The organism is Neobacillus soli NBRC 102451 (genome assembly GCF_001591665.1).
Lineage (GTDB): Bacteria > Bacillota > Bacilli > Bacillales > Cytobacillaceae > Neobacillus > Neobacillus soli.
The window spans coordinates 57,672-172,155 of record NZ_BCVI01000018.1; the positions used below are offsets into that span (position 1 = coordinate 57,672).

126 protein-coding genes, 2 pseudogenes and 4 riboswitches (1 of these 132 running past the window's edge) are annotated in these 114,484 nt (G+C 41.2%); of the genes and pseudogenes, 28 read left to right on the plus strand and 100 right to left on the minus strand.

What is annotated here, in order from left to right:
- The first annotated feature begins 156 nt into the window (after window positions 1-156).
- Window positions 157-432 carry a DUF2642 domain-containing protein gene (locus BSO02S_RS06880; protein ID WP_169802727.1) on the plus strand — a complete coding sequence of 92 codons (276 nt, stop codon included), beginning with the start codon at window positions 157-159 and terminating at the stop codon, window positions 430-432.
- 131 nt (window positions 433-563) lie between these two features.
- Entirely contained in the window at window positions 564-1,664 is a 1,101-nt protein-coding gene (locus BSO02S_RS06885; protein ID WP_342351999.1) for an AbrB family transcriptional regulator, read from the plus strand.
- A 79-nt stretch (window positions 1,665-1,743) separates the two neighbouring features.
- On the opposite strand, the gene cysI is transcribed toward BSO02S_RS06885, so the two are convergent.
- The 17 genes from cysI to BSO02S_RS06965 form a co-directional block, all read right to left on the minus strand.
- Window positions 1,744-3,459 carry an assimilatory sulfite reductase (NADPH) hemoprotein subunit gene (gene cysI, locus BSO02S_RS06890; protein WP_066064432.1) on the minus strand — a complete coding sequence of 572 codons (1,716 nt, stop codon included), beginning with the start codon at window positions 3,457-3,459 and terminating at the stop codon, window positions 1,744-1,746.
- A gap of 30 nt (window positions 3,460-3,489) precedes the next feature.
- A complete protein-coding gene (locus BSO02S_RS06895; RefSeq protein ID WP_066064435.1) occupies window positions 3,490-5,319 on the minus strand; it encodes an assimilatory sulfite reductase (NADPH) flavoprotein subunit in 1,830 nt (609 codons plus the stop codon).
- A 331-nt stretch (window positions 5,320-5,650) separates the two neighbouring features.
- A complete protein-coding gene (locus tag BSO02S_RS06900) occupies window positions 5,651-6,394 on the minus strand; it encodes a sirohydrochlorin chelatase (RefSeq protein WP_066064438.1) in 744 nt (247 codons plus the stop codon).
- A gap of 26 nt (window positions 6,395-6,420) precedes the next feature.
- Entirely contained in the window at window positions 6,421-7,197 is a 777-nt protein-coding gene (gene cobA, locus BSO02S_RS06905; RefSeq protein WP_066064441.1) for a uroporphyrinogen-III C-methyltransferase, read from the minus strand.
- A 21-nt stretch (window positions 7,198-7,218) separates the two neighbouring features.
- A complete protein-coding gene (cysC, locus tag BSO02S_RS06910) occupies window positions 7,219-7,818 on the minus strand; it encodes an adenylyl-sulfate kinase (protein WP_066064442.1) in 600 nt (199 codons plus the stop codon).
- 15 nt (window positions 7,819-7,833) lie between these two features.
- Window positions 7,834-8,982 carry a sulfate adenylyltransferase gene (gene sat, locus BSO02S_RS06915; protein WP_066064445.1) on the minus strand — a complete coding sequence of 383 codons (1,149 nt, stop codon included), beginning with the start codon at window positions 8,980-8,982 and terminating at the stop codon, window positions 7,834-7,836.
- Window positions 8,983-9,018: 36 nt separating this feature from the next.
- Window positions 9,019-9,303 (minus strand): ribosomal eL19 family protein, encoded by a 285-nt coding sequence (locus tag BSO02S_RS06920; protein ID WP_066064448.1) that lies wholly within the window; start codon window positions 9,301-9,303, stop codon window positions 9,019-9,021.
- Between the two features lie 44 nt (window positions 9,304-9,347).
- Complete coding sequence (cysP, locus tag BSO02S_RS06925; protein ID WP_066064451.1) at window positions 9,348-10,415, minus strand: sulfate permease; 1,068 nt, start codon at window positions 10,413-10,415, stop codon at window positions 9,348-9,350.
- Between the two features lie 15 nt (window positions 10,416-10,430).
- On the minus strand, window positions 10,431-11,147 hold the full coding sequence (locus tag BSO02S_RS06930) for a phosphoadenylyl-sulfate reductase (protein WP_066064822.1): 717 nt from the start codon (window positions 11,145-11,147) through the stop codon (window positions 10,431-10,433).
- Between the two features lie 83 nt (window positions 11,148-11,230).
- Entirely contained in the window at window positions 11,231-11,359 is a 129-nt protein-coding gene (locus BSO02S_RS26230) for a YezD family protein (RefSeq protein ID WP_425320405.1), read from the minus strand.
- 94 nt (window positions 11,360-11,453) lie between these two features.
- A riboswitch (SAM riboswitch) is annotated at window positions 11,454-11,555 on the minus strand.
- Window positions 11,556-11,884: 329 nt separating this feature from the next.
- Window positions 11,885-12,466, minus strand: a complete 582-nt coding sequence (clpP, locus tag BSO02S_RS06935) for an ATP-dependent Clp endopeptidase proteolytic subunit ClpP (protein WP_066064454.1) — start codon at window positions 12,464-12,466, stop codon at window positions 11,885-11,887.
- A gap of 29 nt (window positions 12,467-12,495) precedes the next feature.
- Window positions 12,496-13,188 carry a sigma-70 family RNA polymerase sigma factor gene (locus BSO02S_RS06940; RefSeq protein WP_066064457.1) on the minus strand — a complete coding sequence of 231 codons (693 nt, stop codon included), beginning with the start codon at window positions 13,186-13,188 and terminating at the stop codon, window positions 12,496-12,498.
- 114 nt (window positions 13,189-13,302) lie between these two features.
- Window positions 13,303-14,022, minus strand: coding sequence for a response regulator (locus tag BSO02S_RS06945; RefSeq protein WP_066064460.1), 720 nt, complete (start codon window positions 14,020-14,022; stop codon window positions 13,303-13,305).
- A 2-nt stretch (window positions 14,023-14,024) separates the two neighbouring features.
- Entirely contained in the window at window positions 14,025-15,611 is a 1,587-nt protein-coding gene (locus BSO02S_RS06950) for an ATP-binding protein (RefSeq protein WP_066064463.1), read from the minus strand.
- A 72-nt stretch (window positions 15,612-15,683) separates the two neighbouring features.
- On the minus strand, window positions 15,684-17,210 hold the full coding sequence (locus BSO02S_RS06955) for a tripartite tricarboxylate transporter permease (RefSeq protein ID WP_066064467.1): 1,527 nt from the start codon (window positions 17,208-17,210) through the stop codon (window positions 15,684-15,686).
- A 27-nt stretch (window positions 17,211-17,237) separates the two neighbouring features.
- Entirely contained in the window at window positions 17,238-17,687 is a 450-nt protein-coding gene (locus tag BSO02S_RS06960; protein WP_066064470.1) for a tripartite tricarboxylate transporter TctB family protein, read from the minus strand.
- Window positions 17,688-17,747: 60 nt separating this feature from the next.
- The gene (locus BSO02S_RS06965) at window positions 17,748-18,776 is read right to left on the minus strand and encodes a Bug family tripartite tricarboxylate transporter substrate binding protein (RefSeq protein WP_066064473.1); all 1,029 of its coding nucleotides are present in this window, start codon (window positions 18,774-18,776) and stop codon (window positions 17,748-17,750) included.
- A gap of 357 nt (window positions 18,777-19,133) precedes the next feature.
- Here BSO02S_RS06965 and BSO02S_RS06970 point away from each other — a divergent pair, with 357 nt between their 5' ends.
- A complete protein-coding gene (locus tag BSO02S_RS06970; RefSeq protein ID WP_066064476.1) occupies window positions 19,134-19,331 on the plus strand; it encodes a hypothetical protein in 198 nt (65 codons plus the stop codon).
- A 92-nt stretch (window positions 19,332-19,423) separates the two neighbouring features.
- Here BSO02S_RS06970 and BSO02S_RS06975 read toward each other — a convergent pair whose 3' ends face one another.
- From BSO02S_RS06975 to BSO02S_RS07000, 5 genes are all read right to left on the minus strand, one after another.
- Window positions 19,424-19,792 (minus strand): hypothetical protein, encoded by a 369-nt coding sequence (locus tag BSO02S_RS06975; RefSeq protein ID WP_066064478.1) that lies wholly within the window; start codon window positions 19,790-19,792, stop codon window positions 19,424-19,426.
- A 245-nt stretch (window positions 19,793-20,037) separates the two neighbouring features.
- A complete protein-coding gene (locus tag BSO02S_RS06980) occupies window positions 20,038-21,396 on the minus strand; it encodes an MATE family efflux transporter (RefSeq protein WP_066064481.1) in 1,359 nt (452 codons plus the stop codon).
- Between the two features lie 157 nt (window positions 21,397-21,553).
- Entirely contained in the window at window positions 21,554-22,435 is an 882-nt protein-coding gene (locus tag BSO02S_RS06985; protein ID WP_066064482.1) for a pentapeptide repeat-containing protein, read from the minus strand.
- 477 nt (window positions 22,436-22,912) lie between these two features.
- Entirely contained in the window at window positions 22,913-23,746 is an 834-nt protein-coding gene (locus BSO02S_RS06995; RefSeq protein WP_066064489.1) for a hypothetical protein, read from the minus strand.
- A gap of 263 nt (window positions 23,747-24,009) precedes the next feature.
- Entirely contained in the window at window positions 24,010-24,210 is a 201-nt protein-coding gene (locus BSO02S_RS07000; protein ID WP_026567057.1) for a cold-shock protein, read from the minus strand.
- Window positions 24,211-24,586: 376 nt separating this feature from the next.
- Between BSO02S_RS07000 and BSO02S_RS07005 the strand changes: the two genes are divergently transcribed.
- On the plus strand, window positions 24,587-25,810 hold the full coding sequence (locus BSO02S_RS07005; protein WP_066064492.1) for an MFS transporter: 1,224 nt from the start codon (window positions 24,587-24,589) through the stop codon (window positions 25,808-25,810).
- Between the two features lie 90 nt (window positions 25,811-25,900).
- Entirely contained in the window at window positions 25,901-26,626 is a 726-nt protein-coding gene (locus tag BSO02S_RS07010) for a protein-glutamine gamma-glutamyltransferase (RefSeq protein WP_066064825.1), read from the plus strand.
- Window positions 26,627-26,747: 121 nt separating this feature from the next.
- Here the strand turns inward: BSO02S_RS07010 and BSO02S_RS07015 are convergent, their stop codons facing one another.
- The 4 genes from BSO02S_RS07015 to BSO02S_RS07030 are packed head-to-tail and all read right to left on the minus strand — an operon-like array spanning window position 26,748 to window position 29,766.
- Complete coding sequence (locus tag BSO02S_RS07015; RefSeq protein WP_066064495.1) at window positions 26,748-27,347, minus strand: NADPH-dependent FMN reductase; 600 nt, start codon at window positions 27,345-27,347, stop codon at window positions 26,748-26,750.
- A 22-nt stretch (window positions 27,348-27,369) separates the two neighbouring features.
- Entirely contained in the window at window positions 27,370-28,443 is a 1,074-nt protein-coding gene (locus tag BSO02S_RS07020) for an LLM class flavin-dependent oxidoreductase (RefSeq protein WP_066064498.1), read from the minus strand.
- 47 nt (window positions 28,444-28,490) lie between these two features.
- Entirely contained in the window at window positions 28,491-29,339 is an 849-nt protein-coding gene (locus BSO02S_RS07025; RefSeq protein ID WP_066064501.1) for a VOC family protein, read from the minus strand.
- 19 nt (window positions 29,340-29,358) lie between these two features.
- Window positions 29,359-29,766 (minus strand): DoxX family protein, encoded by a 408-nt coding sequence (locus BSO02S_RS07030; RefSeq protein WP_066064504.1) that lies wholly within the window; start codon window positions 29,764-29,766, stop codon window positions 29,359-29,361.
- Between the two features lie 193 nt (window positions 29,767-29,959).
- On the opposite strand from BSO02S_RS07030, the gene BSO02S_RS07035 reads away from it, so the two are divergent.
- Window positions 29,960-30,268, plus strand: a complete 309-nt coding sequence (locus BSO02S_RS07035) for a winged helix-turn-helix transcriptional regulator (protein WP_066064828.1) — start codon at window positions 29,960-29,962, stop codon at window positions 30,266-30,268.
- A gap of 115 nt (window positions 30,269-30,383) precedes the next feature.
- Here the strand turns inward: BSO02S_RS07035 and BSO02S_RS07040 are convergent, their stop codons facing one another.
- The 9 genes from BSO02S_RS07040 to BSO02S_RS07080 all read right to left on the minus strand — a co-directional run bounded on the left by BSO02S_RS07040 (window position 30,384) and on the right by BSO02S_RS07080 (window position 37,081).
- Window positions 30,384-31,379: an ABC transporter substrate-binding protein gene (locus tag BSO02S_RS07040; RefSeq protein WP_066064507.1), complete on the minus strand. Its 996-nt coding sequence runs from the start codon at window positions 31,377-31,379 to the stop codon at window positions 30,384-30,386.
- Window positions 31,380-31,397: 18 nt separating this feature from the next.
- Window positions 31,398-32,168, minus strand: a complete 771-nt coding sequence (locus BSO02S_RS07045; RefSeq protein WP_066064831.1) for an ABC transporter permease — start codon at window positions 32,166-32,168, stop codon at window positions 31,398-31,400.
- On the minus strand, window positions 32,158-32,946 hold the full coding sequence (locus tag BSO02S_RS07050) for an ABC transporter ATP-binding protein (protein ID WP_235846883.1): 789 nt from the start codon (window positions 32,944-32,946) through the stop codon (window positions 32,158-32,160). Before BSO02S_RS07050 ends, BSO02S_RS07045 begins: the two co-directional genes overlap by 11 nt.
- Window positions 32,900-33,571: a thiaminase II gene (gene tenA / locus BSO02S_RS07055; RefSeq protein ID WP_066064510.1), complete on the minus strand. Its 672-nt coding sequence runs from the start codon at window positions 33,569-33,571 to the stop codon at window positions 32,900-32,902. Before tenA ends, BSO02S_RS07050 begins: the two co-directional genes overlap by 47 nt.
- A gap of 130 nt (window positions 33,572-33,701) precedes the next feature.
- Window positions 33,702-34,217, minus strand: a complete 516-nt coding sequence (gene thiW, locus BSO02S_RS07060; RefSeq protein WP_066064513.1) for an energy coupling factor transporter S component ThiW — start codon at window positions 34,215-34,217, stop codon at window positions 33,702-33,704.
- Window positions 34,218-34,222: 5 nt separating this feature from the next.
- Window positions 34,223-34,861 carry a thiamine phosphate synthase gene (gene thiE, locus BSO02S_RS07065; protein WP_066064516.1) on the minus strand — a complete coding sequence of 213 codons (639 nt, stop codon included), beginning with the start codon at window positions 34,859-34,861 and terminating at the stop codon, window positions 34,223-34,225.
- Complete coding sequence (gene thiD, locus BSO02S_RS07070; protein WP_084374929.1) at window positions 34,858-35,664, minus strand: bifunctional hydroxymethylpyrimidine kinase/phosphomethylpyrimidine kinase; 807 nt, start codon at window positions 35,662-35,664, stop codon at window positions 34,858-34,860. Before thiD ends, thiE begins: the two co-directional genes overlap by 4 nt.
- Window positions 35,633-36,478 carry a hydroxyethylthiazole kinase gene (thiM, locus tag BSO02S_RS07075; protein WP_066064519.1) on the minus strand — a complete coding sequence of 282 codons (846 nt, stop codon included), beginning with the start codon at window positions 36,476-36,478 and terminating at the stop codon, window positions 35,633-35,635. Before thiM ends, thiD begins: the two co-directional genes overlap by 32 nt.
- Window positions 36,479-36,562: 84 nt before the next feature.
- Window positions 36,563-36,672, minus strand: a riboswitch (TPP riboswitch).
- 163 nt (window positions 36,673-36,835) lie between these two features.
- Complete coding sequence (locus BSO02S_RS07080) at window positions 36,836-37,081, minus strand: glutaredoxin family protein (RefSeq protein ID WP_066064522.1); 246 nt, start codon at window positions 37,079-37,081, stop codon at window positions 36,836-36,838.
- Window positions 37,082-37,501: 420 nt separating this feature from the next.
- Here BSO02S_RS07080 and BSO02S_RS07085 point away from each other — a divergent pair, with 420 nt between their 5' ends.
- Complete coding sequence (locus BSO02S_RS07085) at window positions 37,502-37,969, plus strand: hypothetical protein (protein ID WP_066064524.1); 468 nt, start codon at window positions 37,502-37,504, stop codon at window positions 37,967-37,969.
- 123 nt (window positions 37,970-38,092) lie between these two features.
- On the opposite strand, the gene galU is transcribed toward BSO02S_RS07085, so the two are convergent.
- From galU to BSO02S_RS07125, 8 genes are all read right to left on the minus strand, one after another.
- Complete coding sequence (gene galU, locus BSO02S_RS07090; RefSeq protein ID WP_066064528.1) at window positions 38,093-38,977, minus strand: UTP--glucose-1-phosphate uridylyltransferase GalU; 885 nt, start codon at window positions 38,975-38,977, stop codon at window positions 38,093-38,095.
- Between the two features lie 54 nt (window positions 38,978-39,031).
- Window positions 39,032-39,808 carry a HipA family kinase gene (locus BSO02S_RS07095; protein ID WP_066064531.1) on the minus strand — a complete coding sequence of 259 codons (777 nt, stop codon included), beginning with the start codon at window positions 39,806-39,808 and terminating at the stop codon, window positions 39,032-39,034.
- Window positions 39,805-40,920, minus strand: coding sequence for a glycosyltransferase family 4 protein (locus tag BSO02S_RS07100; RefSeq protein WP_066064534.1), 1,116 nt, complete (start codon window positions 40,918-40,920; stop codon window positions 39,805-39,807). Before BSO02S_RS07100 ends, BSO02S_RS07095 begins: the two co-directional genes overlap by 4 nt.
- 100 nt (window positions 40,921-41,020) lie before the next feature.
- Window positions 41,021-42,022: a hypothetical protein gene (locus BSO02S_RS07105; RefSeq protein WP_066064537.1), complete on the minus strand. Its 1,002-nt coding sequence runs from the start codon at window positions 42,020-42,022 to the stop codon at window positions 41,021-41,023.
- A 444-nt stretch (window positions 42,023-42,466) separates the two neighbouring features.
- The gene (locus BSO02S_RS07110) at window positions 42,467-43,462 is read right to left on the minus strand and encodes an agmatinase family protein (protein ID WP_235846878.1); all 996 of its coding nucleotides are present in this window, start codon (window positions 43,460-43,462) and stop codon (window positions 42,467-42,469) included.
- On the minus strand, window positions 43,440-44,732 hold the full coding sequence (gene hutI / locus BSO02S_RS07115; protein ID WP_066064543.1) for an imidazolonepropionase: 1,293 nt from the start codon (window positions 44,730-44,732) through the stop codon (window positions 43,440-43,442). Before hutI ends, BSO02S_RS07110 begins: the two co-directional genes overlap by 23 nt.
- 21 nt (window positions 44,733-44,753) lie before the next feature.
- A complete protein-coding gene (gene hutU / locus BSO02S_RS07120) occupies window positions 44,754-46,427 on the minus strand; it encodes a urocanate hydratase (protein WP_066064546.1) in 1,674 nt (557 codons plus the stop codon).
- A 187-nt stretch (window positions 46,428-46,614) separates the two neighbouring features.
- Window positions 46,615-48,129, minus strand: a complete 1,515-nt coding sequence (locus tag BSO02S_RS07125; RefSeq protein ID WP_066064548.1) for a helix-turn-helix domain-containing protein — start codon at window positions 48,127-48,129, stop codon at window positions 46,615-46,617.
- A gap of 241 nt (window positions 48,130-48,370) precedes the next feature.
- On the opposite strand from BSO02S_RS07125, the gene BSO02S_RS07130 reads away from it, so the two are divergent.
- Window positions 48,371-49,417 (plus strand): putative glycoside hydrolase, encoded by a 1,047-nt coding sequence (locus BSO02S_RS07130; protein WP_235846884.1) that lies wholly within the window; start codon window positions 48,371-48,373, stop codon window positions 49,415-49,417.
- 69 nt (window positions 49,418-49,486) lie between these two features.
- On the opposite strand, the gene BSO02S_RS07135 is transcribed toward BSO02S_RS07130, so the two are convergent.
- Window positions 49,487-49,882 carry a hypothetical protein gene (locus BSO02S_RS07135; RefSeq protein ID WP_066064555.1) on the minus strand — a complete coding sequence of 132 codons (396 nt, stop codon included), beginning with the start codon at window positions 49,880-49,882 and terminating at the stop codon, window positions 49,487-49,489.
- Between the two features lie 187 nt (window positions 49,883-50,069).
- On the minus strand, window positions 50,070-50,651 hold the full coding sequence (locus BSO02S_RS07140) for a TerD family protein (RefSeq protein WP_066064558.1): 582 nt from the start codon (window positions 50,649-50,651) through the stop codon (window positions 50,070-50,072).
- A gap of 337 nt (window positions 50,652-50,988) precedes the next feature.
- Between BSO02S_RS07140 and BSO02S_RS07145 the strand changes: the two genes are divergently transcribed.
- Complete coding sequence (locus BSO02S_RS07145; RefSeq protein WP_066064561.1) at window positions 50,989-51,363, plus strand: nucleotide excision repair endonuclease; 375 nt, start codon at window positions 50,989-50,991, stop codon at window positions 51,361-51,363.
- Window positions 51,364-51,419: 56 nt separating this feature from the next.
- Here BSO02S_RS07145 and BSO02S_RS07150 read toward each other — a convergent pair whose 3' ends face one another.
- The 3 genes from BSO02S_RS07150 to BSO02S_RS07155 form a co-directional block, all read right to left on the minus strand.
- Complete coding sequence (locus BSO02S_RS07150; protein ID WP_066064564.1) at window positions 51,420-52,448, minus strand: ATP-grasp domain-containing protein; 1,029 nt, start codon at window positions 52,446-52,448, stop codon at window positions 51,420-51,422.
- Window positions 52,449-52,699: 251 nt separating this feature from the next.
- A complete protein-coding gene (locus tag BSO02S_RS26235; protein ID WP_174524229.1) occupies window positions 52,700-52,861 on the minus strand; it encodes a hypothetical protein in 162 nt (53 codons plus the stop codon).
- Between the two features lie 110 nt (window positions 52,862-52,971).
- The gene (locus BSO02S_RS07155; protein ID WP_169802728.1) at window positions 52,972-53,892 is read right to left on the minus strand and encodes an alpha/beta hydrolase; all 921 of its coding nucleotides are present in this window, start codon (window positions 53,890-53,892) and stop codon (window positions 52,972-52,974) included.
- A gap of 183 nt (window positions 53,893-54,075) precedes the next feature.
- Between BSO02S_RS07155 and BSO02S_RS07160 the strand changes: the two genes are divergently transcribed.
- Complete coding sequence (locus BSO02S_RS07160; protein WP_084374930.1) at window positions 54,076-55,383, plus strand: alkaline phosphatase family protein; 1,308 nt, start codon at window positions 54,076-54,078, stop codon at window positions 55,381-55,383.
- A gap of 13 nt (window positions 55,384-55,396) precedes the next feature.
- Entirely contained in the window at window positions 55,397-56,668 is a 1,272-nt protein-coding gene (locus BSO02S_RS07165; protein WP_066064570.1) for an MFS transporter, read from the plus strand.
- 61 nt (window positions 56,669-56,729) lie between these two features.
- Here the strand turns inward: BSO02S_RS07165 and BSO02S_RS07170 are convergent, their stop codons facing one another.
- From BSO02S_RS07170 to BSO02S_RS07185, 4 genes are all read right to left on the minus strand, one after another.
- Window positions 56,730-57,080, minus strand: a complete 351-nt coding sequence (locus BSO02S_RS07170) for a metal-sensitive transcriptional regulator (protein ID WP_066064573.1) — start codon at window positions 57,078-57,080, stop codon at window positions 56,730-56,732.
- Window positions 57,081-57,156: 76 nt separating this feature from the next.
- Entirely contained in the window at window positions 57,157-57,624 is a 468-nt protein-coding gene (locus BSO02S_RS07175) for a CBS domain-containing protein (protein ID WP_066064577.1), read from the minus strand.
- 112 nt (window positions 57,625-57,736) lie between these two features.
- Entirely contained in the window at window positions 57,737-58,474 is a 738-nt protein-coding gene (locus tag BSO02S_RS07180) for a GTP pyrophosphokinase (RefSeq protein WP_096190956.1), read from the minus strand.
- Window positions 58,475-58,495: 21 nt separating this feature from the next.
- Entirely contained in the window at window positions 58,496-59,158 is a 663-nt protein-coding gene (locus tag BSO02S_RS07185) for a TetR/AcrR family transcriptional regulator (RefSeq protein WP_066064581.1), read from the minus strand.
- A gap of 305 nt (window positions 59,159-59,463) precedes the next feature.
- Here BSO02S_RS07185 and BSO02S_RS07190 point away from each other — a divergent pair, with 305 nt between their 5' ends.
- The 3 genes from BSO02S_RS07190 (at window position 59,464) to BSO02S_RS28250 (ending at window position 60,423) form a co-directional block, all read left to right on the plus strand.
- On the plus strand, window positions 59,464-59,616 hold the full coding sequence (locus BSO02S_RS07190) for a hypothetical protein (RefSeq protein ID WP_235846879.1): 153 nt from the start codon (window positions 59,464-59,466) through the stop codon (window positions 59,614-59,616).
- Between the two features lie 221 nt (window positions 59,617-59,837).
- On the plus strand, window positions 59,838-60,281 hold the full coding sequence (locus BSO02S_RS07195; RefSeq protein ID WP_157081402.1) for a hypothetical protein: 444 nt from the start codon (window positions 59,838-59,840) through the stop codon (window positions 60,279-60,281).
- Between the two features lie 13 nt (window positions 60,282-60,294).
- Entirely contained in the window at window positions 60,295-60,423 is a 129-nt protein-coding gene (locus BSO02S_RS28250; protein WP_268875986.1) for a hypothetical protein, read from the plus strand.
- Between the two features lie 13 nt (window positions 60,424-60,436).
- Here BSO02S_RS28250 and BSO02S_RS07200 read toward each other — a convergent pair whose 3' ends face one another.
- The gene (locus BSO02S_RS07200) at window positions 60,437-61,030 is read right to left on the minus strand and encodes a DNA-3-methyladenine glycosylase I (RefSeq protein WP_066064590.1); all 594 of its coding nucleotides are present in this window, start codon (window positions 61,028-61,030) and stop codon (window positions 60,437-60,439) included.
- 165 nt (window positions 61,031-61,195) lie between these two features.
- Between BSO02S_RS07200 and BSO02S_RS07205 the strand changes: the two genes are divergently transcribed.
- Both BSO02S_RS07205 and BSO02S_RS07210 read left to right on the plus strand, forming a co-directional pair.
- The gene (locus tag BSO02S_RS07205; RefSeq protein ID WP_066064593.1) at window positions 61,196-61,786 is read left to right on the plus strand and encodes a hypothetical protein; all 591 of its coding nucleotides are present in this window, start codon (window positions 61,196-61,198) and stop codon (window positions 61,784-61,786) included.
- A 35-nt stretch (window positions 61,787-61,821) separates the two neighbouring features.
- A pseudogene (locus tag BSO02S_RS07210) lies at window positions 61,822-62,304 on the plus strand (IS3 family transposase); the annotation flags it as partial.
- A 93-nt stretch (window positions 62,305-62,397) separates the two neighbouring features.
- Here BSO02S_RS07210 and BSO02S_RS07215 read toward each other — a convergent pair.
- From BSO02S_RS07215 to BSO02S_RS07245, 7 genes and pseudogenes are all read right to left on the minus strand, one after another.
- Window positions 62,398-63,333: a manganese-dependent inorganic pyrophosphatase gene (locus tag BSO02S_RS07215; protein WP_066064596.1), complete on the minus strand. Its 936-nt coding sequence runs from the start codon at window positions 63,331-63,333 to the stop codon at window positions 62,398-62,400.
- A gap of 254 nt (window positions 63,334-63,587) precedes the next feature.
- A complete protein-coding gene (locus BSO02S_RS07220) occupies window positions 63,588-64,361 on the minus strand; it encodes an SDR family oxidoreductase (protein WP_066064599.1) in 774 nt (257 codons plus the stop codon).
- A gap of 282 nt (window positions 64,362-64,643) precedes the next feature.
- Window positions 64,644-64,871, minus strand: a complete 228-nt coding sequence (locus tag BSO02S_RS07225; protein ID WP_066064603.1) for a hypothetical protein — start codon at window positions 64,869-64,871, stop codon at window positions 64,644-64,646.
- Window positions 64,872-65,170: 299 nt separating this feature from the next.
- Complete coding sequence (locus BSO02S_RS07230) at window positions 65,171-65,572, minus strand: MaoC/PaaZ C-terminal domain-containing protein (protein ID WP_066064606.1); 402 nt, start codon at window positions 65,570-65,572, stop codon at window positions 65,171-65,173.
- Window positions 65,569-66,018, minus strand: a complete 450-nt coding sequence (locus tag BSO02S_RS07235) for a MaoC family dehydratase N-terminal domain-containing protein (RefSeq protein WP_066064845.1) — start codon at window positions 66,016-66,018, stop codon at window positions 65,569-65,571. The genes BSO02S_RS07230 and BSO02S_RS07235 overlap by 4 nt, the downstream gene beginning before the upstream one ends.
- A gap of 22 nt (window positions 66,019-66,040) precedes the next feature.
- Window positions 66,041-66,805 (minus strand): 3-oxoacyl-ACP reductase FabG, encoded by a 765-nt coding sequence (gene fabG, locus BSO02S_RS07240; RefSeq protein WP_066064846.1) that lies wholly within the window; start codon window positions 66,803-66,805, stop codon window positions 66,041-66,043.
- A gap of 41 nt (window positions 66,806-66,846) precedes the next feature.
- Window positions 66,847-67,469: pseudogene (locus BSO02S_RS07245) on the minus strand (acyl-CoA dehydrogenase family protein); the annotation flags it as partial.
- A gap of 282 nt (window positions 67,470-67,751) precedes the next feature.
- Here BSO02S_RS07245 and BSO02S_RS26240 point away from each other — a divergent pair.
- The 3 genes from BSO02S_RS26240 to BSO02S_RS07265 all read left to right on the plus strand — a co-directional run bounded on the left by BSO02S_RS26240 (window position 67,752) and on the right by BSO02S_RS07265 (window position 70,454).
- Window positions 67,752-67,904: a YpzG family protein gene (locus tag BSO02S_RS26240; protein WP_084374932.1), complete on the plus strand. Its 153-nt coding sequence runs from the start codon at window positions 67,752-67,754 to the stop codon at window positions 67,902-67,904.
- A gap of 197 nt (window positions 67,905-68,101) precedes the next feature.
- On the plus strand, window positions 68,102-68,605 hold the full coding sequence (locus BSO02S_RS07260; RefSeq protein WP_066064849.1) for a GNAT family N-acetyltransferase: 504 nt from the start codon (window positions 68,102-68,104) through the stop codon (window positions 68,603-68,605).
- 178 nt (window positions 68,606-68,783) lie between these two features.
- Window positions 68,784-70,454, plus strand: a complete 1,671-nt coding sequence (locus tag BSO02S_RS07265; protein ID WP_066064618.1) for a PAS domain S-box protein — start codon at window positions 68,784-68,786, stop codon at window positions 70,452-70,454.
- 23 nt (window positions 70,455-70,477) lie between these two features.
- Here the strand turns inward: BSO02S_RS07265 and BSO02S_RS07270 are convergent, their stop codons facing one another.
- The 3 genes from BSO02S_RS07270 to BSO02S_RS07280 are packed head-to-tail and all read right to left on the minus strand — an operon-like array spanning window position 70,478 to window position 74,420.
- Complete coding sequence (locus BSO02S_RS07270) at window positions 70,478-71,584, minus strand: GerAB/ArcD/ProY family transporter (RefSeq protein WP_066064621.1); 1,107 nt, start codon at window positions 71,582-71,584, stop codon at window positions 70,478-70,480.
- Window positions 71,585-71,607: 23 nt separating this feature from the next.
- Entirely contained in the window at window positions 71,608-72,813 is a 1,206-nt protein-coding gene (locus BSO02S_RS07275) for a Ger(x)C family spore germination protein (protein WP_066064623.1), read from the minus strand.
- Window positions 72,813-74,420: a spore germination protein gene (locus BSO02S_RS07280; protein ID WP_096190881.1), complete on the minus strand. Its 1,608-nt coding sequence runs from the start codon at window positions 74,418-74,420 to the stop codon at window positions 72,813-72,815. The genes BSO02S_RS07275 and BSO02S_RS07280 overlap by 1 nt, the downstream gene beginning before the upstream one ends.
- A gap of 155 nt (window positions 74,421-74,575) precedes the next feature.
- Between BSO02S_RS07280 and BSO02S_RS07285 the strand changes: the two genes are divergently transcribed.
- The gene (locus BSO02S_RS07285; protein WP_066064626.1) at window positions 74,576-74,809 is read left to right on the plus strand and encodes a YczF family membrane protein; all 234 of its coding nucleotides are present in this window, start codon (window positions 74,576-74,578) and stop codon (window positions 74,807-74,809) included.
- 41 nt (window positions 74,810-74,850) lie between these two features.
- Here the strand turns inward: BSO02S_RS07285 and BSO02S_RS07290 are convergent, their stop codons facing one another.
- The gene (locus tag BSO02S_RS07290) at window positions 74,851-75,063 is read right to left on the minus strand and encodes a hypothetical protein (RefSeq protein WP_066064631.1); all 213 of its coding nucleotides are present in this window, start codon (window positions 75,061-75,063) and stop codon (window positions 74,851-74,853) included.
- A 193-nt stretch (window positions 75,064-75,256) separates the two neighbouring features.
- Here BSO02S_RS07290 and BSO02S_RS07295 point away from each other — a divergent pair, with 193 nt between their 5' ends.
- Entirely contained in the window at window positions 75,257-76,201 is a 945-nt protein-coding gene (locus BSO02S_RS07295; RefSeq protein ID WP_066064634.1) for an aldo/keto reductase family protein, read from the plus strand.
- Window positions 76,202-76,249: 48 nt separating this feature from the next.
- Here the strand turns inward: BSO02S_RS07295 and BSO02S_RS07300 are convergent, their stop codons facing one another.
- The 5 genes from BSO02S_RS07300 to BSO02S_RS07320 form a co-directional block, all read right to left on the minus strand.
- Window positions 76,250-77,458 (minus strand): MDR family MFS transporter, encoded by a 1,209-nt coding sequence (locus tag BSO02S_RS07300; protein WP_066064637.1) that lies wholly within the window; start codon window positions 77,456-77,458, stop codon window positions 76,250-76,252.
- 548 nt (window positions 77,459-78,006) lie between these two features.
- A complete protein-coding gene (locus BSO02S_RS07305; protein ID WP_066064639.1) occupies window positions 78,007-78,681 on the minus strand; it encodes a nuclease-related domain-containing protein in 675 nt (224 codons plus the stop codon).
- A 155-nt stretch (window positions 78,682-78,836) separates the two neighbouring features.
- Complete coding sequence (locus BSO02S_RS07310) at window positions 78,837-79,103, minus strand: phage holin (protein WP_066064642.1); 267 nt, start codon at window positions 79,101-79,103, stop codon at window positions 78,837-78,839.
- 95 nt (window positions 79,104-79,198) lie between these two features.
- The gene (locus BSO02S_RS07315) at window positions 79,199-80,548 is read right to left on the minus strand and encodes an ABC transporter permease (protein WP_066064647.1); all 1,350 of its coding nucleotides are present in this window, start codon (window positions 80,546-80,548) and stop codon (window positions 79,199-79,201) included.
- The gene (locus BSO02S_RS07320) at window positions 80,545-81,234 is read right to left on the minus strand and encodes an ABC transporter ATP-binding protein (RefSeq protein WP_066064648.1); all 690 of its coding nucleotides are present in this window, start codon (window positions 81,232-81,234) and stop codon (window positions 80,545-80,547) included. Before BSO02S_RS07320 ends, BSO02S_RS07315 begins: the two co-directional genes overlap by 4 nt.
- A 226-nt stretch (window positions 81,235-81,460) precedes the next feature.
- Here BSO02S_RS07320 and BSO02S_RS07325 point away from each other — a divergent pair, with 226 nt between their 5' ends.
- A complete protein-coding gene (locus BSO02S_RS07325) occupies window positions 81,461-83,563 on the plus strand; it encodes a transglycosylase domain-containing protein (protein WP_066064651.1) in 2,103 nt (700 codons plus the stop codon).
- Window positions 83,564-83,602: 39 nt separating this feature from the next.
- Here the strand turns inward: BSO02S_RS07325 and BSO02S_RS07330 are convergent, their stop codons facing one another.
- The 20 genes from BSO02S_RS07330 to katA all read right to left on the minus strand — a co-directional run bounded on the left by BSO02S_RS07330 (window position 83,603) and on the right by katA (window position 101,418).
- A complete protein-coding gene (locus BSO02S_RS07330; protein ID WP_066064653.1) occupies window positions 83,603-84,319 on the minus strand; it encodes an AIR synthase related protein in 717 nt (238 codons plus the stop codon).
- Window positions 84,316-84,810, minus strand: a complete 495-nt coding sequence (locus tag BSO02S_RS07335; protein WP_066064656.1) for an ECF transporter S component — start codon at window positions 84,808-84,810, stop codon at window positions 84,316-84,318. The genes BSO02S_RS07330 and BSO02S_RS07335 overlap by 4 nt, the downstream gene beginning before the upstream one ends.
- A 1-nt stretch (window position 84,811) precedes the next feature.
- Window positions 84,812-85,396 carry a cob(I)yrinic acid a,c-diamide adenosyltransferase gene (locus BSO02S_RS07340; protein ID WP_066064657.1) on the minus strand — a complete coding sequence of 195 codons (585 nt, stop codon included), beginning with the start codon at window positions 85,394-85,396 and terminating at the stop codon, window positions 84,812-84,814.
- Between the two features lie 15 nt (window positions 85,397-85,411).
- Window positions 85,412-85,846, minus strand: coding sequence for a bifunctional adenosylcobinamide kinase/adenosylcobinamide-phosphate guanylyltransferase (locus BSO02S_RS07345; protein WP_066064660.1), 435 nt, complete (start codon window positions 85,844-85,846; stop codon window positions 85,412-85,414).
- Window positions 85,798-86,397 (minus strand): histidine phosphatase family protein, encoded by a 600-nt coding sequence (locus BSO02S_RS07350; RefSeq protein ID WP_235846880.1) that lies wholly within the window; start codon window positions 86,395-86,397, stop codon window positions 85,798-85,800. Before BSO02S_RS07350 ends, BSO02S_RS07345 begins: the two co-directional genes overlap by 49 nt.
- Window positions 86,367-87,149 carry an adenosylcobinamide-GDP ribazoletransferase gene (cobS, locus tag BSO02S_RS07355; protein WP_174524230.1) on the minus strand — a complete coding sequence of 261 codons (783 nt, stop codon included), beginning with the start codon at window positions 87,147-87,149 and terminating at the stop codon, window positions 86,367-86,369. The genes BSO02S_RS07350 and cobS overlap by 31 nt, the downstream gene beginning before the upstream one ends.
- Window positions 87,146-87,991, minus strand: a complete 846-nt coding sequence (locus tag BSO02S_RS07360) for a cobyric acid synthase (protein ID WP_084374934.1) — start codon at window positions 87,989-87,991, stop codon at window positions 87,146-87,148. Before BSO02S_RS07360 ends, cobS begins: the two co-directional genes overlap by 4 nt.
- On the minus strand, window positions 87,988-88,563 hold the full coding sequence (locus tag BSO02S_RS07365) for a bifunctional adenosylcobinamide kinase/adenosylcobinamide-phosphate guanylyltransferase (RefSeq protein ID WP_066064667.1): 576 nt from the start codon (window positions 88,561-88,563) through the stop codon (window positions 87,988-87,990). The genes BSO02S_RS07360 and BSO02S_RS07365 overlap by 4 nt, the downstream gene beginning before the upstream one ends.
- Window positions 88,542-89,621, minus strand: coding sequence for a threonine-phosphate decarboxylase CobD (gene cobD, locus BSO02S_RS07370; protein WP_066064671.1), 1,080 nt, complete (start codon window positions 89,619-89,621; stop codon window positions 88,542-88,544). The genes BSO02S_RS07365 and cobD overlap by 22 nt, the downstream gene beginning before the upstream one ends.
- The gene (gene cbiB / locus BSO02S_RS07375) at window positions 89,578-90,561 is read right to left on the minus strand and encodes an adenosylcobinamide-phosphate synthase CbiB (RefSeq protein ID WP_066064674.1); all 984 of its coding nucleotides are present in this window, start codon (window positions 90,559-90,561) and stop codon (window positions 89,578-89,580) included. The genes cobD and cbiB overlap by 44 nt, the downstream gene beginning before the upstream one ends.
- Window positions 90,558-92,024 carry a heme ABC transporter ATP-binding protein gene (locus tag BSO02S_RS07380; protein WP_066064677.1) on the minus strand — a complete coding sequence of 489 codons (1,467 nt, stop codon included), beginning with the start codon at window positions 92,022-92,024 and terminating at the stop codon, window positions 90,558-90,560. Before BSO02S_RS07380 ends, cbiB begins: the two co-directional genes overlap by 4 nt.
- A 3-nt stretch (window positions 92,025-92,027) precedes the next feature.
- Window positions 92,028-93,089 (minus strand): FecCD family ABC transporter permease, encoded by a 1,062-nt coding sequence (locus BSO02S_RS07385; RefSeq protein WP_066064681.1) that lies wholly within the window; start codon window positions 93,087-93,089, stop codon window positions 92,028-92,030.
- Window positions 93,055-94,017: an ABC transporter substrate-binding protein gene (locus tag BSO02S_RS07390; protein WP_066064684.1), complete on the minus strand. Its 963-nt coding sequence runs from the start codon at window positions 94,015-94,017 to the stop codon at window positions 93,055-93,057. The genes BSO02S_RS07385 and BSO02S_RS07390 overlap by 35 nt, the downstream gene beginning before the upstream one ends.
- 194 nt (window positions 94,018-94,211) lie before the next feature.
- A riboswitch (cobalamin riboswitch) is annotated at window positions 94,212-94,404 on the minus strand.
- A 104-nt stretch (window positions 94,405-94,508) separates the two neighbouring features.
- Window positions 94,509-94,979 carry a 6,7-dimethyl-8-ribityllumazine synthase gene (gene ribH, locus BSO02S_RS07395; protein WP_066064687.1) on the minus strand — a complete coding sequence of 157 codons (471 nt, stop codon included), beginning with the start codon at window positions 94,977-94,979 and terminating at the stop codon, window positions 94,509-94,511.
- A gap of 28 nt (window positions 94,980-95,007) precedes the next feature.
- The gene (locus BSO02S_RS07400) at window positions 95,008-96,201 is read right to left on the minus strand and encodes a bifunctional 3,4-dihydroxy-2-butanone-4-phosphate synthase/GTP cyclohydrolase II (protein ID WP_066064690.1); all 1,194 of its coding nucleotides are present in this window, start codon (window positions 96,199-96,201) and stop codon (window positions 95,008-95,010) included.
- 45 nt (window positions 96,202-96,246) lie between these two features.
- Window positions 96,247-96,906: a riboflavin synthase gene (gene ribE / locus BSO02S_RS07405; protein ID WP_066064693.1), complete on the minus strand. Its 660-nt coding sequence runs from the start codon at window positions 96,904-96,906 to the stop codon at window positions 96,247-96,249.
- 15 nt (window positions 96,907-96,921) lie between these two features.
- Window positions 96,922-98,004, minus strand: a complete 1,083-nt coding sequence (gene ribD, locus BSO02S_RS07410) for a bifunctional diaminohydroxyphosphoribosylaminopyrimidine deaminase/5-amino-6-(5-phosphoribosylamino)uracil reductase RibD (protein ID WP_066064696.1) — start codon at window positions 98,002-98,004, stop codon at window positions 96,922-96,924.
- A 123-nt stretch (window positions 98,005-98,127) separates the two neighbouring features.
- A riboswitch (FMN riboswitch) is annotated at window positions 98,128-98,273 on the minus strand.
- Between the two features lie 73 nt (window positions 98,274-98,346).
- Window positions 98,347-98,817, minus strand: coding sequence for a GyrI-like domain-containing protein (locus BSO02S_RS07415; protein WP_066064699.1), 471 nt, complete (start codon window positions 98,815-98,817; stop codon window positions 98,347-98,349).
- Between the two features lie 194 nt (window positions 98,818-99,011).
- Entirely contained in the window at window positions 99,012-99,860 is an 849-nt protein-coding gene (locus BSO02S_RS07420) for an oxidoreductase (RefSeq protein WP_066064702.1), read from the minus strand.
- A gap of 97 nt (window positions 99,861-99,957) precedes the next feature.
- Window positions 99,958-101,418, minus strand: coding sequence for a catalase KatA (gene katA, locus BSO02S_RS07425; RefSeq protein WP_066064705.1), 1,461 nt, complete (start codon window positions 101,416-101,418; stop codon window positions 99,958-99,960).
- Window positions 101,419-101,662: 244 nt separating this feature from the next.
- Here katA and BSO02S_RS07430 point away from each other — a divergent pair, with 244 nt between their 5' ends.
- A complete protein-coding gene (locus BSO02S_RS07430) occupies window positions 101,663-101,866 on the plus strand; it encodes a hypothetical protein (protein WP_066064708.1) in 204 nt (67 codons plus the stop codon).
- Window positions 101,859-102,059 carry a YwbE family protein gene (locus tag BSO02S_RS07435; protein WP_066064711.1) on the plus strand — a complete coding sequence of 67 codons (201 nt, stop codon included), beginning with the start codon at window positions 101,859-101,861 and terminating at the stop codon, window positions 102,057-102,059. The genes BSO02S_RS07430 and BSO02S_RS07435 overlap by 8 nt, the downstream gene beginning before the upstream one ends.
- 94 nt (window positions 102,060-102,153) lie before the next feature.
- Here the strand turns inward: BSO02S_RS07435 and BSO02S_RS07440 are convergent, their stop codons facing one another.
- The 5 genes from BSO02S_RS07440 to BSO02S_RS07460 form a co-directional block, all read right to left on the minus strand.
- Window positions 102,154-102,354: a cold-shock protein gene (locus BSO02S_RS07440; RefSeq protein ID WP_066064715.1), complete on the minus strand. Its 201-nt coding sequence runs from the start codon at window positions 102,352-102,354 to the stop codon at window positions 102,154-102,156.
- 316 nt (window positions 102,355-102,670) lie between these two features.
- Window positions 102,671-103,420 carry a Cof-type HAD-IIB family hydrolase gene (locus BSO02S_RS07450; RefSeq protein WP_066064721.1) on the minus strand — a complete coding sequence of 250 codons (750 nt, stop codon included), beginning with the start codon at window positions 103,418-103,420 and terminating at the stop codon, window positions 102,671-102,673.
- 255 nt (window positions 103,421-103,675) lie between these two features.
- The gene (locus BSO02S_RS26925; RefSeq protein ID WP_169802729.1) at window positions 103,676-103,840 is read right to left on the minus strand and encodes a hypothetical protein; all 165 of its coding nucleotides are present in this window, start codon (window positions 103,838-103,840) and stop codon (window positions 103,676-103,678) included.
- Between the two features lie 139 nt (window positions 103,841-103,979).
- Window positions 103,980-105,695, minus strand: a complete 1,716-nt coding sequence (locus tag BSO02S_RS07455) for an ABC transporter ATP-binding protein (RefSeq protein WP_066064725.1) — start codon at window positions 105,693-105,695, stop codon at window positions 103,980-103,982.
- A 132-nt stretch (window positions 105,696-105,827) separates the two neighbouring features.
- Window positions 105,828-106,130, minus strand: coding sequence for a heme biosynthesis protein HemY (locus tag BSO02S_RS07460; protein ID WP_066064728.1), 303 nt, complete (start codon window positions 106,128-106,130; stop codon window positions 105,828-105,830).
- 349 nt (window positions 106,131-106,479) lie between these two features.
- Here BSO02S_RS07460 and qoxA point away from each other — a divergent pair, with 349 nt between their 5' ends.
- The 4 genes from qoxA to qoxD are packed head-to-tail and all read left to right on the plus strand — an operon-like array spanning window position 106,480 to window position 110,334.
- Window positions 106,480-107,478: a cytochrome aa3 quinol oxidase subunit II gene (gene qoxA / locus BSO02S_RS07465; protein ID WP_066064731.1), complete on the plus strand. Its 999-nt coding sequence runs from the start codon at window positions 106,480-106,482 to the stop codon at window positions 107,476-107,478.
- Window positions 107,468-109,444 (plus strand): cytochrome aa3 quinol oxidase subunit I, encoded by a 1,977-nt coding sequence (gene qoxB / locus BSO02S_RS07470; protein WP_066064735.1) that lies wholly within the window; start codon window positions 107,468-107,470, stop codon window positions 109,442-109,444. The genes qoxA and qoxB overlap by 11 nt, the downstream gene beginning before the upstream one ends.
- A complete protein-coding gene (gene qoxC / locus BSO02S_RS07475) occupies window positions 109,434-110,039 on the plus strand; it encodes a cytochrome aa3 quinol oxidase subunit III (RefSeq protein ID WP_066064738.1) in 606 nt (201 codons plus the stop codon). Before qoxB ends, qoxC begins: the two co-directional genes overlap by 11 nt.
- A 1-nt stretch (window position 110,040) precedes the next feature.
- Window positions 110,041-110,334: a cytochrome aa3 quinol oxidase subunit IV gene (gene qoxD, locus BSO02S_RS07480; RefSeq protein WP_066064741.1), complete on the plus strand. Its 294-nt coding sequence runs from the start codon at window positions 110,041-110,043 to the stop codon at window positions 110,332-110,334.
- A 70-nt stretch (window positions 110,335-110,404) separates the two neighbouring features.
- Here qoxD and pssA read toward each other — a convergent pair whose 3' ends face one another.
- The 6 genes from pssA to BSO02S_RS07510 all read right to left on the minus strand — a co-directional run.
- Window positions 110,405-111,106: a CDP-diacylglycerol--serine O-phosphatidyltransferase gene (gene pssA, locus BSO02S_RS07485; RefSeq protein WP_084374935.1), complete on the minus strand. Its 702-nt coding sequence runs from the start codon at window positions 111,104-111,106 to the stop codon at window positions 110,405-110,407.
- Between the two features lie 47 nt (window positions 111,107-111,153).
- The gene (locus tag BSO02S_RS07490; protein ID WP_066064744.1) at window positions 111,154-111,816 is read right to left on the minus strand and encodes a phosphatase PAP2 family protein; all 663 of its coding nucleotides are present in this window, start codon (window positions 111,814-111,816) and stop codon (window positions 111,154-111,156) included.
- Window positions 111,817-112,017: 201 nt separating this feature from the next.
- Window positions 112,018-112,830: a COG4705 family protein gene (locus tag BSO02S_RS07495; protein ID WP_066064747.1), complete on the minus strand. Its 813-nt coding sequence runs from the start codon at window positions 112,828-112,830 to the stop codon at window positions 112,018-112,020.
- Between the two features lie 25 nt (window positions 112,831-112,855).
- On the minus strand, window positions 112,856-113,287 hold the full coding sequence (locus tag BSO02S_RS07500; RefSeq protein WP_066064750.1) for a GtrA family protein: 432 nt from the start codon (window positions 113,285-113,287) through the stop codon (window positions 112,856-112,858).
- 58 nt (window positions 113,288-113,345) lie between these two features.
- Window positions 113,346-113,945 (minus strand): undecaprenyl phosphate transporter UptA, encoded by a 600-nt coding sequence (gene uptA / locus BSO02S_RS07505; protein WP_066064752.1) that lies wholly within the window; start codon window positions 113,943-113,945, stop codon window positions 113,346-113,348.
- A gap of 73 nt (window positions 113,946-114,018) precedes the next feature.
- Window positions 114,019-114,484, minus strand: the 3' portion of a protein-coding gene (locus tag BSO02S_RS07510) for a response regulator transcription factor (protein ID WP_066064755.1). The gene runs 224 nt beyond the window's last position; only the last 466 of its 690 coding nucleotides appear in the window; its start codon lies off the right edge, out of view; it ends in the stop codon at window positions 114,019-114,021.

Consider the following 114,484-nt stretch of genomic DNA (forward strand, 5'->3'; position numbering starts at 1 on the left):
CCATGATAAAAAATGCTTTTCCTATCTAAAAATTAGTTCAGATGTATAAGGGGACTCCCTCTCCACTTTCGGGGCAAACATCTAAAGAATTTTTTAAAATTGCGGTGCCTTTTTATAAAATTTGCATTTAATGTAACGTGAGGGAGGATGATGATGTTGACAGAGATAAATTTTCATCAAATTGCCAATGAGCTATTAAAGAAGGAAGTTGAGATTAATACCATCCAAGGGAATTTTAGTGGAAGGCTTCTTGAGGTTGGTAAGGATGTTTTAGTGCTGGAGAGCAGAGGCAGGATTCGCTCCATGCTTGTGGCGATAAGAATTGAAACCATTATTGCCATCCACCGTGTGGAACAAATGCCAAGAGGGCCATTTGGTTTTAATCAACAGGAATTTGAACAGGAACAACATGAAAGCAGTAATGATTTATAGGGGAGAACATCCAGGATAAAAAAATAACCAAACAGAGCAGTTACCCATTGAGGACTGCTCTGTTTGGTTATGAAGTTTATGATAAAATAATATAATAAAAATATACTAATTTTAAGACAGAAGGTTTTGACTTGAACATATTAGTGAAGAAGGACAAATTGACGCGTTTTACCATTACTCTGCTGACCGCCTTTATCGGTGCACTCTTGTTTTCCAGTCTACATACCCCTATTCCATGGCTTCTTGGCCCGATGGCAGCCGTTTTAATTGCATCAAGATTTGTAAAAGTTCCATATTACTGGCCTAGCTACATTCGTGATACAGGGTTGATTATTGTCGGGTATTCGATCGGCCTATCATTCACAAAAGATGCTCTCCAACAAATCGTAGCGAAACTGCCTTCCATGCTGCTTTTGACAGTGTTACTCGTCTTGTTTTGTGCAGGGATTGCTTTTGTTGTTTCTAAGCTATCGGGCGTTGACTATCCAACCATTTTAACGGGCAGTATTCCCGGCGGACTTTCGCAAATGATTATTTTTGCCGAAGAATTGAAAGGAATCGACATTACTACGGTTACCTTCCTGCAAGTGGCAAGATTAATAATGATTATTTTCTTTGTTCCGTTTCTTATTTGGGGACCTTTTTTTAAAAATACAACGGGGCATTCCGCAGTGGACTGGGTTGAAAAAGGCATGCCATCATCTGGGCCCCTTTTTCCAACGGTTATTGTATTTATCGTGATTTGTGTTGTTTGTGCTTTTCTTGCCAAGAAACTTAAGTTACCTACTCCGTTTTTGTTGGGTCCAATACTAGGAACAGCGCTTGCCAATATTTCCGGTCTGCACGGTCTAGCCCTATCGCCTTTGATTTTGGACATCTCACAGTTTATGATTGGCGGGTACATAGGTTTATTATTGAAGCCGGAAAAACTGGAGCATAAAGCGAAGATTATTACACTTGCACTCATAAGTGGAATGGTGATGATTTTGGGGTCTATAGGTTTAGGGCTGATCCTCCTGTTTTTTTACCAAACCACACCATCCACTAGTTTATTAAGCCTTGCTCCAGGAGGGATGGATCAGATGGCAATTCTCGCCCATGAGGTCCATGCCGATTTATCGATGGTGACTGGATATCAATTATTTCGACTCTTTTTTATTTATTTCGCCGTTCCACCGATGCTAAGATTCCTATTTAAAGTTCGGAATAAGAAAAAGGTGAAGTCTGCTTAAGACGTTTGTTGATCGGGAAGCCATATTTTAAAAAAAGTGACAGGAAACCACGATCCTGTCACTACTAAATCTTGCTTGGTTATTCATGAAAATTCGTGCCGTCTGTTGTAGCTTTGACGATGCCCTTGCTGATGACAAAGTCACCGAAGTGTTCGCCTTCCTGCCGTTCTTTCGCGTAGCGGGAAAGGATGACGCTTAGTTCTTTCAAGATTTCTTCTTCACCAATATTTTCACGGTACATTTTATTTAAACGGCTGCCGTCATGGGCGGCGCCTAGATACATATTATATCTACCGACCGCTTTGCCGACAAAGGCAATTTCAGCGAGTGCCGGACGCGCACAGCCGTTCGGACACCCGGTCATACGGATGGTAATTTCTTTATCACGAAGACCGTTCACATTGACGATATCCTCGATTTTTTCCATTAGTACTGGCAAATAGCGCTCTGATTCTGCCATCGCCAAGCCGCATGTTGGTAGAGCGACGCACGCCATCGAGCTGCGTCTTAGGGCGGTATGATGTTTGCCGTCGGACAAACCGTATTGTTCCATCAATTCGTTAATTTTTTTCTTTTTCTGACTGGATACATTGCCAATAATTAGATTTTGATTGGCTGTCAATCGGAAATCTCCGCTATGGACTTTAGCAATTTCATGCAGGCCAGTCTTAAGCTTGTATTCGGAGAAATCTGCGACCCGGCCGTTTTGAACAAACAGCGTATAATGCCATTTTCCACCAACACCCTTCACCCAGCCATAACGATCGCCGTTGTGGTCAAAATGGTATGGCTTTGCGTCTTCGAGGCTCCAGCCAAGTCGGTTTTCTAGCTCAGCTTTAACCGTTTCGATCCCGAGGCGGTCCACTGTGTACTTGAAACGGGCGTTTTTACGGACAGAGCGGTTGCCGTAATCGCGCTGAATGGTAATCGTCTTTTCTGCCAGCTCCACCACTTTTTCAGGGGTACAGAAACCAATGACTCTGGCAATCTGTGGATATGTCGCTTTGTCGCCGTGTGACATCCCCATACCCCCGCCGATGGCCACGTTAAAACCTATTAATTTACCATTTTCCACAATCGCAATCAAACCAAGGTCCTGTGAAAAAACATCAATATCGTTCGATGGTGGAACCGCAATCCCGATTTTGAACTTCCGCGGTAGATAAAGTGCTCCGTACATTGGTTCTTCATCTATTTCAGGTGTACCAGCCACTTTTTCTTCATCAAGCCAAATTTCATGGTACGCCCTCGTGCGTGGTAATAAGTAATCACTTAAATACTTCGCCCATTCATAGACTTCGGCATGGATCTCAGATTGATCCGGGTTCGGGTTACACATCACGTTCCGGTTTACATCGCCGCACGCCGCAAGCGTCGTCAATAGGGACTTATCGATTTCTTGAATCGTTTCTTTCATGTTCCACTTTAAAATACCGTGCATTTGAAAGGACTGACGGGTTGTCAGTTTTATCGTACCGTTCGCATTCTTTTCAGCAAGCTCATCTAAGACAAGCCATTGTTCCGGCGTAACCACTCCACCAGGGGCCCGAACACGAAGCATAAACTGATAGGCAGGTTCCAATTTTTGCTTTTGGCGCTCATTGCGGAGGTCCCTGTCATCCTGCAGGTAGCTGCCATGATGCTTCATTAGCCGGTTGTCATCATCCGGAATTCCGGCGCTGATCGGGTCCAGCATGACTTCCTTCAGTGTACCGTGTAAGTAGTTGCTATCAGCTTTTATGCGCTCGACATCACTTGGCGGGCCATCCGGCGCTTTTAAAATTTGGTTCCCCATATTGTTGTGATACTCCCTTCTATCCCAAAATCAATATACATCTCGCTGGTACCGTTTTTGCTGCTGCATTTCGGCCAGATATGCCTCTGCTTCTTCTCGGTTTTTATTGCCTTCTTTTTCAATAATATCTAGTAATGTGTTATGGACGTCATGGGCCATGTGTTTCTCATCACCGCAAATGTAAATTACTGCGCCCGCTTGAAGCCATTCGAATAATTCCTTGCTTTGTTCTTGCATGCGGTCCTGTACATATACTTTTTGTGTTGAGTCACGTGAAAATGCAACATCCATTTTTGTCAGCACGCCGGCATTAAGCCACTTTTGCCATTCAGTCTGATAAAGGAAATCGGTCACGAAATGCTGGTCACCAAAGAACAGCCATGATTTTCCTTGGGTGGCCAGTTCTTCACGCTCCTGGATAAACGAGCGGAACGGTGCCACACCTGTGCCCGGCCCAATCATGATAATCGGTGTTTGCGAGTTTTGCGGCAGCTTAAAGTTTTCGTTATGCTGAATGTACACCGGCAGCGAGTCCCCAGGATTTAGTCGTTCCGCCGCTAAAATCGAGCAGACCCCATTTCGTACACGCCCATGCCCATCATAGCGGACGGCACCGATGGTCAAATGCACCTCGTCCGGATTCGCGGTTTGGCTGCTCGCAATCGAATAAAGGCGAGCAGGTATTTTTCGAAGAATGGAGACAAACTCTTGCACGGTTTCGCCCCACGTTCCAAAGTCACGGACCAAATCTAGCAAATCACGGCCTTTTATATATGCTTTTAGTTTTTCTTCATTTTCTGGTAATAACAGCTGGCTTAAATCCTCATTCTCTGAAAGTTTCGCTGCTTTTTCAAGGAGCGGTTTTGTTAATACGGTAATTTCATAGAATGAGTGAAGGGCTTTTTTAAGGGGAAGATTATCCCCCTGTTTATTGACCGTTACTGGATCGTTTGGATTCCATTTCAACTCGTTAAGAAGCTGGTCAACGAGTGCAGGGTCGTTTTCCGGATAAATTCCGAGACTGTCCCCCGGTTCAAATGTAAGGCCAGACCCTTCAAGCGATAATTCAAGGTGTCGTGTCTCTTTATTCGAGCCGCGTCCGTTCAAATTAATATTTTCAAGTACTTCCGCCCTAAACGGGTTTGATCTAGAGTATACCGCTTCTACTGCCTGGGGTGTTGAAACTGACTGCCCAGCTGCTGATTCGTGATTTGGGATGGTACTTCCTTCTTGGGCTTCACTTAGGCTGCCAAAGACCCCATCAAACCATTCGGTTGCGGGCTCATCGAAATCAACGTCGCAGTCAAAACGCGGATATAGGCGTATGCCGCCGAGTTCTTCGAGCCGAGTATCGAATTCTTTTCCCGTTTGACAGAAAAACTCATACGAGCTGTCACCAAGTGCCAAAACAGAAAAATGGAGATCGGTTAACTTTGGCGCCCGTTTGCTATGAAGAAACTCATGGAAGGTGAGCGCACTATCCGGCGGGTCGCCTTCCCCATGCGTGCTTACAATAATCAGCAGGTTTTCGACCTTTTTCAAATTGTTCGGTTTAAAATCATTCATGGAAGAAACAGTTACCTGAAAACCGTTCCCCTCAAGTGTCTTGCCTGCCTTCATTGCAAGGCCCCGGGCATTACCCGTTTGTGATCCATATAAAATGGTCGCTTCTTTTGTTTTTGTCTGCTTAGGAAGCTGTGCTGCCAGCTCTTTTGGTGTTCCAGCTGCGGCCGCAAATGGGGCCGCAGCAAGGTAGCCGCTCAGCCAAAATTTCTGCGATTCTGTTAAGGTCGGCAGAATGCGGTTAAGGAGCTCTGCCTGCTCCTGATTAAACGGACTGTTCAATACCTGAAGTTGCAACAATACCACCTCACAAAGGAATACTTTCTATAAAATTCAAGATTTTTTGATAAAAATTGATAAGGAACTTTTATAGTGAACTTTCATATCGACCACGTGCAGTCTTTATTCCAGGTATGGGCGTTATGAACCTTTCAGAGTGCCCGTGATGCCTCTTTTTTTCGGGTGACGGGCATTGTGACCCTTTCAGAGTGCCCATGATGCCTCTTTTTTCCGGGTGACGGGCACTGTGAACCTTTCAGAGTACCCATGATGCCTCTTTTACCCGGGTGACGGGCACTGTGAACCTTTCAGAGTGCCCGTGATGCCTCTTTTTTCCGGGATACGGGCACTATGAACCTGTAACAGCCACCTTACCCATTGCCCGTTCAATGACAATATCTTCAATCACCCGATGCCCGCTCAAAGGACCCGTATGGAGAATCTGCAGCCCTTGTTTTTTCCACGAAAGTACCTCACGATTTACTTCCGCAATAAGAAGACCAGAAAATAATAAATATGGAACAACGATTACCCTGCCGTCAGCTCTTTCACAGACGTTCCCCAAACCATCTTGCAGCCTTGGTTCCGAGGCAGCCAAATAACAAACAGAAACATATTCCATTCCAAGCCGAGCCCTGATACCACTCACAATGTTAGCAAAGTCAGCGTGAACCCCGGGGTCACTGCTTCCCCTTCCGACAATCAATAGACGATCCTCCGGAACCAAATTAGGGACAGCATCTTTAACAAGCTCAGACACAGCATCAAGAATTCCCCCTTGTACCCCGAAAGGATCCTTTACATTTACTTGAATTAAAGGGTATCTGGCCTTTAATGAAGCCAAAGCTTGAGGGATATCCTTTTTTATATGACCCGCAGCCAATAGGAACAGCGGGACAACGGTGATTTCCCTTGCGCCCCTATCTACACACCGTTTGAAGCCCTCCTCAATCAATGGATTCGTCAGCTCAAGGAAACTGATTTCCTGAATCGGTACGTCGATCCGCCTCATCACCTTTTGAAAAAAGGCATTTGCCTCCTTAACACCCTTTTGAGACCGGGTTCCATGACCAATGTAAAGTATCGCTTTCATACGAGGCGGGTCCCCCTTTCAAAAACTTAGCCGTGAACAACTGGTAAATTGGGAAAAATTTGTTCATGAAACCAGTTTAATTTTTTATGAAGATGAACGACCTCACCAATCACTATCATGCTTGGATTGGAAATTTCGGCCTCTTTCACCCGTTCCTCAATCGTCTCAAGCGTTCCGACTACGGTTTTCTGATCGCTTAATGTCCCCCATTGGATGATGGCAATCGGTGTTTGCGGTGATTTGCCGTTCTGGATTAAATGCTTTGTTATCGTTGAGAGGTGTGAAACCCCCATATAAACACAAATGGTATCAACTCCATTAGCTAGATGGTACCATTGGTGCTCCGCCTCTTCATCACCCGCTTGGTGCCCCGTAATAAAAGCAAAGCTTTTACTCAAACTACGATGGGTGACGGGAATACCGGCATAAGCGGAGGCGGCAATGCCGGCCGTGATGCCTGGAACAATTTCAAACGGGATATCATGCTTTGCACATTCTTCGGCTTCCTCCCCGCCGCGCCCGAAAACAAACGGATCTCCACCCTTTAAGCGGACGACCTGATTACCCTTTTTGGCGTATTTCACCAAGAAATGGTTGATTGTTTCCTGCTTCATCGTATGGTAATGTGGAAGCTTACCGCAGTAAACCAACTGGGCACCTTCCTTCGCATGCTGGAGCAGTTCTGGATTTACTAGCCGATCATAAAGAATAACATCAGCTAGTTGCAGGCAGCGCAATCCTTTTACCGTAATCAAATCGGGATCTCCAGGACCCGCACCTACTAAATAGACCTTACCCGCCATGGCTCTGCCATCCTTTCTCAGCTAAATAATGTTCTTCTCTTGAAGGTATCCAAAAATTTGTTTTACAGCTTCTTCCACCGTCAAGAGGTCGGAACGGATGATGATTTCCGGATGTTCCGGTGCCTCATAGGGAGAATTAATCCCTGTAAAATCTTTTATTTCTCCGCGGCGAGCCTTAAGGTAAAGCTGCTTTGGATCCCGACGTTCACATTCATCCAAAGAGCATTCGACGTAAACCTCGATAAATTCTTCTTTTTCAAAAAGGTCTCGGACCTGTTCACGGTCGGAATGAAATGGGGAAATGAACGCAGTTGTCACAACTGCTCCACTGTCGACAAACAGTTTAGCTACTTCACCAATCCTTCTGATATTTTCGGTCCGGTCATGATCTGAAAAGCCGAGGTCCCGGTTCAGACCGTGGCGGACATTATCGCCATCAAGGACATATTCATTGATACCCAGCCGGTACAGTTCGCTTGATACGGAATTGGCTATCGTTGATTTTCCAGATCCTGAAAGCCCGGTAAACCACAATACGCAGCTGCCATGGCCATTTTGTACACGCCTGTCTATTTTTGAAACAGTTGCTGCATGCCATGTAATATTCGTTGCTTTTGACATTGTTCAATCCCCCTCCTACACCGTCAGCTGTTCTTTCATTCCCTCGATCAACACTTCGACAACCTCTTTCCGGCTGAAAGTGGATGGCGGCAGGGTACCGGAGCGAAGCATTTCTCTTACCTTTGTTCCCGATAGGATGACCCGGTCCTCATTGCTGTGTGGGCAGGTTTTATCCGATGCCATGCCTTCGCATTTATTGCAATAAAAACTATGTTCAAAGAACAATGGCTTGATGCCAAGTTCCCCTTCCTTAAATTCGCTGAAAATGAGCTGTGCATCATAGGTGCCGTAGTAATTACCTACACCGGCGTGGTCGCGGCCAACGATGAAGTGAGTGCAGCCAAAGTTTTTGCGTGCAATCGCATGGAAGATTGCTTCTCTTGGGCCGGCATAACGCATGGCCGCAGGGTAGACACCAAGCTGGACACGCTCGCTAGGATAGTAGTTTTCTAGCAGGACACGATAGCTTTTCAAGCGGACCTCGGCTGGAATGTCATCCGACTTTGTTTCTCCGACAAGCGGGTTGACAAACAGACCGTCGACCGTTTCTAGGGCTGCTTTCTGGATGTATTCATGGGCCCGGTGAATCGGATTCCTCGTTTGGAAGCCTACGACTGTCTTCCAGCCATTCGCTTCAAACAAAGCCCGTGTCTCCTTCGGCTCAAGCCACACATCGCTAAATACGCCTTTTTCCGGTTTCTTTACCAGTATTACTTCACCAGCCACGTAAACCGGTCCACGTTCATAAAGCCGTTTAACGCCTGGGTGGGCAAGCTCCTCTGTTTTATATACCTGGACCGCTTCTTTGTCGAGGTCCGGTTCATACCACTCGGAAACCTTAATTACTCCATAAACCTCTTTGTTAAAAATAAGCTTGAGCTCTTCTCCTTCTGTGAGGGACGCCGCGGTTTCATAAGAAACAGGAAGAGTCACAGGGATGGACCAAATCGTATTGTCTGCAAGGCGCATATTCGCCACAACGGACTCATAATCGGCTTTTCCGAGGAACCCTGTCAGTGGACTGAAGAGCCCAACGCCAATCAACTCCAGGTCGCTTAAGGCGATTGCATCAATTTCAAGCTCTTTTTCGATATGTGTTACATCATAGTTTGGGTCAAATGCTTGGATAAGTTTACCTCCATGCGGTGCTGGCAAAAATGACAATCAAATCAAATCCTCTCTACTTTTAATCAGATGTTTTTATATGAGAAAGCTTTTACTGGTGGATACTCCACTTTTACTGGCGGATACTCCACTTTTACTGGCGGATACTCCTCTTTTACTGGCGGATACTCCTCTTTTACTGGCGGATACCCCACTTTTACTGGCGGGACCCACTTTTACTGGCGGATACGCCTCTTTTACTGGCGGATACTTCTCTTTTACTGGCGGATACCCCACCTTTACTGGCGGATACGCCTCTTTTACTGGCGGATACGCCTCTTTTACTGGCGGATACTTCTCTTTTACTGGCGGATACCCCACCTTTACTGGCGGATACTCCTCTTTTACTGGTGGGGAACTGAAAATCAGTCTTTCGCTACCTCCTGATGCACCGTTATCACGGGTTTCTGCCGCTTCATCAAGGACAGCACACCAATCACTGATATCAACATGCCGGCCATCGCGATGATTGGGTAGAAATTATGTTCAATAATTACTTGAATGAGCGTATAGGAAAGCACCATCGATAGAACTGGTGAAACAATCCAAACGGTTAGCATCTGAATAACAATGTCTTTTTTCAAGACTGCCCTGCCATGTTTGGCAAAGCCGATTCCGATAATGGAGGAAGTCGTGATTTGCGTCAGCGGGACGGGGATCCCGAATACGGACGCCATTGTCACAATCGTTGCGCCTGTTCCAGAGATGACGCAGCCCTCTTCCAGCCTGAGTGCCGTTATTTTTTTCCCGTTGGTTTCAAGCACCCGCTGGCCCAGCAATAGCGCCCCAAAAGCAACGAATAACCCGCCCCAGAAAATACCGTTTCCTGTAGAAAGGATTCCGGCGCCGACCAGTGGGCCAACCGCATTGGCGACATTGTTCATCCCTGCTGAAAAGGCCTCAAACAAGCCCATAAACACCACAAGAGCAGATAGAAACGGAACTGCCCTCGACGCCTCCATCCATTTTTTAAGCCATTTATTTTTTAACAAATAGGAAGCAAGGATGGCGATGAAAAATGCGGCCACAGGTGTTAGCAGCCAAAAAAACATAATCCAGACAAGCTTGCTTACAAATACAGACTGGTAAACGACCCCGGCACCAACGACAGATCCGACGGCCACTTCACTCGTCGAGAGCGGAATTCCGAAGATATTTGCCAGTAACAACGACAGTGCTGCCGAAGCTAACACGATCAGGGCAATCGGTATGGTAAATGTGCTCGTCGGAACAATCCCGCTCCCAATCGTTTTGACCACCTCACCGCCGCCAAGCCAAGCACCTAGAAATACCGTGATACCGCACAGCAATAAGGCCAGCCTTTTTTTAACAACTCCAGACCCATAGGCGATTCCCATCGAGGCCGCTGCACCACTTGCACCAATATTCATGGCAAAAAATAATCCAATAATAACCGCAATTACCGTGAGCAAACGATTAACCTCCCCTTAGCGAGTGTGTAAGCCACACTCCGTCTTCCCGCTTCCCGCCCAGCGTCCCGCACGCGAGTCCCCATCCGTCCCGGCAGGCTGTGTGCAAGGAAAACAACCGATGCTTGGGTATTGATGGTCATGCAGGGTGTTGTACGGGAGGTCTTTTTCCTTGATGTATGCCCAAACATCATCCCAAGTCCAATAAATCAACGGACAGATTTTGATATTTTGGAACTTTTCATCTTTATTCACAAATTCACTAGTTGCCCTTGTCGGTGCCTGTTCTCTGCGCAGCCCCGTTATCCATGCCTGTTTGGCCGTTAACGTTTCACGTAAAGGAATGACTTTACGGATATTACAGCACTGGCCCGGGTCTCTTTTCCATAAGGCGGATCCATACTGGCCTGCCTGTTCATCCAGACTCAGTGCCGGCTGTTTCCGTTCAATCCTAAGTGTTGGGAAACGAGCTTCAATTTTGTCAATGACCTCATACGTTTCCGGGAAGTGTAAGCCTGTATCTAAGAAAACAATATGGGCATCTGGCTTTACCTGGTGGATCAGGTCAATTAACACGATCGCTTCTGCCCCGAAACTGGATGCATAGACAATCTCTTCGGAAGGATAAATGCTGTATGCCCACTCTAAAACAGCACGTGCCCCTTTGCTTTCATCCCCGGTAGGGAACGTTTCTGATATTTGCTGCCAATCTTGATAGGTAACTTTAGCTGTCATAACTGCAAACCAACCTCCTTTTTCCATTAAAAAAAGGCAGCCTCCAACCCTAATAAGTTGGGGACCGCCTCTAGTTTTTCTAGTCAGCGTTTTTTATTCGATTGAAGACGAACCTTTTCATTTTTCTCGATTTGGACAACTTTTCCATCCTGGATAACTAGGGTGATCGATCCATATTTTAAGGATGCCATCATTTTTTCTAGATGGTCAATGAGCTGCTCTCTTTCATCAGCGTCCAGTTGGATCCGCCTCCTTTCAAAAAAAACGTCTTTCCCATTTAGGAAAGGCGTTAGAACTGCACATTACACCTTATCTCCCAAAATGAATATCATTTTGCTGGAATTGGCACCTTGCTACGCAGGTTGCCGGGCTTCATTGGACCAGTCCCTCTGCCACTCTTGATAAAGAAAACTCGCCGATTGGCAAGCCGTTAGGCGAAGACAGAGGCGTAGTTGCACTTATGCGAAATAGGGAAGTGTAAACTGCCGAAGAAAGTTTATACTTTCCTATTAGCTAAGAAATATTGTATTTGATGAAATTAATCCTACCATACCCATAGGTTTTATGTAAATAAAAAAATTAAATATTTTTATAATTTATTTTGGAACCTATTTTTAAAGGGTTTGAATAGGAGAAAAGTAACAAATAATGCAAATAATTTTCAGTAAAAAAACCTTGATTCGTGAACGGATCAAGGTTTGGTCGGCTGGTTATTTTTTAAAAAAATCCTCTAAAGCTCATTTCGGGTCTAGAATCTCATCGATAATCCCATACTCTTTCGCTTCTTCTGCACTCATAAAGTAATCGCGGTCCGTATCCTTAGAGACCTTGTCAACCGATTGTCCCGTCCGGTCCGAAATGATTTGATTGATATGCGCTCTTAGTTTTAAAATACGCCTAGCGGAAATTTCAATTTCCGTCGCCTGCCCCCTTGCTCCGCCCAAGGGCTGATGAATCATAATTTCACTATTCGGCAGTGCGTACCGTTTTCCCTTTGTCCCGGCGAGCAGTAACATTGCTCCGAATGATGCGGCCATCCCTGTGCAAATCGTCCGAATATCAGGCTTAATGAATTGCATCGTATCGTAAATGGCAAATCCCGCTGAAGTTGAGCCACCTGGGCTATTGATATAAAGCGAAATTTCTTTATCCGGTGCATCTGCTGCTAAAAATAATAATTGGGCCACCACACTATTAGCGGTATGGTCATTAATTTCCTCACCAATGATAATAATTCTGTCCTTTAATAATCGTGAATAAATATCATAGGAACGTTCTCCACGATTGGAATGTTCGATTACATATGGAATTGTACTCATTTAAACTTCCCCCTTGAAGCGATTATTGGCTATGCGGCCATACAGAGAGTGCTTGAAGGAGAGTAAGTTTGTATTTTAGGAGCACCATTAATACTAGGTATGGAGGGAATCGAATGAATTAGAATCGCTGGGTCTAGATTTTTCAAGGCTTCATAAAAAATATCCGAAAGCCATTCCCGCTCTTCTTCCTCCCAAAATGAATCAACAGAAAAGGATGGGTCAGCTGCTTTTTCGAGCCGCTTTTTCGCACGATGCAGATTGGCCTTCACCGCCGTTTCGGTTGTATTCAACATGGATGCTATTTCCTTCAGCTGATATTGAAACGCCTCTTTTAGCATAAAGATGATGGCTTGCTTTGGGGTAAATTTCTTCACCAAGAAGTCAACCAAATTCTTTATTTCATCGAGTTGATTCGTAAAAACAAGATTAGCAAAATCGAAATCCGCCTCGAGCGTTTCATTTTTTCTTTTTCGAAGTAAATCAACCCAATGATGATAGGCAATCTTATTTAACAAAGCGGTCGTCATCTTTTCCTGCTGATTCGAATATTTTAAGGCCTTAATATAGGTCTCCTGTGCAATATCATCGCCATCCCAGCTATTTTGGGTAAGAAAGTGACAATATCGCTGCAGTTTTGGATAATATTCCTGCCAAAAGGTTTCCTCAAACCTATTCTCTGGCCTTGCACTTTCTAAGCTGCCCTGACTATGTTTGTGTGACATTGATTTCACTCCTTTTGCACTCTCTACCCCTTTAACGTTTCAGGTAGGATGAAAAGATACGGACTCACAAATTTTTTTTATTGTTAGTGCTAATATATGCTACTGCAATGTCATTTACCCTTGGCTTAACCCATTTACCATATAAACCCGTTCGGGACGGCCAACAGTTCCGTAGGCGAGGTCAGCTTCTATCTTCTCTTCAGAAACGAGATGTTCCAGATAGCGTCTTGCAGTTGTTCGGCTAACACCTAGTTCTTTGGCAACCAGTTCCGCTGTTAAACCTCGATGTACCTTTCCGAGAACCTCTAGGACTTTTACCAGCGTAAGCGGGTCAATTCCTTTAGGCAGGTAAGGCCTTTCGCTGCCTGTTCCATCAGTTTCTTTTCGCAATAACTTGTCTACCTGCTGCTGAGTGACATGGAGATTTTCTTTTCTTAGTTGGACTAGCTTTGTATGGTAATCCTGATATCGGTGCAGAGATTGTTTGAAGCGTTCGAAAACAACTGGTTTAATAATGTAATCAAATACGCCAATACTAATCGCTTCCTGCACCTTATCAAGCTCTTTTGTTGCCGTAATCATAATAACATCCATTTGTTTTGTCTTCTGTTTGGTTTCTTTCAGTAAGTCCAGACCGTTCATATCGGGAAAATAAACGTCCAGCAAGAGCAAATCCGGCTGCAATATTTCGATTAAGGTTTTGGCCTCTAGATTGCTGGCTGCAATCCCTACTGTTTGAAAGCCAGGAATCTGTTCAAGAAAGCGTTTTTGGATTTCTGCAACCCTTAAGTCATCTTCCACGATTAAAACTTCGATCTCCCGGTTCCCATTCATACTTAATCCCCCTGTATTTTTGGTATTGCCACAGTGAATATCGTTCCTTCTCCCAAATCTGATGAAAATGTAATCGATCCACCCAAGTCGTTAATCGCTTTTTGAACTAAACTTAGTCCAATTCCAGCGTTAATACTTGTATTCTTAGTGGTAAAGCCTTCTTTAAATACCTGTTCAAACGTGCTTGAGGGGATTCCCATCCCGTTATCTTCCACTTCAATAATTAATTCTTTCCCCAGGTCGGTTAGAAACAGGGACACCCTTTTCTCACTCATTTCATTCTCTTGTACCGCATCAAATGCATTATTGATAAGGTTGCCAATAATCGTTACTAACGAATCCCTGTTAATATAGGAGGGACAGTCTTTAAAACTGCTTTCTCTATCTATGGTAAAAGATATTTTTAACTCGCTTGCTAAACTTACTTTTCCTAAGATAAAACCAGCAATGATTGGGTCAGGTACTTCCCTCATTAAAAATTGAATAAACCCTTGGGTGACATCTACTTCCTTCGAGATAAAGTCAATTGCCTCTTTATAGGAACCAAGCTGAATCAGGCCAAGAAGGGTGTATAATCGATTCGAATATTCATGTGTTTGGGCACGGAGTCCCTCTGCATAGGATTTAATATGAGATAATTCCTGCAGCAAGTAGGAAAGCTCTGACTTGTTTCGAAAGCTGGCAACAGCCCCAATCACTAACCCCTTATTATTAAATATAGGAATCCGATTGGTCAAAAAAACTTCACCCAAAATCATAAATTCCCGGTCATATTCGGCTTGCCCCGTCCGAGCCACTTCAAGTAGATGGGTATTTTCCAGCACCTCTTCTATTCTCTTTCCGCGAAGCATATTGAGAATTGGGACCTTCAAAATTTTATGAGCGGTTTCATTAACTACAGTAATTCGACCATTTGTATCAATCGCGATAATCCCTTCATGTATGGATTCTAGAATGGCATGTTTCTCTTGGTACATCCAGGCAATTTCTTTCGGTTCTAAGCCCAAGATGGCCCTTTTGATATTTAACGAGATTAATAAAGCCGCCAGCAATCCTCCAATTAATATGATGAAGGTGGCAACAAAGATTTTCCTCTGTATTTTCGAGACTTCTTTTTCAATATCCGTTTGAAGATAACCAACTGAAACGACACCCATGACCTTTCCTCCACTGAAAATAGGTGCTTTTCCCCTTAGCGAAGGTCCGAGCGTCCCTGTGGATTCTGATATGACAGATTTTCCTTTAAACACACGGCCATTATCTCCCCCAACCATTTTTTGTCCTAAACGATTTGGATTTGGATGCGAATAACGGACTTCGTCCCGGTTTCCAATCACAATAAATTCCGCCCCCACCTGTTTTCGAATTTTTTCGGCGATGGGCTGAATAAGGCTGGCGGGATTATCCTTTCTAAATGCAGTTTGAATCTCTGGCATATTGGAGATGGTTTGAGCAACAGATAAAGCTTTCGATCCTATTTCATGCTCAAGGTTGGATTCCATGATATTTTTAAAAGTAAATTCAATAATGGTTCCGAGTACCATTATTAATATGGAAATTCCTAACATTAATTTTGTATGTAATCGCATGCATACACCTCTGTCTCTATCATAATAAAAAAACCCCCTTTTAAAAAGGAGTTTTTCATAATAGTCTGAACTTTACCCTTCAATATTTATAACCACGTCTTTCCCTCTTCTTTTCATTATGAAGGGGACAACCAGCCAAAGGACGGTAATGAGTAGAAATGCTAGAGAAATCGGACGTGTTAAAAACACACTGTAATCTCCGTTTGAAATCGTCAAGGCTCTCCTTAGGTTATTCTCAATCATTGGCCCAAGTACAAGTCCAAGTACGAGTGGAGCAATTGGATAATCATTTTTACTAAAGAAATAACCTAGCACACCGCATGCCAATAGCAGCAAAAGATCATTGGTTGACACTTGAACTGCATAGACGCCAAAAATGGAAATCGCAATAATCATCGGAATCAAATATTTCTTTGGTGTTTGAATAATTTTCGCAAACACCTTTACAAGCGGCAGATTCAGAATTAATAACATAAGGTTGCCGATAAACATACTGGCAATCAATCCCCATGCTACTTGGGGATGATCTTCAAATAATAATGGGCCTGGCTGGATATTATACATCATTAGTGCTCCCATTAAGATGGCAGTGGTCCCTGAGCCAGGTATTCCCAAGGTTAATAAGGGAATCATCGCCCCCCCGGAGGCCGCATTATTCGCTGATTCTGGTGCCGCTACTCCTGCAATTGCACCTTTTCCAAATTTCTCTGGATTTTTCGAAATCTTTTTTTCAAGAATATATGAAAAGAAGGAAGCGAGCGTCGCCCCGGCACCCGGCAATATTCCAACAAAGAACCCTAGGATGGAACCTCGGGCAATCGGTCCTGCTGATTCTTTAAACTCTTCCTTAGATGGAAGCATATTAGTAATCCTCGCCATTTCTACTTCTTCATCTTCTTTTTCCAAAATGGTTTTGAACACCTCACCGACTGCAAACAGTCCTACCGCAATCGTTAAGAACTCAATCCCTTGGTAAAGCCATGGCACCTCAAAGGTAAATCTAGCAATTCCCGAAACAGTATCAATTCCAATCGTTCCGAGTAACAACCCGCAAACTGTCATAATTAACGCTTTCGTCACCGATTTCCCAGCCAACCCACTGACTGCCCCCAAACCCAATAGCATTAACGAAAAATATTCAGCAGGACCAAATTTGAGTGCGACCTCAGATAAGGGCTTTGCTAGTGCTATCAAAGCAATAAGCGTCACAATCCCAGCTACAAAAGAACCGATGGCCGCAATGGATAGAGCGCTGCCAGCCCGACCCTTCTTCGCCATTTGGTAGCCGTCCAATGTTGTTACAACAGAGGAGGATTCCCCCGGTGTATTTAATAGGATCGAAGTGGTCGAACCGCCATACATTGCTCCATAATAAACCCCGGCAAGAAGTATAATCGCGCTCGTTGCCGCTTGTTCCGGCGGAAGTCCACCGGTAATCGATGCCGTTACTGGAATAAGTAGGGCTACACCGCTCATTGGCCCAATTCCTGGCAGAACACCAACGGCAGTCCCAATTAATACCCCAACAAAAGCAAAAATAATATTATACCAAATAAGTGCTGTTCCAAATCCCTGAAATAAATAATCAAGTGTACTCATGTTTTATCCTCCTTTCTAAAAAAACTATTAAAACCAAATGGGCCAGCCTGGAAGTGTCCCTTTTAACACCTCTACGAATAAAAAGTAAACAAGTCCTGAAAAACTTGCAGATATGATTAATGAGTTAATCCACTTTGACCGTTCCATTGTTTGAAAACAAACGAATAAAAATAGAAAGGTTGTGATGACATACCCTACCGTTTCTAACGTTAATATATAAACCAATGTAGCAGTAAAGATGATTAAAAAAGGCTTGTACTGCAATTTTTCCTTCGATCCTTCACTTTTAGCATTGAACGTCTCATAAAACAAGCGAATACTTAATAAAACAAGAGCACCGCCAAGAATTAACGGAAAGATATCGGGTCCGACTACACTTCCATAGGAAGAGCTTGAAAGATTCTTGCTCCCGATAATAAAGAGCACCCCGATAGTTAGAAACATTACAGATGCGATACGATCAAATTTAATTTCCATTCTTCTTCCCCCTTTAGAAAAATGATAGGAAGGAGAAAAATGAACTCCTTCCCGCACTTTTTATTTTTGCATGCCCAACGCTGTTAATAATTGTTGAACTTGCTTATCTTGTTCTCCTAAAAATGCTTCGAAATCTGAATTGTTTTTATATTCTAATTCCCACCCTTGAGTCTCTACTTCCGTCTTCCACTCAGGAGATTGCACAAGCTTGTCGATTGCATTTTCCCAGTATGTTTTTGCTTCTTTGGTCATCTTTTCGGGACCAAAGACTCCGCGCCAAATGGTAAACTCTGCATCAACACCTTGTTCTTTAGCGGTTGGAACATCTTTATAATCACCAGATAAACGCTCTGTTGCCGTAACCGCCAGCACCCGAACCTTGCCAGCCTTTAAAAATTCTTTCACGCTGGAGGCATCCGTACCGATGACATCTGCATTACCCCCTAGCAGGGCCGTAATCGCTTCTCCTCCGCCGTCATAGGAAACATATTTAATTTTTGTTGGATCTACGCCATATTTATAAGCTGGGAGAATCGAAATCAAATGGTCCATGGATCCTGGGGCTGAACCGCCTGCAAAAGTTAATTTGGTAGGATCTTTCTTAACTTCTTCTAATACTGATTTAAGGTCTTTAAATTTGGAATCTGCCTTTACGACAATCGCGCCATAATCCTTTGTCAACTGCGCTAATGGCGTTGTATTTTTGTATCCATAAGGACTGTTTCCTTCTTTTTTGAGGTTGTTAATAATAATCGGCGGCGAACTAACAAAAAGCATATTGTTATTATTGACCTGTTGTGTCGCGTATTCAGCCATAAACACTGCGCCGCCACCGCCTGGTTTATTCTCAACCGTTAATGGCTGCTTTACTAGTTTAGTCGCACCCAGCACCTTTGTTAATGAGCGCGCGGTTAAATCCCAGCCACCGCCTGCACCTGATGGGGCAACCACTGTAATCGCTTTCGTCGGATAGCCAGTACCTTCCTCTTTTTTACCAGTGCTTGCTGTTTCTTTACTGCTGCACGCCCCCAAGCTTAACGCCAAGGCACCTGCACACATGACTGCTGATATTCGTTTTAAAGAAAACATTTTATTTCCCCCTTGTAACCGTTTTCTTAATTTTACAAAAGTTTTGGACATTTCATAGATTATTCATTTAAACAGCATTAAAAACTTATTAACCATTTTGTCCATATTGTTCACGAAGATCTTTTATGGGTGGGCTAGGGTTTCAATAAACATTATGCGGCTTCTGATTTGGATACCGCCTCTGTAACTTATAAAGGTGAAAACGCTTCATTCCCTATCATTGCTAATAAATATTTTTATGGCTTTTTTGTATGAAAAAAATTTGGATAACTTTGTTGAAAAATAATGGTGGACTATTTTTTTTAGCCTGCTATAATCCATATATGAATACAATTAATTATTTTAAAGGTGGACATTATGGCGAACACTTGTAGGTATGTTGTCAACGCACTTGGAAAAGGTGGGGAAACATATTATACTCTTTGTAAAGATAAACAAGAATTAAAGAATTGGATAACCAACAATCAAGAAAAACTAATCATGGATGAACTTATGATTACTGATAAAAATCAAAGTCTATTCACCAAATGGTTCAGCCCTAGAAAATTATTCTAAATAATGAGACGCCATTCATCAGAGAATGGCGTCATAATTTTGCTATTTTAATTGATTCATATTTTAGACTCATCACTTTTTCAAGCAATATTTCATTCATCCAATTCCCGCAATTTCTTTCGTAATTCAATCATCACAGCTCTTGGGTTTTCAATTTCAAAAATGACAAATTTATATTTCCACATTCCTTCTAATTCTAAATGTAGAAGGGGAACCTTATGTTCGTAAGACAGAAAGTACCATTCATCCCCAAACTTGAAGCTGCCTTCGAAAATATTGAGTGGAGCAATCGCAGTGCCAGGCATTCGCAGCATCCACATCGGCGGATCGAATTCATCAATATAAATACTTTTAATCGCCTGATAAGGGATTTTCACTTCTCCCTTTAAGGCAAAAATAGGTAAAACCCCTGTTAATCTCAGTACGAATTCTTCCTTGTTAAAGTGTACTTCTCTTCCCATCAAGGTCACCTCACATACGGATTTCAGCATACTATTACACATATTTTACCATTTGAATATTCAGTAAACCATCTATTTTTCGTTGAAATTTTGTATGGCTTATAAATATACGAAAGGATTGACCATTAATTGGTCAATCCTTTCTAACAAGAGCCGTGGTTTTAAATAAAATCAAACAAAGGTGTCCACCCCACGCGGACAAAAGGTTGCAAATGTCTTTTTCTGGTGCCTGACACCACAAATTTCTAAGCCTCGACAGTGACAAATTTCCGTTTTTGGATGTAGAGTAGTCTGATGGATAGGGCTATTCCTGCTGCGAGTAATCCGATGGTTAGGCCGATCCAGTAGCCTCTTGCTCCCAAACTGGTGAAGTGCGCGAGAAGGAAGCCGACTGGCAGGCAGATTAGCCAATAGGCGATTAATGTCATGATAAAGGCAAGATTCACGTCTTTATACCCTCGCAAGGCGGCCTGCGCCGTTGCCTGGATGGCATCACAGATTTGGAAAAACAGCGCAAAGATTAAAAAGTTTGCCGTTAAGTTAATGACGGCCGCTTCATTCGAATAGAATCCTGCGACCTCGTAGCGGAATAGGACCACCAATAATCCGGTAACCACCGCAATCAGGATGGCGAGATACACGCCCAGCCAGCTGTAATGTTTCGCATCCTTATAGCGCCGCGCTCCCACCTCATACCCGACAAGAACGGTCTGCGCCATCGAAATACTAATTGGGATCATATACAAAAATGAGACAATATTAAGGGCTGATTGATAGGCAGCAATGGTGGTGATATTAAATTTACTTAATAGAATCGTAACCACCGCAAACATACTAGTCTCGAAGAATGTAGAAAGCCCCATCGGCACACCGATTTTTAAAATTTCCTTGCACTTATCCCAAGAAAATTCCTTCATGTTTGCAAAGACAGGATACGAAGAAAATGGATCTCTCGTTTTCACGATATATATCGTCATCCCCATGATTGCCCAATACGTAATCGATGTGGCATACCCTGCCCCGGCACCACCGAGCTCAGGAAAGCCCCATCGCCCAAAAATAAGCACATAGTTTAAAAAGAAATTGACTGGCAGTGACATAAGCATAATCACCATGACCACACGTGTCTTTCCAAGTGCATAAATAAACGACCGTAACACATTAAAGATAAAGAGCGGAAGAATACCAAAACTGAGGCCGACCAGATATTGAAACGCCGTTTCTTGGACACATGCTGGCAGTTTCATTCTATCCAAAATGGGATCCAACAAAAAGAATCCAAGGATGATTACCACGATTGCAATCAATAACGACAGATAAATCCCATGCTTGACAATCGATGAAACTTCGTTGCTCTTCTTTTCTCCAAATCGCTGGGCAGCTATTGGCGAAACAGCCAGAAGGATCCCGCTAATCCCGGTAAAAATGGGACTCCAAATTGAAGATCCAATCGCGACCCCAGCTAAATTGGTGGAATTATATTTACCTGACATGATGGTATTGAAAAACACCATCGAAAACATGCCAAGCTGTGTAATTAAAATAGGAATTAATAAGACAAAAATTTGCTTTGTCTTTTCTTTTATCGTAAAAGTCTGATTCATAATTGCGTTCTCCTTAGGGAATAAAAAACCGAAGCTTCTTTATACTCTATATTGATTTAATATTCCTCCATTAAATATGGCTCGAAGTAATACTACTAGCCTATTTTAATGGTTATTTCCTATTTTTAAAATACCTATTTAGAAAGCATGAAATTTTTTAAAATGACTTAAAAGTAAACCAATGTGCTGGTCGGGAAAGCGAATCTGGTAATTTTGTTTGTGCATCGCCTTTTGCCGCGTTAATCTGCACTTGCGTGAGAAAAATACTTCCAGTGAGATCTGCTCCACTAAGGTCAGCATCCCGAAAATCAGCACCGATTAGGTCAGCACTTCTTAAATCGGCATCGCGGAGGTCAGCAGCAATAAGGTAAGCTCCTCGTAAGTTAGCTCCCCTGATATCTGCTCCCTTAAGTTTTGAACCAATAAGATCAGCTCCCCGTCGGTCAAATTTCTCTCTTTTTTTTGAACCCTTCTCACGAAGATGTGACTCAGTCCGCACTAGTTCACTAGTTTTTAAAAGCAGGGCATTTACAGCTGCTCGGTGTGCTGGGACATCGAGTTCCAGCAGCGAATCGGGGCTAAGCCCTGTCAGTCGTTCCGTTTCATCGAGCAAGATGCTAATCTCTTCGTGAATCGGCTGAGACGCTTTCAACGTCAGTGCCTCGGTCAAATACCAGAGCATCTCATGAAGCTGCTGCATAATTGGAAAGACATCGAACATCTTCTTCGCTGTGTCGGGATCTTCATGCCAGTCGACTCCACCAAAAGTGACTTGGGACACCTTTTGCCCCGCGCCGAAGCAGTCGAAAACAGTACACCCATTAAATCCCTCTTGTCTGAGGTTTTTGTGAATCCCGCACCGAAAGTCCTCTTCTAGATTTGGGCACGCCTTTCCGATGTCTTTACCGATGGCAAAGTCGACCGAAGCGGCGAAGGCTAGCGCAACACAGCATAAACCAAAGCAATTTTCGCAATCAACACGCAGATTACTGCGAATGCTGTCCTGTTTTAGTTTTGGATGATCCTGATTTTGAAACAAACTGTACACTTCCTTTTTTCCGTTCTTTACTATTTGTAAGTATATAGGATTACAAGTTTGTTTGCCTATCCCTTTGGTTCATATAACCAATTTTTTAAAAGGATGTGATTCCTATCACCGCCTAATATCCTTAAATTTTTTAAAATTAATACAAAGGAATCAGGTGATTAACGTATGGAAAAACAAATCAATGATTTATCTATCTTCGAAGGTTATCCTAAACTACTATCAGGATGGAGATTTTTTATGGAAACGGGATGGCTTTCACTTTGAATCCATTCAGTTGGTAGATGCACATCTCTTATTTTCTAAGAATGAAGGTAGCTCTAAAATTTCATTGAAAGATTACGATACAGCGGCTATAAACAGTGATTTTCAAAATTACTATATTTTCCGTAAAGTCGGTGACTGCTTGGAAATCTATTTCCCTTAATATTACACGGTTAAAAACAAAAATAGGACTTGGAGTCCTATTTTTCATTTGTTCTTTACAATTTTCGAAGGATTGTTGACTTTATATAACACGGCAACATCCACCAAGAATTCATCATCAACGTCTTTTCCTTTGGCTAATTTCTTGGCAGCCACTTTTCCGTCGAATTCGAGCGAATCCCCTGGCGCTAGTTCGAATTTTTTGAGCGTTTTGCTGTGGCTGCACCAGGCAAGCCCAATCTCAAGTGGAGTTTCTTGGACAATCCGAACATTTTCAAGGACGACAACCTCATCATTTTCCTCATTAAAAGGGTTGTAAGTCAACGCGAACTGTTTGACACTAGCAGTAAAGTGCACTTTCTCGGCAGGCAGTTCAAGTTTTGGAGCCTTTTCTTTCTTAGGTTTCGGTTCCTTGGCTTTTGCTGGTTTAGGCGCTGTTTCCTTTTTTGGAGTTTCCGTGACCATGGTTGTTTCCGGATCAGGTGTTGCCGGTTCCTGGTCAGTTGTTGACACAAGCTCAGGCGGCGCAGCTTCTTTGTCCGATACAGTCAACATACTTTCCTTGCCAAAGCTCGATTGCTGCATCTCTTTTAAATAGGCCGGATGGATACAGGTCAGATTTCCATCTTGAAATTCAATGACAAGCGTGTTAAGTTCAGCCGCACTTCCGTAGGTTTCAAATCCTTTGATGGTTACAAGACGCTGATAGTTTCGATCCTTGTACCAGAATTCCTTTTTCGCCTCTTTCGCTGAGGATAATCCCCATTCCTTAAGCTTCTCCTTATAATGGTCCACATCACGAAAGGCCTCATATTCCCCTTTTGGCGGAATATACTTCGTCAATTCTGACTGTTCCAATTGAGTCCGCTGGATTACCATCCCAACACTTCCTTCCATTATGTATATGAATTGAATTAATTATAACATTTTAATCACGAACATTAAAAAATGGGACGGTATTCTATTTCATAAAAAATTAGCGATTCTAAGAATACTATGATATACTGAAATTACCATTTACTTTATTTGATTCATGGAGACCCTGCTCAATTGCTGAGCAGGGTTTTTTTATTGTATTTTAATTAAAAATAAAAGAAGGCTCTACGAGAGAGCCTTCTTCATTCACATTTATGTGGTTTAGATTATGCTTTGCGAACGTTAGTAGCTTGAGGTCCACGTTGACCTTGCTCAACTTCAAAAGTCACTGATTGACCTTCGTCTAAAGATTTGAAACCTTCGCCTTGGATTGCTGAGAAATGTACGAATACATCGTCTCCAGCTTCGCGTTCGATGAAACCAAAACCTTTTTCTGCATTAAACCATTTTACTTTACCTTGTTCCATTTGTGTTTCCTCCTGCTGTGTGCCTGGCACACATAAATTACTATCCTTGCTCAAATCTTCCAGACAAAAGGCAGTTACGCCTTTTTCATCCTTACCGACAAACAAAAATAATTCTTCTTTAATATAACAGATACTAAAAAATAATGCAAACGAATATACGCTATTTTATTATTTCTTTTGTGATGATAAATGAAATGAACGAATGGATTTTCACCATGTGGAACAAATAACGCTGGAATCATGTCGTTTAACTTCTTCCATTTTTTAAAAAACTTAAACAAGCAGAAAATTGCTATTTTAAAATATATTTTTTTGAAAAATTGTCAAAAATACATGTATAATATCATTATTATGAATATGAAAATGGTGGAGACACATGCGCATATATAATGAAAAAGTAAGTATCTATCATGGAATGGTGTCAACCATCGCAGTGAACCTTGCAGGTAACTTTTTTCCAATCTTTGCAATAGCCATTCTTGGAGCAACCAATTACCAAGTAGGCTTGATCAGCTCCCTGCCGCCGTTAGTTGCATTAATCATGACGATTCCGGCCGCAATTCTGTTAAATCGTTTAGACCAGCAAAAGAAAACGGTCGCCATCGCAGTTTTATGGGCAAGGCTCTTGTTCTTACTATTAATAGGTGTGATTTTCATAAGTTCTGCCTATCAGGCCTGGGCGTTTTTAATCATTATTGCTTTAATGAATGTTCCGGGAACGATTTCCATTATTGGCTGGCAAACGCTTATTAGTGGGATGATTAAAGAAGAACGAAGAGGGGCATTTTTCAGTGATCGAAATCGACTCTTAACTATTGTCGGGATGATTACAACCTTAATCATCGGTATTGTGATGAAAAAACAAACAGATAATGCAATCGCCTATCAGTGTTTATTTTTCGTGGCATTTCTGTTTGGATTATTAGAAGTGTTTTTCATAATGAAACATAAAGAACCGGTCCTTCCGAGAACAAACAAAGGGCAAAAGAACGCTTCGATGGATTGGTCGATTTTTAAGGATAAGGGGTACAAGTGGTTTCTGATTGCCGCTCTATCCTTTAACTTCTCGTGGCAGATGGCATGGGGTCTATTCAATATCTATAACGTCAGGTATGTACATGCCACCATCCTCTGGATAAGTATTTTTTCGGTTGCCAATCAATTGGTGCAAATCTTTTCCTTTCCATTATGGAAAAAATGGGCAGAACAAAAGTCCAATACCCTAATATTTGTTTGGGTAGCAATAGGAATGGCCACAGCCCCGTTTTTAACGGTTTTGTCTACTAATCTATTCTATATAACTATTGTTCAAATGACATCGGGCTTTTTTGTTTCAGGGACCACGCTTCTCTTATTTAACCTATTATTGGAGCAATCTCCACAGGAAAAAAGAACGTATTGCATTACCACTTATAATATCCTTTTATCCTTTGTTGCCTTTATCGCCCCACAAATCGGGATATGGCTATTAGAAGTAACCGGCATCCAAAGATCCATGGAGATCAATTCCATCTTAAGATTCATGAGCGCCATGGTTTTCCTCCTCATGTACCTTAGATTCACAAGAGGCAAAAAACCTGAGCGCCTAAAAGGATGCTGATTACGGCAAATTTTTTTGTGAAATTATAATTATAAATGGAAAAGGTTCATATTTTTGTAGAAGGAGTTGATTATGGGTCAGGAGGAAATTATGATAAGAATAAATCATCAGATGATAAAGCCTGAGGAGTTCCTTCACGAGATATCGAATAAAGAGCAGAAAGCCATTGTGAAGCAAATGGAAACATATTCGGAAATCTATGAGTACCAAACGGTTGAGCAATTAAAATTCGAACTGCTCTTTCGAACAAATACGATGAAAGCAGCACGAGAGCTAAACAAAAGCGGCGCCAAGTTTACTACGTTTAGGTATGCCTTTTGCAATAAAAAGTATTGGGATCGTTTAAGTAATGGCGGATTTCTTTTAAAGCCTGGTATTAGTCCCTCTGTAGCTATTTTAGATATCCTTAAAAACGGCAAACTTTATGCCTTTGAATGTTCTACTGCCATCGCGATTGTATTATATATTGCTGCTCTTTACTCAATTGGAAGCACCAGGTTTGATTTGCTTTTTGATCGGCTTTACTTAATGGATTGGCAATTTGATGACGACCTGCCGATTCATCAAAAATATGGGGATGATTATATACCCGGTGATGTCTTACATTTCAATAATCCGGATTTTGACCCTAAGCAAGCGCATTGGAGAGCCGAAAATGTTATCTATTTTGGCGACGACAAATACTACGGACACGGAGTAGGCATCCGCAATGCAAGCACCATTATTAACTTCCTAAACAAAAAAAGAAAACCAGACGCAAAGAAATCAGCATACCTCATGAGGATGATAACCAGACCACATTATCAATCGATTTAATGTGTGTAAGTTAGTTGAGGTTTACAACTACCCCTTACTGTTATTTTAATATGAGCAAAAAAGCACTCGTAAAACCAATACGAGTGCTTTTTTAGAACCAATTTTTTTAATGCTAAAAAATTTATCTCAATGTTTTTAAAGCTCCGCTCCAAGCGTTAACTTCTTCAAGCATGGCATTTACATTATCGAGATGTAATTCTTGTGGTTTAAACTCAGTTCCATTAACAAAATCGGTAAATAAACTCAAAGTTGGATGCGTGCGAACATCTGCTACTTTTTGTTCTGCAAATATTCCACGTAAATGTTCTGCTGCACGAGCCCCACCAGTTGAACCATAACTTACGATACCTGCTGCTTTGTTATACCATGCTTCACGGGCAAAATCGATGGCGTTTTTCAACGCACCAGTGATACTGTGATTGTATTCTTGAACAATGAATACAAATCCATCAAGGCTTGCCAGTTTCTCATTCCACGCTGCAATTCCTGGCTCTGTTCCATCGGTAGTTCCTAAAAACGGAAGATTATATTCAGCAATATCCACAATTTCATAATTGGCATCTCCACGTTTGTCAGCAATTCCTTTTACCCATTCGCCCACCTGTGGGCTTACACGTCCTTGACGAGTGCTTCCTAAGATAATTCCAATGTTTAATTTTTCAGTTGTCATGGTTTCTTCCTCCTTAGTTTGTTTCCCAAATAGTTTTTCTAAAAAACTCATTTTTTACACCACCTATATTTTTTTACTTACTTGTTTCTCTCCGAACGATTGGAGCTATTTCAGTTGCTAACAATTCAATGCCCTCGGCTACTTTCTTAAACGGTAGACCACCTATATCTATCTGTGCCAGGAAACGTTGGTGCCCAAAGAGTTCATATTGTCGGAGGATTTTCTCGACGATTTGTTGCGGACTACCCACAAACAAGGCAGTATTGGAATCAGTCATTCGTTCAAAATCTGCTTTCGTCATTCTTCTGCCCGCCATTCCACGCTGTTGGTTTACATATAACCAATAATTCGAATAATAAGGGTAAAATTCATCCTTGGCTTGTTGGGTAGTCTTAGAAATATACCCATGACCCGTTACACCGACCTTGAGATTATCCAGATCGTGTCCAGCTTCAAAGCCCGTTTTTCGATATAAATCAACTAGCGGTTTAAATCGTACAGGATCACCACCGAGAATAGCTAAAGCCATCCCAACGCCAAGCCTGCCTGCACGGGCAGCACTTTCTGGCGTGCCTCCCACACCGACCCAAATTGGAATCTGAGTTTGTAAAGGTCGGGGGGCAATTTCGGAATTCCTTAATGACGAACGAAAGTGACCTTCCCATGTAATATTCTCTTTTTCGTTAAGTTTTATTAATAAATCGATATTTTCCGAGAACAGGGCGTCATAGTCATTTACGTCATGACCAAAAAGAGGGAAGGATTCCACAAATGCCCCACGACCTGCGAGTATTTCTGCCCGACCATCCGAAAGTAAATCAAGTGTAGCAAAGTCTTCGAACAGTCGAACAGGATCAACAGTGCTTAATACGGTAGTTGCACTTGTCAATTTAATTCGTTTGGTTATTTGAGCAATGGCAGCCAAAACAACTGGAACGGCTGATGTGGCATAGTCTAATCGGTGATGCTCACCAACCCCAAACACATCAAGTCCAGCTTCGTCAGCTAGTTTGGCTGCTTCAATTATCTCTTTAATTCTTTGCCTCGCACTAATCGTTTTACCAGTCTGAGGATCTAAACCTATATCGCCAAGCTTATAAATACCGATTTCTATTCCTTTATTTTTAAATCCCTCTTCTTTTCGCATAGCAGTTTATTCCCCCACGCTAGTTAAATTAGACAAAAGTTATAGAATTAAACTTTCAGGATAATGCGATTACCTGAAGGATCAGAAGTAACGAAAGAATTATTTTCTTCAGTAATGGTTGCACCAATACTCTTCAACTGAGCAATAATTTTATTTCTCTTTTCCTCATTCGGCAGCATTAGAGAATATGATCCAAGTCCAACACTATTAGGAGGAGGTGTAGGTGCACCTACGCCATTCCAAGTATTTAAACCAATATGATGATGGTATTTACCATCTGAAATGAAAAGTGCCTGAGCGCCATATCGGTTTACTACTTCAAATCCGAGTCCCATGATATAAAATTCTTCAGTCTTTTTTAATTCGGATACATGCAAATGGATATGTCCCATAACGGTGCCTGCAGGTAGACCTTTCCAAGATTGCTGTTTACCTTCAGCTAGGAGGTCTGGAAAATTCAATGGATCAACTGCCATATCCACTTTACCGTTTTCCCAAACCCATTCGGAAGGGTCACGATCTATATAAATTTCAATTCCGTTTCCATCTGGATCAGATAAGTAAAGAGCTTCACTTACAAGATGATCTGAAGAACCGAACCGCAATCCAATTTCCATAAAATGTTGGACTATTTTAGCTAGATCAGAGCGTTTTGGTAGAAGAAGTGCATAGTGATATAATCCTGTAGTTCTACCTTGCTTAGGAATAACGTTATTTGGTTGTTCAATGGATAATAAAACTGTTTTCCCATCCGCAGTAAGGTTTGCAGACCTTTCAGATTTTTCCAATACCTTAAAGCCAATTACTTCTTGGTAAAATGCTAACGATCGATCTAAATTTTGTACCTTTAAGTTCACTTGACCTACAAATGTAATAGGTTCATGATGAAAATTCATTTTAATTGCCTCCTTTTTCTTAAGCTTTCTCTGAACGAAAAAGAACGTTATCTAAAGCTAAAAGCGATTTCTTTGTTATAGCGAGATATATTGAAATTGCTATTAAAGCTAAGTCAAGTTCGTACCCTGCCATTTGGCCATTTCCAAGAAATCCGACAGCGAGTTTCACTTTAACAATTGCAACAGCCAATATAATAGCAAATAGAATGGAAATAATCCTTGTTCCTACTCCTAAAACAATTGCGATACCACCAATTAATTCAATTAGAGCAACTATATAAGCTGTAAAGCCTGGAAGACCTAAACTTTCAAAAAATCCAACAGTATTTTCAATGCCACCTTGAAATTTTGCTAACCCATGTATAAAGAAGGTTGCACCTAAAAATACCCTTAAAATTGTTGTGACAACTTCATTCTTTCTTAACATTTACTTAACGCTCCTTTGTTATTTATTTTATTCTTAACTACAAACTGCCTTTCAAAACACAATTTGTTAGTTAGTTACTTTATGTAAGTAAGTATATTACCGTAATTAAGTGAAGTCAAGTAAGTTTTTTATAAAAAGTAATTTAATTATTAATAAATATGTTTATAATATAAGTAAGGAGTTGATTTAATTGGTGGATAAGTCGATTTGTCCTAGATTTGAAAAAGCCATGGGGTTATTGAGCCAAAGGTGGACTGGAATGATTATTTACCAGCTTTTAATTGGTCCACAGCGTTTTTGTACTATTGAATCTTCAGTAGGTGTTAGTGGCAGAGTGCTTTCAGAAAGGTTAAAGGATTTGGAGAACGAGGGGATTGTTAATCGAAAAGTTTATCCAGAAACTCCCGTTCGAATTGAATATTCGTTAACAGAAAAAGGTTTAGCCTTGGAACCACTTATGAAAGATATAGAAAAATGGTCACAAATCTGGTTAGACGTTTAAAATTAGCCCCTAGTGGTGATTATATGCACATAAAAAAGGATACAACAGGGCGAGAGATTAATGCCCTATGTATCCTTTTTATTATATTATCGATTTTAGGTCTTCCACATTTACCTTAAAAATTAATAAACGCATCCTTCGCTTTAACATCCTTTTTTATCACATTGTTGTCTTTTAGCCACTGGGCGACCTTTTCCCATGTTTCAGGGGCCTGGTAACCGAATGGCTTTTCTTTTGCGTCCATCAGCGGGAGCAGGATTTCTAAGCTTTTGGTTTCAATATCCTTTTCTAACGGGGATGTTTTGTCCTCGTGCTTCATTAATATAGCCAGACCCCCTTTTGGATGTTCGGCCACATATTTTTGCCCCTTCGTTACCGCTGCCATAAATTTTTTAAACACATCTGGTTTTACTTTTAACCCCTTTTCACTAGCCACCAAAACTAATTCATAATAATCCGGAACACCATAGTCAGCTGGATTTAAAATGCGCATCGGATGGCCTTCTTTTTCTAGCAATAATTTCTCGTGATTAATAAATCCACCAATCAACACATCTGTTTTTCTGGTTGCCATCGCAGGAATAAGGTCCCAGCCAACATCGACCATTTTCACCTTATTCGCCTCTCCACCGTCAGCCTTTACCATCGTTTGAATAATGGCTTCATCAAGGGGAATGGACGGGTAGCCAATGGTTTTTCCTGCTAAATCCTTTGGCGATTGAATCGGACCACCTTCTGGTACCATTAATTGATTTAGCGGATGGCGGACGAGTGCTCCGAACGCTTGAACAGGAATTTCTTCACTCCGTGCAACCAGGACCTGTGGTTGATAGCTAATTGCCATATCGATTTTGTCTGCCGCAACGAGTCGAAGCGGATCATTGGTATCAGCGGGCATTTGAATATCAACCTCTAAACCTTGTTCTTTGAAATAGCCTTTTTCCTCCGCTACATAAAGAAAGGAGTGCACCGCATTGGGATACCAGTCCAGCATTAAACTCACTTTCTGTAGCTTTCCAGCACTACCCGAAGTTTTTTCTACTTCGCCATTCCCGCAAGCACTCACTATAAGTAACAAAAGACTTAACAGAATTAAAAAACCTTTTTTCATGGACTTGCTCTTTCCCCTCTAACTGCGAATTTTATTTTTCAATAATTGTTTTTCTAGTAAACCAATTAATAGAAACAGCAAAATGCCTAGTAATGAAAGCAGGAATATCGCAGCAAAAACAGCATCCGCTTGTAAATTTCCCGACATGCGCCGGCTGAAGTACCCCAGGCCAACACTTGCACCAAGCCATTCACCAATCGTTGCCCCGACAACGCAGTAAACAACAGACAATTTCAAACCTGAAAAAATAGCTGGCAAGGCAAGTGGTACCTGGATTTTTTGAAAAATTGTCCAGCGATTGGCGCCCATAGTCAGCAGTAATTCACGGTACTCTTTCCCACCCGATTTCAGCCCATCATAGGTACTAACAACAATCGGAAAGAAGGCCGTTAAAATCGTCACGGCAATTTTACTCCAAATCGAATAGCCGAACCACATGATAAAAATCGGCGAAATCGCAATCAACGGCACCGTTTGTGAAATAACAAGGAAGGGATACAGCACCTTTTCCAATGCACGGAAAAAATGCATACCGACTCCGAGCAATAAGCCGCTTATAACCGCAATCCCAAAACCAATCAGGACTTCTTTAAGGGTTGCAGGCAAATGCACTTCCAACAATAGCTGCCGGTTTTCAACGAATGACCCCCAAATCGCCGAAGGAGCTGGCAGTATAAAGGCCGGGATCATCCCTTGACTTACCACGCATTCCCAAATGCTGATGAGAGCGATGATTACTAGTAAAAATAAGCCATAATCCCCTGTCCATTTTTTCAATCTAGCTTTCATTGTCAATCAGCCGCTCCAGTTCTTTTCTCATCGTTATAAACGCTGATTGATAGATTAGTTCAGAATTTCTTGGTCTTGGCAGGTTAACGTTTATATCTTGTAAACCCTTCCGCCCAAGCAAATAAATCCGGTCGCTCAACAGAATGGCTTCCTCTAAATCATGGGTGATGAACAACACCGTCTTTTGCAATTCTCCCCACAGTCCTAGTAACCAGCTGTGCATGTTTCGTTTCGTCAACGAATCAAGCGCGCCAAACGGCTCGTCTAATATTAAAAGGTTTTTCCCAGTCATCAGCGTTCTTAAAAAAGCAACCCGCTGCTTCATTCCTCCGGATAATTCCTGTGGAAAGGCTTTTTCATAATCAGCTAAACCAAACCGGGATAACCACTCAAGTATTTCTGGAATTCGCTGTTTCTTACTTTCCTTAGTAATTTCGATAGGAAGCAATAGGTTCTCTAATACGGTTCTCCAAGGTAAAAGCAGGTCCTTTTGCGGCATGTAACCGACGCTTCCTAATCTGTTTCCTGCCATCTGACCATCAATCCATATTTCCCCTTGCTCTGGTTCTAACAAACCAGTAATTAATTTGAAAAGTGTACTTTTTCCGGAGCCGCTTGCACCAATCAGGGAAACAAATTCTCCTGCTTTGACATCCAGTGAAAGTTTTTGAAAAATCGGTCGTTCACCCTTAAAGGCATATGTTAGATCTTTGATGGATAAAATTGGCGAGTTAGACAGGCCACTCGCCCCCCTGATAAACCATATCCCAGAACATATATTCAAACTTAGATGTCGTCAGAAAATGTTCTTCTAATATAGTTAGCTCTCGCTCCGATTTCCCCTCAGCTTCTTGATCCAACAAATCTATTAGCCATGTAGCTAATGAACCAAATTCACTCGAGGAGTACATTTTCACCCATTCCCCGTAAAGAGGATGATTGCTAGCATTCAGATAGGTATTTACTATCTTTTTGCTAATCTCCCAGTAGCTCCACATACACGGCAGTAATGCCGCGATTAATTCCTCAAGCGAACCATTCTGAGCGACATTCAGCATGTAGCGTGTATAAGCTAAGTTAATCGGAGTCGGCCTTGTTTCTTCCAGCTGCTGATGGGTGATGCCGAACTTTTCTGCGTATCGGCGGTGCAGGTCCATCTCTCCATGTAATGTTTCATCCAGGAGCTTCGCAAAAGCTGCCATCGTTTCAATGTCCCTAGCCTTAACTGCACCTAATGCAAAAAGCTTGGAATAGTCGATTAAAAATACGTAATCTTGTTTCATGTAACGGATAAACGATTCAACGGGCAGGTCTCCTGTGCCTAACCCGATAACAAATGGATGTTGATGCGTTTTCTCCCAAATTCCTGTTACTTTTTCATAAAGTCGTTGCGAAAATTTCATTTTTTGCCCCCCTTTTCGCTGAAAATTACTATTGGTTCGGGAATCCAACTAAATCATTCTACGAATAATTGGACTTTACTCGCGAATTTCGGTAGTTTACTCGCGGATTCAACCAATTTACTCGCGAATTTCAGCCTTTTACTCGCGAATCAAGATTTCTATTCATAAAAAATACTTTCTTCCGAATGAAAATCGTCAGAATGACAAACCCTAGTAAGGCTCCAGCAAAAGAACTAAATATAAATAACGGAATGAACCCAAACAGGGTTGCTTTTTGACCAAGTAGTAACGTAGCAATCGGGTAAGACAGAAGGGCTCCAATGATGCCCGTTCCAATTACTTCCCCGATAAAAGCAAGATAGAATTTTCTAGTTTTCCAAAATAATAGCGCCGCCAGCAATGCCCCGACCATACTTCCGGGAAAGGCAAAAATAGATCCCGTTCCCATCAGATTTCTTAACAATGAGACACAAAAGGCCTGGGCAACAGCGTAATAAGGACCTAAAAGGACCGCAGACAAAACGTTCAAAAAATGCTGGACTGGAAAAACCTTTGTAAATCCAACCGGAATATATAACAGATTACTAGAGATGGTTCCAATCGCAATCATCATCGCGGTCAACGTCAATTTATGTGTCTTTTTCATAAAATTCACCCCCCGATACTTGTTCTTAATGCCCCAGCTGCTTTCCTTGGTGATTCTGCATGGCTTATCGCTGTAATAACCGAAACGCCGTCCGCCCCTGCTTCCACAACGGTTCGGGCGTTTTCAACGGTGATCCCTCCGATGCCAACGATTGGAAAATTACAGCCATTTTTCCGCAATTCCTCTATAAGGATGGTCCCACGGGAAGGCTTGGCATCCGCTTTTGTTTTTGTAGGAAAAACTGGCCCAATCCCAAAATAGTCAGCTCCGCCCCTCATCGCAGACATCGCTTCTTTTCTAGTATGGACAGACACACCAAGGATTTTATCGCCAATCCTTTCTCTCACTATCTTTACCGACTCATCCTCCTGTCCGATATGAACCCCATCAGCATCGATTGCTAGTGCTAATTCAATATCATCGTTGACGATGAACGGGATGTAATGTTCTTTGCAAATGTCTTGGAGTTCTTTGGCAAGTGCATATTTTTTTGCCCCTGTTAAAGCCCCTTCGCCTTTTTCTCGGAATTGAAACAGTGTAATACCACCACCAATCGCCTCTTTTAATACTTGTGCTGAATCCTTCCGGCAGTTCGTACTGCCCATGATAAAATAAACACGTAATGCCGCTCGCAAGTTTTTCATGATTTCGCCAACTCCTTTTTTCGATAGGCCCAATGATTGGTTGGACCATGTCCTTGACCGATTTCCAATTGATTTTCAATCGCGGCCTGAATAAAATCCTTTGCTTTCAAAACCGCTTCATAAACGCTAAACCCTTTTGCTAATTCAGCGGTAATCACGGCTGAAAAGGTGCAGCCTGTTCCATGTGTATTTTTAGTGTCAATTCGCTTAGCAGTAAAAGTGTAGAATTCCTTCCCATCGAACAATAAATCAATCGATGCAGACGCGTCTTCGTCATGACCGCCTTTGATGACGATATTCTTGACACCTAATTCAAACAACCTTTTAGCAGCTTCCTTTTTATCTTCAAAAGTTCGAATCGTCATGCCGGTAAGCACTTCCGCCTCAGGAATGTTCGGTGTAATAACTTTGGAGAGTGGCAGCAAATATTTTTTCATGGCAGAAATGGCTTCCCTCTTCAGCAATGATGCCCCACCTTTAGCAATCATGACAGGATCAACCACGACATTTTCCCATTGATAAAGTTTGAGTTTTTCCGAGACAGCTTCGATGATTTCAGCATTAAAGAGCATGCCTGTCTTAACCGCATCCGCACCGATATCATCCCCTATCGCTTCCATCTGTTTGGCGACGGCCTCAGCTGTCATCGGATAGACAGCGTGAACACCCAACGTATTTTGTGCTGTTACAGCCGTCAATGCTGACATCCCGAACACCTCTAATTCCTGAAACGTCTTCAGGTCGGCTTGAATCCCCGCCCCGCCGCCAGAATCAGATCCGGCGATTGTTAGTGCCTTTTTCATAAAAATTGCCCCCCTTTTTATATGCAGCATTTAAATTTAAGTCGTCTGACGAAACCAGTGATAATTGGTTCAAGAATTCAATTTGGAAACTGCCTGGTCCTTGTTCGACCGTTTTTGCCGCTGCCTTTTCAGCAGCAATTCCGTAGGTAGATAAAGCTGCCACAGAGGCCGTTATCAGGTTCTTCTCCACTCCTGCAAAAGCACCAATTACAGACGTTAATAGGCAGCCCATACCGGTTACCTTTGTCATAATTGGATGTCCATTCGCAACGCGATAGGTAGTTTTCCCATCTGTAACGCAGTCCTCTTTTCCGGTAATGACGACAACGCAATTCAATTTTTGAGCGGCCGTTATGGCGAGATCAACGATATTTCCTTTGGTCTCTCCTGCATCAACGCCCTTGATTTCCCATGTTTCCCCCACGACATTGGCAATTTCTGCCGCGTTTCCTCTTATAACGGAGACTCTAATTTCACTCATGATCTTTTGCGCTGTATCCGTTCGATAACGAGTAGCCCCTGCACCAACCGGATCAAAAATAACGGGAACACCAGCTTCATTGGCGGCTTTTCCAGCGATAATCATAGAATCGACAGTTTGCGGGTTTAAGGTACCAATATTTAAAACTAACGAACTAGCAATCTTAGCCATATCCGCCGCTTCTTCGGCTGCATACGCCATCACCGGTGAAGCACCAAGGGCCAGCAGCCCATTTGCGGTAAAATTCGTAACGACCACATTCGTTATGTTATGTACAAGCGGGTTTACCACCCTTACTCTTTCCAACGTTTCAGATAAGCTGATTTTGTCCATACCAATCTCCTCATTTCTTTTTTAATATAAAAAAAACCAGATCCATAAATTGGACCTGGTTAGTTAGTAAGAGAAAAAAGCAAAAGTTTCACTTGGCTACTTTCCTACGCTGGTATTACCCAGATCAGGTCCAAAGGGTTAAAAACTTTTACATTTTCTCTCAGCCTGATTACAGGGCACCCCTAGTAGATACAAAACATTTTAAATTAATCCCATAATAACCCTATAAAACATGAAAGTAAAGAATTAAGTGAGAGAGTAGCCCTTTCTAATCGTCAAAATCGATTTGCAGTAATAAATCTTGTTCCTTGCCTTTCGCGGTAATTTCGCGATGATTTGATTGCCAGCCGTCGTATTTCAATCCAGACCTTTCGCTAACCTCATAAGTTCCTTCAGCTCATTTGTAAACCCTTTTACAGCACGGTTCTCAACAACGGTAACGGGAACTCCAAGAAATCCGTAATTCTCCACTTCCTGTTGATAACAAGCGTTGTCCGTAACATCCCTGACCTCAAAATCAATCCCTTCCTGCGTCAGGACCTGTTTGACCATCGTGCATTCAATGCAGTCGTTGGTCGTGTAGACGATAACTTTTTTATTCATTTTTGGCTCCTCCTTTGGTTTATTTTAGCATGCAGCCTAAAACTATTTATTCCTCACAATCTTGAGGCCTAAATTCCCCTGAATCAATTACTAAATTCCATTCATTTTGGAAGCGCCATCATCTGACACCAAAACGCGAGAATTGTCTGTTCATGCGCTTTCCCAAGAAATATTTCCGAGGTTAGGGACATCTGATTGGTATCGCTTCCAACTAACATCATTTTCAAAAATTGGACAGCCCTTTTTTCTATTATCATGATATTCGTTTACGCTTGTCCAGTATTTTTACATATGATGTTTCATGTAAGGGACCCCGAGTTGACGATTCAGTAAATAAGAATGTTTTATGTCTAGAAGACGATATGAAATTTAAAAAATCTTCTAGGCAATTCTTCAAAAAAATGCAAAGGAGATTTAAATATGTCTGAAGATAAGCACGAAAATAACGCCCGCACAACAGGTAACAAGGTAAATAAAGATGCTTTAATGAATCTATTAAATAATCTAGCAAAAAGTGACTATACCATTGATATGAATACAATGATGAGGGCAGCATCCAATCTAGTAAATGATGATTCACCGGTGAATACAAGCCATGACCATGGTGATTTTCAGCAAAATTCGACTCAAACTCCGACTTTCCAACCAGAATATCAAAGAAAGTCAGATTTCACCTTGTTAAGTGAACAACTTGAGAACTTGGCTAACAGTATTTCAGCGTTAAGAGACGAACTAGCGGGCTTAAAAGACCAAAATAAAAAACTCATTGAGAACTTGGCTAACGGTATTTCAGCGTTAAGAGACGAACTAGCGGGCTTAAAAGATCAAAATAAAAAACTCATAGAACAAGTCTCTGGATTGGGAAAAAGTAATAAAAAGAAGAAATAATCATCTGATTATAGTTTCCATTACAAAATGATAGAAACGGCCTTGAGATATCAAGGCCTTTTTCATTTGTTCAAAATGGGGTCACAATAAAGAAAGTGACCGGGGCCACTTTCTAATAAAACGCTATGGTGCCTGACACCCGCCGTGAATCTTCCCTAAATAGGCCAGGATTTCTTCTCGTGTGTCATCCCTTTGAAGGGAGATGTCGATGGTTGCTTTGACGTAGCCGATTTTGTCGCCGATGTCGTAGCGGGTTCCTTCAAAATTATAGGCTAAGACAGCCTGTTGTTTGGTTAGCTCGTTAATCGCATCTGTCAGTTGTAATTCATTGTCTTGTCCAATTGGGAGACTATCCAATATTTCAAAGATCTCAGGCTTTAAAACATAACGCCCCATGACGGCAAACCGTGACGGTGCCTCCTCCTTTTTTGGTTTTTCTACTAAGGATTCAACCGAAAAAAGGTTTGGTTCGAGCATCGTACCTCGAGGCTTAATAATTCCATATTTACTCACTTCAGTTTCTGAGACAGCCTGAACGCCAACGACAGAACTGTTATGATACTCGAATACATTGATCAGCTGCTTCAAACAAGGAACTTCAGACATGACGAGATCATCTCCAAGCATAACCGCAAAAGGTTCTTCCCCAATAAAGCTTTTCGCGCAGAGGATTGCATGTCCCAGCCCTTTCGGTTCCTTCTGGCGAACATAAGAAATATTAACTAAATTAGATATCTTCTGAACTTCTTCTAAAACCGCCAGATTATTTTTCCTTAAAAGCGTATCCTCAAGTTCATAGGATTTATCAAAGTGATCCTCTATCGACCTTTTTCCTCGGCCGGTTACGATAATGATTTCCTCAATCCCCGCTGCTACAGCTTCTTCAACAATATATTGGATAGTTGGTTTATCGACAATTGGCAGCATTTCCTTTGGCAATGCTTTCGTTGCAGGTAAAAAGCGAGTCCCAAGGCCAGCCGCCGGAATAATGGCCTTTTTGATTTTCATAATTTACCTCCCTTAATAAAAAGTAAAACTCCTCTACCCTTTTGGGTAAGGGAGTTAATCGTTCTTTTCGTGTAATGGTTGATATACCTTTTTGAAAAATTTACCTTTAAGTTCTGGTAGTATTTTTTTGCGTCTTGTCACAAGCGTGCTGACAATTGCTTTTTTTTCTTCCTTTGAAACCATCCAGTCATCAGGGATTAGCGTGACAATTTCCTCGATTAATAGAATGGGAATGGTTTGAATTAATTCGAGATAGTCAGTAAAACTTTGGTCATTTTCAATAAATTGCGCCATAAATTGATGTGTGGCACTTTTCAAAACTTCTTCTGGCAATGATTCTAAATCGGATTCAAGCCAATTATATGAATCAAAAACCTCGGCATGGTCGATAATCCACAGATGGAAATTTCCTTGTGTTTCTTCGCACAAGACAATGTTTTTGCGGGTGCGATCCCGATTATAGAGCCAGTAATCCAGTAATATGACTCCCGCTAAAGACTTATGATTGATAATATGAGGTACATTGGAAACTTGATGACCATCGAAACAATCCGGCACGTATAACGAAGCGAATTGATACTGGGTATGGTGCGTCCCGGCAAGTCCAGGGACTTTGGAAGAAAACTCTTGTGGAATTTCCACTAACCGTGCAAATGGGACAGGCAGTCCTAGGTATCTGGCCAGGCAATAGGACACCCATTCATTCGGCAGGGTTTTTTCAAATCCAGGCTGGAAAAATTTCACCACATAGTCTTTCCCATCATTAAAAGTAATTAAATGGGCATTAGATTTTCCTTCCAATGTCTTGTGGAAAGCAATGGGTTCAATCATGGGGCATCCACCTCATCATTTACCCTTTTATCCTTCTGACCAATTTTTTTCAACAGCTTAATATAATCATCAGCTGCCGCTTGAATGGAGAACTTCTGTTCAACAAGCTCTATTGCTGTCTGTGACATCTGTTGATGGAGCGCCGAATCATCTAAAATACCGTATAGCTGCTTGACGGCGTCTTCCACATTTTGGCCGCGGTAAAGCAAACCTGTTTCACCTTCCGCCACCAATTCAGTAATTGGCATAATTTTAGATGCTACAACGGGAACACCACAAATCATCGATTCAATAAAGGTATTACCGAATGATTCTGATTTGGTCGTAGCAAGCGTGCATCCCCCTGATTGACGAATTTTCGCATATACATGAGGCATTTGCTGATAGGGAATGACAGGAAACCATTTGATAATATCCGTGAGCTGTTCCTCCCTTCTTGCCGCCGCGAATTCATCCCGCTGTATACTTTGCGCCCCGCCGATTACCCAAATTTCAATGTCAGCACGGTCACTTTTAATCCGTTTAGCGACCTCAATCAGCATCGGCCAGTTTTTACGTTTGTCCAATCTGCCAATCCATCCAATAATTTTCTTATCCTTCGGCATTATTGGGGCGCTGTTGAAATCAATTTCTTCGGTCGATAACGCTTTGAAAAAGGTTGTATCAACACCGTTGTATATCACATTGATAGGAATATCATTCGTAAGGATTGAAACTAACCGTTTTTGATATTGAGAAGGAACGATGATCAATTCCGGCTGAATACCTTTGAACGATTGTAGGTGAGGATTAAGCTTGATAAGCTCTGGTGTTCGAGCCTCGATAATGACTGGGCCATGAAAGTTGGCTTTTCGAATCCACTTATAGGCAGCACTAGTGTCAACAACAATTATTGCATCATAGGAGTTTTTATTAATAATTTTTATTATTTCGTGTTTATCCTTCGTTAAATAAACGGGAGCAATATCTTGCATAATGTGGAGCCCGCCATGATCTGTTGTATATAGAAATTCTGTATCAATTCCATTCTTTTTAAAATAAATCGAACGGTTTCGCCATCCGGCATTTACCCCGCCAACTGTGAGCAGCCGCCAGATTACAAGTACTTTCATTTAAGCTTACTCCTTGGTTTTTATTTAGGGCACTTCCCAATTTGGGTGTCTATTAGTGATGTTCTGCTTTCTTTTTCAATGTCCTTAAAGGTGATTCCGCTTATTTACTTTTTCGGTGTTTTTTGCCCTTGGGACCATGACGATCCCGATCGCGTGGTCTTTCCCCTTCGAATCGTCTTTCGCCATCACGATGCCTAGCATCGGGGCGTTTTTCTCCTTCGAATCGTTTTTTTTCGTTATGACTTCGATCATTAATACGGGGTTGACTCTGTTCACGTGAGTCCCAATACTCATCAATTTTTTCCATAACAACCTCAGGGTCTTTTCCGCGGGCAAGCATCGTTTTGACCCATTCTTCTTTGAATACTTTTTGGACTAAGCCTTGTAGTTGAACAACATATTTCGCTTCATCATCTGTTGTTAACAATTGTTTACTGAGTTTTTTCAACGTTTCTTTGTTCGGTCGTTCTGGAAGAAGAACTTGGTAAATTTGGTGGGATATCTCTTCCATTCGGATGTAGTGGAGCCACTCTTCGTATAACGAAGGTGCCATTTCTTGAACATGTGATAAAAACACTGCCTTATTTTCTACCCCTAAGGAATTCAATAATTTCCTTGGATATGGGTAAACACGATCACGCCAAACAGTCCTTGCCACATCTATCACTTTCAGAGTACCGTCTTCCTGCAGATATATTTGCCTTTTATGATGGTCAATCCGCTCAAAACCGATGTCTTTAAATGTAATCAACATCTCAATCAATTTACTGGAAAGTTCTACACTTAAAGGCTGTGATTGCAGATATTCACGGACATCCACACCTTTGACAATATCCATCGCGATAAAGAGTGGACCTTTCGCATGTATATGCGGGAATAGGTCCGTTTCTTGGCCGAGGGATAAGGCATAATATTCTCGCTCACAATCCTCCTCATTGCCGAACACTTTCACACAAATATCATCAGTAACTTGAAAGACCGCACCTTGGCGCCCTTTCCCCAGCATAATTAACGGTGAGTTATTTAGTACCTCTACATCGGAATTTGCTATATTTCGAACTTGGATATCTTTTAGCCAGTTATTCAGTTTTTTAATATCCATATTTCCCCTCCTTGTATGAAATCTAAGCTAGGAATATTTCCTAGTGGGCAGTCGATAGCAGATGGATTTACTGTGGTGATAAATGATAAATCCGTTACTTCCGCCCTGTTTTGAATCCTGTTTACCTTTTCGTTCTTTTAAATAATCATGACTAATCCATTGAAGCGTTATCGCCTAATATAGTAAATTCAAGTAAGACATAAAATGTAAAGGCGCTCGTCCATAAAAACAAAAATGTACAAGTTAACCACAACGATAGAAAGAAATACCTAATCCTGTTGATCCAAGCCTGCAACAGGATAAAATTTCAACATAAAAAAAACACTGCCCAATATATGAACAGTGTCTAATCCTTTATTAAACAAACAACATTTTTGTCCACTCCAGGCGTACAAAACCCCTAAAGTGTCTTTCTATGGTGCCTGACACCGATCGCAATGTCAGCTATCGCATCATTACCCCTGATAGAAAGGTTAAAAATACATGTGTGCCAAGTTTTACGGTTGGCTGGGCGTTGGTGTCCTTTAGTGGGTCAAGGCAGACGATGTCCATTGCTTTGACTTTTGGATGCTTCGCTGCAGTTAGTACCCCTTCGAGCAGTTCAGCTGTTGTCATGCCCCCCGGCGTTGAAGCCGGTACTCCTGGCGCATAGGCGATATCTAAAACATCCATATCCACAGTTAAATAAATGGTATCAACCTTCCCCTCGAGCTCCGCTAAACATCGGAGGACGGTTTCTTCGATGCCCTTTTTCCTGGCGTTCCGGAGAGTGATATAGTTGACGCCCTGTTCATCAGCATACATCTTTAAATCCTTTGTATTGAAAAATCCATGCAATCCAATGTTGTACATATTAGCGCCTTCGACGACTCCGCTTTCAATCAAGTTCCTCATTGGAGTCCCATTGGAAGGACCGTTATCGGTCATATCCCGTAAATCAAAATGGGTATCAAACTGCAGGATGCCGATTTTTTCAGCAGGCTTCGCCCGATGCATGCCCTTAACCATCATCGCGGTAATCGAATGATCGCCTCCAATTGTACAAATCTTAGAGGTTGCAAAATGCTGATGTAGCGCCGAAGATGCTTCGATAATATTATCATGACAGCGACGGATATCGGTAACATGCATCGGCACATCTCCTGCATCCACTGCCGTCATTTCCGACAAATCAATATCCTCATCAAGGTTATAAGTAGTGAAGGTGCGCCAAGCACGGCGGAACGCCTCGGGAAATTCTGATGCCCCTGAAGCACTAATCGATGACCGGGAAAGCGGGACGCCGACTACGACAAAATCAGCATCCTTGCTTTTTTCAGGGTCAGATGCACCCGTCAGCGGCTGAATCCATTCATGAACTTTCACAACCTCAGCCCCACTGTCCGATCTTACCCACGTAAAACTTGGCGGATTTAGTTTAGGATAGAGAAAGCTCTTCAACCAACTGACCTCCCCTGACAACCACCTGACCATTTTTCACAACCGTTTCCGTATGATTTACACCATAAGAGTATTGTAGCTTCATATAATTGCTGACGTTAAAAATCGTAACGTCCCCCTTTTTGCCAACTTCTAAACTGCCAATTTCTCCGCCTCGATTGATTGCATGCGCCGCATTAATCGTTGTCGCAGTAATGACCTCGGCCGGCGTCATTCCCATTTTTAAACAGCCAAGATTCATAATAAACGGCAGGGAGACAGTTGGTGACGAGCCGGGATTACAATCTGTTGACAATGCCACCGGCACCCCCAAATCGACCATTTTTCGGCCATTGGCTGATTCGGCCATTAAAAAGTAGGCCGTTCCTGGCAGTAACACGCCGACCACACCTTTTTCAGCCATCGCCTTCATTCCCTTTTCCGAGGCCTTTAATAAATGATCCGCAGAAATCGCCCCAACTTCCGCCGCGAGCTCGGCTCCTTCATATGGTTCAATTTCATCCGCATGGATTTTCGGCAGCAACCCGTAACGCTTCCCGGCTTCGAGAATGATCCGTGATTGCTCTGGTGTAAACACACCATGCTCGCAAAAGACATCATTGAATTCGGCAAGTCCGAGCTCAGCAACCTTCGGAATCATTTCCTCAATCAGAAGCTGCACAAACTCATCCGGATTTTCTTTATACTCCTTTGGCACCGCATGCGCACCCATAAAGGTCGACACGATATCAATCGCATGCTTCTCATTGAGCTGTTTTGCCACTTCCAGCTGCTTCAATTCGGTTTCCCATTCCATCCCGTAGCCGCTTTTTGCTTCAACCGTTGTGACACCATGGCGCAGGAATTGATTTAATCGTTGATAGCATTCTTGAAAAAGCTCCTCGTGGCTGGCTGCTTGTGTCCGTCGTGTCGTCGCATAGATTCCGCCGCCGCTATTCATGATTTCCATGTACGTCGCACCTTGCAAGCGCATATTAAACTCATTTTCCCGTGAGCCTGCAAAAACGACATGTGTATGTGGATCAACGAGACCCGGCGTAACGAGCTTTCCAGTAGCATCTACGATTTCAGCTTCATCAAGGCGACCCTCATACTTCGCCACAAGTTCTTCATCGCTGCCCACAGCCTCGATCACACCGTCCTCAATCCAAACACTGCCATTCTCAATAATACCAAGCTCAGACATCGCTTCCTTTACAAGGGGAGCATTAGAACTCCCCTGTAACGTGACGAGCTGATTCGCTTTTCTGATAAAAATTGCTTTACTCATCAAACTTCCACCTCTTTCGTCTTAGTCTTGTTGCAGCATTGGCATCTTAATGCCTTTTTCTTTAGCAGTTTTAATCGCAAGCTCGTAACCTGCATCCGCATGACGGACAACACCCATACCTGGGTCTGTTGTTAATACCCGCCCAAGGCGAACTTCTGCATCCTTTGTCCCATCGGCAACAATAACCATTCCCGAATGCTGCGAATACCCCATTCCGACACCGCCGCCGTGATGTAGAGAGACCCAGCTTGCGCCGCCAACTGCATTAATCATCGCATTCAAAATCGGCCAGTCGGAAACGGCATCACTGCCATCCCGCATGGCTTCTGTTTCACGGTTAGGTGAGGCAACGGAGCCAGCATCCAAGTGGTCGCGGCCTATGACGATTGGTGCTGAAACTTCTCCGGAAGCAACCATGTCATTGATGACCTTGCCAAAGCGGGCACGGTCCCCATAGCCAAGCCAGCAAATCCGGGCCGGAAGTCCTTGGAAGCTAATTTTTTCCTGTGCCATTTTCACCCATTTGCAGAGATGCTCATCATCCTTGAACTCGCGTAATAATGCTTCATCAATTTTTCGAATATCTTCAGGATCTCCAGACAATGCTGCCCAGCGGAAAGGCCCTTTCCCTTCGCAGAATAATGGGCGAATATAGGCTGGTACGAAGCCAGGGAAATCAAACGCATTTTCCACCCCCTCATCCTTCGCTACCTGACGAATATTGTTACCATAGTCGAAAGTAACGGCGCCCTTTTCTTGCATTTTCAACATCGCCTTCACGTGAATAGCCATGCTTTGCTTGGAGAGTACCACATACTTTGCAGGATCTTCTTTCCGTAAGATGTCAGCCTCTTCCAGTGTAAAACCAACAGGCACATAGCCGTTCAATGGGTCATGTGCGGAAGTTTGATCCGTTAACACATCTGGATTAAAGCCCTTTTCAATCATAATTGGTAAAATTTCAGCTGCATTACCTAATAAACCGATTGATAATGCCTTACCTGCAGCCTTCGCCTCGCGAGCCATTTTCAAGGCTTCATCTAAGTCGTTTGTTTTCACATCAAGGTAAGCGGTTTCAATCCGGCGGTCAATTCTCGTTTCATCCACATCGATTGCGATACAAACCCCATCATTCATTGTGACCGATAAAGGCTGTGCGCCACCCATGCCGCCAAGTCCTGCCGTTAAAGTAATGGTGTTTTTTAATGTTCCGCCGTATTCTTGACGTGCCAGCTCGGCAAAAGTTTCATAAGTTCCCTGGACAATTCCTTGGCTGCCGATGTAGATCCAGCTTCCCGCGGTCATTTGTCCATACATCATCAAGCCCTTTTTATCCAGCTCATGGAAATGCTCCCAATTTGCCCAGGCCGGAACAAGGTTTGAGTTCGCCAATAATACTCGTGGTGCGTCCTTGTGGGATTTCCAAACAGCAACAGGTTTACCCGATTGAATTAACAGGGTTTCATCACTTTCCAATTCAAGCAGCGTTTTCACAATCGCATCATAAGACTCCCAGTTCCTTGCTGCCTTGCCAATCCCTCCGTAAACAACTAAATCTTCGGGTTTTTCGGCAACTTCTTGATCAAGATTGTTCATGAGCATACGAAGCGCTGCTTCTTGAATCCAGCCCTTTGCATGTAATTTCGTTCCTTTATAGTTTTTAATGACTCTTGGTTTCGCAGTGTTTGTTTCCATTTTATCCACTCCCTTTTATGATTCGTGTATTTTTATTATAAAAATAAAATCTTCTGAAAAATACGAATAAAAAAGTAGATAACAGAGAAAATTTATGTTTATAGATAGAGATTATTTTTCTTTTCAGTGAAAAACTATAAAATTTCTAGAAATATATCTTTTATTTAGGTTAAAAAAGGCGCTCAATTTAATCAGAGCCCCTTCCGTTTTTCATCATATCAATTTTTTTCATACGAAATTCTCTTGGAGATAGGCCGATTAACTCCCGAAACATTCGGCTAAAATAATTCGAATTTTGGTAGCCGACAAGACTGGAAATCTCTTTTACCGGCTTTCTTGTTTCGATTAACAATCGTTTCGCTTCTTTCATCCTGATTCCGGCCAATACATCCGTAAAGCTGGTGCCTGTTTTCGTAATTAGCAGGTGGCTGAAATAGGACGGATTACGATCTACATATTGCGCGACCTCTTCAAGCCTAATCTGGCTGTTTGAAAAATTAGCCTCCATAAAGGCTATACCCCGCTCGATTGGATCTTGTTTGCTGTTTCTGATACTGGTTTCGGTACCAAGGAAGATTTTTTGGATAAACAAGATCAGATTTTGGACAGTCCGAAAAATAACCGCATCATATAAGATGGAGTTAAATATATAGCGGTACTCCTTCTCATAGCTGGGATCTGCATCTAGATTGTAAGTCTTCATATATCTTCTTATTTGAGCAAGAATACTGGTCAGCCTGATTCGCACTAAACCTGGATCAGGAAATGGCTCATTTAATTGGAGAAATTCATCATAGAGCCACGTTTTTATTTTTTCCAAATCGGAGTTTGTCAGCATATCCACCCATGTTCTCTGTTCAGGTGGTGCTAAAAATGGATCCATGTGCACCCATTCAGGAGGATATTCAAATTCGACTACCTGCCGGTAGCCCTTATAATAGGTAAACTCGAGCATTTTCCGTGTTTGCAAGTACTTTTGATTTAATGACATTGATAAGGAGCGCCCCATGTTGATAACGATTGCGAGCGGATCGGAGAATTCTTCCTCCCACCTTCGCATCGCTTTTTGGCATTGCTCCGTTATGTTAAGACAAGTTTCCTTGAATAAAACGAGAACCATATCATTCAAAGCAAAAATGCCGTCCAGCTCATTAAAAGGATATTCCGATAAAAAAGAATGGAGCATGCTAATGGTTTCAGCACTCTCCGTTTGAAAAGCCGCCGCCATTTGACCATTTTCTGTGACAGGGGCTTGGGCAATAAATAAAGCTTCATAGGTTATATCTTTATATGAGTTAAAATGGTAGATTCCGTTGGAAGGAATTTTTGTACCTAGTTTGCGAGACGCTTTTTGGAAAGCTGATTTTACCTTTGTCGTTGAGAAAGGTTTAATCATGAGATCTAAAGCCTGCATATCAATTGCCAAGCGCGCCTTTTCAAAGGTAGCCTCTGCACTGGTTAATAGTAGAATGGGATCATAAATTTGCATCAGCTCACGAAAGCTTGACCAATCATCTTTACTTATCATATCAAGCTCCATCAGAACGATATCAGGTGTCTCCTTCTCAAACCAAACAACAAACTCCTGATAATTAGAAGCCAGCAAAATGTCGGAAACCGGGATGGAAGAACTCTTCAACAACCACTTTAACCCCTCCCGCTCATTCAAATCCCGATCCGCAATCAGCCACTTTCCCTCCATAACGCAGCCCCCCTTGTCCACTTTAATTATACATAAAAATTGGTGCCTGACACCATCCGTGGACAAATATGCAAAAATGTCCGCTCATGGTGGACATCTCGGGATTCTTTTGATGGTGTCAGGCACCTTCTTATCAATATTCCCACATTGCTATGGTGTTGTATGTTTTGTATGAACAAAGCGAACGCTAATAAAAATATTAACGAGGAGTGAGCGTGTGAGGAAATTTATTGTTTTATTGATTGTCTTTGTTGCTTTTCCTACGAATTATCAAATATTTGCAAACACTCATTTTTCCCAAGAGCCAATCAGAGGTATTTATGTAAAAGCCGCGTACACAAATGGTCCGCAGTTTGCTAAGTTATTGAACCTCGTCAAGCAAACAGACCTGAATGCAATGGTTATTGATATTAAGGATGACAACGGCCACCTTACTTTCAATCCCTCTAAAAATTCACCCTATTATTCGGCCAGCCAGCCCTATATAAAAAACCCAAGGGGCCTTATTCAGACTTTGAATAAAAATAATATCTATCCGATTGCAAGGGTTGTTGTTTTTAAAGACAATGTCTTAGCGCTAAGCCAGCCAAACTGGTCCTTTAAGACCTCCCAAGGCATTTGGCGGAACTCCCGGGGTGATATTTTTACTAACCCCTATCAAAAGGAGGTTTGGGACTATAACATAGGGATGGCGATTGAAGCCGTAAAAGTAGGCTTTAAAGAAATCCAATTCGACTATGTGAGATTTCCTGAAAAATTTGCCTCTTTTGAGAATTCACTTACCTATACGGGTAAAAAAGACGGCAGCAATCGAGTGGCTGCGGTGACGGGGTTCGTCAAATATGCGAATCAGAAATTAAAGTCATATGGTGTCAAGATGTCCGTTGATACGTTTGGAAACGCAACGGTAATTCCTGAAGCGCCTGGAATTGGACAGAACTTCTCACAAATTGCTGCACATGTCGATGTAATTTCTGCGATGATTTATCCCAGTCATTGGACGGGTATTTTTGGGATTGCGAAACCCGATTTAGAGCCCTACCTACTTGTTAAGGAATATGCAAAAGTTGAAAATTCCCGTTTGAAAAAATTAACTACTCCTCCGATATCAAGGCCGTGGCTGCAGGATTTCACAGCGGCCTGGCTCGGAAAAGGGAACTATAAAGTTTATGGCAAGCGGGAAATCGAAGATCAAATTCGCGCCTTACATTCGCAGGGAATCAATGAGTTTTTATTATGGAATGCTGCAAACAACTATACAACAAATGTCGATTATACTCCCGAATAATATCTATAACACAAAAGGACAAATACCTGTTAATTTCGGTATTTGTCCTTTTTTCAAGCATGCATTGTGCTAGGTCCTTGGCTGCGGTCTTGTGAACATAATACCAAGAGCTATCCCGAATATCAGCGAAAGTAAGTGGATCGTTCCTGTTGATTGGGAGAGGAAATTAACTAACCCTTCATACCCTTCCGACATAAAGCTTGATTGAATTCGTTGGAAAATCGGCTGGTAAACAAAAAGATAAGGAACCAATATTAACGGAACAGCAAGCCAGTTTCGACCAATCACATATTTGGTCATAAGAAAACAAATAATACCAAAACAAATAGCAAACCCATAAACAAACCAATTTATATATTGAAGTGCACGACCCGGAGAATCAAAAAACGCCAATAAATTAATATTTAAGACCCACAAAAGAGCAAACAAAACAGCAAGAACCTGTGTTTTAACAACAAACAACATAAAACTTTCTCCCTCAATTCCCAAAGATGATACTGTTACCATACCAACAATTAGATTGATATTCAATCAAATGGTGTCAGGCACCACAGAAAGACATTTGTCCGCCCTTGGCGGACAAATGTCAATAAAAAAAGGACAAGCGGGATTTTTTCATCCCCCTTGTCCTTTTTTGTTCAATTCTTAGGGCTTAGCCTACGTTTAAGCCGAAGTCTGTTGCGATGCGACCTAGCCCGCCTTGGTAGCCTGAGCCGACGGCTGAGAATTTCCATTCGCCGTTGTGGCGGTATAATTCACCTACGATAATTGCTGTTTCAATAGAGAAATCTTCTCCCAAATCATAACGAATGATTTCTTGATTTGTATCTTCGTTTACGATTCGGCAAAAAGCATTAGAAACTTGTCCAAAATTTTGGCCGCGCGCCTCCGCATCATGAATCGTAATAACAAACGAGATTTTCTCGACTTGAGCAGGAACAGCACTTAAGTTCACTTTTACTTGCTCATCATCGCCGTCTCCTTCTCCCGTACGGTTATCACCTGTATGTACCACGGAACCATTTCCGCCTTCTAGCTGATTATAGAAAACAAAATCCCTGTCAGAAGCACATTTTCCATTTGCATCCAATAAAAAGATACTTGCGTCCAAATCGAAGTCGTTTCCGCCATCATAGCGGTTTGTATCCCAGCCAAGACCAACAACAACCTTCGATAAACCAGGATTTGTTTTTGTTAAATCTACCTTCTGACCTTTAGATAGTGAAATTGCCATACTAACACCCTTTCGAAATAATTTTTTATTAAACCTTCTAAAATAAATAGAAGGCTACTAACATTCTACACCCACATCTTCGGATATTCACCTAAGAAGCTTAGGTATATCCCAAAATTTGCAATACCTTCCTTAAGTGTACAAAAATCGCACTTATTTTACTACCATTATTTTCACACTCATTAGAATAAAGCAATTAATCTATCCTAAATTAGGTTTTGAGCCGCATAAAAATGGTTAAAATAAGAAAGTCTGCCACGGAAAGTTAGTTATGCTATAATAAGCTGTTAGCAAAACGGGGTTACCGTATATTTTAAGCAGGGAGCGATTCTTTTAAATGATAAAAATTGAAATACCTAATCCAGATATAGTTGTAACTAAAAAAAAGCAACTTGGAGAAAAAGTAGAAGCACCAATAAGCAGTGAATATGGCTTTACAGATTACCATAGAATCCCAAGGGATAAAGGCGGAATCATCTTAATGTTTAACGCCGATGACGAATTGCTGTTTGTCGGTAAAGCGAGAAAATTAAGACCGCGTGTGAAACGTCATTTTGAAGATACGGTTTCACCCATTAAAACGCATCGAGATGAAGTATATAAGATTGCACTATGTGTGATTGAGGATCCGATGGAGCGAGAAATTTATGAAACCTTTATCATTAATACCCTTCACGCAAAATATAATATCGACAAAGTTTTCTATAAATAATCCTTTTTTAATGAGTGAGCAGGTTTCACAAAAAAAACCTGCTCTTTTCTATTTACTTAACTAATGTCGCCATATTTAAGGATCATTTCTTTTTCAATATGACTTACGCGGATTCCGAAGCTTGGCTCCGGACGGTCTACTTTTTCACCCAATAATACCTTAATGGCAAGGTAGGGAATGTTGATACCTGAAAGACAACTAACATGCATCCCACCACTCATCCGCGGATTGATTTCAAGCAGCTTTGGAACATCCTTGTTATATTTCACCTGGATATTGAACACATAGGGCAATTGATATTCTTGATGAAATTTCCTGGCCATTTCGATGAGCTCGAGACTTTCGACAAGCTCCCGCACCCGGCCGTCCCCCTTCATCCGTGGAATAGCGGCATACAATTTTTCCGGGGATGCTACACAATCGATACTATATTCCCTTCCCTCCAAAAATTCCAATACCATTAAATCAGGAAAGGTTTCCTGTTGTCTTAGAATCTCACACGCATAATGGTATGGAATCCGATAGCCAATGCCTTGATGAAAAAGCTGGTTAATCGATTCAATCTGGTCCTTAATGACCCGGAAACCATTCGCCCCTTCACCAACGACAGGTTTAAAACAAACCGTATGCCCTTTATCCTTGAGTCTTTCATAGGCCTCTTTAAACCCATCAATCGTATTAACGACATGGTAGTCAGGGATTGAAAAGGCAGGTACCCTCTTCGCTACGCTTTGATACGTGGCTGCCTTATTATCCATCGTCTCCATCAGCTTTGCATCAGGGCACACTAGCACTTTTACGCCTAACGCCTCAAATTCGGCAAGCCTTTTAGAAATCAGAACATTTTCCTTCCGCGGGACAAAAATATCAATATGGTGCTGCTGACAAAACTCTAGACAAAAGCCAATATATTCATCACCGGAAATATCCGGTTCGACAAAGGCAAAATCACAATTCTGTAAATAAAGCGCATCCTTGTTTGGATGGGTTCCGTAAACGATGAATTTCCGATGATCTTCGTTTGCGCGAATCATATCAATGTAATGGGAAACCGTCGTAAACCATCTATTAAACCAAATCTTCATCTAAATCCTCTTTCTTGTTGTAGTTAAGACCTCTTCCATTATTATCCTACTGTTCCAATTTTATAATCAAAATTTTGTCGAAAAATTTCCCTGAAGATTAACGTGTTGAAAAGTTTTTACTCAAACCTCCTATCGAAATACCTTTCTTACAGCAAAAAAACGCTTCTGCAAAAGCAAAAACGCTCATACCAAACCAAGGGAAACACCTTAAATTAAAAAGGCCCATGCCCTCAATCAGCAGAGGTAAATTCCTAAACAAGACTTTTTATATTATTTAATTTGGAAGCAAATTCTTTAATCGAAACATGATCTAGTTTTGATTGATCCGCAATGATACCATCGACCTTTTTGACAACCTGTCTCTCAAAAAAGTTCATTTTGGAAACAAGAAATTCCCCGCCAAACAATCCCATTAAAAAGAATCACCATTCGTATAAATAGTGTCAATAGTATTACAGTTTTTCACCGTGCTATATCATTAGATGTGGTTAGGGTTGCCCAAACCATTATCAAACCTTTCACTTTATTTGCTTCGAAAGGTTCGCCTTACAAATTCCCCAATTTCGTCTATTGCCCGTTTTGCCTCTGGCAGCAAGTCACCACTGATTTGCCAAACATGCCACATTCCTTCCCACACCTTAAGCGTGGCAGCAACACCTGCCAAACGCGCCTGAGCCGTAAGCTTTTCCGCATCGCTTTGCAAAATTTCATGATTCCCCGCTTGGATAAACAAGGGCGGAAATCCAGTTAAGTCTGCAAAGACTGGTGATATGAGCGGATGGTCGAGGGACCCTTCCTTACCTGCATACATATGGGCACCTTCCCTTACCCCTTGTACACTCAAATACGGGTCAAGCCCGTTATTTTTCGTGTAGCTTTCCCCGCTGCTCGTTAAATCTACCCAGGGAGAAAGGCAAATAATCGCGGCCGGAAGCGGTTCATTCTGTTCCCTTAACACTAATGCGGCCGCTAGACTTAGTCCCCCTCCAGCAGAATCCCCGGCAAAAATAATGTTAGAAGGAATGTAACCCTGGTCCAAAAGCCAGCGGTACACGTTGACGGCATCCTCGATTGCAGCCGGAAATGGATGCTCTGGGGCAAGCCGATACTCTGGAAATAAAACCTTTACACCTGATGCTTGACCAATCCTTGCTGCAAGCGGCCGATGTGTATCAGCAGAGCAAAACGCATACCCACCGCCATGTAGGTAAAGAATGACCTTATCCTCCAAGCTGCTTGCGGTGGAAAGCCACTCTGCGTACATGCCTTCAATCTCAAGCGGCACAACCTGACAGTTCTTTGGCATCCTCGCTAATCTCCTGCCAACATTATCAAGCATCTGCCGCTGTTCCTCCACCCGCTTATCTCTGACCCCTTTCTTAAGGGCTCTTTTTACCGAAAATTTAATTCCTTTTTCAAAAAAATAACTTCGGAAACTTGGCATGTCCTTATCTCCCTTTCCAAAAGCTTCTAGTTTCATTATACTAAAAAATCCTTTTAAAAAATAACTATGAATCTAGGATTCAGCACTTTCGAAAGTTTTGTAAATATTCTGTAACAATTCTTCCATTTCCCCTTTCTTATAGTACAATTGTACTTACCAGATCCTACTACCTGGAGGTTTATCATGAAGCGACTTACAGACCATTTAATTATTATTTCCTTTGATTGTCTATCTGCTTTAGATTTTCTGATGCTGAAAGACCTCCCCCACTTTCAAACACTATTAAAAAATGGGGCGTATGTAGAAAATGTTGAATCCATTTACCCTTCGGTCACTTATCCGTGTCATGCGACGATTGTGACCGGTAATTATCCAAACCGCCATGGAGTCATCAATAATACGCTCTTGCAGCCGGGCATGCTTTCTCCAGACTGGAATTGGTACCGGGATTGTATTCATGGTACGACGTTATATGATGAAGCAAAAAAGGCAAATTTAACGACTGCAGCGCTGTTATGGCCGGTTACTGCCAAAGCAAAGATAGACTATAATATGCCAGAAATATTTGCGAATCGTCCTTGGCAAAATCAAATCCTTGTTTCGCTTATGAACGGTACTCCCCACTTTCAATGGGATCTCAATAAGCGTTACGGTCATATCCGCAACGGCCTTCATCAGCCGGAATTGGATGACTTTGTCTTAGAGTCAACAGTCGATACAATTAAAACAAAGAGGCCAAATCTAGTAATGGTCCATTTTACTGATTTAGATACCCAGCGTCATGATCATGGCTTTTCTTCCGATGAGGCAATCGCGGCCCTTCATCGTCACAATCAACGTCTTGGCAGAATTATCGAAGCCTTACAGGACATCGGTATCTATGAAAATTCTACTATAGTGGCTTTAGGTGATCATAGTGCCCTCGATGAGCATAACGCGGTCAACCTAAATGTTCTATTACATAAGGATCATCTCATCACAACCAACCACAAGGGAAAAATAATTAATTGGAGGGCCTATTGTAAAAGTTGTGATGGCTCTGCATATATTTATGTAAAAGACAAACAAGACTTGGAAGCACATATCGCAGTGGAAAATATGTTATCCACTCTTTTAGCAGATCCACAATCCGGAATTGAAAAGGTACTGACAGGCAAACAAGCAGCGGAAAAAGGCGCAGATGGAATGTGCGCCTTTATGATTGAAGCGCAAAAAGGTTATTACTTTTTAGAGGACTTTGGAGGGGAGTACCTCAAATCCATCACGCCAAAGGATGCTGCTGCAGATAAAAGGTATACATTAGCCTGTCATGGCTATTCACCAGAAAAAGAAGACTACGGGACAATCTTTATGGCTGCAGGAAAAGGAATTCAAGCAATTACCCTGCCTTCTATCCGACTCATTGATGAAGGTCCCACCTTCGCAAGGCTTCTAGGTGTCAATCTAGGGAGTACGGATGGAAGAGTGATCGAAGAAATTTTGACTTTATAAAGGGGGAAAATGTATGAGTCGGATGTCAAAGCCGGAAAAAAGCTGGGTGCTGTATGATTGGGCTAACTCTGCCTACTCCATTCTCATCACAACGGCCATATTTCCGTTGTATTTTAAAGCGGCGGCTAATCAGGCAGGGCTTGCTGCTTCCACTTCCACGGCCTATTGGGGCTATGCCAATTCATTTGCCACCCTATTAATTTCGCTCTGCGCCCCTATATTAGGGAGCATTGGGGATTTCAAGGGCTATAAGAAACGGTTTTTCACCTTTTTCTTCGCGTTAGGAATTGTCTTTACCTTGCTGCTGGCGGTTGTTCCAAGCAGTCAATGGCTTATTTTATTAATATGTTATATGTTAACTGTCCTCGGTTTTGGCGGAACAAATATTTTCTACGATGCCTTCCTTGTCGATGTGACCACGGAGGAGCGGATGAATCAGATTTCTTCCAAAGGTTATGCCTGGGGCTACATCGGAAGCACGATTCCTTTCATTATTAGTATCGCCCTAATTATTTCAGCGCAGCAAAGCATCATCCCATTATCTGTAACCGTTGCCAGTCAAATAGCATTTGCGATTACCGCGTTATGGTGGGGCTTATTCACCATCCCGATGCTAAAACATGTCAAGCAGGTTTATTATAAAGACCGGGTGCCCAACCCCATTTCCAATGGCTTTAAACAACTGTTTGCAACGTTTAAGAAAATAAAGCAATACCGGCCATTGTTTCTTTTTCTGATTGCTTATTTCTTTTACATTGATGGCGTGAATACGATTATTACGATGTCGACGGCCTATGGATCCGATTTAGGTATTACTTCAACGAACCTGCTAATCATTTTGTTTGCGACACAAGTCGTTGCAGCCCCGTTCGCGATTATATATGGTAAACTGGCCGATAAATTCAAAGGCAAAACGATGCTGCTCGTTGGAATCTTTATTTACATTGTCATCTGTACCTATGCTTATTTCTTAAAAACTACTTTGGATTTTTGGATCTTAGCGATGCTGGTCGCCTCTTCACAAGGTGGAATTCAGGCACTGAGCCGCTCCTACTTTGCAAAACTCGTCCCAAAAGAAAATGCCAATGAGTTCTTCGGGTTCTATAGTATTTTTTATAAATTTGCTGCCATCTTAGGACCATTCCTTGTCGGCTTCACCGCCCAGATGACCGGTAATACAAATAGCGGCGTGTTCAGCCTTATTGTTTTATTCATTATCGGCGGCCTTATTCTCCTCCGTATACCGGAAGCAAACAATACCGCTCATTCCAATTCACTTTCATAATAAAATTCAAAAGACCTCACCAGGTTGTGAGGTCTTATTTTTCATCAGACTACCATTCTAATTACTTTTTCATTAGTTTTTGGATGGTGACTAGAACTTCGTCTAAGACTTCGAAGTCACCTTCTTGAATTCTCTCGACCACACAGCTTTTCATATGTCCTTCGAGTAAGATTTTCGCTACACTATTTAAGGCTGATTGGGTAGCTGAAATTTGATTAATGACATCATCACAATACGTATCCCTCTCAATTAAGCCTTTAATGCCGCGAATTTGGCCTTCAATCCGATTTAACCTTGTTACAAGATTGTTTTTCACTTTATCTGAATGATGGCTCTTTCGATGGCTGTCTTCATCTGTACAGCATGATTCACCGATAACTTCTTCTTTATTACTTCCTTGATCAAAAGACATCCAACCGCCTCCTTTTTGGTTTATTATATCATACCCCCGTACCGTAACGTGAAGGACTTTTGGATGGTAATTATATTTATTTCCATTCATTTAATATTGTTTGTTGGATATTGCGAATGACATCTCCCCTGCTGATGACACCAACTACACGTTGACTTTTATCAATGACAGGCAGTTTTTTAAAATGATGCTTGGACAAAAGGGAGACCACTTTTTTCATTTCATCCTCTGGACTAATAGTTATGATCCCATGCGTTTTTGCAATCTTGATGATCTCCATTTCAGCTACTTCATTGAGGCGGTGCTCCAAATCCTCTTCAGCAATATAGGTGATAAATGAAAAATAATCCTGAATCCGGCGATCAATTGGACTGATTGCCCGCAATATATCTCCATCTGTAACCATTCCGCGTAAGATCCCATCCTTATCGATAAGGGGCACACCGCCAATTTTCTTATCAACAAACGTTTTCATTACGTCTTTTAAAGAAGTACTGGGGCTGACTGAAATGACGTCTGTCACCATAATATCTTTTACCATCATAAAAATGTCACCGCTTTCGTTTGAATTAATCTACAATCTGCTGAAAAAAGGATCCCTTTCCAGCTTAGTTTTTCCAATCGTTCGAAGACCTTTGCTATCTACAGGTGAATTCCTACTTTTTTTGCAGGAATGATTCTAAAAAGGGAAGATTAAAATCTCCTTTTTGCATGCTTAACAGCCTAGCTTCTTCTTCTGCTTGATCAGCTAATTTTATCTCAGTTATTTCTTTATGGAGACGTTCCATCTTTCGATCTAACTCAGCAGCCATAGTCGCCGCATCTTTTAACTCAGCGATCATACGGATAGGTACTTCCTTATTATATTTATAATATATTTTATGTTCTAAGCTTGCCCAGAAATCCATCGCAATCGTCCGTATTTGAACTTCCACATAGGTTAATTCTTCACGGTCCGACATAAAAATAGGAATTTCTAAAATTAAATGCAGGCTTTGGTAGCCGTTGGGCTTCGGATTTTTTATATAATCCTTATAATCAATTACGCGAATGTCTTTTTGATTAGCGAGCATCTTGCTCAATTCATATATATCGGAAATAAACGAACATGTTATCCTGATACCAGCAATGTCTCTTACATTTTCTTTTATCGCCGGTAAAGAGAAATCATGGCCTTTACGATATATTTTCTTAAAAATACTTTCCGGAGACTTTAACCGTGACGTTACATGTTCTATTGGATTGTAGTCATGAATATAATTAAACTCATCCTTTAGGATATTAATTTTTGTATTCATTTCATCTAATGCAAACTTATAGGCCATCATGAACCTTGTCAGTTCAACCTTAAGTGCTCTAAGTTCTTTCATATCAATTAATTGTTCTATTTTCACCAATAACTTCCTCTCCAACTATCAGCATTTAAGTCCATTAGAATCAGCGATGTTTCGCAAGTGAGATAACACTTCCGGGGGGAATACCATCCGGCAAATCACTTTAGAAATCTCTTGATAATCTGCCAGTTTTCCAGTTCGGGCTTCCTTTTCCTGACTGTTCTCAACAAGGACCATAATGGCCCAAGAGACAGTGTCTAAGTCCAAATCCCTCCAGGTCAGTCCCTTTTCACTGGCTTGCTTTAAACTCGAAAGAATTCTAGCATGTATTTTTCTCCTTGCAGCACCCAAAATCTCAGCAAGCTCCGAGTCTTTTAGTGCCAACTCAGGCAGGACACGATGAAGTCCTAACTCATTAAGGCGCTTATTATGAGCCACCAAAAGTGAAGCTAACAATGATTGCGGATCACCTGAAAGCCAGCTTGGTTCCGGCGGGAGAAGCTTGTCCAATTTATCCTCTAATAATGACATTAATAATTGTCGTTTATCTGAAAAATAACGATAAAAGGTCCCGGTAGCTACCCCTGCATGGGCAGCAATTTCCTTAGCCGTTGTTTGCTCGTAGCCCCTCGAAATAAACAATGTATGCCCACTTTCAAGCAGCGCATTTCTTTTGATTAGGGCCCGTTCCTGTTTTGGGACAAATGGAAATTCACCGACAAGAAAATCTTCACGGTCTGACATTTTATCACCTCTGTCCTATCTTAGCATATTTTTTAAAATTGAACCATAGTTCATGTTTTCGTTGACAGAGAACCCGAGAAATGTAATACTATGAACCATAGTTCATGTTACGATCATTTAATGTTTAAACACCCCTTTGCATATGAAATGATGGTAACATGAACAAAACTTCTTAGATTTTTTCGTAAATAATACTTTTCAAAGCAGGATTTCAACATATTTTTGCGAATTCTTTAGGTATATTATCTTAAGTTATTTTTCCTTATTCCTATATGTTTACCAATTTTAGAAAGGTGTTGATTAATTTGGCCAACCAATCTGAATCCAAAAAAATCTCTGTTAATTCAACAATCTCATTAAAAGGAATTGTGAAAGCCATTTTCAACGATACCGTTCATGTTCAAATTGGCGGGAAAATTATTACCATTCCCACTTCGGAATTCATGCTTGAAAAATAAACTTCTTAATCCAAGAATGGAAGCCCATCACAAATCAGTGATGGGCTTTTTTTAAAAAATAGTGAACCGCCTAGAACATATCTGAATAACATATCAGAAGGGTTAAGATTATCGATCCATTTTTTTCACAACATCCACAAGTTGTTTATACAAAACAAAGAATTCATATCCTCATCATGCAAAACGAAAAAAGAGAAGGGTTTCAATGGGATGTGAAAAAATTGAAGAATACTTGTGAATCAGACCAAGCTATCCGTTCAGTTTATTCCATTCAACGGAATCTGGATCTGATTACAGCCGGATTATTATTAACAGGACAGGTGACGATTTCGCGCTTAATTGTTGAACCAGGTGGACTTGCGTTATCGGTGGGCGGGCCCTTAACCGGGATTGCTCGAATGGAAGGAAAATTCGGAAATAAAACACTTAGTTTATTTATCGATATTGGGGATATTCTTTTAGGAATCTTGTTGCTAACAGATCAAATAAATGTGTCTGGTGTCTTTCTAGGCAATGGCCGATTTAGAATCAATATGACAGGTCCAATTTTTGGTATCCCTAAACATGAGTACACATTACCCGATATCGAAAAAGTCTATACACAATTCCGCTGGATTGTGACTGATTATTTGAATGTTGATTCTAAATGGTTTATTACGAACTGAAGGGGCGATTTTCATGTCACTAACAGATTTTCCGACGATACAGCCATCAAAAGGCGGAATATTTTTATTGCTGCTTTCCATCGCTGTCTTTATCTTTTTCTTTACCCAACCAAAAGAAAGCGATGTCTCCCAGATGAGATAATCGCTTTTTTTCTTTATTTCGTAACGGGAATGGACTTTTGGTAGCAGTCACAGCTGACAATATGGTCATTTACCATGCCCGTTGCCTGCATAAACGCATAGCATATCGTGGAACCGACAAATTTAAATCCGCGTTTCTTTAAATCCTTACCTAATTTATCACTGATTTCGGTTGTTGCCGGAACATCTTTCATCTCTTTGAAGTGATTTTGGATGGGTTTCCCAACAACAAATGACCAAATATAGGCATGGAACGAACCAAATTCCTCGACCACCTTTAAATAAGCCTTAGCATTCGTAACAACTGCAGTAATTTTCAACCTATTTCTGACAATTCCCTCATTATGTAAAAGCTCTTCTATTTTTTTATCATCGTAGCCGATAATTTTTTCAGCTTCAAAGTTATCAAAGGCTTTCCGGTAATAATCGCGTTTCTTTAAAATCGTGTACCAGCTCAAGCCAGCCTGCGCCCCTTCAAGATTTAAATATTCAAATAGCAAGCGATCATCATAGACAGGGACACCCCATTCATGGTCATGATAATCAATATAAAGCGGATCCTGGTTTACCCAGCCGCATCTATTCTTAAATTCTTTTAATAATGTCATTACCCAATCCCCCACAATTCTTTCTAAAATCATTCAATATTATTGCTTAAAATCCTTCCTTGGCCATAATCAAACCATCCTATGAAATAATTAACAGCCCATTCACGCCTTCTCTCGGAAGCATAAACTATCACAACTAATAACCAAATAAAGGCGGAGAGAGGTATGGGATTATTCATTAACAATAAAAATCATCCAGATGTTTATAAAAACAACCAAGAACTTCACGAACCAAATCAAATGTTATCAAGACAGGATTATCTTACCATGTTAATAAATGAACAACAAAAAGCCAATGCTGCACTCACACAAGCTTTTGCAGAAATAGGCCTGCAAACACAGCAGCAAGAAGAAATACAGGTTACCCAATGGAGGCATATAGACAATCAGCTGTCTGATTTGCGAAGCAAATTAGAACGGAACGAAGATGCCAGCTATCAGCTTGCACAGCAGATGGATAAGCAGCTTGAATTACAAATGGAAGTATCGGAAAAGGTGACAAAACAAGCGGATTTACAAGGGGGAATGTTACAGCGGTTGGACAATCAAGAAGCGTTGATTGAAAAAATATCCCGCCAGGTGAATCATATCCGCTCGATTCTCTTTGAGCGAACCAATTACTTAGCAACGAAAATAGACGATGGCTATAAAGTTACCTCTTCCTATGTTTATAAATTGATGACAGGCTCCGACCAACCATTGACATTTTTCTTAATGAATCATAAAAAGGAAGAAAATCAACAGCACCCTGATTAACAGGACCGTATAAGAAGAAGGTTTAGCCGTATATCCAAAAATGGGTAACAGACATAACAGAATTCCACCCATTCGGTGAGAAACGATATCTCTCTCCAGTATTGGATTTATGTAATGGCGAAGTCATTGCTTTTAACGTCATGAAACGTCCTGTTTATCAATTGGTGGGAGATATGTTAGACCAAGCGATTGAACACCTTCAGCCAGGAGACCAAGTAACTCTTCATTCAGATCAAGGTTGGCACTATCAAATGAAAAGATATCAAAAAACACTAGAACAGCACCCAATTAAGCAGAGTATGTCCCGAAAGGGAAACTGTTTAGATAACGCAGTCATCGAGAATTTCTTTGGCTTTTTAAAATCTGAACTTCTTTATCTACAAAAATTTGAATGTATAGAGCATTTTGATAGGGAATTAGCTGATTATATTCACTATTACAATCACAAACGAATGAAGGCAAAATTAAAAGACCTGAGTCCGGTGGAATACAGAACTCAAGTCTTAAACGTTGCATAAAAGTATTTGTCTAACTTTATTGGGTCAGATCATATAGGGCGCCTTTTTCATTCATTTTCAATATGCATTTTTCGTCACATAAGCCTGATTTTTTTACTCGCCTTTATTAAAAATATCCGTTAACACTGGAACGATTTGCTTTTTACGTGATACGACGCCCTTCAATGTTGCTGTGTTATTGGAAAGAGTCACATTATAGGCTTTTTCTACGGCACTTTTTTTGTTTCCTAATGCTAAACCAACTGAGTCATTTGTTAAAATATCAGTTACAACGAATAAGAATAAATCAAGGTTCTTGTCTTCAATTACTTTAGTAATAACGGCTTCTAATTCTCCTTGAAGTGCTAGTACCTCATTAGGATCAACAGCATTCACTTGCGCAATTTCCACTTTACTTGAACCCATTTCAAATTCTTTCGCATCAAGTGAGATCAGCTCTTCTACAGTCTTATCACTTAAGTCAGCACCTGCCTTCAGCATTTCTAAACCATAGCTATCGGCATCCACACCGGCGATTTCAGCCAATTCACGGGCAGCGGCAACGTCTTCTGGTGTACATGTTGGTGATTTAAATAATAAAGAGTCGGAAATAATCGCAGATAACATCAGACCTGCAATTTCTTTGTTCATTTTCTTGCCATTTTCTTTATACATTTTATTTAAAATCGTCGCCGTACAACCAACAGGCTCGCAACGGTAATATAATGGATCGCTTGTTTCAAAATTAGCAATCCGGTGATGGTCGATTACTTCTAGGACACGAACTTCAGTAATATCATTGGCACTTTGCTGGCGTTCATTGTGGTCAACTAAAATGACGGAGTTGACTTCCGCTGCCACTGCTTCCACTAAACGAGGTACCTCTGCATTGAAATAAGTAAGTGCATATTGCGTTTCACCATTCACTTGTCCGAGGCGAACAGGTTCGACATCCATACCAAGTTGTTTTTTTAAATCTGCATAAGCAATTGCAGAACAAATTGTATCCGTATCAGGATTCTTATGACCGAAAATAAGTACTTTTTCCATTTTACTACTCCTAATCGTATAAAAATATGTAGGACAAGCCCAAGCAACTGAGAATGACCCTAACGAAAATTATATAGTAATATGAATTAGGTTTCAAAAAAATTTATTGACTTAATTTTATCACCATTCGAAAACCCAGCCAGCAGATGGGCCTGCAGGCTGGGTCTAGTTTTTTCATTATTTTACTGTTAAAGGTACAACTCTTTGTCCAATCACAGCAAAAAATTAAGCTTTCACTTTTGATAGTTGCCCCCTTACATCGCATGCTCACCGCCATCGACCACCACAACATCTCCGGTCACAAAATCCGAAGCAGGTGCTGCTAAAAATAATGCCACCCCTTTAAGGTCTGTATCCGAGCCGAATTTTCTTAATGGTGTACTTTCAAGAATCGCCTCACCACCATGTTCTAATAAACCTTTTGACATTTTTGTCGGGAAAAACCCTGGAGCAATCGCATTCACGTAAATCCCGTGTGGACCCCATTTCACAGCTAAATCCTTTGTAAAACTAATAACTGCACCTTTACTTGAGTTATAGCCAATGGCATTCATAATTTTTGGATTACTGCCTTTTAAACCAGCTACCGAGGCAATATTAATAATTTTCCCCGCTTGTTGTTCAAGCATCACTTTTCCTGCTGCCTGTGACATTAAGAAAGTACCGGTAATATTAACATCGATGACCTTCTTCCAAGCTTCCAAAGGCATTTCCTCAACTGGAGCTCCCCAGGAAGCACCGCTGTTGTTGACAAGGATATCAATCCGTCCAAATTTTTCGACCGTCTGCTCGACGACACGTTTGACATCTTCAGGATTGGTCACATCACATTTTAGAGCTAAGCTGTCAACCCCAAGCCGCTTCAGCCCTTCACTTACTTCCATACAAGCTTCCAGTTTTCGCGAACAGACAACCACATTTGCGCCCGCTTCTGCAAACCCCTCCGCAATTTGCTGCCCAAGACCCCTGCCGCCGCCTGTCACAATTGCCACCTTTCCCGATAAATCAAAAAGATCTTTCACATGCATAGTTTTTCCCCCTATTTAAGAAACCATCGTTTACTTTTTTAACAATAGCTCTATTCTTTTAACAGTAGTAACCTCTATTGGATACCTTTCCACCAACTTTTTCCTCTGTACGGGCTCCAATAACCCCTATTTGATACCTTTTCTCCCACTTTTGCCTCCGTACGTGTTCCAATAACCCCTATTAGATACTTTTTCTTCCACTTTTACCTCTGTATGGGTTCCAATAACCTCTATTGGATACCTTTCCACCAACTTTTTCCTCTGTACGGGCTCCAATAACCCCTATTTGATACCTTTTCTCCCACTTTTGCCTCCGTACGTGTTCCAATAACCTCTATTGGATACCTTTTCTCCCACTTTTGCCTCCATACGGGTTCCAATAACCCCTATGGATACCTTTTCTCCCACTTTTGCCTCCGTACGGGTTCCAATAACCTCTATTGATACCTTTTCACCGATTTTTCCTCTGTAAGGGCTCCAATAACCTCTATTGGATACCTTTCCTCCCACTTTTGCCTCCGTACGGGTTCCAATAACCTCCTAGTTGACAATCACAGCAAGCTCTCCAGAGTTAACATTTTTTAATGCACCGCCATACCTGCCAACAGGTGTACGCACAGCACTTAAAATGAAAATATCATTCCCGATAATCCCCCTAGTATTTTTTAAATATTTTTCCAAAGGTACGTTTGTAAATTCCCGTCATCCCCTGCCTAACAAATACAAATCATGATAAAAATAAACCCAACAGCAAAAAGGAATCCCTTAATGGTGCTGGGCCATATTTCGTGTTCAAAAATCTAGGGCGGCTAATATTGGTGATACAAAACCTCACCTTTTAGCACCTCTTTCCCCTGTTGGTTAACCGCAAGGACATTGAAGCGGAGCTGATTTTCTTGTTTTTCTTTTAATGCCGCTTTGAGGGTAATGATATCATTCAAAAATACCATGCCTTTAAAGCGGATTGAGTAATCCTGGATAAAGCCTTCTTCATAATAGGAAGTAAACAGCTTGGCCAGATTTCCCATTGTCCACATGCCATGGGCAATAATTCCCGGCAGCCCCGCTTTTTTAGCCTCCTCATCAATCGTGTGAATCGGGTTGAAATCCCCTGAGGCACCGGCATACATGATCAGGTCCAGCCTTGAGACAGGTTCGAGTTGAATCTCCTTCAAGGTTTCGCCAACGTGTAACTCTGTCAGTGTACTCATCGAGCCAACACCTTCCTTACAGCTTCAGAAATGACAATTGTTGAGGTTGAGCTGAAAATTAACTTTCCAGATAGATCCTCACCATAGCTTTCAATCAATAGAAACCCCATTTCACCAAAGTTCCCTTTTTTCTCAAAATAATTTTTCACTTTCGTATAGCAGTTAATTTCCTCACCAATCACTAATGGACGCTCATAATGAAAGGTTTGTTCGCCGTGAATCAGACCTTTATTCGGCAGATTCAACCCCTCAATCTCACCATAGTCAAAGATTCTTGGGAAGGTTGGCGGTGCAATATTGGCCCTATATCTAGAAAGTCTGCCCGTCTCCTCATCAACATAAATTGGATGAGCATCACTAATGGCCACCGCAAATTTCTTTACGGCCCCTCTTTCCACAACATTTTTCACCTTGTTCGATTGTTTACCTATTTGCTCCTTGAACAATTTAATCACCTCAAGCTTCCCATTAATTTTTTGGCCCGCCGGCAACATAGATGACTTGACCATTAACGAATGATGATTTTTCATCTGCAAAGAAGGCAACTGCATTGGCGATATCTGCCGGCTTCCCGCTTCTGCCAACTGGTATATGTGCTACACTAGCCTGAATTAATTGCTCAAAGGGAATTCCAATTCTAGCCGCCGTTTCCTTGGTCATTTCTGTTTCAATAAACCCAGGTGCAACAGAGTTAGCCGTAATCCCGTATCTTCCTAGCTCAATCGCCAGCGTTTTTGTGAAGCCCTGTAAGCCTGCTTTTGCAGCAGCATAGTTTGCCTGGCCGCGATTCCCGAGCGCCGACGTCGAGGAGATGTTGATGATTCGCCCGTATTTATTTTCAACCATATATTTTTGGGCAGCACGGGCGGCATTAAATGATCCTTTCAAGTGGACATCCATGACCATTTGCCAATCGGAATCACTCATTTTGAATAACAGATTATCGCGGATGACCCCTGCATTATTGACAAGAATATCAACAGAGCCAAATGTCTCGACCACTTCTTTAACGGCACTTTCCACCTGCTCGGCATCAACAACGTTTGTCACTTTCGAATAAACGTCGTAACCCTTTTCTTTTAATTCGCTCGTTGTTTCGGTTAACGCATCTTCGTTTAAATCGATGAAGGCCACCTTTGCTCCTTCCTCGGCAAAAAGCTCAACAATCCCTTTTCCGATTCCGCGGCTTCCGCCTGTAACAAATGCAACTTTCCCTGCAAATCTGCCCGCCATAATCATTCCTCCTGAAATAATATTGTTAATAGAAACGCTTACAATATCAGCCATTTTGCCGCCTCAATTTCGACAGCGGAGTCAGCAATCTGCCACTGGATTGCCTGTCTTTCCGCAATGGGTTTGCCAAAGGTAATCCGTTCTTGTGAATAATCAATCGCCATTTGCAATAAGCGTTCAGCAGAGCCAACTGCCCTTGCGCCAACAATCCACCTTGCAAAGCCAATCCATTCGAGACCAAGATTATAACCCTTGTGTAAGTCGCCGAGGATATTCTCCTCCGGAACACGAACATTATCAAATACTAAGCCCGCTGGACCCCAGTCACCCATCGTATGTATATACTCTGATTTCCAGCCCATTTCACGGTCGACAATAAAGCAGGTTACCCCTTCCCGTCCTTGTGTCGATTGGTGCAGGTCTTTATTTGTAATCGCAATCGCCATCACGAAATCTGCTTCGTTTCCGCCAGTAATAAATGTTTCCAGAAGCCAGCTTCCTTTGCCTTTGATTGCAGCTCTTTTAACTTCCCCTTAGAAAGACTTGGTTTTCCTTCTCGTTCGTTTCTGAGCACATCATTTTCAAGTGGAATGAGTTCTTTCTCTACAAATCTTCGAATTGTCTTTTGCACCATTTTTTGCTCATCGGTTAGACGCAAATGCATACACAACTTCACTCCATTCTTATTCTTGAAATTAAGCCTTTTAGCTACTAAAAAATAATATGCTAAACTTCCCAAACGCATACCTACCGGTTGGTATGTTACCTTTATTTTATTCCGAAATTTCAGACAATACAAGTTCTAATTAATATGAAACACATTCACTTGCACGAATATGAAATAATTCACTTTGGTGATTATTTTCCGGTCATTTTACAAATGCTACTAGTGATATTCCTAAGAGAATATCTCGTTTCAAAGTATCCTATGATGAGGTGATTTTTGATGAGCTACAAAGATCATTTAGATCCGCAGTCAGAGCTTTTTCACTACAGAACGACGCGGCCAAAGCGTCAAAATTCACAGGTGAATGGACAAACTCAAGTGACTCGAAACACAATCATCCTGAGGAGCAATGCCAAAGCACACCGTTGGTAACTGCTATGGCAAAAGAAACGAATAATGACATTCATAGAATTATGTTGTCATTAGAAGGAAAAGACCTTTCTCCGGCACCACTGTCGGGAAAAGGTCTTTCTTTTTTTAAAATTGAGTTTACTTATTATTGAAAATAAAGGTTTGACGCGATATCATAAAATCCAATTAGATTATATAAACAGGAGTGGAGCATGAGCATGTTAGAAGATTTCAAGATAAGAGATGCCAATTTTAGTGATTTGCCGATAATTATTGACATCTATAATTCAACTATACCAAGCAGAATGGTTACTGCCGATTTAGAGCCCGTCTCAGTAGAAAGCCGTGAACAATGGTTTAACGAACACACCTCTGCTTTTAGACCATTATGGGTTGTAGAAAGTCAAGGCAGAATATGCGCATGGGTCAGCTTTCAATCATTTTACGGCAGATCCGCTTACAATAGCACCGCAGAAATTAGCATCTACATTCATCAGGACTTTCGCGGAAGGAAACTCGGAAAATTTCTAATTCAAAAAGCAATCGATGCTTGCCCGAAGCTTCAAATCAAAACCCTGCTCGGCTTTATTTTTGGTCATAATGAGCCAAGCATGAAACTATTTTCTACTTTTGGTTTTGAAAAGTGGGCACACCTGCCGAATGTGGCAGAACTGGATGGGATCGAAAGAGACCTGCTAATACTAGGCAAGAGAATCTTCTAAATCCATTGAATCAAATTAAAACGGCTTGTGGACTAAAAATCCACAAGCTTTTTCCATTTAAAAAATATGATTTCCACCATTGTAATATTCCAAATTAAGTGATTATCTAGTACTATAATTAATAGAAGAAGAAATGATTATAAAAAACTTATTCCCTTGAAAAGAATTGGAGATTTCCATGGAGAAAAAAAAGCTGATTATCCTCTACTTCATCACAAGTATTATTTGGATATATGGATCTAATTATCTAATCAAACAATTTGTCCCTTCCTCCTTTACTGACATAGTGGAAAGGTCGAAAGAATTTTTTTATATAGTAGTCACTGGAGGATTCCTTTATTTTTTCATAAGTAAAAATGAGGAATTAACTGTATCCCAAGAGGACCAAAAACGTCTATCTACCTTAATTAATTCAATGGTTGACTTTGTTAACTTTAAAGACGGCGAGGGCAAATGGATTGAATCTAATGAATTTGGTTTACAATTGTTCCAGCTTGAGAATGTTGATTATCGCGGAAAAAAAGACTCTGAATTAGCGGAGTATACAGACTTTTATGCCGATGCCCTTCGTTACTGCGAGATTTCAGATGAAGAAGCATGGAAAAATGGTGAAATAACCCGGATTGAAGAAGTTCTTCCCGTTCCAGATGGTTCAGCGAAAACGTTTGATACAATAAAAGTGCCGCTTTTCAATCCTGATGGCAGTAGAGAAGGATTAGTCATAATTGGCCGCGATATTACAGAAAGGAAAAATATGGCGCGACTGCTGGCTGAAAGCCAACAGCAATATAAGTCTTTATTTGAATACAGTCCAGATATTGTTTATCTGCTGGATATGAACGGGAATATTACTAACTTAAACCCTCACTTTGATGTCATTACGGGTTACAATCGCGAAGAACTGATTGGAAAAAATGTAAAAACTTTATTACCAAAAAGGTATATCAGGTATCTTCCGAAATTTATTTCCACTGTTGTTGAGGAAATAAAGCCGGTCATCTATGAGATAAAAATACCACATGCAAACGGGGCTGCGGTTATCTTGCAATGTACCTCACTTCCAATCATTATTAATGGGAACATCGCTGGGATTATTGGCTATGGCAAAGATTTGACCACCTTAAGGAAAACCGAAGAGCGGCTGAGAAGAACGGAAAAGCTGTCAATCGTTGGGGAGTTATCTGCCAGCGTGGCCCACGAAATTCGGAACCCGCTTACCTCTTTAAAAGGATTTGTCCAGCTTTTACAAGTCGAGGATGTGAAGCATCAATTTTATTATCAAATTATGTTAGATGAATTAAATCGGATCAATCACATTGTTGGTGAGCTTCTGTTATTAGCAAAACCGCAGCTTCTAAAATATACAATGGCCGATCTTCAAAAGATTTTAAAGGACGTCATCTCCCTATTAAGTACAGAAGCTAGTTTATATAACGTGCAAATCGATTCTTTTTTTCCAGAAGAGGATCTTTTGATTGAATGCGAGCCAAATCAGCTTAAGCAATTATTTATCAATGTCATTAAAAATTCGATTGAAGCTTCTCAAAATGGCGGGAAAATTTCCCTTGTTTTAGAATCAGTAAAAGATGACCATGTACAAATTACTGTTAAAGATAGCGGCTGCGGGATTTCAAAGGAACGATTAGCAAAAATTGGTGAACCCTTCTACTCTTCAAAAGAAAAGGGAACAGGCCTAGGTTTAACAGTCAGTTTCAAAATTGTTCAATCACATCAGGGAACCATCCGCTTTGACAGTCAGAAAAATCAGGGGACCTCTGTTCACATTTCCCTGCCAGTCCAGCAGAATTACGCCAAGAACCACCACCGTTCAGAAACAGAAAAGGTATAAAACAAAAAGACAAGTCCGTCAAACTAAGACGTGCTTGTCTTTTTCTTACGATTTCTAAAAAAGGCAATGATTAATAAGATGGTTGGAATGATAATTTGAAAGGGCCAGTTCAAATAAATGGGTACAACCTCCAGCCCTTCCTTCATATGCTCAGCATAATTGGAGGCAATGGTTATTGATGCACACAGGATGATAAAACCGATGGGAAAACTAAGATTCTGGTGGTTTTTAAACTTGAAAAGGTCCGCGGTTCCTGCCACTGCCGCATAAAAAAACAAAGATATTTTAAAGAAACCGCCAATCACTAGATAAAGCATGAATAATACATCCAAGCGCTCTATAAAATTAGCCAATTGAATTTTTCCGATTGTAGTCAATAATGGGAAATTGGACCGAGAAAACAGCTCTGGTCCTAATGTAGCAACATTTATTGCTGCAGTAATCGCTACATTGATCCCTGCTAATATCATTCCGCCCATACAGGCTATCTTCACTTTTTTTGAATCGTTTAAAAACGGGAGAAGCATGGTAAAGACAACCATTTCCCCAAATGGAAATGTAATCGTTTGCTTTAGAAATGTATTAACCACAGGCCTCCAGCCATACTCAAAAACAGGTTGTAGATATTCGATGTGAATTAATCCAGAAACAAAAATTAAAATAATACCGACAAACGCCATAAAATAAATAACTGAGAAATACAGTTCTCCCACTCTTGCGATTACTTCGAAACCCTTATGAATCCCATAAATAATCGTTAGAATCATTAAGGAATTAATGACAATTAACGGTGTACTTGTATAAATGGTCGTTGTTAACAACTCGCCAAAGTCTCGCAGCACCCTTGTGGCACAATAGATGAAATAGACGATATATAACAGCCCGAGGGGTCGTCCAATCCATTTCCCTGTTATCTTTTGAACATAACTTGTTAAGGGAATATCTGGATAATACTTAAAAAGCCGATAGTAAATGAGAAAAAGTATTAACCCCCCCGCTAAACCTAACAAAACTGATATCCATGCGTCTTGTTTCGCTTGTACGCCAAGTCCGACCAGAATTGCACTGCCCATTTCAAACAAGACCACCAGTATAAACATCTGGGATGCTTTTATTTTTGCCTTTTCCAAATCTATCCCCCCCTTGCCTAGGGCTATTTATTCATATTAATCCAAAACGGACTTGTCCGTATCCCCTCCCGGCGTACAAAGGAGTCTACTTTTACATTTACGTCAAGTTCCGCAAAATGGTTATTCCAATCCCCTTTTAATTTCTTCCATTGCTTCGGGTTGGCCCGATGAACCCTTTCGCCAAACCCAAATATATCGCTCTTCATTTTTTGAGCTTCTTTGATGGATCCCAACACTTGCCTTTTTATTTCTTTTTCAACCAGCTTATCAATTTTATCTATTACTTGTGGATTTGTTAAGTCTACAGCCGTGTTGGCTTCGCTTATCCAACCTTCATCCTCAATCGCAATATTGATGAGCGGCTTTCCGTTTTTAAAATGAACGGAAACTTTTGTTTTTGACCGAATGGAAGCCATCGTAATGGCATGCTTCTTGCCATTCCAACTTACATTTATACCTGTGCTTTGAACCTTATCCAAGACATATACTACCCCACGTGCCCATTGGTGCTCAAACCATCCAATCAATTTGCCTTTTTCAAAAACTGCTAAACCATCAGCTTCCAGAAAAGCCCCTCCAATGGTTTTTTGCAGATCCTGCGCATTTCCTATTTGTTCCTTTTTGCCATGGACAATATAACCATTTACAATGGGGTTTTTGCCGTCGCTGACAAGCCCGGCAAGGAAATCATCGATATTTACCCCTATATTCTCCCCTAGCATCTTTTCTGTCGATTTAAGCTCTTTGGTAATTTTATTGACAGGCAATTTATCGAGGTTGGTAAGTGCGGAAACCAAATCCTGTGCCGAAGTATGTCTTGCGACCACAATTTGGGTCGTGGTTCGAAATTCGGGGTCCCGATCCAAGGCATCCATCATATCAAGGATTCCATCCCTTGCCACTTCTTCACTTACTGCAATTAAATTCGTATGCGAATAATACAATCGCCTTGAGATCATTTTGGTGGCATTTCTAGCCGCTTCTGTAATGGTATTACCGGAACTCTTATATACGGCAATCGGCAGCCCCTGCCCACCGCCATTTTGTCCAGAAGCCACATTCCCAGGATTTACAAGTTGGAATGAAACGTCAAACTTTTTATCTTCACCCTTGTCAATCCCCATCGCCATGACAAAGGCTAAATCAGTTAACTCCTTTTGATTCCAGCAGCCACTCATTATCGGCAATAACAAAACCATTAGAAAAGAAATCACAAAAAACTTTCTCATCATGATTCCCCTTTTGGCGTTTGAGTATCATCACCTTGTTTGGGTGGACCAGGTTTTTGATTCTCCCCCGATCTTATTACATTTCCTTTACTAATAAACATCGGCCGATATTTCATTGCCCATAATGGAAAACGGACAAAAACGTCTTGTTGATTGCGAAGATTAAAGGGTGCGATCGGCATCATGTAGGGAATTCCAAAAGAACGTAAGGAACATAAATGAATTGACATAAACATGAGTCCTAACATGATTCCATAAAAACCTAAAACAGTAGCCATTCCCATCAAAACAAAGCGGATCAATCTGGCTGCAATCGCCATTGCAAAAACTGGGGTTGAAAAGTTCGCTATTGCAGTAATAGAAACAACAATAACCATTACCGGAGAGACAATGCCAGCCTGTACAGCTGCCTGACCGATGACTAGTGCACCTACAATGGAAACGGCTTGACCGACTGCACGTGGAAGCCGGAGTCCTGCCTCCCTTAATATTTCAAAGGTAACCTCCATGATTAAGGCCTCGACAAAGGCTGGAAAAGGAACATTTTCTCTTTGGGCAGCAATCGCAATCGCCATCGTGGTTGGAATCATTTCCTGATGAAAGGTGGTTCCTGCAATATACAAAGCGGGTCCTAATATGGCAATAATAAATGCCAAAATCCGGAGCAGCCTTACACCCGTTGAAATATCGAAACGCGAGTAATAATCATCAGCCGCCTGAAAAAATTGGATAAAGATTGCTGGCGCCGTAAGGACAAACGGAGTCCCATCCACTATTATTGCGATTCTTCCTTCGAGCAATTGGGATGACACCACATCAGGCCTTTCTGAATGGTAAGTGGTCGGAAATGTTGTCCACGCTTGATCTTCAATTAATTGTTCAATATATCCGGAACCAAGGATAGAATCGATATTAATGCGATTTAATCGCTCTTTGACTTCTGCGACAATTTTTTCATTTGCGATCCCTTTGATATACATAATGGCGATATCTGTTTGTGAAACAGTGCCGATTTTCATCGACTCAATCCATAAATTCGGACTTTTTATTCGCCTTCGTATTAAGGCGGTATTTGTCCGAAGCGTTTCAGTAAAGGAGTCTTTGGGACCCCTTATTGATAATTGCGTCGAAGGTTCCGTAATGGCGCGCTTTTCCCAACCCTTTGTTTCTCCGCTAATCCCTTTATTGTAACCATCTAAAAAAATTACCGTATCTCCTGAGAGCATCGAATCATACACCTGATTCCAATTATAAATAACCTTGTTACTACCTAAAGCAACGGCTTTCTCAATCATAAATTGGAAATAATCTATTTCATCCGCAACGATTTCATTTTCATTAAACGATTCTAAAATAAAGTCGCTAATCACTCTACTGTCAGCTAATCCATCTACATAAACCAGTGCACCTCTATGCTTACTATGAATAAATTCCCGAATAACAATATCATTACTATTACCAAACTCGCCTTTTATTCGGGAGATATTTTCTTTATAATCCCGAAGGATTGGTAAATCTTCTGGTTTTTGCGGATCTTGCTGCTGTCTGTAATTATCGTCCTTTCGCTGTTTTTGTTTCTTTTTCAAAATCTTGGACAAAATTGACACAATTTCCGCCTCACTTCAAAGAAATTATCATAATGGGTATTTTCCCCAATGAACTCTAATATATCCATTTGTACCATAATACTTTTAAAAATAGCTGCATACGGATTGCTTACTATTGAGAACATAATAGGTAATGTGGATTGAAGGTGACGTTAGTGAAAATATTATTAGTAACCTTGTTAATAGCGGCAGGAATGTTTTCGTTTATGATTTTGTTAGATCTCCAAATGGGAATCGTTAAACGGGGCATTATATGGAAAGTGATAAACCCTTTTCGAGTAATGGAGACAGCCGAATATATCATTATCCTTTTATTTTTACTATTTTTTATCATTGGTTCTGTTGGCTCATACTTAAAAAAACGATTGAGCAATCAATCATCGAACTAATCATTTCTGGAATTTTATTTATAAGAAAAGAGCCGCAATTATTATTGCGCGCTCTCTTCTTTTTTCGTTTCATGAATTTCAGCAGTTCGTTTCCTCTTGAAGAAAGTTATAACGGAAGTCAATCGTTTCGTCCATTTTCTTCGTCTTACATCGTTCGTTCCATATACATATCGATTCCAAAAATAATAGATTGATTCCTCAATAACAATCAATAGGAGGATAAACAGAGTTGAAATTGTAATCCAATACCACATTTTAAGGACCCCTTTTCAAATGGATAATTTATCCTATTCAAGAACCACTAATGATGTACAATCGAAAGGCAAATCTCTATTTCTATTAGAATCTCTATTTTCATTTTAACAAAAAAATACCAAATTGTGGACTAATTGCAAGGAATGTAGTATTTTTATTTTGAGTTACGAAATTTTTTCAGGAGGGGACATTATGGAATATCGTCGATTAGGAAGAACAGGCTTGAAAGTAAGCGAAGTTAGTTTGGGAAGCTGGCTTACATATGGTGGTTATGTCGAGGAGCAAAACGCTGCTGCATCAATTGATAAAGCCTACGACCTCGGGGTTAACTTTTTCGATACTGCCAATGTTTATATGCGCGGTGAAGCCGAAATTGTTGTTGGCAAGGCGTTGAAGAAATATGTACGCGATTCTTATGTTCTGGCAACAAAGGTTTTTTGGCCGATGGGCGATGGTCCAAATGACAGGGGTTTATCTCGGAAGCATGTCATCGAACAATGCCATGCCAGCCTGAAACGTCTTAATACCGACTATGTCGACCTATATTATTGCCATCGTTTTGACCCTGAAACACCACTTGAAGAGACTTTAAGAGCGCTTGATGATCTTATCCGCCAAGGGAAAGTCCTATATGTCGGGGTGAGTGAGTGGACGGCAGAACAAATTTCCGAAGCTGTCCATCTTGCCGATAAAAAGCTTCTCGACCGGATTGTGGTCAATCAGCCGCAATACAGCATGCTGCAGCGTTATATCGAAAAAGAAGTCCTACCTGTCAGCGAAAAGCATGGAATCGGCCAGGTTGTCTGGTCGCCGCTCGCACAAGGTATCTTAACGGGTAAGTACAAAAAAGGTGAGCAAGCTCCAGCAGGCAGCCGGGCCTCACAGGAAAAATTCAGCAACCTGTTTGGATTGTTAACTGAAGAAAACCTTGATCGAGTCGAACTTTTAAAGGAAGTAGCCGCGGATAACGAGCTTTCTTTAGCAAATCTAGCGCTTGCCTGGATCTTAAGACAGGAGAATGTTGCAAGTGCCTTGGTAGGTGCAAGCCGTCCTGAGCAAGTCGAGGAGAATGTTAAAGCTTCTGGTGTAAAATTAAACGCAGAAACACTTGCAAGGATTGAAGATATTTTAAGATAAAAAAGATGCCTCTGGATTTAATTAGTCCAGAGGTTATTTTAATTAACGTTATACCACCTTTTCAGCATTTCTAACTCTTGATTTATTTCCAGCTGTAAAGAATAGGATACTTCCAAGTGTGATCACTGCGATGACCCAAAACATAATTTGTCCTTGGAAATGACTAAGAAGATAACCGCCAGCGACCGGTCCAAAAAAGTTCCCGATTTTTCGGAATTGCGCTGCCCCAAAATAAGTTCCACGCAAATGTTCCGGGGCAAGTTGATCAATCATCATGCTATTGGAAGGGAAGATTAATATTTCTCCAAAGGTTACTAACACAATCGCGAGAATAGCCGTTACCCAGCCGCTTACAAAGCTAAAGCCAATCAATCCAGCTGCCATAAAAAATGCACCCACTACCATAACCTGCATTAACTTGAACTTTTCAGCGAGGTGACTGATAGGCATCTGCAGAAATACAACCATCACCGCATTAATCGTAATCAGCATGGAGAAAATGAAAACGCCATTCTCTACTGTGCCTTCTAATATTTGCGGCAAATTGGAATCAATTTGAACATAGCCCATATTGACTAAAATGATTCCAATAATTAAGTACCTTAAGGCCTTATCCATTTTTATAATCCGAAACGCATCCCCAAAAGAAACAATCTTCTTACTATGGTCTGCAAGCGGTACGACAAGCCTTTTTAAAAAGTAAACTAATACAATCGCGTAAAGCAAATAAATGGAACCCGTTATCGCAAACGATAACTTAGCCGAGGTATTAGCTAAATACGCGCCGATTAGCGGGCCCACTGACGCGCCGATATTCATCGCAGTATAGCGCAGAGAATATACCTTCATTCGCTTTTCCTTAGCGGTTAAATCGGCCATCAAGGCTTGAGCTGTTGGTTCAAAAAAGGAGTTACTAAGCCCATTTAGCGCATTTAACAAGATAAACCAACCCTGCCCTGTTGCCACAGTGAACCCGTAATAAACAAAAGCTACCATAAACAAGGAGGTAAGCATAATCGGCTTACGACCAAATCGGTCTGATAAGTGACCGCCAATAAATCCCCCCACCGTCGCCATTAGCGGACTCATCCCAACAGTTAAGCCGATAATAATTGGTGAGAGGTCCATATGTCTAGATAAGTAGATTGATAGGAAAGGCAGCGTCATAAAGGCCGAGCCTCTGGATAACACTGTACCAATTAACAAAACCCACACAATCGGATGGAACTGTCCAATATAGTTTTTCAGTTTGGTCATATGTAATGCCTCGCATTTTTTAAATTTACTTATCTAGTTAACCAATTTGTTTGAAAATTGTAAAGAGTTTTTCTGCCTTTCAAACCTAAATAAAATCGGGAAACCTCATGCTCATCGGCACTGAGACAAATTGTCAGTGCCCGTGCAGGGTGAAAAAACAGGCTTATGGGCACTCAGACAGGTTTTCAGTGCCCGTGCAGGGTGACAAAACTGTCTCTCGGGCACTGAGTTAGATTGTCAGTGCCCGTGCAGGGTATAAAAACAGGCATTTGGGCACTCAGACAAGTTGTCAGTGCCCGTACAGGGTAAAAAAACAGGCTCACGGGCACTGAGTCAGGTTTTCAGTGCCCGTACAGGGTATAAAACAGGCTTATGGGCACTGAGACAATTTGTCAGTGCCCGTACAGGGTATAAAAACAGGCTTATGGGCACTCAGACAAGTTGTCAGTGCCCGTGCAGGGTGAAAAAACAGGCTCTCGGGCACTGAGACAGCTTGTCAGTGCCCTTGTAGGGGGAAAAAACAGGCTCATGGGCACTCAGACAAGTTATTATTTAATAAAAATATACTCTCTCTCCCCAATAACACTATAGTTTTTCATTAAAACTCTCCTAATTGTCTTATTCGACACAACCGCCCCACACCATTCATGAAACACAATAATGGTAATTTGCATTTCCGGAAAAAGCAGCTTCAATTCCTCCACACACCGCAAAATAGCATGATCAACCTTTTCCTGATTTCGGCAAACCTCACATACAAGATTCCTATCAACAACACTTGTCTTTAATGAGCAGCATACTGCACAAATAAAACCTTTTTCCAGATGAGCAAAGTCATAACCGGGGAACCTGCTATAAGGAGATTCAATTTGGTGCAAGGAAACTAACTGATTGGCCAGCTTTTGATGAAAGCTGTTTAATTGTGAGGGCCTTCTATTAAATTTCTCCATAAACCTCGGAAGCTGATTCGGATAAATAATGGGTTTATCAAGAGGGGATTGGTATAAATGAAACTCGGGGTTAATAAAGACAACGTATGCTTCAATGGGGATCTTATACCCAAGATTCTGGAGCAGCTGCCGGAGTAGGGATTCGCATCGTTCAAGCTGTAGCAGTGGATTTTTGATTTCTTTTTCTTTTTTGGAAACCATATAGAACCTGCCATTTTTAAAATAAAAATCACCTTCATAATTTTTCACCTCAATATGTATATTTTTTAACACTCTTCTAAAAGTATCCCGCGGCTAATTGTTTGAAAAATTTAGTTCCGACCTGATTATCTGTCTAATTTAGTTATCAAATTTACCCTAAAATTATAGTTCTCTGCTTATCAAACCTAAAGGAAAGTCAGCCCCGCAATGGGACTGACTTTCATTGATTAATTTGGGTCCTTGTATGTTAACGCCCGGGTGCTGTCACCATAGCCTTTTGTCGTTGGATCCTGCACCAGTCCCAGCATCGATAGCAAAACAAATACGGCATTGGCTCCAGTTAAAATAGAATTTTGGATTGCATCCGTCAGTTGAAAATCGATGACCCCTAATGAATGTAAAGCTCCTAACACCAGTTGCGCGACAATCATGATCTGTGATATAAACGCGATGACCCAGTTCCGGTTTTTTAAGCGGACCTTCCAGTTAATCATCACACCATCCCTTTCCTCATGTTAATTAATCTTTCTATTAACATATGCTTGGACTAAGAAATGGTTGTCCGCAATTTACTCAAGATTTCGCTTTTTTACACTTCTCTGCGCATCGCTTTTAACACATCGACCTTGGTCGCCCGCTGTGCCGGCCGAAGCCCTGATATGATCGTTACTCCATAACAAATGACCACGCAAATGATTGGTAAGATAAGCGGGATATCACTGAATATCAAATTAATTTCTGTTTCTTTGCCAAATGCTTGTTTAATGATTAATGGTATTGCAAAATTAACCGTATAACTAATGACATACGAAACGGCCGTCCCGATTAGCGCTCCAATCAAGCCAATATAACTGCTTTCCAGCAGAAATATTCTCTTAATGGTCTTCGGATTGGCACCGATTGCCTTCATGATACCAATATCCGGGGCACGCTCTGTTACGGCCATCGTCATCGTATTATAAATCCCAATCGAGGCAATCAGAATCGCAATCGTCCCAATAAAAATCAGTCCTGCCTTGGCAATCATAAACACCATATTAACTTCTTTCAATTCATTTACCACAGAATATGTAGCGTATTTCTCTTCTTTTAATTGATCAGATATACTTTGAACTGCCTCCATGTCCTTGGCATAGATCTTCACCTCATCATACGTATCATAGCCTGCCTCAAGTCCCTGTGGTTTTTCACCGTTTTGGTCGAGCATGAACCCTTTTGGTGTACCAGTAAATGCTTCAATTTCCTTTAACATCTCATCAGAAATGAAGACACTGCTATCTTGAGCCCAATCCTTGGTTGGTTTTTTAGAGATTCCTACCACCGTCAGCGGGATTGTTTTTTCTACTTGTTTGCCATCTTTAAATTGTGTAACCGTTAATCCAATTTTCTCACCTAGCAATTTCCCCGTATAGCGATATTCCGCTTTTACCTGACCTCTCTCATCGTACATATCATCGCCAGCATCTTTTGAAGCAAGATTAAGTAAAAAATTATAACCTACAACCACTTCATCTTTACTTTTTGGCAATTTTCCTTTTGAAAGTTCAAAACCTGCCTTCACTTCTGACGGAAAATTTGCAACAAACGTTTGCGTCGGCTCTTGATAATTCCCAATCGTATAGGTGCTTTCTTGCTGGAGCTGTTTTCTCCTAGTAACAGCCTTAACATCCTTTACCTTTTCAAAAATTTTAACATCCTTATCGGTTAATTGCCTGAACCCGCCTTTCTCGTTTGTTTCTTGACCGTGGACATCAATTTGTGTAATCACCCTCTGTTCGGTCATTTCCTTGACCACCGATTTCTGTAAACCAAAGCCTACGGAGGCGAGAACGATTAAGAAGGCACAGCCCATTGCGGTTGCAAGAATCGTCATAAACACTCTTGTTCTATTTTTCTTCATATTCTGGCGGACGAAACGGAATTGGTCTCTTAATCTCATACCAACACCCCCTCGACAATGCGGCCATCTAGTAATTCAATTTTGCGGTTTCCGATATCGGCCACCTGATCATCATGGGTGATGATTAAGAATGTAATCCCTAAATCCCGGTTCAATTCCTTGATGAATTGCAGTAATTCTTCCTCAGTTTCACTATCAAGGCTACCTGTCGGTTCATCGGCAAGAATGAGCGGCGGATTCACAATTAAGGCACGAGCAATACTAACTCGTTGCTGCTGCCCGCCCGATAACTCGCCAGGGTAATGATCCTGGTAATCTAGTAATCCCACTTTCTTCAGCATTTCCTCCGTTTGCTGTTTTCGTACATTCTCATTAACTCCTTTTAAAATCAATGGGAGCTCGACATTTTGAAAGGCAGTCATGCTTGGAATCAATTGAAAGCTTTGAAAAATAAAGCCAAGGTTTTTAATCCTGAAGTCAGCAAATTTGGCTTCATTCAGCTCAGATACCTTTTCCCCGCCAATCCAGATTTCACCCTCTTTAGGATGGATGAAACCACTGACTAAGTTTAAGAGCGTTGATTTTCCCGATCCACTTCTGCCAACTATTGTTACTATTTCACCTTTTTCAACAGTAAAAGAGATGTCCCTCAGGACAGGAATAATCGTTTGCCTTCCTTTTTTTCCTATCACAAAATCATGGCTTAAATTCTTTATTGTAATCATAATTTCCTCCTGCTTTTTTCACTTCACCCTTATAGACGTAAACTTCCCCCCACATCCCTACAGTTTTTTTAAAAATATTTTTTTACAGCCTTTTTGGCGGCTAATTCGTTTGATTTGTTACAAGATGGGAAAATTAGCAGAAATAGAATACTTTTACTAGTCTTTTGGCCTAAGAAAATTTATAATATATGAATTGAAAATTTCTTTTTGAAAGTTAGGAGATAGCATGGAGAAATTACATCCATATTGGGTTAGGGTGGTCCGTTTCTGGAAAAAGAAACATATAACGCAAATCCTTTTATTAATCATCCTTGTCTTTGTTTTAGTGACAATTCTGTATTTCGGCTGGCTCGCTATGAGAGCAAATGTGGAATCATTAAAGCAAGGCCTAAGCCAACCGACAGATATTTATGATAAAAATGGAAAGGTTGCTTCCCATATTGCCACCAATCGGACAAAAGGCGTGAAAATCGAGGAATTACCAAAGTATGTTCCAAATGCAGTTGTCGCAATTGAAGACGAACGCTTCTATGAACATGGCGGCTTTGATGTGAAGGGAATTGCCCGTGCCTTTTTCAGTAATATATTTGCAGGCAGAATTACCGGCGGCGGCAGTACACTCACACAGCAGCTAACCAAAAATGCGCTCCTGTCACCTGAACGAACGTATAAGCGCAAAGCCGAGGAATTATTTTTAGCAGTAAAAATCGAGAAGGTTTATAAAAAAGACGAAATTCTGCAAATGTATATCAATCAAGTGTATTTCGGGAGCGGCGCCTGGGGAATTAGCAACGCCTCCAAGAAATATTTTGATAAAAATATCAAGGATGTTTCCGTTAGTGAAGCGGCGATGCTTGCCGGTCTTCTGCATGCACCGAATTATCTTGATCCCTATAAGAATTATGATTTAGCCATGAAACGGCGAGATACCGTTTTAGGGAAAATGAAGGAACTTGGGATGATTAGCACTACCCAGTACAGCTCTGCAAAAAAAGAAAAGATTCACCTTCATGATGGCGGCGGCAGCTTTATTGAACGAAAATATCCCTATTATGTCGATGCTGTTTTAAATGAGGCTGAATCTAAATATGGTTTAACGCAGGAAGAAATTCTAACAAGAGGGTACCGAATTTATACTGAAATGGATCAAAATCTTCAATCAGGCCTTGAACAAGTATATAGTAAACGATACCTTTTCCCAGTCGGGTCCGGGGGGAAATTAGTCCAAAGCGGGTCAGTCCTTTTGGATCCTGCTTCAGGGGGGGTCCGTGCCCTTGTTGGCGGTCGCGGCGAGCACGTTTTCCGCGGCTTTAACCGGGCCACACAATTAAGGGCACAGCCAGGTTCGACCATCAAACCACTGGCTGTTTACACACCAGCCCTTGAAAATGGCTACAACTATTCATCTGAGCTTGTTGATAAACCAACTTCATATGGAAATTATAAACCAGAGAATTTTTCCAAAACGTACGAGGGAAAGGTTCCACTTTACAAAGCGCTAGAAAAATCGCTGAATATTCCTGCTGTATGGCTTTTAAATGAAATTGGTTTAAATAAGGGACTGAATTCATTAAACCGGTTTGGCATCCCAGTGGAAAAGGCAGATGAAAACCTGGCCGTTGCCCTGGGCGGCATGAGTAAAGGGGTCTCGCCACTGCAAATGGCTAATGCCTTTTCCGCTTTTCCTAATGGAGGGCAGCGTCAGGATAGCCACTTAATTACCAAAATTGTCGGACCAACCGGGAACATTATTGCCGAACGGGAAGCAAAGACGACAAAAGTGACTTCAGCGAAGGTTTCGAATCAAATGACTTCCATGCTCTTAAATGTTGTCGAATCTGGCACAGGGAAACGCGCTCAAATTCCTGGGCAACAGCTGGCTGGAAAAACAGGTTCGACCCAATTGCCATTTAGCGGTGTTAACGGAACGAAGGATCAGTGGATGGTCGGATATACACCGAACCTTGTCGGCGCCGTATGGATTGGCTATGACCAAACGGACCGGCAGCATTATCTGCCAAGCTCCAGTTCGTCCAATGTTGTTCCGATTTTCAAAGAGATCATGCAGTCATCCATTCCCTATCTTCCAAAAGAAAAATTTGAAGTCGGGTCAATTAATGCCCAGCTTGCTGGTGATGCCCCGCCACAGAAAAGCATTAATGACCAGGCGAAAGAAATTAGCAAAGAATTAAATAAAAATGCCCAGAAGATTGGGGAATCAATAAAAGAAAAAGCCCCTGGATGGAAAAAGGGCTTGGATAAGGCATTATATACGATTGGCAAAGGGATCGACTCTTTGGTTAATAAAGTTAAAAGTCTGGGAGAATAGCACGCAATCACTGCGTGCTATTTTCTTACTGATAACCTGCTATTTGCCTATTTGGATTGAATGGAAAAAGCCCCCTGCTATCTTCATTAATCTTTCTTCTTGACCAGCATGATAAACGGCAATAAAGCATGTTGCTGGACCAGATGATTTTAATACATCTACGGTTGTGATGACCTTCTCCCGTGAAAACCCTTCAATGGGAAACATCTGATTCAGCTCAGATAAGATTCCTTTCGAGCCAACAGGCCATGTCATTACACCATCCATCATACATATCTCTTGAAAGATTGACAGTGGTGCCACTTCATCATGTTGGTCAATGACTTCGCTGCCAACAAGAGGTAACCCCACCACGGCTATTTTCATTTGATTGGAATATGTTTCAAGCGTCGTTTGATTGGTAGACTTTTTGCCGAGAACGATTAAGCCAACCGCGGATTGCATAAATGTAAAATTACTTTCCGTGCTGCCTGTAATAGAAACATTTTTCAACTTTAGTTCTGACAGCCCTTTTTGGATTCCCCTAACAAGCTCATCCCATGGTTCGTTTCCGCAAAAGTTATGGAGCACGACTGAAATGGGCTGCCCGCCTGCTGCAATACATTCCATGACCGCCACCCTGAACGAATAATAGGCAACCGTTTCATATGGTGCACGAACGAAATCATCCTCTTTCATCCCGATAGCTCCACTATTATCAGAGGCAATAATGAGCGAATCCTGACTATTAAAAGGAATGGTGATAATATTCCTCATGGTTTTGCCTCTTTTTTCGATAACCCATATGTAACAAGGGATGAAAGCCGTGGTATAACAACTAACCCGATGGCTGTATTTAGGATGGAACCAATTAGCAGTGAAGGGACAATGGCCAAGTAAAAGCCTTTATTCATTAAAAAAATGAATGGTAATGGGGCCACAAATGAGTTCCCAATGATAAAAAGCGCACTAGCTGAAACCTTCTTGTTATTTTTATACAGGCTGCCAAACAGCCAAACGAGTACAGCCATTTCTAAAGCAATTAAAAAGTGCATAGGTCCTAATGGGAAACCACCTAACAATGCCGATAATAGATGGCCAAATGCCCCCACAATTGCTCCGGCACCGCCGCCAAATAGGGCTGCTGCTAGTAAGGCCGGAAATGCATCCAATGCGACACTGCCAACAATAGCTGGGATCTTAATCATCGCGCCGACAGCTGATAATGCCGAAAACATTGCCAGCCAGCTTATCATTTTTCCCTTCATCCTATTTTTTCTCCTTACGTTTCCCGTCTCTAAACACATTCGCACTGCGTACATATTCTACGTCACTGACATGTAGACGGCAGTTTATCACCCGTGCCAAGGCAAAGAAATAATCCGATAGACGGTTTAGGTACATTAATGCGACCTCAGGTGTTTTTGGATCGGCCTTTCCAAGCGTAACGACCAATCTTTCCGCTCTCCTTGTTACTGTTCTCGCAATATGAATCGATGCTGATGGCTTCGTTCCCCCTGGTAAAATAAATCGTTCTAATTCTGGGGCCTCTTCAATATATTCATCAATCTTTTTCTCTAGATAATCAATCGATTCTTGATGAAGCTTAAATTCCCGCTTTTCCGACACATTGGCAAGGTCGCCGCCACAGTCGAATAATTCGTGTTGGATTTTTTCAAGATCATTGAGTACGTCTTTGAAAAGTTCCGGCTCAAGCTCTTGGATCGCCTGGCCGACAAAGCAATTCACTTCGTCCACTGTTCCGTAAGCCTCTACCCTTGTATCATCTTTGTCTACCCTGCCGCCAATGATGCTTGTTTTCCCTTTGTCACCTGTTCTTGTGTAAATTCTCATTGGATATATTCCCCTTTACTTTATAGTTTGGTGTACTCCATACCAAATAACGTCCACTTTTTCTGATTTGGCTGCGATGTCTTGATAGGCCCATCCGGTTACATCCCGCCATAGTCTATTTTCTGCTTCCATTGGAACAATTCCTTTTGTTATATCCGTCCCAATCACAATTAATTGGCGGTTTTGACGTTCTTTTTCCCAAGTAAGCCAATTCTCCAAGCACTCATTCCAGATTTCCCTGCACTTATCGGCATCATAATTTTCTGTTAACGCTCTCAGCCATAGTTCCGCCCCCTCCAAAATAAACACATCTTGGTCGATTTCCATTATTATTAGCGGGAGTGGGTTGTTAACATAAGCTGACAGCCATTGATCATCTGATTGAACTTTATATCTATTTTTTACCCATGCTCTTTTGCCGTTAAAGGCACCTCCAGTAATAAAGTGCAACGGTCACCCCTCCTTAACCCATCTCTTTCAAAAATGAGTTCATACCCTTGGTTATGCTTGACAGGCCAGCTCCAAAATTCTTGCGGTTCGGGTGCAAATTGAGATAATAAATATCTGATCACGCCGCCATGAGTAATCACTGCACAACTCTGTAGTCGTTGAGAAAGAACCTCATCAATCATCTGATTCCATCCAGCATCGACTCTTGTAATGAACTCGTGAAAAGATTCACCCTTTGGCGGACAATGTGTAATGGGATCCGACAGCCAGAGGCGATAAAGCCGATTTTCCTTCAACTCGTCATAGGTCTTTCTCTCCCATTCACCGAAATTCATTTCCCGCAAATTTTCCAAAAGACACAAATTGCTATTCGGAAATAATAGTTCAGCTGTACAAATGCATCGTTGTAAATCACTAGAATAATAGCGTTCATAGCTTTTTGTTGTCGACATTCCTTTTGATTCAGCGTAAAGAGGTGAATCATTCCAGCCTAGATAGGCTTTTCGTTTATTCTCTTCCGTTAAGCCATGACGAAATAATGCAATAACCACAGTGTCATCCACAGGATTAACTCAGTCCCTTCTACAGAAGCTCCTAATACATCCCCCGTAATCCCGCCAAACCATTTCACTGCTTTAATTCGGCAAAAGAATAAACAGCCGGCAGCAGCCAAAATCAACATGCCGACAAGGAAGTAATCATGAATGACGAGAAATAGTAGAGCAAATAGGTATACTGGATAGATCCATAACACTTGTGGCTTTGCAGCCCGCTGGAACAACGACCCCAGCCCGTCATGTTTCGCTGATTTAACCGTCAACAGCAGGACACCCATGACGCTTTTACTCAAAAATGGGATCGCTGCAATTAAGATGTAGGTTACATAATCGGCATTCATTGTACTTTCATATATAAAAAGAAACCGACTGCTCATTAAAACGATGATGGATAATACACCAAATGCACCCGTTCTTGGATCCTTCATTATTTCGAGTCTTTTTTGGTGATCCTGATAGGAAAAATATGCGTCACTTGCATCCATCCAGCCATCTAGATGGATTCCTCCTGTCAGAAGAACTGTTGCCAGCCAAAGGAAAAAAGCAACAGCTAAATGAGAAAAAGGAGTAAGTTCAAGCAACAAATAAAATAGACCCGAATAGATAACCCCTTGACATAACCCTAATAGTGGAAAAGTTTGTACAGCCTTCTTAAGATGTTCCTTATCCATCGGTAATTCTCGAGTAATCGGAATTGCCGTAAAAAATTGGAGGTTTATCAAGAATCCTTTAAAAAATGTAATCATCTTCTACTCCATTGATTGATGATCTCTTTAAAAAGATCCCATTTAAGATGTCGTTTCATTTCAGCAGCAAGTTTTTCAAATCTATCATCCGCACTATTTTTTTCAATCGTAATTTCAGTATCCATGGATAATGAGTCCTCGACTTCTATCCTATGATTTTCAATAAATGGCAAAACACCTAATACCGGGATCCCTGTTTTTTCTTCTAACCAATGTATTCCATCCTCAAATAAAGACAAATCCCCCCGGAATTTATTAATAACTAATCCCTTTACTCTTTGCCTCTCTTCGGGTTTTAGCAGCTCAAGTGTACCAACAATACTGGCAAAAACTCCGCCTCTGTCAATATCTGCTACGAGCACAACTGGTACATCAGCCATTTCTGCGACCTTCATATTGACAATTTCTCGATCATTTAAATTGATTTCAACTGGACTGCCGGCGCCCTCAATCACAATCATCTCATATTCTTTCTCTAATCGCTCCAGAGATTTCTTAATCGCCTCTAAACCCTTTTCATAATAGTGCTCCCGATACCCAAGACCGGATACTGTATCAATCGTCTCTCCTAAATAGATAACCTCAGAATGCTGATTATTGCTTGGCTTTAATAATATTGGATTCATCCAGACCGTCGCCTCAAGTCTAGCTGCTTCGGCTTGAATCGCTTGCGCCCTGCTAATCACTTTCCCATCTTGTGTAACGTAGGAGAAAGTAGACATGTTTTGTGATTTAAACGGAGCGACGTTTACGCCCTCATTAGCCAATATTCGGCATAATGCCGTAGCAATTAGACTTTTGCCAACATCTGAAGCCGTACCTTGAATCATAATTCCTTTCATCGGCCTACTCCTTTCATAACAATGGGAATTCCTGCCTCCACTAAAAAGGCTTGATCCGCCTCCTTCACCAAATACTGATGGATTTGTCCGAGCAATCGACCATAAGTAAACACCAATTCATTTCCTAGTAATGGCTCATTTAATACTTCATTACTTACGACAATCACGGTTCCCGCTTGATTTTTAATAGCAGTAATCCCTGTGATAATATTTTCTTTGACCTTTTCTAAAAACGCACCATCCCAGACTGTTTCACTTAAAAATAGTTCATTATTTAATAGGGTTGTGACGCAATCTAATAAAATTATATCCTGGGCGGTAAAATTATCGGTAACCTCCCCCATTTGAACAGACCGTTCGATTGTATTCCAACGGTATTTCCCTGACTCTCTATCGCGCTGGTGCTTTTCAATTCGAGCCTTCATTTCCGCATCAGTTGCGACGCCCGTTGCCAAATAGTTCAGCCGGCCTCCTGTTTCTCCCGCTATCTCAATTGCTTTTCTTTCAGCAAAACTACTTTTCCCGCTTCTGACGCCGCCTGTAATGAAGATTAATGATGAGATGTGCGCCATTTCGCCAACACCTCCATTAACTGATTGTTTTCTTCCTCACTCTTGATTGCAAATCGAAGCCATCTCCCTTCCAAACCCAGAAAATTAAAGGTATGCCTTGGGATGATACCCTGGTGAAGAAGAAACTCAAACAATTGAAACTGCTCCTTCAAAAGTGGATCCCGCAATAAATAGAAATTAACTTTAGAAGCGGAAACCGCAAATTCTTCTTGTTTAAAAAAGTCAAATAGCCTTTTTCGCTCATTGCAAATATATTCCTGTGACTGGATGATAAAAGTTTCATTTTGCACACACACTTCACCGGCCAATAAGGCAATCGTATTCGTACTCCAATGTGACTGCAGCTGGCTGAGTTCGGAAACGATTGCGGGACGCGCGACTAAATATCCCAAGCGAATTCCCGGAATCGCAAACATCTTTGTCAGTGAGCGAATAATCATTAAATTGGAAAACTGGTTTATGTATGGAATAAATGACTCATAGTCAATTAAAAAATCATAGAATGCTTCATCGAGGATGACTAGGCAATTTTGCTTTTCACATTCTTCAATGATTGAAATAATCGTTGCCGGAGGATAGTGAATGCCAGTTGGGTTGTTTGGATTACACAAAAACAAGGCATCCGCATCGACCAACTTTGAGCGTAAATCAGTTGGATTCAATCCAAAGTCCGGCTCCTCTAATTGATGGTAAAGAATTTCGCATTTGTTTGCCTGACAGGTTGTTTCATATTCTGAAAAAGTCGGCTCCACCAGTACTACCTTTTTTCCTGCCAGCATTCGCGCAACTAATGCAATAAGCTCTGCTCCGCCATTTCCAATCAAAAGAGAATCAACGGAGATCTTCACCGCGTTTGCTAATCTTTCTCTTAGCTTTGAAGCATAGGGGTCTGGATAAACGATTATTTCTTGATAAAAATCCTGCCATTTATCTTTCAAAGAAGAAGGCGGACCAAGCGGATTGATATTTGCGCTAAAATCTATAAACTTTTCTGGGAAGGGCAGGCCCATTGCCTCATATAAATAGCGAGGATTCGATCCATGTGACGGCCATATCAAGGAACATCCCTCCAATCCATAATATTAATAAAAATAACAAGACTGTTTTGCTTAGAATCGCATTAGCTTTTGGGATATGTGCTGCTTGGATTGGCTGAATGGGATCCCCCATTTTTGCCCGGTTCGATACCACCCCTTTGTAATAGTTGATACCGCCAAGCTGGATCCCAAGGATGGCAGCGACAGCCGCTTCACCCCAGCCACTGTTCGGGCTCGGATGCTTTTTCGCATCACGGAATAAAATCGTCCAGGCCTTCCGATCACTCATCTTTTCCGGGCGATTTCCGATCAGCATGAGCATTCCTGTTAACCGGCTCGGAATCCAGTTCATCACATCATCCCATTTTGCAGAAGCCCAGCCAAACTCTTTATATCTTTCATTTTTGTGACCCACCATTGAATCACATGTATTTGTTGCCCGATATATCATTGCAAGAGGAGCCCCGCCAACGAGTGCCCAAAACAAAGGGGCCGTCACGCCATCACTTGTATTTTCTGCAACCGTTTCAATCGTACCGCGTGCAATTTCAGCTTCTTCCAGAGATTCTGTATCGCGGCCAACAATATAGGATAGTTTTTCCCGTGCTTGAGCAAAATCCCCTGCTATTAACGGGTGATAAACCTCAAGGGAAGCATCCTTCAAGCTTTTTTGGGCGATTGCTGTAGAAATAATCATACTTTCTAGCAAAATCCCCAAAATAGGATGAATCTTATATCCTATTACTACTAAAATCAAAACGATGAAAAAAACAGTGAGTAAAACAAAAAGGAGCATCGCAACCCCTTTCCATCTTTTTGTATTCCCAGTATTCCAGCGCTTTTCAAACAACGATATCATCGTTCCAATCCACCTGACGGGATGAGGCCAATTAGGGGGGTCCCCGATAACCAGATCAATTATATAAGCAATTGTAATGGCGATTAAGTGAGAAACTATCATAATTGTTTCCTTCTGCTGGATTTTTGAATCGCCTCTGTTGTGCACTGATATACAGCTTTACTTATCAGTTTCCCTAAAGGGGTTATCGTTCCGGCAAATTCCAACACTGTTCCGGTTTGAGAAGCTGCAATTAAGATACTATCTGTCGAAGTGCCAGTAGCGATGGTACCAGTGACTTCATCCATTACCATTAGATCATGCATTGCCTTGACCTTCGCTTCCGTAGCGGTCATAATGCTTTGAATAAAGGCTTCCTCTGTCAGCTCTCCGTTAACGAAGATCCATGTATTGATGGTGCCAGGCACCAGTCCATATGTATGCAGTTCACTTTTGGAGGCATCGATCGCGTTTCCAACCCCCGCTGTGACCACAACAAATACCGAGAAGTCCTCTTGCTTGAACAGTTTGAATATCACATCTTCAAGTACAACGGCTGTCATCATGCCAACTGTTTCCGACGGTTCAAACCCGTTTGATCTTAAAAATGAGGCCATTTCCGCTCGATGATCATTACAGTTGTAATCCTTGTCCACATGTCGATTTACAAATGTCTGATGCCATCCCGTTCCAGAGCCAATTACACCCGAAGACATGGTTCTTAATGGCGTAGTGGGGGTTAACACGATAAATTCTTCCGAAACAGTCAACATCGTTTGATCTATTTCAATAGTTTTTGTTTCTTTATCGACGCTGGGCAGTAAGACCATCTGCGGTGCAGCTACTTTTGGATGGGGATGTTTTTGAATGTCTGTATGATAAACGTCTCTAATTCTTTCTTCCCTAAGGACCTCATTTGGAACATGATCAATATTAATCATTCCCTTTTCAAGGAGGAGCAATCGATCACAATAAAGCCCTGCGAGATTTAAATCATGAAAAATCGAGATGACCGTTAACCCTTTTTCTGATGTCCATCGTTTTAAAAAATCTAGTAATTCCTTTTGATACGATAAATCCAAATGGTTAGTAGGTTCATCTAAAAGCAGGATTTCAGGCTCTTGGGCTAGGGCTTGTGCGAGAAATACTCTTTGTTTCTCACCGCCGGATAACTCTTGGATATTTTTATTTTGGAATGCTGCGACACCAATCTGCTTCATGACTCTTTGGACAACAGCTTCATCCTCATTACTCCAGGTTTGAAAAAAGCCCTTTTGATGAGCATAGCGTCCAAGCGAGACCGTTTCTTTTACTGAGTAAGAGAAGGATTGGGACGAATGTTGCGAAAGAACTGCAACCATTTGGGCCAGTTCTTTTGCCCTGTATTCCTGCAGTCGTTTTCCGCCAATTAAAATCTCCCCGGTTTGAATCGGTAAAATTCCACTAAGCATTTTCAATAGGGTTGTCTTTCCACTCCCATTTGGACCCAAAATCCCGAACAATTCTCCCGTTTTCACTTCAAAAGAAATATCGTTCAGAACCGCTTCATTTGAATAACCACCGGAAACCTGTTGAACGCTGAGCATTCTTTACCCACTTCTTTCTTTTCTTTTTCTTTGTAAAAGAATGATTGCAAATACCGGCGCACCAATTAAGGCGGTAATCACGCCAATCGGCAATTCCGTTGGAGAAATAATTGTTCTAGAGATAAGATCAGCTAAAATTAAAAAACCGCTTCCGGTGATAATCGATAACGGAAGTAAATGCCGATGATCTGGACCCCATAATAATCTAGACAGATGGGGAATGACCAGCCCGACAAAACCAATGGTGCCTGACACCGCAACCGCCGCCCCTGTCAGAATCGAACCAGCCGTCAAGATAATCAGCTTTCTTTTTTGAACATTGACTCCTAAATGCTGGGCCCGTTCTTCCCCAAACGACATTGCATTTAATTCTTTCGCATTGAAGATCAGCAGGGCAGACCCAATAATAAAGAAGGGCAAGATGATTTTTATGTATTCCCATCCCCGCATCGACACGCTTCCTAATAGCCAGCCAATAATTTGCCTCAGCTCATCACCAGTCAGTGCAATCATGAGGGAAATAATCGCTCCTAAAAAGGAACTAAAAATAATACCCGTTAATATAATCGTTTCCACTCTCATGGAGCGTTCTATTTTGCTGGCAAAAGTAAGGACCAAAAAGATCGTAAATAAAGAAAATAAAATACTTAGCAATGGCAGTGTGAATGAACCAATAATTGGAATCGACAAATGAAAAAACAATGTCAGGACTGCTCCCACCGACGCACCAGATGAAACACCTAGTGTATACGGATCCGCTAACGGGTTTCTTAGCAGCCCTTGAAAGGCAGCCCCTGCAATCGCAAGGGACGCCCCGACAAGGCCTGATAATATCACCCTGGGTAAGCGGATATTTAGGACAATACTCGAATACATCGGGTCAATGTCTCCAAAAGAAAGAAACCACAATAATTTAGCACCAATAATTTTCATAATCGTTACCATTGGGACCGAAACAGTACCGATGGAAATACCAAATAAAATTGCTAGAAAGAGAAAAATTCCAGCTAGTATATAGGCTAAATACTTATTATTTAAAAATCTCTGGATAGACAGCCTTTGCAAGATCTTCTACTCCTTCAACGATCCTTGGACCTGAACGGGTTACACGATCAGAATCTACATCGATAACCTGCTTATTTTTTACGGCGTTGACCGTTTCCCAACCTTTTCTGCTTACTACTTGTTCCACCGGATTTTTCACATAGTATCCATACGTAGTGATGATTACATCAGGATTTCGTTTAATCATGGCCTCTTGATCAATTTTGATCCAGCCTTCTTGATCCTTTGCGATGTTTTCCGCATTAATAAAACTTAACATTTCATCCATAAAGGTATTCTTTCCAGGTGTATAAATTTCTGGAGCGGGAGAAACCTCCACTAAAACCTTTTTCTTTTCTTTTATTTCCGCAGCCTTTGCTTTAATCTCTGCCAATTTATCCTTCATTCCCGTGATGATCTCAGTTGCTTTCTTTGATACACCTGCAGCTTTTCCAATCATCGCAATGGAATCATACACTTGGTCAAAATTTTGGGCATCATTTACGACCAATACTATAATACCAGCATCTTTTAGCTGCTGAAGCCCCGCTTCGGAATTATGAGCAGATGATGCATGTGCTAATACTAAATTTGGCTTTAAGGATATGATTTTTTCTAAATTTATTTCCTGCCCGCCGATTTTCTCCTTTTTCGTTACATCCTCAGGATAATTATCAAAATCAGAAACACCGATAACTTCCTTTCCAAGACCTAAGGAATAGGCTATTTCTGTATTACTTGGCATTAGTGAAACAATCTTTTCAGGCTTTTTGTCTAAAACAACCTTATTTCCTATTGCATCTTTTACAGTAACCGGATAGGAAACCTCCGTATTTTTGTCGACACCCGCTTTATTTTCCTCATTGACTTGATCTTTCTTTTCAGCACAACCGGCTATTGCCCCCATTGTCAATAATACTACTAACAACAGCGAATACAATTTCTTCATTTTTCTCCCTGCTTTCTATGTAATAAAATCCATGCAACAAAAAATAAATTCTTCAAGTGCCCAACAAACTAGTTTGAATAAAAACAAAAAACATCTCCACAATAACATGGAGATGTTGGTATGATTAGATTCAGGTTACTAAAATAAAGTAAGAGGAGTCTAGCCTTCAACACCTTCCTATCCTCGTAGGTTTATTGGCGCACACGAATTAGGCAGGTTTCCTGGCTCATGATCATCGCTCCCTATGCCTTCCCATCAATTTGACAGTGACATATTATAGGTTGCTCCCATTTACAGTGGCGGGACCGCGTTGGCTTTTAACCAAACTTCCCTTTTAAGCTCAAAATCTTTGATAAAGATTTTAGCACCTAATTTTGAAATATTTTTTGTTATTTCTATTATAAAAAATGTGGATTGATTTGTATATGTTTTTTTACAATAATATTATTTCTTTCCTCTTTCGGATTTGTTCATTCCGTAAAAAAGATGGATTATTGCTCAATATTTTTGCACAAATTCGCCATTTCAATCGCAGAATTTGCTGCATCCCAGCCTTTATTCCCGGCCTTTGTTCCCGCACGCTCAATCGCCTGTTCAATTGAATCCGTTGTTAACACTCCAAAAATAACCGGAATGCCGCTGTTTAATGATGTGGCGGAAACACCTTTTGCCACTTCATTACATACATAGTCAAAATGTGGAGTAGAGCCGCGAATGACTGTTCCAAGTGTGATGACGGCATCATATTTTTTGCTATTCGCCATTTTTTGTGCGATTAATGGTATCTCAAACGCACCAGGAACCCAGGCGATATCCACATCGGTTTCACTGACACCATGTCTTTTCAATGCATCTTGTGCACCGCCCAATAATTTACTTGTAATGAATTCATTAAAACGTCCAACAACAATTCCTACTTTTAACCCTGACCCTACTAAATTTCCTTCAAAAATATGTCCCATGTTAATTTTGCCTCCAATTTAATTTTTTTTAATAATGTAACAAATGCCCTAGCTTGTCATGCTTCGTTCTTAAGTAAGTGGCGTTTTCCTTTCTCATTTCCATTTGCAGCGGAACCCGTTCAACCACTTCAAGATCGTATCCTTTCAAACCTTTAATTTTCCGCGGGTTATTTGTTAATAACCTCATTTTTTTAATACCTAAATCCTTCAAAATTTGCGCTCCAATACCATATTCCCTTAAATCAGCACCAAAGCCGAGCTTTTCATTGGCTTCAACGGTATCATAGCCTTCTTCTTGGAGCTTGTAGGCCCTCAATTTATTGAGCAGTCCAATTCCGCGCCCTTCCTGACGCATATATAACAGGACTCCGTTCCCCGCTTGATTAATCTGATTTAGAGCGGCATGCAGCTGCGGTCCGCAATCACAACGGTGCGAACCGAACACATCGCCCGTCAGACATTCCGAATGAACCCTGACGAGGATAGGTGTTGCGGAATCAATTTCTCCCTTTACTAAAGCAATATGCTCTTTTCCATCCACAAGGTTGGAATAGCCGACAGCCTTAAAGGTGCCAAATTCTGTTGGCAAGTTAATTTCTACTTCCCGGTTAATCAAGTTATCCTTTTTGTTCCGGTATTCAATCAAGTCTTTAATGGTAATCATTTTCACACCTAACTCATCAGCAATTTTCCGCAGCTGAGGGACTCGTGCCATCGTTCCGTCCTCATTCATGATTTCACAAATGACCCCGGCAGGCTTGGAACCGCATAATCTAGCAAGGTCAACTGCCGCCTCCGTATGTCCTGTTCTCTGTAACACGCCGCCTTTTTTAGCAATCAGCGGGAAAATATGTCCAGGTCTTTTAAAATCAGCGGCTTTCGATTCCGAATCAAGCATGCTCAAGACCGTTGCCGACCGTTCAAATGCCGATATGCCCGTTGTCGAAAATTCGTGGTCAATGCTAACTGTAAAGGCAGTTCCGTGAACATCCGTGTTTTTCGATACCATCGGAATTAGATCCAATTTTTGCGCTAAGTCTTCATCAATAGGCACACAGATTAGACCTCTTCCGTGTGTAGCCATTAAATTAATGACCGCTGGCGTTGCTTTTTCGGCCAGGGCAATAAAGTCCCCTTCATTCTCCCGGTCCTCATCATCACAAACAATGACAACTTTACCCTCTTTTAAATCGGTTAAGGCTTCGTCAATCGTATTAAACATTTCACTCACTCCTTTCAATTAATCAAAACCTATGACATGATCCTTTTAATAAAAGCCATTTTCTTCTAAAAAACTAGCAGTTAACCCCGATTTCCTCTTTTGCTGGGTATGATTTGAAAGATTTTTGATAAAATGTCCGACATATTTACCAATCATATCGCATTCCACGTTGACAATATCCCCGGACCCTTTCAGCCCCAATACCGTTTCCGACAATGTGTGGGGAATTAACGATAACGTAAAACTATTTTCCGTTACTGCAAAAACAGTCAGGCTTGTCCCATCTACTGCAACAGATCCCTTCAAAATCACATAGCTTATCAATTCTTCGTCTGCTTCAATTTCATAGTAAACCGCATTTTCGAATGCCTGTTTACTTTTAATGACGCCAGTACCATCAATGTGACCTGAAACGAAATGACCACCAAACCTTCCTCCGGCTGCCATTGCTCTTTCCAGGTTTACCTTCGAACCCCGCTTAACAGTATTTAAACTGGTAGCCTTGACTGTCTCCGGCATGACATCAACGGTAAAATACCTACCTGAAAAATTTGTAACAGTCAGACATACCCCATTGACGGCAATACTGTCGCCAAGATGGACATCCTTTAGTATATTTTTCGCTTCAATCGATAAAACGAACGACTCACCAGTCCGCTGGATCGTAGATATAACCCCAATTTCTTCAATGATTCCCGTAAACATAATCGTTCCTTCTCCTTACTTAGGCTGGGCAATAATTCTTATATCCTTGCCGATTAGATCCACTTTTTTTATGTTCAGAGAAATAGCATCCGCAATTTTTTCAATCCCTTGACCACCGAAGGAAGTTGGGGCATGCTTGCCGCCAATTAATTTCGGTGCCACATAGGTAATGACTTGTTGAAAGGCACGTTCCTTTAAAAAACTGCCATGCACTTCTGCACCACCTTCAACAAATAGTGAAGTGATTCCCCGTTTGCCAAGGATAATCAGCATATCCTTGATAGAAATTCGCTGACTTTCCATTTTAATGACTTCAATTCCCAGTTCGTTAAACTGGATGACTCGCTTCTGGTCAACTTCTGCCCCAGTAACTATCCAAGTTGATGCTTGTTGATCGATAATAACCTTCGCATTTAGAGGTGTTCTTAGCTGTGTATCCATAATAATTCGAATCGGGTTTTTCCCTCCAGCTGGTATTCTGGTTGTTAAGCTGGGATTATCTTTCAGGACTGTATTTACGCCTGCTAAAATCCCGTCATGCTGGTGGCGAATTTGATGGACGTCGTTTCTTGCTTCCTCACCGGTAATCCACATACTTTCACCGGTTACTGTTGCCGTTTTCCCGTCTAAACTGGCTGCTGATTTTAAGGTAACATAGGGCAGGCCTGTTTGAATGTTATAAAAGAAGACTTTATTCAACTCACGGGCTTCGTCTTGCAGCACGCCAACCTCTACCTCAATCCCAGCCTTTCTCAAACGGTCAATGCCCGTCCCAGCTACTTCAGGATTTGGATCAGTCGTGGCAACAAATACCCTCCCCAAACCAGCCTTAATAATTAAATCAGCGCATGGTGGTGTTTTTCCGAAGTGGCTGCAAGGCTCGAGCGTGACATAGAGAGTGGCATCCTTTGCTTTTTCGCCAGCCATCCCGATCGCGTGTACTTCAGCATGCGGCTCACCCGCTTTTAAATGGGCGCCCATGCCAATTATTTGATTGTCCTTCACCACTACGGCACCGACAACTGGATTAGGTGAAGTTTGGCCCAACGTTCCTTCGGCAAGGTTTAAAGCTAAATTCATGTAGTAGTTATCATTCATCGTTTCTTCTCCTTTAAAAAGGAATAAAAAAGACCCTAAAGAGAGTTCTCTTCAGGGTCTTAAAAAGACAATAGAAAATTAAGGCTTAAAAATAGGCACACTTCACCCTACCCATAAACCTGCTTTTTCCTTCTCCCATCCAGACTTTAACTGTCGGCCCTGGAGTTTCACCAGATCCACCGTTTAACAAATGTTAACCGGGTCACGGACTAAGAAGCATTTGCTTCATCACCGCCGGTTAGGAATTTCACCTGACCCCGAAGGAATTATTCGACTATATTGTTATATGTTATTATAGTTCAGCGTTATAGTAAAGGAAAGTACACTAGATTGTCCTGTTGTTTATTTCTTATAGGTCTTCAAAGGTACATATATTTCAAAAAGGAGGTCACCTTTTACATTAAGCTGTTTATGCTCTTCTTTAAAGATTTCTAAACATAATGCCTGGTGATCCTGCTCATAACCATACTCCCTCATCCAAGAATACATTTTTAGGTATGTATTTTTGACCTCCCTTAAACCGCCCCTATGAATGGTGGAAACATAATTTTTTCGAGGGATGGTGAAACCAACCATACCTTCTGGGATTTCTTCAATTTTACCGACCGGTGTTGTAACATAATAGGTGATCTCGGTTTCCCTGCTATGGAATGGTGCAATCAAAACTGGTTCTTTCGTTTGATGGTATATTTCTTCAAGACGTTCTTCCAGTTTAGTAAATAGACTCGGGATCGTCCCCATTTGTGGGTATGTACCATTCCAGGAAATTCCCACTACTTTCATTTCTTCTTTTTCAACCACTTGGATACCCAAGTTAATTCCCCCTTTGATTATTCTTCCTTATAGATGGTAGCGTGAACCGTCATCTACACTTGTATCATCATATTTCTATTATTCTAATAATATCCCCTAAAATCCTGCAAATAAAATTCGACCAAATCTTTGGATTTAGGGTTGCTCATTCATTAATATTGGGCATGTAGAGCCCTCTACGTGACCGTTCCCCCTTATTTTCCTATTTTAAGTTTTTTCAGCACTATTTTTTCCCATTGTTTCCATGGAATTTGGTTCTTAATCCAAAGAGTGAAATTTACACCACTCCCGATAGGAAATCTTAACGTTGGATTTTTGTCCATTGCGATTTTCACAACTTTTTTGGCCACTTCCTGCGGGTCGCCGTAGTGTCCTTCTTCCGCCTGAATATAGTCCTCGATTTTTCTCATATATTTATAGTACGGTGACTTCGATTGCAGTGATAACTCAGTTATTTGTTTGCCGGTAGACCAAATATTTGTTTTGTAGGACCCAGGTTCAATTAAAACAACATCAATCCCAAACGGCTTCATTTCTAAACGGAGACTCTCACTCCAGCCTTCAATTGCATGTTTGGAAGCTACATAGGGGGATAATCCAGGAAACGCCATTTTCCCACTAATACTGCTGACATTGATGATTTTCCCTTGCCCTTGCCTGCGCATAAGAGGAAGGACAGCCTTTGTTACAGCTATTACACCAAATACATTGGTTTCGAATTGTTTTCGATACTCATCCATAGTGATTTCCTCGACAAATCCCGCCCCGGCGTAGCCGGCATTATTAACAAGAACATCGACCCGCCCAGTTTTTTCTAGTAATAATTGTAAGTTGGTTATCGAAGTTTCCGAGGTGACATCTAGTTCATGAACATTAATTCTTGATTCAAGATTAAGTATTTTTGCCTTTTTTAAGAGTTCCAAACTTTTACTTGTGTTCCTCATTGTCGCGATTACCTGAAAACCAGACCTTGCCAGCTCTAATGCCGTTAAAAGCCCAAAACCACTTGAAGCACCCGTTATGATTGCAATTGGTCCATTCATTTTCCCTACATCCCCCGCAAAATATATATATTTCCCTCCATAATAACATGGAAAAAGGCCGTTCAGTTTATTGAACGACCTTCCCGAGTTTACTAGTTTACTTTACTTCTTGAGGAATCGCTAAATTCAAGCCTTTTGCGACCCGCTCTCCATATTCGGGAGCTGCTTTGTAGAAATGCTGAATTTGACGGAGTTTGATGTCGTCCCGCTCAACCGGTTTCATCGCACCGATGACCGTTTCAACTAAGCGTGTCCGCTCGTCTTCTGACATTAAGCGATAAAGGTCACCTGCCTGTGTGTAGTGATCGCTTTCATCATAGGCAACTTGCTCTGCTGCACCACTAACCTGAAACGCTGTTTGTTTATGTTCAGGTGCTTCCTTTGGTCCACCAAAGCTGTTTGGCTCGTAATAAACCGAACCGCCGCCATTATTATCCGAACGCATCGCCCCGTCCCGTTGATAGTTGTTTACTTCTACCTTCGGACGGTTAATTGGCAGCAAGTTATGATTGGGACCTACACGGTAGCGGTGGGCATCTGAATAGGCAAAAATCCGGCCTTGAAGCATTTTATCCGGTGAGACCTCGATACCAGGCACCATTGTTCCAGGTGAGAACGTTGCCTGCTCCACCTCGGCAAAATAGTTTTCCGGATTGCGATTAAGAACCATACGACCAACTTCAATCAGCGGATAATCCTTATGGGACCATACCTTTGTGACATCAAATGGATCAAAACGATACGTTTCCGCATCTTCAAATGGCATAATTTGAACATGAAGCCTCCACGCTGGGAAATCACCCTTTTCAATGGCGGCAAATAAATCTTGTGTATGGTAATCAGGATTATCACCAGCTAATTTACTGGCCACATCAGGCGACATATTTTTAACACCTTGCTCGGTTTTAAAGTGATACTTCACCCAAACCCCTTCCCCATCTTCATTCACCCATTTAAAGGTATGACTGCCATAGCCGTTCATATGGCGAAGTGTGGCCGGAAGCCCGCGGTCACCCATTAAATACGTTACCTGATGCAAGGATTCCGGTGACAGTGACCAGAAATCCCAGACAGCCGTTGGATTTTTCAAATGAGTTTGTGGGTCTCTCTTTTGGGTATGAATAAAATCCGGGAATTTAATCGCGTCGCGAATAAAGAAGATGGGCGTATTATTGCCAACCAAATCATAATTTCCCTCTTCGGTATAAAACTTTACAGCAAAACCGCGCGGATCACGTACTGTATCAGCTGAGCCAAGTTCACCGGCTACAGTTGAGAATCGAATAAACATCGGGGTACGCTTGCCAACATTATTAAACAATTTTGCCCTTGTGTATTTTGACATATCATTCGTCACTTCAAAATAACCATGTGCTCCTGCACCCTTGGCGTGCACAACGCGCTCAGGTACCCGTTCCCGGTTAAAATGGGCCAATTTTTCAAGTAAGTGTACATCCTGAATCAATGTTGGTCCCCGCGACCCGGCAGTCATCGAATTTTGATTATCACCAACTGGAGCTCCGTTACCTGTTGTTAAATATTTGTTTACATTGCTCATTTAATCACCTCGTAAACTATTTTTTGTATTACCCAAATTATAATATAAATTTTATTAAAATCAATACTAAAATATAATAATTATAAATAAATATTGATTATTAATAAAATAGCATGTACCCACTCTTACATAGATATTAAAAAAAATGGACGATATGCCAGAATAGAGAAAATACACGCGAAAAATTTTATTTATCAAGAAAATAGCTTATAATGAACTTAATACTTTTTTAGGAGGATTTTTTATGAGTGAATCAAATCAACCAAATACAAATGAAGAACCAAAGAAGAAAATTAGTCTGCAGGAAGCAATGAAACAGCAGCTAGAGAACAAAAAAAATAAGACTGCAGCAGGGAATTCCATTTCAAATGGCTCTCAGTCAGCAAAAAAAATGCAAAGCCAGCAGACCAAAAAGGTGAGTAATTCACGGAGAAAAATGGGTGTCTAACGGCCAGAACAGAGTAGATATTGTACTGGGGGCTAAAGTCAACATTGTCCTTAAAGCGGACCAAAGAAGTGGAAAGCTGACGGCGGGGGTCGTCAAGGATATATTAACCAAGTCGAGTTTCCACCCCCACGGGATTAAGGTGAGACTTACGGATGGCCAGGTTGGCCGTGTACAGGAAATTCAACCTCATTAAATTTAGTAATCCACTGTTTGCCATAAAAGACAGTGGATTTTTTTTGCAAAAAAAAACAGACCCACAAATTTGGGTCTGTTTTATTGGTGGGTCATTATGCTTTACGGACGTTAACCGCTTGTGGTCCACGTTGACCACTTTCGATATCAAACGTAACCTCTTGACCTTCATCTAATGTTTTGTATCCTTCACCTTGAATCGCTGAGAAGTGAACAAAAACATCTTCTCCACCTTCACGCTCAATGAATCCAAAACCTTTTTCACCGTTAAACCATTTTACCTTACCATGTTCCATTCTTTGTAGCCTCCTAGCATGTAACAATTACATGAAATTGCAAATTATACTTGCACAATTATTTTTACCCATAAGCTGCTGCCATATACCAAACAAATTCCTTAATTTAAAATTATTTAAAATTATTTTTTTCAAGTGTTTTTAAAATTTGTATGTTGATTTGCGCTCCAGACGCTTCGCTTTCCGCGGGCGTGCCGGGGAGCCTCCTCGTCGCTTCGCTCCTGCGGGGTCTCCCCTGCCCCGTACTCCCGCAGGAGTCTTCGCACCTTCCGCTCCAATCAACATAATGGCAAAATCTTTTATAAAAGTTCTGACCTTATAGCACCCATTCCCGAATTGCTTTTGCCACGCCATCCTCTTCGTTTGTTGCGGTGACCCAGTCTGCTGTCTCCTTAACAATATCTTGGGCATTCCCCATCGCTACACCGAGTCCTGCTTCTTTAATCATCGCCAAATCATTCCGGCTGTCGCCAACGGCCATAACATTTTTCATTTCAATTCCAAGACGGGCGCAGACAACCCCAAGCCCTTTCGCTTTGTTTATTCCCGCCGGATTTACTTCAATATTCTTCAAGGTTGAATTGCTCAATTCGAATTCACCTTTTGTTTCAAGTTCCTTTAAAATGATTTCTCTCGCTCCATCATCATCGATATCAAATCCGAATTTCAACCATTCAAATTGATGAATGTCTTCTGGCATTTCCCCGTGAAAATTTCGTTCCGTACTAATCGCCCAAAATTTTGTTTTATGCTGCTGCGTTAGTCCCCACATCCACTCAACAAGCTCCGATTTCACCAGATTCCTCTCGACTAACTCCCGTTTCTCATCCCATATTTCACTTCCATTGACCGTTACCAAATACGAATTAAGCTCGAGTGCGTCGGCATGTTCTTGGCTTGTTATTAAAGAGCGTCCAGTACTCAGCACGACAAAGATTCCCTTCTCCTTTGCTTCGATGATTGCTTGGCGGTTTGCCTCAGAAATCTGTCCTTTTCTATTTAAAAGTGTGCCATCCATATCAAGGGCAACTAGTTTGATCTCAACATCTTTTTTTAATTTATCCATATGTAATAACTTACTCCCTTCTAATCTTTGTTAAACTGTGTTGATTTGCGCTCCAGGTGCTTCGCTAAAATCAACATAATTTCTAAATTAACACTGACTTTTAACACAGTCTTTTTATTAGATTAACACCAGCGGGTGGTATTTATTAAAAGTGTTCTTTTGGTTTACATAATACCGTTATACAAAACCCATTTATTTTTTCATCATTTATCCAGTATGTAGAAAAGACTGCGCTAATTAATCACAGCCCGAAAATTATACTAAGTACTCAGACATGATTTTTTCATTCTCGAACGGCGTAATCCCCTCTTTGACAGAAAAGATTGTTTCAGCTTGATCTTTAACATCAATCAGTTCCCCGCGGGCACGGGCGTGAAGCTCGAACAGCTCGTAAAGATTAGGCTTTACCAATGAAACCATTGCCTTCCCCGTTGCAGCAATTCCGCTTAAATTTCCTTCAATGTTATTATAGTATTCCGGATGGCTTATAAGCGCCAGGTCTGTCCAAATTACGTGTATAGCATATTACTTAAATTTCTCCTGTTTTTTGCCTTCAAAATTATCGCTGAAACTGGACGCGATGCAGGTTGGCAAAAATGCCATCTTGCTCAATTAATTCATCATGGCGGCCTTCTTCGGCGATACCGTCCTCGGTCACGACGATAATCCGGTCGGCATTACGTATTGTTGCCAGTCTGTGTGCAATAATAAGTGTCGTTCGGTTTTGGGCCAGCTCCGTCAATGCTTCCTGAATGACCATTTCCGTTTCCGTATCAAGAGCGGAGGTGGCTTCATCCAGAATCAAAATCGGCGGATTTTTCAAGAACATCCGGGCAATCGCAATCCGCTGCTTTTGTCCTCCTGAGAGCTTCAAGCCTCGCTCACCAATTTGCGTTTCGTATCCATCCGGCAAGGAAGCAATAAATTTTTCGAGGTGGGCACGCTTTGCTGCCGCTGTAATTTCCTCATCGGTTGCATCTTGCTTACCATAAGCAATATTTTCACGAAGTGTCCCGGTAAACAGAAACACGTCCTGTTGAACAATGCCAATCTGTGAACGCAAGGACTTTTTCGTCATTTCACGGATATCAAGACCATCGATGTAGATGCCGCCATCGTTCACATCATAGAACCTAGGAATCAAGGAACAAATCGTTGTCTTCCCTGCACCAGATGGACCAACAAACGCTACCGTTTCACCGGCACGAATATTCAAATTAATATTTTCTAACACAGATTTATGATGATCGTAGCGGAAAGACACTTCATTAAAGACAATATTTCCATTTAATAAAGCAACATCGACCGCATCAACCGTATCCTTTACTTCAGGTTCTGAATCAATCAATTCGATAAACCGTTTAAAACCAGCCATCCCTTTTGGATACAACTCCATAATAGCACTGATTTTATCGACAGGTTTAAAGAGGACATTGACATAAAGGACGAAACCAACAAGTTCCCCATATGTCAGAGAACCTGAGAAACTCAACCAGGCACCATAAACAAGAACAATAATCGTAATTAGTCTTGTCATCATATAGATTCCCGAAATGCTGTACGACATGATCCGATAGCCGCCTAGTTTTGCTCCACGGTATCTCTGGTTGTTCTTTTTAAATCTAGCAATCTCAAAGTCTTCATTTGTAAATGATTGAACGACACGGCTACCCGACACACTATCCTCAACCCGAGCATTTACATCGGCGATGCTTGAGTACATTTGCCCCCATGCTTTGTTCATTTTTAAATTACAAATGACGACCAATAAAATTAATAGCGGAAGCACTACAACGGCAACGAGGGCCAGCTTCACGTTTATCGTCAGCATAATCCAGAATGCCCCGACAAAGGTCATCAACGCGATGAACACGTCCTCCGGTCCATGGTGGGCAAGCTCGCCAAGATCAAACAAGTCATTGGTAATTCGGCTCATAATGTGGCCCGTTTTCGTATTGTCGAAAAATCGGAACGATTGCTTTTGGACATGTTCAAACAGCTCTTGCCTCATATCCGTTTCAATATTAATTCCAAGCTTATGGCCCCAATAGTTCACAATAAATTGTAAGAAAGTACTTAATAGATATACAAGGAAAAGTCCGATACTGACTGAAACGATTGCCTGCCAATTGCCGCCTGGCAGCAATTTGTCGATAAACCATTGTACCGCCAGCGGAAAGGCTAATTCCAATAAAGCAACGACAACTGCGCTGCTAAAATCTAAAATGAATAGCCGTTTGTGCGGTCGATAATAAGAAAAGAAACGCCAAATCATAAATTATCTCCTTTTTCTGAGTTTGCAATATAAGAATTATATGAGAAATAACCGCACAATTTCAAGTTTTTTGAAAATTAAATGCAAAAAACGCTTGAGTTTGAAGTGCAAGCGTTTTATCTATTATTCATTTTAATGGTGGTGATGGACACCCTTTGTAGGATTGGTAATTAACCATTCCTCTTTTGGTACATGGAAATACTGAATCCAAATATTATTCAGGTTTTCATCATTTTTTTCAACAATAAAATCAATTTCTTTATCGCTTGTGACGACCACATCATTTTCAGTTGGCGTATCGAGCATCAAATCATAATGTGCATGATCCCCATGAATACTTGTGACGTAAACTCGGAACATTTTTCCTTTTGCCTCTTCCTGCTCCAACATTTTTTTTAATGCTTTTGCCGCATGGCGATTAATCTTAACCTTCATGTTGTTTGCTCTCCTCTTTCTATGTATTCATAGTTATTATCTCATTAATATTCTAAAATAGACAATATTTAGCGAGGTAGAATGGTCTTTCCAAACAATTCCCTTTTTAGCATTATAAATCCTTAACAAATTTGTCACAACTTTTTCAAAAAACCTATATTAACATCATGGCAATGTTGTTAATATTGTGTTAGGAAAAACCAACACACGAATTAATATTAAATGATAATTAATTTAATTTTGTGGTCGATTTAGTTCCTAGAAAAATGGGGTTACTCCGCTATAGTTTGTGAATTAATTCACGAACAATCCATAGGAAAATGTACAATTATTGGAGGGAAGAGAAGAAATGTTTAAAAAGAACTATCTAGTTCCACTGGCTGCTATATTACCAGTTCTACTTCTAAGCGGCTGCGACATGAATATGGTTGTCTTCGACCCACAAGGACCTGTTGCCAGAGAAATTCTTGACTTGATTAATTGGTCGCTTGTCTTCATGCTCCTTGTTGTTGTTGTCGTATTTGGCCTTTTCGGATATATCGTTTGGAAATATCGTGCAACATCTAAAAATAAAGACTACGAGCCGCCGGAAGAACATGGCAGTACCAAATTAGAGATTATTTGGACGTTTATACCGATTCTTATCGTGATTGCCTTAACAATCCCTACAATAAAGACCATCTACAAGCTTGAAAAAGTACCAGAAGGCTATGAGAATAAAAAACCGATTACGATCAATGTTACCTCTGCTGACTGGAAATGGATTTTCAGTTACCCAGAGCAAGGAATTGAGACCGTTAACTACGTCAACATCCCTGCCGATACACCGATAAATTTCAAGTTAACCTCTGCCGGGACAATGCAATCGTTTTGGGTCCCAGCCTTAGGCGGTCAAAAATATACAATGGCGAAGATGGAAACGCAAATGTATCTAGTGGCCGATCATCCTGGCGAGTACATTGGCCGGAACACAAACTTTAACGGAAAAGGCTATGCCGGCATGGAATTTACTGTCGAAGCGAAATCACCACAGGCATTTGCCAAATGGGTAAAAGATGTAAAGAGCAAGGCACCAAAGTTAACAGAGAAAAGCTATATCAATCTATTGAAGCCTTCTAACTTAGGCCGAGAAACTTTTTCAAACACGCATTTAGCTTGGGTCAACCATGCGGATATGAATGCCAAAATCTATACCTTCCCTGAATTATATAGAAATCACGATTATCCTGGACAAATTTTTAAAGACCCGGACAATCATACAAATGAAAAAACAGAAGGAAAGTCCATGGATATGAACAACATGGATATGAGCGGAAAATCTAATGGAGGTGAGCACAGTGGGCATTAAATGGGATAAGTTTTTTATTACTGGAGACCCTCTAATTCTAGGTTCACAAATTGCGATTCTGTTAACGATGATTGGCATTGTTGCTTTAGTAACTTATTTAAAAAAATGGAAGTGGCTCTGGCGAGAATGGTTTACGACCGTGGATCATAAACGGATCGGGATTATGTATATTCTCATGGGCGTGTTGATGTTTTTCCGCGGTGGCGTCGATGGGTTATTAATGAAAGCCCAAACCGCAACGGCTGATGGAAAATTACTAGACGCCCAGCACTATAACGAGGTTTTCACGACACATGGTGTCATCATGATTTTGTTCATGGCCATGCCGCTTTTAATAGGGATTATGAACGTGATTATACCATTGCAAATTGGTGCACGTGACGTTGCCTTCCCGCAATTGAACGCACTTAGTTTCTGGTTAACTTTTAGTGGTGCCATGTTGTTTAATATTTCCTTTGTTATTGGCGGGTCACCTGATGCTGGTTGGACCGCCTACTTCCCGCTTGCTGGAAAAGAGTTTACTCCGGGAATTGGTAATAATTTTTATGCGGTCGCGATTCAGATTGCCGGGATTGGGACGTTAATGACCGGGATCAACTTTATCGTCACAGTTTTAAAAATGCGTGTAAAAGGCATGACACTAATGAAAATGCCGATGTTCACCTGGACATCTTTTATTACTTCAATCATTATTGTCGCATCGTTCCCGATCTTAACAGTTGCCCTTGCTTTAATGACCTTTGACCGTATTTTCGGTACCCATTTCTTTACACTGGGCGGCGGCGGTTTAGATATGATGTGGGTGAACCTATTTTGGTTATGGGGGCATCCAGAAGTATATATCGTTGTTCTTCCGGCATTTGGGATGTTTTCTGAGGTTATTTCCACCTTCTCTCGTAAAATGCTGTTCGGCTATAAATCAATGGTCTTCTCGATTGTTGGAATCGCCTTTTTAAGTATGCTTGTCTGGGTTCACCACTTCTTTACAATGGGTGCCGGACCTGCAGTGAACTCGATTTTCTCGATTACAACGATGATGATTGCAATCCCGACGGGTGTCAAAATCTTTAACTGGTTATTTACGATGCGAAAAGGCCGGATTCAATTTACAACTGCGATGCTGTGGGCCCTTGCCTTCGTTCCTTGCTTTATTATTGGTGGTACCACTGGTGTTATGCTTGCAATGGGTGCAGCGGATTATCAATATCACAACTCCTTGTTCCTTGTCGCTCATTTCCACTATGTATTAATTCCTGGTGTGGTATTCGCCGTGTTTGCAGGTCTTTATTATTGGTGGCCTAAAATGTTCGGTCATATGCTTAACGAAAAACTTGGAAAACTTCATTTTTGGTTCTTCGTGATTGGTTTCAATATGACATTCTTACCGATGTTCTTCCTTGGTTTAGACGGTGCCGTAAGACGTTCTTATACGTACTCTGCTGAAACCGGATTTGGACCGTTAATGCTTGTTTCGGCTATTGGGGCAGGAATACTCGCTATCGGCTTTGGCTTCTTATGTTATAACATTTATTGGAGCGCACGCTACGCTGACCGCAATATTTCAAGCGATCCGTGGGATGCAAGAACACTAGAGTGGGCAACCGCATCACCTGCACCATTCTACAATTTTGCCAAACTACCTGAAGTGAAATCACTTGATGCCTTCTGGTACATGAAGAAAAATAACGATGGATTAGAGTTACGTGAAAACGAGATTAAAGAAATTCACATGCCAAGCAATTCCGGCCTGCCAATAATTATGGCAATCGTGTTTGGCATTGCCGGATTCTTCCTTATTTTCGAATGGAAAATTGCTGCACTTGTTGCCGCATTAGGGATTATCGCGGGCTTGATTGTTCGTTCCTTTGATTATAATGATGGGTTCCATGTCCCTGTTGATGAGATTAAAGCGACAGAAAAAGCATGGCGAAAAGTAGATAAAGAGGTGAAAGATCATGTCAGCTAATCTAAATACAGCCCTGCCTCTCGAATATCAAACAGAGCAAAATCGAATGAACATCCTTGGTTTCTGGATTTTCTTAGGTGCGGAAATCATTTTGTTTGCTACTCTTTTTGCTACTTATTCAGTCTTAAGTACTCGATTCGCGGGCGGCCCGACTCAAAATGATTTATTTGAAATAAAAGGCGTAATGACCGAGACGATTCTCCTGTTAACGAGTAGTTTTACTTGCGGTCTTGCAATCTATGAAATGCACCGTGGGAACAAAAAAGGTCTGTTAACCTGGATGATTATTACACTGCTGTTAGGTGCAGGCTTTGTCGGGTTGGAAATTAACGAATTTATCACCTATGTCCACGAAGGTGCTACAATGCAAACAAGTGCCTTTCTTTCAAGCTTCTTTGTCCTGTTAGGCACACATGGCTTGCATGTCAGCATGGGGATTGGCTGGGCTGTAATGGTTATGATCCAAATTGTAAAAAGAGGCTTGACGCCGGTTACAGCCCGAAAAGCATTTATTATCGGTTTGTATTGGCACTTTCTTGATGTCGTTTGGATTTTCATATTCACATTTGTGTATTTAAAAGGGATGGTGTCATAATATGGATAATCATTCAAAAGGATTCCCAATGACACAGGTCTTCGGATTTGTTTTGTCATTGGTGTTAACCTTCGCAGCACTTTTCGTTGCCTTAAAAACATCCTTATCGTTTAACGCGATTATCTGGATTATCGGTACTTTAGCCGTCATCCAGGCCGCTCTTCAACTGTTCATGTTCATGCACCTAAAAGACGGCGAAGACAGCAAAGCCCAAACCATAAACATATTATACGGAATTTTTATCGCGGTCGTTACCGTCGCGGGCTCTATATGGGTCATGTCGTTTGGGATGTAAACAGAAGAGCGGAAACAAAGAGGGTGTCAGGCACCATGTGAAAATTTCACATGGTGCCTGACACCCATTTTTATTTTGAATTATTTTTCCGCTTTGTTCGGACTAGCTGGTAACCAATGAACGCCACATAAAGCGGGATGGCTACGTAAATGAAATATGGGAAGCGATGCTGCTCTCTTTTGAAGACGATATAGATTGCATAGCCCAAAAACAGTGTGATAATAATACCGTATTTTGGGAGCGGGATATCCTTAAGGCTGGGAATTTTAATGGTACTGACCATCAAATAGCAAAGAAGGAAAAAGGCAATCACAAAGATGTAACCCGACATTTTTCCTTGAAACAAGGTCAACAGTGTTAACACTCCGCCCGCGGCCGTAATGGGTACACCTGTAAAGTACTGCAAGGAAGATTTGACGGCATTAATGTTGAATCTGGCTAACCGGAACGCCCCGAATAACGGAAAAACACCGGCAACCGCCATCCCAACAACACCGAAGTCAGAATAGTAGGAATAATAAGCCATCATTGCAGGGGCAACACCAAAGGTGACAATATCAGCAAGGGAGTCAAGCTCTTTTCCTAGGTCACTTACTACATTTAGCATTCTTGCAATTCGACCATCCATACTATCAAGCATCATCCCAATCAAGATCAGGATGGCCGCATTTTTGTAATCCCCTTGGGCTGAAAACATGACCGACAAAAAACCACAAAATAAGTTCATTAATGTAAATAAATTAGGAATACCGTTCTTAATAATATGTATCACTCCAATGTTTCAATAAGCGGATCGTTCTGATATTAATAAACCAACCATCATTCTCCACGTTTATATTTCTTATTATAACCTTTTTCTTTATAAAATTGGAAAAACAAAATGGCCACAGTTAACCAAAACCCGCTCGCTAAGTATCCGCCAATAATATCGCTGGGATAGTGAACCCCTAAATAAATACGACTCGTCCCAATCGCTACTATCATGGCAACACTTATGAAAATTAACAGACTCCTTCCCCACTTACTTGCAATGTGACGCCAAAGTAAGAACGAAATTATCACATAAACTGCAAAGGCATTCATTGCATGTCCACTTGGAAAACTGTACCCGGCAATATCAATCAAACGATGAAAATTAGGTCGTACCCGGTGAAAAACAAGTTTCAAAATTTGATTTAAGACCGCTGAGCCAAAAATGGCTGAAACGAATAATATTAATTCTAACCGATGATGCAGTACTTTATAAAGGAAAAATAGTAAAAAAATACTTAGGATGATGACAACCGGAGCAGAACCAATAAAGGTGAAAAATTTCATCACTTTTGTTAAAAATGGCGATTCGAGTCCTTGAATAGCTGCTATTACATCGCTATCGAAATCGATAATTTTATGGTCACTTATTAATAAAGAGATTAAACTAAAGCCAAGCACGCAGACTAAACTAATGATGAAAGCAATTATTAGATGTACTTTAAGATTCATGATTAGATCCTCTCAATGTGTATTATCACCGGCATTAAATACTACCATATAGTACCATGATATAACAATTAAATCACTACCCTATCTTTTCCTAAAATCAAAAAAACTTACTAAAAAATGATTCAGACCCTTTTCTAAAATTTACTAAGGGTCTAAACATTTTCAGTAAGTCTATCTAAGTTTAATATTTAAATAATCATATTATTCATTTGTTGAATTTGGAAGTACGTCTCTCCTCGTCTTAGTCAAATAAATGACCAAGCTTAAAATCGTAACGAGGAAGATTGCGCTCGTTCCCACCGTACCTAGACCAAGTCCACCATCTTTGCGAGGCTGAGATAGGTAGTCGCCAAGAGAAGCGCCGAGAGGACGAGTCAAGATGTAGGCAATCCAGAAGGAAAGTACTGCATTTAACTTAAACCGATAATAAGCAAGGGTAACCACCCCAATTAGAACAGCGAACATGAGCGCTGACTTCCAGTAGCCGATGTTAAGACCCTCTGCGATGAGATCACCAGCAGCAGTACCTAATGCGAAGGTGAACAGGATGGCCAACCAGTAGAAAGCTTCCCGCTTGGTCGTATAAATGGAGTGAATGGACAGTGTCTTCTCACTTGCGTACCAAGCGGCAAAGGCCGCTAGCATGGCAACGGTGAAGATGATAGTCGTGGTCTTTAAAGGTACCCCGAAATTGTCCACCAGGTTGTCAGTGACTAGCGTGCCGACAACACTGATTAGAACGACTGCGAGCCAGTAGATTCTTGGCACGTACTTCGTCGACCTAAACTGAAAGAACAGCGTGATGAGCAAGAGGACACCCATGATATAAGTGGTATTGGTCAAGCCCAAGTTCAGGTTACTGTTCAGAAAGTCTGCTGCTGTCTCGCCCACGGTGGTTGCCAAAATTTTGATGATCCAGAAGTAGATTGTGACTTCTGGAACCTTGTTTAACATTTGACGAGCTATGGATGGATTTTGCCCATTATTATTCTGTTTATCCCCTGAATATCCCATATATACATTCTCCTTATTTTCTTTTTTATTTTGAATCATTGCTCATTATAGCGGTATCATTTTTTGAAAACACAAACAGCTTTTGCCCTAAATAATTTAATATAGTGTACAAGCAAGTACCCACTAGGATAGAGAAATCCGTTTTAACAAACGCATTAAAGTAATTATTATTTTTTAACATCCATTCTACAAGACTTCTGCCAATATCATAAGAAATGAAATAACAGCACAAGATCACCACAACAAAGCGGACTGCACTTTTGGAAACTGAACTTTGGCTTTTGAAGGTAAAATTTCTGTTCAAAATATAACTAACACATGCCCCTATCGCGTTGCCAACAAAAGTGGCAATCCAATAGGATTGTCCAAGCCCATGCAGTAGAAGGTACATGCAGGATAATCCCACGACAGTATTAACAATTCCTACCATAATAAAGCGAACGAAAGAATATTTCATGACCGGCTCCTAAAGTGGGTTATATAAAATTATTCATGATTTTTTATTATTACCTACCTTAAACCGCATCATTCTTTTTGTTTTTCCATTTAAAAAGTAGATATCCGAGAGCAACTACGACAGCGATAATAATAGCAGGTGTTACAAATGGCTTGGCCGCCTGATTAATTTGTTCCCACTTCGTACCTAAAGTCATCCCTAGGTAGAGAAATAAAATGGACCAAGGAATAATGGCTAGTATCGTATAGGTGGTGAATTTCCCAAAGGACATCCTTGCAACCCCAGCTGGAATGGAAATGGCGTGTCTGACAACAGGAATAAAGCGTGCAGTGAAAATAACCCCTGTACCATATTTATGAAACCATTTCTGGGCAACATCAATGTGTGAGGGCCGAATCAAAAGAAATTTTCCGTATTTATTTAATAGTGGTCTGCCCCCGTACCTTCCTAACCAATAAAGAAACCATTGTGCAATCACCCCGCCAATCGTACCGGCGATGACAGCACCAATAAAAGAAATTTTTCCAATAGAAATCAAATAGCCTCCATAGGCTAAAACAATTTCACTTGGAATAACTTCGACCATCAAGCCAAGGGCAATTCCTAAATAACCGAGACTTGAAAGCAAATCAAATATGGACTGAACTAAATGTGACATATGATCCCTACCTTATGAAAAACTTGGATACTTATTGATGAATTATTTATTCATTTTATTTCTTCTTTTTCAATTATTCTTTAAACCGATAACCCGCACCCCAAACAGTTTCTATATATTGAGGGTTTGATGGGTCGGTTTCTATCTTTTCACGGATTTTTCGGATATGAACCGTTACGGTTGAAATTTCTCCCAATGAATCATAGCCCCAGAGTCGTTCAAATAATTCGTCTTTTTTAAAGACATGGTTAGGGTGAAGTGCCAAAAAAGTTAACAAATCAAACTCCTTTGTCGTAAAAATCACTTCATGGTTATTGACAAAAACCCTTCTTGAGGCTTTATCAATACGAAGACCCCGAATCGCAATTCCGCTATCAGTTTGTACTTCCTTGCCAATTAACCGTTCATAACGAGCAAGATGGGCTTTTACTCTGGCAACCAATTCACTTGGGCTAAATGGCTTGACGATATAATCATCAGCACCCAAACCAAGACCACGGATTTTGTCGATATCTTCTTTCTTCGCGGATACCATTAGG

Excerpts from the sequence above, each read along its gene's own strand:
- cysI (WP_066064432.1), bottom strand. The coding sequence starts at position 3,459 with ATGGGGAACCAAATTTTAAAAGCGCCGGATGGCCCGCCAAGTGATGTC.
- BSO02S_RS06900 (WP_066064438.1), bottom strand. The coding sequence starts at position 6,394 with ATGAAAGCGATACTTTACATTGGTCATGGAACCCGGTCTCAAAAGGGT.
- cobA (WP_066064441.1), bottom strand. The coding sequence starts at position 7,197 with ATGGCGGGTAAGGTCTATTTAGTAGGTGCGGGTCCTGGAGATCCCGAT.
- cysC (WP_066064442.1), bottom strand. The coding sequence starts at position 7,818 with ATGTCAAAAGCAACGAATATTACATGGCATGCAGCAACTGTTTCAAAA.
- BSO02S_RS06930 (WP_066064822.1), bottom strand. The coding sequence starts at position 11,147 with ATGACAGCTAAAGTTACCTATCAAGATTGGCAGCAAATATCAGAAACG.
- clpP (WP_066064454.1), bottom strand. The coding sequence starts at position 12,466 with ATGAGTACAATTCCATATGTAATCGAACATTCCAATCGTGGAGAACGT.
- BSO02S_RS06940 (WP_066064457.1), bottom strand. The coding sequence starts at position 13,188 with ATGTCACACAAACATAGTCAGGGCAGCTTAGAAAGTGCAAGGCCAGAG.
- BSO02S_RS06945 (WP_066064460.1), bottom strand. The coding sequence starts at position 14,022 with ATGAATGGGAACCGGGAGATCGAAGTTTTAATCGTGGAAGATGACTTA.
- BSO02S_RS06950 (WP_066064463.1), bottom strand. The coding sequence starts at position 15,611 with ATGCGATTACATACAAAATTAATGTTAGGAATTTCCATATTAATAATG.
- BSO02S_RS06955 (WP_066064467.1), bottom strand. The coding sequence starts at position 17,210 with ATGAGTACACTTGATTATTTATTTCAGGGATTTGGAACAGCACTTATT.
- BSO02S_RS06960 (WP_066064470.1), bottom strand. The coding sequence starts at position 17,687 with ATGGAAATTAAATTTGATCGTATCGCATCTGTAATGTTTCTAACTATC.
- BSO02S_RS06965 (WP_066064473.1), bottom strand. The coding sequence starts at position 18,776 with ATGTTTTCTTTAAAACGAATATCAGCAGTCATGTGTGCAGGTGCCTTG.
- BSO02S_RS06970 (WP_066064476.1), top strand. The coding sequence starts at position 19,134 with ATGGCGAACACTTGTAGGTATGTTGTCAACGCACTTGGAAAAGGTGGG.
- BSO02S_RS06975 (WP_066064478.1), bottom strand. The coding sequence starts at position 19,792 with ATGGGAAGAGAAGTACACTTTAACAAGGAAGAATTCGTACTGAGATTA.
- BSO02S_RS06980 (WP_066064481.1), bottom strand. The coding sequence starts at position 21,396 with ATGAATCAGACTTTTACGATAAAAGAAAAGACAAAGCAAATTTTTGTC.
- BSO02S_RS06995 (WP_066064489.1), bottom strand. The coding sequence starts at position 23,746 with ATGGTAATCCAGCGGACTCAATTGGAACAGTCAGAATTGACGAAGTAT.
- BSO02S_RS07000 (WP_026567057.1), bottom strand. The coding sequence starts at position 24,210 with ATGGAACAAGGTAAAGTAAAATGGTTTAATGCAGAAAAAGGTTTTGGT.
- BSO02S_RS07005 (WP_066064492.1), top strand. The coding sequence starts at position 24,587 with ATGCGCATATATAATGAAAAAGTAAGTATCTATCATGGAATGGTGTCA.
- BSO02S_RS07010 (WP_066064825.1), top strand. The coding sequence starts at position 25,901 with ATGATAAGAATAAATCATCAGATGATAAAGCCTGAGGAGTTCCTTCAC.
- BSO02S_RS07015 (WP_066064495.1), bottom strand. The coding sequence starts at position 27,347 with ATGAGTTTTTTAGAAAAACTATTTGGGAAACAAACTAAGGAGGAAGAA.
- BSO02S_RS07020 (WP_066064498.1), bottom strand. The coding sequence starts at position 28,443 with ATGCGAAAAGAAGAGGGATTTAAAAATAAAGGAATAGAAATCGGTATT.
- BSO02S_RS07025 (WP_066064501.1), bottom strand. The coding sequence starts at position 29,339 with ATGAATTTTCATCATGAACCTATTACATTTGTAGGTCAAGTGAACTTA.
- BSO02S_RS07030 (WP_066064504.1), bottom strand. The coding sequence starts at position 29,766 with ATGTTAAGAAAGAATGAAGTTGTCACAACAATTTTAAGGGTATTTTTA.
- BSO02S_RS07040 (WP_066064507.1), bottom strand. The coding sequence starts at position 31,379 with ATGAAAAAAGGTTTTTTAATTCTGTTAAGTCTTTTGTTACTTATAGTG.
- BSO02S_RS07045 (WP_066064831.1), bottom strand. The coding sequence starts at position 32,168 with ATGAAAGCTAGATTGAAAAAATGGACAGGGGATTATGGCTTATTTTTA.
- tenA (WP_066064510.1), bottom strand. The coding sequence starts at position 33,571 with ATGAAATTTTCGCAACGACTTTATGAAAAAGTAACAGGAATTTGGGAG.
- thiW (WP_066064513.1), bottom strand. The coding sequence starts at position 34,217 with ATGAAAAAGACACATAAATTGACGTTGACCGCGATGATGATTGCGATT.
- thiE (WP_066064516.1), bottom strand. The coding sequence starts at position 34,861 with ATGAAAAACTTGCGAGCGGCATTACGTGTTTATTTTATCATGGGCAGT.
- thiD (WP_084374929.1), bottom strand. The coding sequence starts at position 35,664 with ATGAAAAAGGCACTAACAATCGCCGGATCTGATTCTGGCGGCGGGGCG.
- thiM (WP_066064519.1), bottom strand. The coding sequence starts at position 36,478 with ATGGACAAAATCAGCTTATCTGAAACGTTGGAAAGAGTAAGGGTGGTA.
- BSO02S_RS07080 (WP_066064522.1), bottom strand. The coding sequence starts at position 37,081 with ATGAATAAAAAAGTTATCGTCTACACGACCAACGACTGCATTGAATGC.
- BSO02S_RS07085 (WP_066064524.1), top strand. The coding sequence starts at position 37,502 with ATGTCTGAAGATAAGCACGAAAATAACGCCCGCACAACAGGTAACAAG.
- galU (WP_066064528.1), bottom strand. The coding sequence starts at position 38,977 with ATGAAAATCAAAAAGGCCATTATTCCGGCGGCTGGCCTTGGGACTCGC.
- BSO02S_RS07095 (WP_066064531.1), bottom strand. The coding sequence starts at position 39,808 with ATGATTGAACCCATTGCTTTCCACAAGACATTGGAAGGAAAATCTAAT.
- BSO02S_RS07100 (WP_066064534.1), bottom strand. The coding sequence starts at position 40,920 with ATGAAAGTACTTGTAATCTGGCGGCTGCTCACAGTTGGCGGGGTAAAT.
- BSO02S_RS07105 (WP_066064537.1), bottom strand. The coding sequence starts at position 42,022 with ATGGATATTAAAAAACTGAATAACTGGCTAAAAGATATCCAAGTTCGA.
- hutI (WP_066064543.1), bottom strand. The coding sequence starts at position 44,732 with ATGAGTAAAGCAATTTTTATCAGAAAAGCGAATCAGCTCGTCACGTTA.
- hutU (WP_066064546.1), bottom strand. The coding sequence starts at position 46,427 with ATGGAAACAAACACTGCGAAACCAAGAGTCATTAAAAACTATAAAGGA.
- BSO02S_RS07125 (WP_066064548.1), bottom strand. The coding sequence starts at position 48,129 with ATGGAGGGAAAGTGGCTGATTGCGGATCGGGATTTGAATGAGCGGGAG.
- BSO02S_RS07135 (WP_066064555.1), bottom strand. The coding sequence starts at position 49,882 with ATGTTGTTTGTTGTTAAAACACAGGTTCTTGCTGTTTTGTTTGCTCTT.
- BSO02S_RS07140 (WP_066064558.1), bottom strand. The coding sequence starts at position 50,651 with ATGGCAATTTCACTATCTAAAGGTCAGAAGGTAGATTTAACAAAAACA.
- BSO02S_RS07145 (WP_066064561.1), top strand. The coding sequence starts at position 50,989 with ATGATAAAAATTGAAATACCTAATCCAGATATAGTTGTAACTAAAAAA.
- BSO02S_RS07150 (WP_066064564.1), bottom strand. The coding sequence starts at position 52,448 with ATGAAGATTTGGTTTAATAGATGGTTTACGACGGTTTCCCATTACATT.
- BSO02S_RS26235 (WP_174524229.1), bottom strand. The coding sequence starts at position 52,861 with ATGGGATTGTTTGGCGGGGAATTTCTTGTTTCCAAAATGAACTTTTTT.
- BSO02S_RS07155 (WP_169802728.1), bottom strand. The coding sequence starts at position 53,892 with ATGCCAAGTTTCCGAAGTTATTTTTTTGAAAAAGGAATTAAATTTTCG.
- BSO02S_RS07160 (WP_084374930.1), top strand. The coding sequence starts at position 54,076 with ATGAAGCGACTTACAGACCATTTAATTATTATTTCCTTTGATTGTCTA.
- BSO02S_RS07165 (WP_066064570.1), top strand. The coding sequence starts at position 55,397 with ATGAGTCGGATGTCAAAGCCGGAAAAAAGCTGGGTGCTGTATGATTGG.
- BSO02S_RS07170 (WP_066064573.1), bottom strand. The coding sequence starts at position 57,080 with ATGTCTTTTGATCAAGGAAGTAATAAAGAAGAAGTTATCGGTGAATCA.
- BSO02S_RS07175 (WP_066064577.1), bottom strand. The coding sequence starts at position 57,624 with ATGATGGTAAAAGATATTATGGTGACAGACGTCATTTCAGTCAGCCCC.
- BSO02S_RS07185 (WP_066064581.1), bottom strand. The coding sequence starts at position 59,158 with ATGTCAGACCGTGAAGATTTTCTTGTCGGTGAATTTCCATTTGTCCCA.
- BSO02S_RS28250 (WP_268875986.1), top strand. The coding sequence starts at position 60,295 with ATGTCACTAACAGATTTTCCGACGATACAGCCATCAAAAGGCGGAATA.
- BSO02S_RS07200 (WP_066064590.1), bottom strand. The coding sequence starts at position 61,030 with ATGACATTATTAAAAGAATTTAAGAATAGATGCGGCTGGGTAAACCAG.
- BSO02S_RS07205 (WP_066064593.1), top strand. The coding sequence starts at position 61,196 with ATGGGATTATTCATTAACAATAAAAATCATCCAGATGTTTATAAAAAC.
- BSO02S_RS07215 (WP_066064596.1), bottom strand. The coding sequence starts at position 63,333 with ATGGAAAAAGTACTTATTTTCGGTCATAAGAATCCTGATACGGATACA.
- BSO02S_RS07220 (WP_066064599.1), bottom strand. The coding sequence starts at position 64,361 with ATGCATGTGAAAGATCTTTTTGATTTATCGGGAAAGGTGGCAATTGTG.
- BSO02S_RS07230 (WP_066064606.1), bottom strand. The coding sequence starts at position 65,572 with ATGAGTACACTGACAGAGTTACACGTTGGCGAAACCTTGAAGGAGATT.
- fabG (WP_066064846.1), bottom strand. The coding sequence starts at position 66,805 with ATGGCGGGCAGATTTGCAGGGAAAGTTGCATTTGTTACAGGCGGAAGC.
- BSO02S_RS26240 (WP_084374932.1), top strand. The coding sequence starts at position 67,752 with ATGAGCTACAAAGATCATTTAGATCCGCAGTCAGAGCTTTTTCACTAC.
- BSO02S_RS07260 (WP_066064849.1), top strand. The coding sequence starts at position 68,102 with ATGTTAGAAGATTTCAAGATAAGAGATGCCAATTTTAGTGATTTGCCG.
- BSO02S_RS07265 (WP_066064618.1), top strand. The coding sequence starts at position 68,784 with ATGGAGAAAAAAAAGCTGATTATCCTCTACTTCATCACAAGTATTATT.
- BSO02S_RS07275 (WP_066064623.1), bottom strand. The coding sequence starts at position 72,813 with ATGAGAAAGTTTTTTGTGATTTCTTTTCTAATGGTTTTGTTATTGCCG.
- BSO02S_RS07290 (WP_066064631.1), bottom strand. The coding sequence starts at position 75,063 with ATGTGGTATTGGATTACAATTTCAACTCTGTTTATCCTCCTATTGATT.
- BSO02S_RS07295 (WP_066064634.1), top strand. The coding sequence starts at position 75,257 with ATGGAATATCGTCGATTAGGAAGAACAGGCTTGAAAGTAAGCGAAGTT.
- BSO02S_RS07300 (WP_066064637.1), bottom strand. The coding sequence starts at position 77,458 with ATGACCAAACTGAAAAACTATATTGGACAGTTCCATCCGATTGTGTGG.
- BSO02S_RS07310 (WP_066064642.1), bottom strand. The coding sequence starts at position 79,103 with ATGATTAACTGGAAGGTCCGCTTAAAAAACCGGAACTGGGTCATCGCG.
- BSO02S_RS07315 (WP_066064647.1), bottom strand. The coding sequence starts at position 80,548 with ATGAGATTAAGAGACCAATTCCGTTTCGTCCGCCAGAATATGAAGAAA.
- BSO02S_RS07320 (WP_066064648.1), bottom strand. The coding sequence starts at position 81,234 with ATGATTACAATAAAGAATTTAAGCCATGATTTTGTGATAGGAAAAAAA.
- BSO02S_RS07325 (WP_066064651.1), top strand. The coding sequence starts at position 81,461 with ATGGAGAAATTACATCCATATTGGGTTAGGGTGGTCCGTTTCTGGAAA.
- BSO02S_RS07330 (WP_066064653.1), bottom strand. The coding sequence starts at position 84,319 with ATGAGGAATATTATCACCATTCCTTTTAATAGTCAGGATTCGCTCATT.
- BSO02S_RS07335 (WP_066064656.1), bottom strand. The coding sequence starts at position 84,810 with ATGAAGGGAAAAATGATAAGCTGGCTGGCAATGTTTTCGGCATTATCA.
- BSO02S_RS07340 (WP_066064657.1), bottom strand. The coding sequence starts at position 85,396 with ATGAGAATTTACACAAGAACAGGTGACAAAGGGAAAACAAGCATCATT.
- cobS (WP_174524230.1), bottom strand. The coding sequence starts at position 87,149 with ATGATTACATTTTTTAAAGGATTCTTGATAAACCTCCAATTTTTTACG.
- BSO02S_RS07360 (WP_084374934.1), bottom strand. The coding sequence starts at position 87,991 with ATGAAAGGAATTATGATTCAAGGTACGGCTTCAGATGTTGGCAAAAGT.
- BSO02S_RS07365 (WP_066064667.1), bottom strand. The coding sequence starts at position 88,563 with ATGGCGCACATCTCATCATTAATCTTCATTACAGGCGGCGTCAGAAGC.
- cbiB (WP_066064674.1), bottom strand. The coding sequence starts at position 90,561 with ATGATAGTTTCTCACTTAATCGCCATTACAATTGCTTATATAATTGAT.
- BSO02S_RS07380 (WP_066064677.1), bottom strand. The coding sequence starts at position 92,024 with ATGCTCAGCGTTCAACAGGTTTCCGGTGGTTATTCAAATGAAGCGGTT.
- BSO02S_RS07390 (WP_066064684.1), bottom strand. The coding sequence starts at position 94,017 with ATGAAGAAATTGTATTCGCTGTTGTTAGTAGTATTATTGACAATGGGG.
- ribH (WP_066064687.1), bottom strand. The coding sequence starts at position 94,979 with ATGGGACATATTTTTGAAGGAAATTTAGTAGGGTCAGGGTTAAAAGTA.
- BSO02S_RS07400 (WP_066064690.1), bottom strand. The coding sequence starts at position 96,201 with ATGTTTAATACGATTGACGAAGCCTTAACCGATTTAAAAGAGGGTAAA.
- ribE (WP_066064693.1), bottom strand. The coding sequence starts at position 96,906 with ATGTTTACGGGAATCATTGAAGAAATTGGGGTTATATCTACGATCCAG.
- ribD (WP_066064696.1), bottom strand. The coding sequence starts at position 98,004 with ATGAATGATAACTACTACATGAATTTAGCTTTAAACCTTGCCGAAGGA.
- BSO02S_RS07420 (WP_066064702.1), bottom strand. The coding sequence starts at position 99,860 with ATGAATGGACCAATTGCAATCATAACGGGTGCTTCAAGTGGTTTTGGG.
- katA (WP_066064705.1), bottom strand. The coding sequence starts at position 101,418 with ATGAGCAATGTAAACAAATATTTAACAACAGGTAACGGAGCTCCAGTT.
- BSO02S_RS07430 (WP_066064708.1), top strand. The coding sequence starts at position 101,663 with ATGAGTGAATCAAATCAACCAAATACAAATGAAGAACCAAAGAAGAAA.
- BSO02S_RS07440 (WP_066064715.1), bottom strand. The coding sequence starts at position 102,354 with ATGGAACATGGTAAGGTAAAATGGTTTAACGGTGAAAAAGGTTTTGGA.
- BSO02S_RS07450 (WP_066064721.1), bottom strand. The coding sequence starts at position 103,420 with ATGGATAAATTAAAAAAAGATGTTGAGATCAAACTAGTTGCCCTTGAT.
- BSO02S_RS26925 (WP_169802729.1), bottom strand. The coding sequence starts at position 103,840 with ATGGTTTCATTGGTAAAGCCTAATCTTTACGAGCTGTTCGAGCTTCAC.
- BSO02S_RS07455 (WP_066064725.1), bottom strand. The coding sequence starts at position 105,695 with ATGATTTGGCGTTTCTTTTCTTATTATCGACCGCACAAACGGCTATTC.
- BSO02S_RS07460 (WP_066064728.1), bottom strand. The coding sequence starts at position 106,130 with ATGAAGGTTAAGATTAATCGCCATGCGGCAAAAGCATTAAAAAAAATG.
- qoxA (WP_066064731.1), top strand. The coding sequence starts at position 106,480 with ATGTTTAAAAAGAACTATCTAGTTCCACTGGCTGCTATATTACCAGTT.
- qoxC (WP_066064738.1), top strand. The coding sequence starts at position 109,434 with ATGTCAGCTAATCTAAATACAGCCCTGCCTCTCGAATATCAAACAGAG.
- qoxD (WP_066064741.1), top strand. The coding sequence starts at position 110,041 with ATGGATAATCATTCAAAAGGATTCCCAATGACACAGGTCTTCGGATTT.
- BSO02S_RS07490 (WP_066064744.1), bottom strand. The coding sequence starts at position 111,816 with ATGAATCTTAAAGTACATCTAATAATTGCTTTCATCATTAGTTTAGTC.
- BSO02S_RS07495 (WP_066064747.1), bottom strand. The coding sequence starts at position 112,830 with ATGGGATATTCAGGGGATAAACAGAATAATAATGGGCAAAATCCATCC.
- BSO02S_RS07500 (WP_066064750.1), bottom strand. The coding sequence starts at position 113,287 with ATGAAATATTCTTTCGTTCGCTTTATTATGGTAGGAATTGTTAATACT.
- uptA (WP_066064752.1), bottom strand. The coding sequence starts at position 113,945 with ATGTCACATTTAGTTCAGTCCATATTTGATTTGCTTTCAAGTCTCGGT.